The organism is Streptomyces viridiviolaceus, from assembly GCF_014650995.1.
GTDB lineage: Bacteria > Actinomycetota > Actinomycetes > Streptomycetales > Streptomycetaceae > Streptomyces > Streptomyces viridiviolaceus.
In genome coordinates, this window is record NZ_BMWA01000009.1 from 1 (window position 1) to 109,511 (window position 109,511).

At 72.4% G+C, this 109,511-nt stretch carries 106 protein-coding genes, 1 tRNA gene, 5 pseudogenes and 1 riboswitch; of the genes and pseudogenes, 64 read left to right on the forward strand and 48 right to left on the reverse strand.

The genetic code is table 11. The features are described from left to right. Positions 1 to 516 precede the first annotated feature (516 nt). Genes IE260_RS14025 through IE260_RS14045 form a run of 5 tightly spaced genes read left to right on the forward strand, consistent with a single transcriptional unit; the run spans position 517 to position 5,038 of the window. Positions 517 to 1,059, forward strand: a complete 543-nt coding sequence (locus tag IE260_RS14025) for an RNA polymerase sigma factor (RefSeq protein ID WP_189871570.1) — start codon at positions 517 to 519, stop codon at positions 1,057 to 1,059. Next, on the forward strand, positions 1,056 to 1,904 hold the full coding sequence (locus IE260_RS14030; protein WP_189871572.1) for a zf-HC2 domain-containing protein: 849 nt from the start codon (positions 1,056 to 1,058) through the stop codon (positions 1,902 to 1,904). The genes IE260_RS14025 and IE260_RS14030 overlap by 4 nt, the downstream gene beginning before the upstream one ends. A 58-nt stretch (positions 1,905 to 1,962) precedes the next feature. Beyond that, on the forward strand, positions 1,963 to 2,826 hold the full coding sequence (locus IE260_RS14035; protein WP_189871573.1) for an ABC transporter ATP-binding protein: 864 nt from the start codon (positions 1,963 to 1,965) through the stop codon (positions 2,824 to 2,826). Beyond that, entirely contained in the window at positions 2,823 to 4,340 is a 1,518-nt protein-coding gene (locus IE260_RS14040) for an ABC transporter permease (protein WP_189871575.1), read from the forward strand. Before IE260_RS14035 ends, IE260_RS14040 begins: the two co-directional genes overlap by 4 nt. After that, positions 4,328 to 5,038, forward strand: a complete 711-nt coding sequence (locus IE260_RS14045; RefSeq protein ID WP_229880752.1) for an ABC transporter — start codon at positions 4,328 to 4,330, stop codon at positions 5,036 to 5,038. The genes IE260_RS14040 and IE260_RS14045 overlap by 13 nt, the downstream gene beginning before the upstream one ends. 64 nt (positions 5,039 to 5,102) lie before the next feature. Here the strand turns inward: IE260_RS14045 and mshD are convergent, their stop codons facing one another. Beyond that, complete coding sequence (mshD, locus tag IE260_RS14050; RefSeq protein WP_189871577.1) at positions 5,103 to 6,029, reverse strand: mycothiol synthase; 927 nt, start codon at positions 6,027 to 6,029, stop codon at positions 5,103 to 5,105. A 157-nt stretch (positions 6,030 to 6,186) separates the two neighbouring features. On the opposite strand from mshD, the gene IE260_RS14055 reads away from it, so the two are divergent. Continuing rightward, on the forward strand, positions 6,187 to 7,998 hold the full coding sequence (locus IE260_RS14055; protein WP_189871579.1) for a bifunctional metallophosphatase/5'-nucleotidase: 1,812 nt from the start codon (positions 6,187 to 6,189) through the stop codon (positions 7,996 to 7,998). A 194-nt stretch (positions 7,999 to 8,192) separates the two neighbouring features. Then, positions 8,193 to 8,504, forward strand: a pseudogene (locus tag IE260_RS14060) (ABC transporter ATP-binding protein); the annotation flags it as partial. A gap of 63 nt (positions 8,505 to 8,567) precedes the next feature. Here IE260_RS14060 and IE260_RS43365 read toward each other — a convergent pair. The 6 genes and pseudogenes from IE260_RS43365 to IE260_RS14085 all read right to left on the reverse strand — a co-directional run. Continuing rightward, a pseudogene (locus IE260_RS43365) lies at positions 8,568 to 8,816 on the reverse strand (DUF7691 family protein); the annotation flags it as partial. A 23-nt stretch (positions 8,817 to 8,839) separates the two neighbouring features. Then, entirely contained in the window at positions 8,840 to 10,309 is a 1,470-nt protein-coding gene (locus IE260_RS14065) for a HAMP domain-containing sensor histidine kinase (RefSeq protein ID WP_189871581.1), read from the reverse strand. Beyond that, the gene (locus tag IE260_RS14070; protein WP_189871583.1) at positions 10,306 to 11,037 is read right to left on the reverse strand and encodes a response regulator transcription factor; all 732 of its coding nucleotides are present in this window, start codon (positions 11,035 to 11,037) and stop codon (positions 10,306 to 10,308) included. The genes IE260_RS14065 and IE260_RS14070 overlap by 4 nt, the downstream gene beginning before the upstream one ends. Before the next feature lie 94 nt (positions 11,038 to 11,131). Next, the gene (locus tag IE260_RS14075) at positions 11,132 to 12,235 is read right to left on the reverse strand and encodes a S1C family serine protease (RefSeq protein WP_189871585.1); all 1,104 of its coding nucleotides are present in this window, start codon (positions 12,233 to 12,235) and stop codon (positions 11,132 to 11,134) included. A 121-nt stretch (positions 12,236 to 12,356) separates the two neighbouring features. Beyond that, complete coding sequence (locus tag IE260_RS14080; protein WP_189871587.1) at positions 12,357 to 13,379, reverse strand: LacI family DNA-binding transcriptional regulator; 1,023 nt, start codon at positions 13,377 to 13,379, stop codon at positions 12,357 to 12,359. A 98-nt stretch (positions 13,380 to 13,477) separates the two neighbouring features. After that, complete coding sequence (locus IE260_RS14085; protein ID WP_189871589.1) at positions 13,478 to 14,230, reverse strand: winged helix-turn-helix transcriptional regulator; 753 nt, start codon at positions 14,228 to 14,230, stop codon at positions 13,478 to 13,480. A 234-nt stretch (positions 14,231 to 14,464) separates the two neighbouring features. On the opposite strand from IE260_RS14085, the gene IE260_RS14090 reads away from it, so the two are divergent. The 8 genes from IE260_RS14090 to IE260_RS14120 all read left to right on the forward strand — a co-directional run bounded on the left by IE260_RS14090 (position 14,465) and on the right by IE260_RS14120 (position 19,602). Further along, entirely contained in the window at positions 14,465 to 15,301 is an 837-nt protein-coding gene (locus IE260_RS14090; protein WP_189871591.1) for an alpha/beta hydrolase, read from the forward strand. Positions 15,302 to 15,338: 37 nt separating this feature from the next. Continuing rightward, positions 15,339 to 15,593, forward strand: coding sequence for a MoaD/ThiS family protein (locus tag IE260_RS14095; RefSeq protein ID WP_189871594.1), 255 nt, complete (start codon positions 15,339 to 15,341; stop codon positions 15,591 to 15,593). Positions 15,594 to 15,596: 3 nt separating this feature from the next. Next, entirely contained in the window at positions 15,597 to 16,796 is a 1,200-nt protein-coding gene (locus tag IE260_RS14100) for a hypothetical protein (protein ID WP_189871596.1), read from the forward strand. A gap of 138 nt (positions 16,797 to 16,934) precedes the next feature. Continuing rightward, the gene (locus tag IE260_RS14105; protein WP_189871598.1) at positions 16,935 to 17,672 is read left to right on the forward strand and encodes an LmeA family phospholipid-binding protein; all 738 of its coding nucleotides are present in this window, start codon (positions 16,935 to 16,937) and stop codon (positions 17,670 to 17,672) included. A 176-nt stretch (positions 17,673 to 17,848) separates the two neighbouring features. Beyond that, a complete protein-coding gene (locus tag IE260_RS43045; protein WP_350310325.1) occupies positions 17,849 to 17,929 on the forward strand; it encodes a putative leader peptide in 81 nt (26 codons plus the stop codon). A 138-nt stretch (positions 17,930 to 18,067) separates the two neighbouring features. Continuing rightward, entirely contained in the window at positions 18,068 to 18,913 is an 846-nt protein-coding gene (locus IE260_RS14110; RefSeq protein WP_189871600.1) for a sulfurtransferase, read from the forward strand. A gap of 40 nt (positions 18,914 to 18,953) precedes the next feature. Continuing rightward, positions 18,954 to 19,241 carry a DUF1416 domain-containing protein gene (locus tag IE260_RS14115; RefSeq protein ID WP_010351646.1) on the forward strand — a complete coding sequence of 96 codons (288 nt, stop codon included), beginning with the start codon at positions 18,954 to 18,956 and terminating at the stop codon, positions 19,239 to 19,241. 100 nt (positions 19,242 to 19,341) lie between these two features. After that, positions 19,342 to 19,602, forward strand: coding sequence for a DUF3099 domain-containing protein (locus IE260_RS14120; protein ID WP_189871602.1), 261 nt, complete (start codon positions 19,342 to 19,344; stop codon positions 19,600 to 19,602). Between the two features lie 7 nt (positions 19,603 to 19,609). On the opposite strand, the gene IE260_RS14125 is transcribed toward IE260_RS14120, so the two are convergent. After that, positions 19,610 to 19,972, reverse strand: coding sequence for a DsrE family protein (locus tag IE260_RS14125; protein ID WP_189871604.1), 363 nt, complete (start codon positions 19,970 to 19,972; stop codon positions 19,610 to 19,612). 262 nt (positions 19,973 to 20,234) lie between these two features. Between IE260_RS14125 and IE260_RS14130 the strand changes: the two genes are divergently transcribed. From IE260_RS14130 to ygfZ, 3 genes are read left to right on the forward strand one after another with little or no spacing between them, the layout of a single operon-like run. After that, positions 20,235 to 20,810: a heme-binding beta-barrel domain-containing protein gene (locus tag IE260_RS14130; RefSeq protein ID WP_189871606.1), complete on the forward strand. Its 576-nt coding sequence runs from the start codon at positions 20,235 to 20,237 to the stop codon at positions 20,808 to 20,810. A 31-nt stretch (positions 20,811 to 20,841) separates the two neighbouring features. Continuing rightward, a complete protein-coding gene (locus IE260_RS14135) occupies positions 20,842 to 21,279 on the forward strand; it encodes a Fur family transcriptional regulator (RefSeq protein ID WP_189871608.1) in 438 nt (145 codons plus the stop codon). Positions 21,280 to 21,288: 9 nt separating this feature from the next. Further along, positions 21,289 to 22,254 (forward strand): CAF17-like 4Fe-4S cluster assembly/insertion protein YgfZ, encoded by a 966-nt coding sequence (gene ygfZ / locus IE260_RS14140; protein WP_189871610.1) that lies wholly within the window; start codon positions 21,289 to 21,291, stop codon positions 22,252 to 22,254. Positions 22,255 to 22,260: 6 nt separating this feature from the next. Here ygfZ and dtd read toward each other — a convergent pair whose 3' ends face one another. Further along, positions 22,261 to 22,686, reverse strand: coding sequence for a D-aminoacyl-tRNA deacylase (gene dtd / locus IE260_RS14145; RefSeq protein WP_189871612.1), 426 nt, complete (start codon positions 22,684 to 22,686; stop codon positions 22,261 to 22,263). Between the two features lie 168 nt (positions 22,687 to 22,854). Here dtd and IE260_RS14150 point away from each other — a divergent pair, with 168 nt between their 5' ends. The 3 genes from IE260_RS14150 (at position 22,855) to IE260_RS14160 (ending at position 25,867) form a co-directional block, all read left to right on the forward strand. Then, positions 22,855 to 23,472 (forward strand): RsiG family protein, encoded by a 618-nt coding sequence (locus tag IE260_RS14150; RefSeq protein WP_189871614.1) that lies wholly within the window; start codon positions 22,855 to 22,857, stop codon positions 23,470 to 23,472. Positions 23,473 to 23,548: 76 nt separating this feature from the next. Continuing rightward, complete coding sequence (locus IE260_RS14155) at positions 23,549 to 24,547, forward strand: asparaginase (RefSeq protein ID WP_189871616.1); 999 nt, start codon at positions 23,549 to 23,551, stop codon at positions 24,545 to 24,547. 63 nt (positions 24,548 to 24,610) lie between these two features. Further along, the gene (locus IE260_RS14160) at positions 24,611 to 25,867 is read left to right on the forward strand and encodes a GNAT family N-acetyltransferase (RefSeq protein WP_189871618.1); all 1,257 of its coding nucleotides are present in this window, start codon (positions 24,611 to 24,613) and stop codon (positions 25,865 to 25,867) included. A 142-nt stretch (positions 25,868 to 26,009) separates the two neighbouring features. On the opposite strand, the gene IE260_RS14165 is transcribed toward IE260_RS14160, so the two are convergent. Continuing rightward, positions 26,010 to 26,195, reverse strand: coding sequence for a hypothetical protein (locus tag IE260_RS14165; protein WP_189871620.1), 186 nt, complete (start codon positions 26,193 to 26,195; stop codon positions 26,010 to 26,012). A 185-nt stretch (positions 26,196 to 26,380) separates the two neighbouring features. Between IE260_RS14165 and IE260_RS14170 the strand changes: the two genes are divergently transcribed. Next, a complete protein-coding gene (locus tag IE260_RS14170) occupies positions 26,381 to 27,295 on the forward strand; it encodes a winged helix-turn-helix domain-containing protein (RefSeq protein ID WP_189871622.1) in 915 nt (304 codons plus the stop codon). 39 nt (positions 27,296 to 27,334) lie between these two features. Here the strand turns inward: IE260_RS14170 and IE260_RS14175 are convergent, their stop codons facing one another. Then, positions 27,335 to 27,523: a hypothetical protein gene (locus tag IE260_RS14175; RefSeq protein WP_189871624.1), complete on the reverse strand. Its 189-nt coding sequence runs from the start codon at positions 27,521 to 27,523 to the stop codon at positions 27,335 to 27,337. 139 nt (positions 27,524 to 27,662) lie between these two features. Between IE260_RS14175 and IE260_RS14180 the strand changes: the two genes are divergently transcribed. The 4 genes from IE260_RS14180 (at position 27,663) to IE260_RS14195 (ending at position 32,841) form a co-directional block, all read left to right on the forward strand. Beyond that, positions 27,663 to 28,541, forward strand: coding sequence for a winged helix-turn-helix domain-containing protein (locus IE260_RS14180; RefSeq protein ID WP_189871626.1), 879 nt, complete (start codon positions 27,663 to 27,665; stop codon positions 28,539 to 28,541). Then, complete coding sequence (locus IE260_RS14185) at positions 28,541 to 29,284, forward strand: HAD family hydrolase (protein ID WP_229880754.1); 744 nt, start codon at positions 28,541 to 28,543, stop codon at positions 29,282 to 29,284. Before IE260_RS14180 ends, IE260_RS14185 begins: the two co-directional genes overlap by 1 nt. A 236-nt stretch (positions 29,285 to 29,520) precedes the next feature. Then, positions 29,521 to 30,411, forward strand: coding sequence for a winged helix-turn-helix domain-containing protein (locus IE260_RS14190; protein ID WP_189871630.1), 891 nt, complete (start codon positions 29,521 to 29,523; stop codon positions 30,409 to 30,411). Between the two features lie 240 nt (positions 30,412 to 30,651). After that, a complete protein-coding gene (locus tag IE260_RS14195) occupies positions 30,652 to 32,841 on the forward strand; it encodes a phosphotransferase family protein (RefSeq protein WP_373303339.1) in 2,190 nt (729 codons plus the stop codon). Between the two features lie 75 nt (positions 32,842 to 32,916). On the opposite strand, the gene IE260_RS14200 is transcribed toward IE260_RS14195, so the two are convergent. Beyond that, positions 32,917 to 33,807, reverse strand: coding sequence for an NAD(P)-dependent oxidoreductase (locus IE260_RS14200; RefSeq protein WP_189871634.1), 891 nt, complete (start codon positions 33,805 to 33,807; stop codon positions 32,917 to 32,919). A 238-nt stretch (positions 33,808 to 34,045) separates the two neighbouring features. Between IE260_RS14200 and IE260_RS14205 the strand changes: the two genes are divergently transcribed. Both IE260_RS14205 and IE260_RS14210 read left to right on the forward strand, forming a co-directional pair. Beyond that, the gene (locus IE260_RS14205; RefSeq protein WP_189871636.1) at positions 34,046 to 35,017 is read left to right on the forward strand and encodes an ATP-binding cassette domain-containing protein; all 972 of its coding nucleotides are present in this window, start codon (positions 34,046 to 34,048) and stop codon (positions 35,015 to 35,017) included. Then, complete coding sequence (locus IE260_RS14210) at positions 35,014 to 35,832, forward strand: ABC transporter permease (RefSeq protein WP_189871638.1); 819 nt, start codon at positions 35,014 to 35,016, stop codon at positions 35,830 to 35,832. Before IE260_RS14205 ends, IE260_RS14210 begins: the two co-directional genes overlap by 4 nt. Here the strand turns inward: IE260_RS14210 and IE260_RS14215 are convergent. Then, positions 35,813 to 38,935, reverse strand: a complete 3,123-nt coding sequence (locus IE260_RS14215; RefSeq protein WP_189871640.1) for an ATP-binding protein — start codon at positions 38,933 to 38,935, stop codon at positions 35,813 to 35,815. The two genes, IE260_RS14210 and IE260_RS14215, sit on opposite strands and share 20 nt — an antisense overlap. A 147-nt stretch (positions 38,936 to 39,082) precedes the next feature. Here IE260_RS14215 and IE260_RS14220 point away from each other — a divergent pair, with 147 nt between their 5' ends. The 3 genes from IE260_RS14220 to IE260_RS14230 all read left to right on the forward strand — a co-directional run bounded on the left by IE260_RS14220 (position 39,083) and on the right by IE260_RS14230 (position 40,782). Further along, entirely contained in the window at positions 39,083 to 39,622 is a 540-nt protein-coding gene (locus IE260_RS14220; RefSeq protein WP_189871642.1) for a helix-turn-helix domain-containing protein, read from the forward strand. An 80-nt stretch (positions 39,623 to 39,702) separates the two neighbouring features. After that, a complete protein-coding gene (locus IE260_RS14225; RefSeq protein ID WP_189871644.1) occupies positions 39,703 to 40,341 on the forward strand; it encodes a hypothetical protein in 639 nt (212 codons plus the stop codon). A 105-nt stretch (positions 40,342 to 40,446) separates the two neighbouring features. Next, positions 40,447 to 40,782: a DUF2516 family protein gene (locus IE260_RS14230; protein WP_189872119.1), complete on the forward strand. Its 336-nt coding sequence runs from the start codon at positions 40,447 to 40,449 to the stop codon at positions 40,780 to 40,782. A gap of 18 nt (positions 40,783 to 40,800) precedes the next feature. On the opposite strand, the gene IE260_RS14235 is transcribed toward IE260_RS14230, so the two are convergent. From IE260_RS14235 to IE260_RS14245, 3 genes are all read right to left on the reverse strand, one after another. Next, positions 40,801 to 42,195 (reverse strand): PP2C family protein-serine/threonine phosphatase, encoded by a 1,395-nt coding sequence (locus tag IE260_RS14235; RefSeq protein WP_189871645.1) that lies wholly within the window; start codon positions 42,193 to 42,195, stop codon positions 40,801 to 40,803. Positions 42,196 to 42,494: 299 nt separating this feature from the next. After that, the gene (locus tag IE260_RS14240; RefSeq protein ID WP_189871647.1) at positions 42,495 to 43,577 is read right to left on the reverse strand and encodes a C40 family peptidase; all 1,083 of its coding nucleotides are present in this window, start codon (positions 43,575 to 43,577) and stop codon (positions 42,495 to 42,497) included. Between the two features lie 192 nt (positions 43,578 to 43,769). Continuing rightward, positions 43,770 to 44,555 carry a class I SAM-dependent methyltransferase gene (locus tag IE260_RS14245; protein ID WP_189871649.1) on the reverse strand — a complete coding sequence of 262 codons (786 nt, stop codon included), beginning with the start codon at positions 44,553 to 44,555 and terminating at the stop codon, positions 43,770 to 43,772. A 274-nt stretch (positions 44,556 to 44,829) separates the two neighbouring features. Between IE260_RS14245 and mshA the strand changes: the two genes are divergently transcribed. Further along, positions 44,830 to 46,167, forward strand: coding sequence for a D-inositol-3-phosphate glycosyltransferase (gene mshA, locus IE260_RS14250; RefSeq protein WP_189871651.1), 1,338 nt, complete (start codon positions 44,830 to 44,832; stop codon positions 46,165 to 46,167). Continuing rightward, positions 46,160 to 46,672, forward strand: a complete 513-nt coding sequence (locus tag IE260_RS14255; protein ID WP_189871653.1) for a type III secretion system chaperone family protein — start codon at positions 46,160 to 46,162, stop codon at positions 46,670 to 46,672. Before mshA ends, IE260_RS14255 begins: the two co-directional genes overlap by 8 nt. Positions 46,673 to 46,683: 11 nt before the next feature. On the opposite strand, the gene IE260_RS14260 is transcribed toward IE260_RS14255, so the two are convergent. Beyond that, positions 46,684 to 47,493, reverse strand: coding sequence for a helix-turn-helix transcriptional regulator (locus tag IE260_RS14260; protein WP_189871655.1), 810 nt, complete (start codon positions 47,491 to 47,493; stop codon positions 46,684 to 46,686). Positions 47,494 to 47,542: 49 nt separating this feature from the next. On the opposite strand from IE260_RS14260, the gene IE260_RS14265 reads away from it, so the two are divergent. Next, positions 47,543 to 47,971, forward strand: coding sequence for a DUF2000 domain-containing protein (locus IE260_RS14265; RefSeq protein ID WP_189871657.1), 429 nt, complete (start codon positions 47,543 to 47,545; stop codon positions 47,969 to 47,971). A gap of 19 nt (positions 47,972 to 47,990) precedes the next feature. Here IE260_RS14265 and IE260_RS14270 read toward each other — a convergent pair whose 3' ends face one another. Beyond that, a complete protein-coding gene (locus tag IE260_RS14270; protein WP_189871659.1) occupies positions 47,991 to 49,253 on the reverse strand; it encodes an MDR family MFS transporter in 1,263 nt (420 codons plus the stop codon). 153 nt (positions 49,254 to 49,406) lie between these two features. Between IE260_RS14270 and IE260_RS14275 the strand changes: the two genes are divergently transcribed. Next, complete coding sequence (locus IE260_RS14275) at positions 49,407 to 50,168, forward strand: phosphoglyceromutase (RefSeq protein WP_189871661.1); 762 nt, start codon at positions 49,407 to 49,409, stop codon at positions 50,166 to 50,168. A 146-nt stretch (positions 50,169 to 50,314) separates the two neighbouring features. Continuing rightward, positions 50,315 to 50,542: pseudogene (locus tag IE260_RS43050) on the forward strand (IS5/IS1182 family transposase); the annotation flags it as partial. Between the two features lie 68 nt (positions 50,543 to 50,610). Here IE260_RS43050 and fmdA read toward each other — a convergent pair. Genes fmdA through IE260_RS43055 form a run of 3 tightly spaced genes read right to left on the reverse strand, consistent with a single transcriptional unit; the run spans position 50,611 to position 52,828 of the window. Further along, on the reverse strand, positions 50,611 to 51,861 hold the full coding sequence (gene fmdA / locus IE260_RS14285; protein ID WP_189871662.1) for a formamidase: 1,251 nt from the start codon (positions 51,859 to 51,861) through the stop codon (positions 50,611 to 50,613). A 28-nt stretch (positions 51,862 to 51,889) separates the two neighbouring features. Beyond that, positions 51,890 to 52,519 (reverse strand): AmiS/UreI family transporter, encoded by a 630-nt coding sequence (locus IE260_RS14290; RefSeq protein ID WP_373303340.1) that lies wholly within the window; start codon positions 52,517 to 52,519, stop codon positions 51,890 to 51,892. Between the two features lie 30 nt (positions 52,520 to 52,549). Next, positions 52,550 to 52,828 carry an FmdB family zinc ribbon protein gene (locus IE260_RS43055; protein WP_189871666.1) on the reverse strand — a complete coding sequence of 93 codons (279 nt, stop codon included), beginning with the start codon at positions 52,826 to 52,828 and terminating at the stop codon, positions 52,550 to 52,552. Positions 52,829 to 53,032: 204 nt separating this feature from the next. Here IE260_RS43055 and IE260_RS14300 point away from each other — a divergent pair, with 204 nt between their 5' ends. Then, positions 53,033 to 53,455 (forward strand): hypothetical protein, encoded by a 423-nt coding sequence (locus IE260_RS14300; protein ID WP_189872121.1) that lies wholly within the window; start codon positions 53,033 to 53,035, stop codon positions 53,453 to 53,455. A 252-nt stretch (positions 53,456 to 53,707) separates the two neighbouring features. Here IE260_RS14300 and IE260_RS14305 read toward each other — a convergent pair whose 3' ends face one another. Continuing rightward, positions 53,708 to 54,931: an MFS transporter gene (locus tag IE260_RS14305; protein WP_189871668.1), complete on the reverse strand. Its 1,224-nt coding sequence runs from the start codon at positions 54,929 to 54,931 to the stop codon at positions 53,708 to 53,710. A 69-nt stretch (positions 54,932 to 55,000) separates the two neighbouring features. On the opposite strand from IE260_RS14305, the gene IE260_RS14310 reads away from it, so the two are divergent. Next, positions 55,001 to 56,011, forward strand: coding sequence for a helix-turn-helix domain-containing protein (locus IE260_RS14310; RefSeq protein WP_189871670.1), 1,011 nt, complete (start codon positions 55,001 to 55,003; stop codon positions 56,009 to 56,011). A 108-nt stretch (positions 56,012 to 56,119) separates the two neighbouring features. Here the strand turns inward: IE260_RS14310 and IE260_RS14315 are convergent, their stop codons facing one another. The 5 genes from IE260_RS14315 to phoU form a co-directional block, all read right to left on the reverse strand. Beyond that, positions 56,120 to 56,854 (reverse strand): ferritin-like domain-containing protein, encoded by a 735-nt coding sequence (locus tag IE260_RS14315; RefSeq protein WP_189871673.1) that lies wholly within the window; start codon positions 56,852 to 56,854, stop codon positions 56,120 to 56,122. A gap of 141 nt (positions 56,855 to 56,995) precedes the next feature. Beyond that, the gene (locus tag IE260_RS14320) at positions 56,996 to 57,337 is read right to left on the reverse strand and encodes an SCO4225 family membrane protein (protein WP_189871675.1); all 342 of its coding nucleotides are present in this window, start codon (positions 57,335 to 57,337) and stop codon (positions 56,996 to 56,998) included. A gap of 154 nt (positions 57,338 to 57,491) precedes the next feature. Next, positions 57,492 to 57,740, reverse strand: a complete 249-nt coding sequence (locus IE260_RS14325) for an SCO4226 family nickel-binding protein (RefSeq protein WP_189871677.1) — start codon at positions 57,738 to 57,740, stop codon at positions 57,492 to 57,494. Between the two features lie 125 nt (positions 57,741 to 57,865). Then, positions 57,866 to 58,021, reverse strand: a complete 156-nt coding sequence (locus tag IE260_RS14330) for a hypothetical protein (RefSeq protein WP_189871679.1) — start codon at positions 58,019 to 58,021, stop codon at positions 57,866 to 57,868. Between the two features lie 118 nt (positions 58,022 to 58,139). Beyond that, positions 58,140 to 58,829, reverse strand: coding sequence for a phosphate signaling complex protein PhoU (gene phoU / locus IE260_RS14335; RefSeq protein ID WP_189871681.1), 690 nt, complete (start codon positions 58,827 to 58,829; stop codon positions 58,140 to 58,142). A 200-nt stretch (positions 58,830 to 59,029) separates the two neighbouring features. Between phoU and IE260_RS14340 the strand changes: the two genes are divergently transcribed. Beyond that, positions 59,030 to 60,478, forward strand: a complete 1,449-nt coding sequence (locus IE260_RS14340; RefSeq protein WP_189871682.1) for a sensor histidine kinase — start codon at positions 59,030 to 59,032, stop codon at positions 60,476 to 60,478. Between the two features lie 5 nt (positions 60,479 to 60,483). Further along, complete coding sequence (phoP, locus tag IE260_RS14345) at positions 60,484 to 61,155, forward strand: two-component system response regulator PhoP (protein WP_465270560.1); 672 nt, start codon at positions 60,484 to 60,486, stop codon at positions 61,153 to 61,155. A 113-nt stretch (positions 61,156 to 61,268) separates the two neighbouring features. Here phoP and IE260_RS14350 read toward each other — a convergent pair whose 3' ends face one another. After that, complete coding sequence (locus tag IE260_RS14350) at positions 61,269 to 61,973, reverse strand: copper chaperone PCu(A)C domain-containing protein (RefSeq protein ID WP_189871683.1); 705 nt, start codon at positions 61,971 to 61,973, stop codon at positions 61,269 to 61,271. 699 nt (positions 61,974 to 62,672) lie between these two features. Between IE260_RS14350 and IE260_RS14355 the strand changes: the two genes are divergently transcribed. The 6 genes from IE260_RS14355 (at position 62,673) to IE260_RS14385 (ending at position 69,537) form a co-directional block, all read left to right on the forward strand. Beyond that, on the forward strand, positions 62,673 to 63,155 hold the full coding sequence (locus tag IE260_RS14355) for a CarD family transcriptional regulator (protein ID WP_003953493.1): 483 nt from the start codon (positions 62,673 to 62,675) through the stop codon (positions 63,153 to 63,155). 275 nt (positions 63,156 to 63,430) lie between these two features. After that, positions 63,431 to 64,186: a 2-C-methyl-D-erythritol 4-phosphate cytidylyltransferase gene (ispD, locus tag IE260_RS14360; protein ID WP_189871684.1), complete on the forward strand. Its 756-nt coding sequence runs from the start codon at positions 63,431 to 63,433 to the stop codon at positions 64,184 to 64,186. Continuing rightward, positions 64,176 to 64,685 (forward strand): 2-C-methyl-D-erythritol 2,4-cyclodiphosphate synthase, encoded by a 510-nt coding sequence (ispF, locus tag IE260_RS14365; RefSeq protein WP_189871685.1) that lies wholly within the window; start codon positions 64,176 to 64,178, stop codon positions 64,683 to 64,685. The genes ispD and ispF overlap by 11 nt, the downstream gene beginning before the upstream one ends. 212 nt (positions 64,686 to 64,897) lie before the next feature. Next, entirely contained in the window at positions 64,898 to 66,298 is a 1,401-nt protein-coding gene (gene cysS / locus IE260_RS14370) for a cysteine--tRNA ligase (RefSeq protein ID WP_189871686.1), read from the forward strand. 110 nt (positions 66,299 to 66,408) lie between these two features. Then, positions 66,409 to 67,350, forward strand: a complete 942-nt coding sequence (rlmB, locus tag IE260_RS14375) for a 23S rRNA (guanosine(2251)-2'-O)-methyltransferase RlmB (RefSeq protein WP_189871688.1) — start codon at positions 66,409 to 66,411, stop codon at positions 67,348 to 67,350. 435 nt (positions 67,351 to 67,785) lie between these two features. Then, the gene (locus IE260_RS14385; protein WP_189871690.1) at positions 67,786 to 69,537 is read left to right on the forward strand and encodes a DoxX family protein; all 1,752 of its coding nucleotides are present in this window, start codon (positions 67,786 to 67,788) and stop codon (positions 69,535 to 69,537) included. Between the two features lie 86 nt (positions 69,538 to 69,623). Here IE260_RS14385 and IE260_RS14390 read toward each other — a convergent pair whose 3' ends face one another. The 4 genes from IE260_RS14390 to IE260_RS14405 form a co-directional block, all read right to left on the reverse strand. After that, positions 69,624 to 70,358: a nucleotidyltransferase family protein gene (locus IE260_RS14390; protein ID WP_189871692.1), complete on the reverse strand. Its 735-nt coding sequence runs from the start codon at positions 70,356 to 70,358 to the stop codon at positions 69,624 to 69,626. Positions 70,359 to 70,418: 60 nt separating this feature from the next. Further along, on the reverse strand, positions 70,419 to 70,877 hold the full coding sequence (locus IE260_RS14395) for a hypothetical protein (RefSeq protein WP_189872123.1): 459 nt from the start codon (positions 70,875 to 70,877) through the stop codon (positions 70,419 to 70,421). Between the two features lie 243 nt (positions 70,878 to 71,120). Then, positions 71,121 to 72,260, reverse strand: a complete 1,140-nt coding sequence (gene msiK, locus IE260_RS14400) for a diacetylchitobiose ABC transporter ATP-binding protein MsiK (RefSeq protein ID WP_189871694.1) — start codon at positions 72,258 to 72,260, stop codon at positions 71,121 to 71,123. Between the two features lie 132 nt (positions 72,261 to 72,392). Further along, positions 72,393 to 73,436 carry a helix-turn-helix transcriptional regulator gene (locus IE260_RS14405; RefSeq protein WP_189871696.1) on the reverse strand — a complete coding sequence of 348 codons (1,044 nt, stop codon included), beginning with the start codon at positions 73,434 to 73,436 and terminating at the stop codon, positions 72,393 to 72,395. Positions 73,437 to 73,552: 116 nt separating this feature from the next. Here IE260_RS14405 and IE260_RS14410 point away from each other — a divergent pair, with 116 nt between their 5' ends. Beyond that, positions 73,553 to 73,963: a DUF3224 domain-containing protein gene (locus tag IE260_RS14410; RefSeq protein WP_189871698.1), complete on the forward strand. Its 411-nt coding sequence runs from the start codon at positions 73,553 to 73,555 to the stop codon at positions 73,961 to 73,963. A gap of 79 nt (positions 73,964 to 74,042) precedes the next feature. Next, positions 74,043 to 74,116: transfer RNA gene (locus IE260_RS14415), tRNA-Thr, on the forward strand. Positions 74,117 to 74,174: 58 nt separating this feature from the next. On the opposite strand, the gene IE260_RS14420 is transcribed toward IE260_RS14415, so the two are convergent. Continuing rightward, a complete protein-coding gene (locus IE260_RS14420; protein WP_189871700.1) occupies positions 74,175 to 75,074 on the reverse strand; it encodes an aminoglycoside phosphotransferase family protein in 900 nt (299 codons plus the stop codon). A gap of 130 nt (positions 75,075 to 75,204) precedes the next feature. On the opposite strand from IE260_RS14420, the pseudogene IE260_RS14425 reads away from it, so the two are divergent. Continuing rightward, positions 75,205 to 76,610, forward strand: a pseudogene (locus IE260_RS14425) (NAD(P)/FAD-dependent oxidoreductase). Between the two features lie 76 nt (positions 76,611 to 76,686). On the opposite strand, the gene IE260_RS14430 reads toward IE260_RS14425, so the two are convergent. Genes IE260_RS14430 through IE260_RS14440 form a run of 3 tightly spaced genes read right to left on the reverse strand, consistent with a single transcriptional unit; the run spans position 76,687 to position 80,631 of the window. Further along, positions 76,687 to 78,189 carry an MFS transporter gene (locus IE260_RS14430; protein WP_189871702.1) on the reverse strand — a complete coding sequence of 501 codons (1,503 nt, stop codon included), beginning with the start codon at positions 78,187 to 78,189 and terminating at the stop codon, positions 76,687 to 76,689. 56 nt (positions 78,190 to 78,245) lie between these two features. Next, on the reverse strand, positions 78,246 to 79,226 hold the full coding sequence (locus IE260_RS14435) for a zinc-binding dehydrogenase (RefSeq protein ID WP_189871704.1): 981 nt from the start codon (positions 79,224 to 79,226) through the stop codon (positions 78,246 to 78,248). Positions 79,227 to 79,284: 58 nt separating this feature from the next. Beyond that, positions 79,285 to 80,631 carry an NAD(P)-binding protein gene (locus IE260_RS14440; protein ID WP_268254923.1) on the reverse strand — a complete coding sequence of 449 codons (1,347 nt, stop codon included), beginning with the start codon at positions 80,629 to 80,631 and terminating at the stop codon, positions 79,285 to 79,287. 6 nt (positions 80,632 to 80,637) lie between these two features. Between IE260_RS14440 and IE260_RS14445 the strand changes: the two genes are divergently transcribed. Beyond that, positions 80,638 to 81,339: a pentapeptide repeat-containing protein gene (locus tag IE260_RS14445; RefSeq protein WP_189871708.1), complete on the forward strand. Its 702-nt coding sequence runs from the start codon at positions 80,638 to 80,640 to the stop codon at positions 81,337 to 81,339. A gap of 20 nt (positions 81,340 to 81,359) precedes the next feature. Here the strand turns inward: IE260_RS14445 and IE260_RS14450 are convergent, their stop codons facing one another. Genes IE260_RS14450 through IE260_RS14460 form a run of 3 tightly spaced genes read right to left on the reverse strand, consistent with a single transcriptional unit; the run spans position 81,360 to position 83,925 of the window. Beyond that, entirely contained in the window at positions 81,360 to 81,860 is a 501-nt protein-coding gene (locus tag IE260_RS14450; RefSeq protein ID WP_189871710.1) for a hypothetical protein, read from the reverse strand. Positions 81,861 to 81,910: 50 nt separating this feature from the next. Beyond that, entirely contained in the window at positions 81,911 to 83,314 is a 1,404-nt protein-coding gene (locus IE260_RS14455) for a M1 family metallopeptidase (RefSeq protein ID WP_189871711.1), read from the reverse strand. Between the two features lie 50 nt (positions 83,315 to 83,364). Beyond that, positions 83,365 to 83,925, reverse strand: coding sequence for a GlcG/HbpS family heme-binding protein (locus IE260_RS14460; RefSeq protein WP_189871713.1), 561 nt, complete (start codon positions 83,923 to 83,925; stop codon positions 83,365 to 83,367). Between the two features lie 250 nt (positions 83,926 to 84,175). Between IE260_RS14460 and IE260_RS14465 the strand changes: the two genes are divergently transcribed. Together IE260_RS14465 and IE260_RS14470 are read left to right on the forward strand one after the other, a co-directional pair. Next, positions 84,176 to 85,369, forward strand: coding sequence for a sensor histidine kinase (locus IE260_RS14465; RefSeq protein WP_189871715.1), 1,194 nt, complete (start codon positions 84,176 to 84,178; stop codon positions 85,367 to 85,369). Further along, positions 85,366 to 85,998 (forward strand): response regulator, encoded by a 633-nt coding sequence (locus IE260_RS14470; RefSeq protein WP_189871717.1) that lies wholly within the window; start codon positions 85,366 to 85,368, stop codon positions 85,996 to 85,998. The genes IE260_RS14465 and IE260_RS14470 overlap by 4 nt, the downstream gene beginning before the upstream one ends. Before the next feature lie 367 nt (positions 85,999 to 86,365). On the opposite strand, the pseudogene IE260_RS14475 reads toward IE260_RS14470, so the two are convergent. Further along, positions 86,366 to 87,314: pseudogene (locus IE260_RS14475) on the reverse strand (bifunctional GNAT family N-acetyltransferase/NUDIX hydrolase). 111 nt (positions 87,315 to 87,425) lie between these two features. Then, positions 87,426 to 88,001: a TerD family protein gene (locus tag IE260_RS14480; protein WP_189871719.1), complete on the reverse strand. Its 576-nt coding sequence runs from the start codon at positions 87,999 to 88,001 to the stop codon at positions 87,426 to 87,428. Positions 88,002 to 88,146: 145 nt separating this feature from the next. On the opposite strand from IE260_RS14480, the gene arfB reads away from it, so the two are divergent. Then, positions 88,147 to 88,584 carry an alternative ribosome rescue aminoacyl-tRNA hydrolase ArfB gene (arfB, locus tag IE260_RS14485; protein WP_189871721.1) on the forward strand — a complete coding sequence of 146 codons (438 nt, stop codon included), beginning with the start codon at positions 88,147 to 88,149 and terminating at the stop codon, positions 88,582 to 88,584. Here the strand turns inward: arfB and IE260_RS14490 are convergent. Together IE260_RS14490 and IE260_RS14495 are read right to left on the reverse strand one after the other, a co-directional pair. Beyond that, positions 88,581 to 89,063, reverse strand: a complete 483-nt coding sequence (locus IE260_RS14490; RefSeq protein ID WP_189871723.1) for a GNAT family N-acetyltransferase — start codon at positions 89,061 to 89,063, stop codon at positions 88,581 to 88,583. The genes arfB and IE260_RS14490 overlap by 4 nt on opposite strands. 66 nt (positions 89,064 to 89,129) lie before the next feature. Next, positions 89,130 to 89,732 carry a flavin reductase family protein gene (locus IE260_RS14495; RefSeq protein WP_373303346.1) on the reverse strand — a complete coding sequence of 201 codons (603 nt, stop codon included), beginning with the start codon at positions 89,730 to 89,732 and terminating at the stop codon, positions 89,130 to 89,132. A 342-nt stretch (positions 89,733 to 90,074) separates the two neighbouring features. Here IE260_RS14495 and cdgB point away from each other — a divergent pair, with 342 nt between their 5' ends. Both cdgB and IE260_RS14505 read left to right on the forward strand, forming a co-directional pair. Next, entirely contained in the window at positions 90,075 to 91,736 is a 1,662-nt protein-coding gene (cdgB, locus tag IE260_RS14500) for a diguanylate cyclase CdgB (protein WP_189871725.1), read from the forward strand. A 119-nt stretch (positions 91,737 to 91,855) separates the two neighbouring features. Continuing rightward, entirely contained in the window at positions 91,856 to 92,815 is a 960-nt protein-coding gene (locus IE260_RS14505; RefSeq protein WP_189871727.1) for a carbohydrate-binding protein, read from the forward strand. Positions 92,816 to 92,847: 32 nt separating this feature from the next. Here the strand turns inward: IE260_RS14505 and IE260_RS14510 are convergent, their stop codons facing one another. The 3 genes from IE260_RS14510 to IE260_RS14520 all read right to left on the reverse strand — a co-directional run bounded on the left by IE260_RS14510 (position 92,848) and on the right by IE260_RS14520 (position 96,031). Continuing rightward, positions 92,848 to 93,777 carry a 1-phosphofructokinase family hexose kinase gene (locus IE260_RS14510; protein ID WP_189871729.1) on the reverse strand — a complete coding sequence of 310 codons (930 nt, stop codon included), beginning with the start codon at positions 93,775 to 93,777 and terminating at the stop codon, positions 92,848 to 92,850. Between the two features lie 164 nt (positions 93,778 to 93,941). After that, positions 93,942 to 95,087 carry an N-acetylglucosamine-6-phosphate deacetylase gene (nagA, locus tag IE260_RS14515; protein ID WP_189871731.1) on the reverse strand — a complete coding sequence of 382 codons (1,146 nt, stop codon included), beginning with the start codon at positions 95,085 to 95,087 and terminating at the stop codon, positions 93,942 to 93,944. After that, complete coding sequence (locus IE260_RS14520; protein WP_189871732.1) at positions 95,087 to 96,031, reverse strand: ROK family protein; 945 nt, start codon at positions 96,029 to 96,031, stop codon at positions 95,087 to 95,089. Before IE260_RS14520 ends, nagA begins: the two co-directional genes overlap by 1 nt. Positions 96,032 to 96,140: 109 nt before the next feature. Between IE260_RS14520 and IE260_RS14525 the strand changes: the two genes are divergently transcribed. The 3 genes from IE260_RS14525 (at position 96,141) to otsB (ending at position 98,865) form a co-directional block, all read left to right on the forward strand. Further along, on the forward strand, positions 96,141 to 97,406 hold the full coding sequence (locus tag IE260_RS14525; protein ID WP_444545566.1) for an ABC transporter substrate-binding protein: 1,266 nt from the start codon (positions 96,141 to 96,143) through the stop codon (positions 97,404 to 97,406). A 32-nt stretch (positions 97,407 to 97,438) separates the two neighbouring features. Further along, the gene (locus IE260_RS14530; RefSeq protein ID WP_189871734.1) at positions 97,439 to 97,675 is read left to right on the forward strand and encodes a DUF3263 domain-containing protein; all 237 of its coding nucleotides are present in this window, start codon (positions 97,439 to 97,441) and stop codon (positions 97,673 to 97,675) included. Positions 97,676 to 97,998: 323 nt separating this feature from the next. Next, positions 97,999 to 98,865, forward strand: a complete 867-nt coding sequence (gene otsB / locus IE260_RS14535) for a trehalose-phosphatase (RefSeq protein ID WP_189871736.1) — start codon at positions 97,999 to 98,001, stop codon at positions 98,863 to 98,865. A gap of 402 nt (positions 98,866 to 99,267) precedes the next feature. Here the strand turns inward: otsB and IE260_RS14540 are convergent, their stop codons facing one another. Beyond that, on the reverse strand, positions 99,268 to 100,671 hold the full coding sequence (locus tag IE260_RS14540) for an alpha,alpha-trehalose-phosphate synthase (UDP-forming) (protein ID WP_189871738.1): 1,404 nt from the start codon (positions 100,669 to 100,671) through the stop codon (positions 99,268 to 99,270). Between the two features lie 72 nt (positions 100,672 to 100,743). Then, positions 100,744 to 101,688 carry a glucosyl-3-phosphoglycerate synthase gene (locus tag IE260_RS14545; protein WP_189871740.1) on the reverse strand — a complete coding sequence of 315 codons (945 nt, stop codon included), beginning with the start codon at positions 101,686 to 101,688 and terminating at the stop codon, positions 100,744 to 100,746. 162 nt (positions 101,689 to 101,850) lie between these two features. Then, a riboswitch (SAM riboswitch) is annotated at positions 101,851 to 102,006 on the forward strand. Positions 102,007 to 102,024: 18 nt separating this feature from the next. Between IE260_RS14545 and thrC the strand changes: the two genes are divergently transcribed. The 6 genes from thrC to IE260_RS14575 all read left to right on the forward strand — a co-directional run bounded on the left by thrC (position 102,025) and on the right by IE260_RS14575 (position 109,249). After that, on the forward strand, positions 102,025 to 103,317 hold the full coding sequence (gene thrC, locus IE260_RS14550) for a threonine synthase (protein WP_189871742.1): 1,293 nt from the start codon (positions 102,025 to 102,027) through the stop codon (positions 103,315 to 103,317). Positions 103,318 to 103,397: 80 nt separating this feature from the next. Further along, entirely contained in the window at positions 103,398 to 103,673 is a 276-nt protein-coding gene (locus IE260_RS14555; protein ID WP_031045100.1) for a MoaD/ThiS family protein, read from the forward strand. Positions 103,674 to 104,112: 439 nt separating this feature from the next. Further along, complete coding sequence (locus IE260_RS14560) at positions 104,113 to 104,316, forward strand: cold-shock protein (RefSeq protein ID WP_010035953.1); 204 nt, start codon at positions 104,113 to 104,115, stop codon at positions 104,314 to 104,316. Positions 104,317 to 104,667: 351 nt separating this feature from the next. After that, positions 104,668 to 106,290, forward strand: a complete 1,623-nt coding sequence (gene groL, locus IE260_RS14565; protein WP_189871744.1) for a chaperonin GroEL — start codon at positions 104,668 to 104,670, stop codon at positions 106,288 to 106,290. 201 nt (positions 106,291 to 106,491) lie between these two features. Beyond that, complete coding sequence (locus tag IE260_RS14570) at positions 106,492 to 107,622, forward strand: NADH:flavin oxidoreductase (protein WP_189871746.1); 1,131 nt, start codon at positions 106,492 to 106,494, stop codon at positions 107,620 to 107,622. A 79-nt stretch (positions 107,623 to 107,701) separates the two neighbouring features. Continuing rightward, the gene (locus IE260_RS14575) at positions 107,702 to 109,249 is read left to right on the forward strand and encodes a carboxylesterase/lipase family protein (RefSeq protein WP_189871748.1); all 1,548 of its coding nucleotides are present in this window, start codon (positions 107,702 to 107,704) and stop codon (positions 109,247 to 109,249) included. The last annotated feature ends 262 nt before the right edge of the window (positions 109,250 to 109,511 follow it).

Genomic DNA, 109,511 nt, shown 5'->3' on the forward strand with positions numbered 1-109,511 from the left:
CAACCGCTGCGGGCGGACACCCCCCGGCACGTCCCCTTCTCGCCGTACGCGACTGCCGCGCCGTCGCGGTGCCCGCGCAGCGCCGCGGCACCGCGCGCAGTCACGCGCCGCGCCGCAGTGACAGCCGGGCGCCGCCGCAGCCGTAACCGCGGGCAGTCGTGCCGCCTGGGGCGGCACGGGTGGGCGCGGGCGGCAACCCGATAGCGCCGGGCTGCGCCACCCACCCCGGTCCGCACCCACGCCAGGCACCGAAGCAAACGCCGGACCAGGAGACCCCCGGCAGCACCCACACCGGACGACCGCACCCACCCCCAGGCACGTGAGCAGAGCCCCGGCCAGCCGGCGGGTGGGCACAGGCGCCCAGAAGGCGCGAGGCCGTCGCGAAGGTGTCGGCGCCGGGCCGCGTGGCCCACCGCCGGGCGGCAGTGGATGCCGGGGCCATGGGGCCCGGAGGTCCGGTGGGAAGTCCGCTGTGATCGTGTGAACCGGTTGGCCGGGGTCGTCCGATGAGGAGACGTGAGCGAAACGAGAAGCGACGGGGAGCTGCTGCGGGCCGTCGCGGCGGACGGCGACCGGCGCGCCTTCGAGGAGCTGTACCGCCGGTACGCCCCTTGGCTGACCGCCCGCATGCGCAGCCGCTGCGCCGACGCCGGGGTCGTGGACGACGTCGTACAGGAGACCTTCCTCGCCGTGTGGCGGGGCACGGCGCGCTACCGGCAGGACGGTGACGTGGCCGGGTGGCTGTGGCGCATCGGGTCGCGGCGGCTGGTCGACGCGCTGCGCGGCGACGGGGCGCGGGGGCGGCTGCGGCAGGCACTGGCGCGGCTGCGGCACCGGGAGGAGGCGTCGGCCGAGGAGCGCGTGCTGGCCGGGGTCGAGCACGGCGACCTCGCGGGCGCGCTCGTCCGGCTCTCGCCGGAGCTGCGGGCGGTGCTCCAGGCCACGGTCATCGACGGGCTGACCACCCGCGAGGCGGCCGTCCTGCTCGGCATCCCGCCGGGCACGGTCAAGACGCGGGCGATGCGGGCCCGCAAGCAGCTGCGGGAGGCCCTGGCATGAGCATCGAGAACACCTGGCACGTGGCCGAGGACGACCTGCGGGCGTACGCCCGCGGGGAGCTGGCGGCACCCCTGCTGTGGTCCGCCGACGCCCATCTGACCTCCTGCGCGCGGTGCCGGGGCGTCCTCGCCGGGGTCAGCGACGTCGCCGCCCTCGACGCCGGCTGGGAGCGGCTGGACGCCGAGCTGGACGCGCCGCGGCCGGGGTGGTTCGAGGGGCTGCTGGTACGGCTCGGCGTCGCCGACCACACCGCACGGCTGCTCGCCGCCACGCCCGTGCTGCGCCGCTCCTGGCTCGGTGCGGTCGTCTCCGTGCTCGTGACGACCTTCGTCATCGCCGTCTCGTCCCGTGCCGCGCACTCGCCCACGCTGTTCCTCGCCTTCACGCCGCTGCTGCCGCTGGCCGGCGTGGCGCTGTCGTACGGGCCCGGGCTGGACCCGACGTACGAGATGGCGGTCGTGTCGCCGACGCACGGCTTCCGGCTGCTGATGATCCGTACGGTCGCCGTGCTCGCCGCCGGGCTGGGTCTCAATGGTCTCGCCACCCTCGCCCTGCCCGACTACGGGCTGCGGGCGCTGGCCTGGCTGCTGCCCGCGCTCGCCCTCACCGCGTCCGGGCTGGCGCTGACACCCCGGCTGGGCCCGGTGCTCGCGCCGTCCGCGGTCGGCGGGGCGTGGGTCGCGGTGCTGCTCGCCGCGAACGCCGCGCAACCGGGCGCCGACGCGACGCTCGCGCCGTTCACCGCGGCAGGACAGGGCGTCTCCGGGGCCGTGGCGGCCCTGGGTGCCGGGCTGCTGTTCCTGTTCCGCGACCGTTTCGACGTCTTTCCGAGGGGGGCCGCGTGACCGCCGTGTCTGCCCCCGTCCTCGTCTCTTCAGTCTTCCTCTTGCACGGGAGTGCCGTATGACCCCCACCGTTTCCGCATCCGGGCTCAGCCTTCACTACGGTGCCACCCGCGCCCTCGACGACGTGTCGCTGCGGCTGACCCCGGGCGTCACCGGGCTGCTCGGGCCCAACGGGGCCGGCAAGACCACCCTGCTCCGGGTGCTGGCGACGGCCGTGCCCGCCGACCGGGGGGCCTTCACCGTGCTCGGCCACGATCCGGGCAGTGCGCGCGGGCGGCAGGAGGTGCGGCGCCGGCTCGGGTACCTGCCGCAGACGCCCGGTTTCCACCCGGACTTCACCGCCTTCGAGTTCGTCGACTACGTGGCGATCCTCAAGGAGCTGACCGATCGCGGCGCCCGGCACCGCGAGGTGCGGCGGGTGCTGGAGGAGGTCGATCTGGGCGACGTGCGCGGACGGCGGATCAAGAAGCTGTCCGGCGGGATGCGGCAGCGGGTCGCCCTCGCGGCGGCGCTGGTCGGTGATCCCGGGTTCCTGGTGCTAGACGAGCCGACCGTCGGACTGGATCCCGAGCAGCGGATGCGGTTCCGGGAGCTGATCGCCCGTGCTGGGGAGGGGCGGACCGTGCTGCTGTCCACCCACCAGACCGAGGACGTGGCCATGCTGTGCCACCGGGTGCTGGTCATGGCGTCCGGCGCCGTGCGTTTCGACGGGACGCCGGCCGAGCTGACCGCGCGGGCCGCGGGGCGGGTGTGGAGCAGTACGCAGCGGGATCCGGGCGCGAAGGCCGGATGGCGTACGGGGACGGGAACCTTCCGGAACGTCGGGGAGCCGCCCGCGGGCGCCGAACTGCTCGAACCGACCCTGCAGGACGGCTACCTGCTCACCCTCGACGGCGCCGGTGCCACGGAGGTGGCGGCGTGAGCGCGGTGATGGAGGCGGCTCCGGCCGTCGTGCGCACCGATACGCGCGGGAGCGTACGGGCCGTGCTCGCCCTCGCCCGGTTCGAGGCGCGCAGACTGCTGCTGAACGTTCCGGTCGTTGTCGCTTTCGTGGCGTACACCGGCTGGATCGTCTGGCGTACCCAGCAGTCCTGGGACGGGTACCCGGCCCTGCAGGACGCCGACCGGGCCACCCAGGGCGGGCCCCTGCTCGTCGGCACCGCGGTCATGCTGTGCGCGGACTTCGCCGTGCTGCGCTCGCGGCGCCACGGCACCGAGGGACACTTCGCGGTGCTCGTCGTCGCGCCCTGGCGCCGTACGGTCGCCCACGTGCTGTCCGTCGTACCGGCCGCCGCGCTCACGGCGGTGTGCGTGGCCGGGCAGTTCACCTGGGAGGCGCTGAAGCCGGGCGCGATCGGGCACGGTTCGCCGGCCGAGCTGGCCGTCGGACCGCTGACCGTGCTGCTGCTCGGGGCCGCCGGGGTCCTGCTGGCCCGGCTGGCGCCGTCGCCGGTCGCGGCACCGCTGCTGGCCGTGTGCTTCCTGTTCACGTTCGTCCTCGGCGCGTTCCCGGCCGGCGGCGAGGGCACGGCGTGGCTGGCACCGGTCGTCACCGAGGCCGGCACCGACACGCTGCCCTCCGACCTGCTGGGCCGGCCCGCCGCCTGGCACGCCCTGTACCTGGCGGGCCTGGCCCTGTGCGCGGCCTTCCTCGCGGTGCTGGCCGCGGGCGGGCGGAACGTCGCCGTCAAGGCGGGCGTCGCCGTGACGCTGGTGCTCGCGCTGGTGGGCGCGGTGGGCCAGGCGGGAGAGGTGTCCCCCGAGGTGACCGCGGCCCGGGAGCGTTTCTCGGTCAGCCCGGAGAAGGAGCAGACCTGTGTCGAGCGGGGACGCTCGACGTACTGCGCCTTCCCCGAGTGGACGGCGCGGACGGGCACCTGGGCCGGGGTCGTGGACCGGGTCCAGTCCCTCGCGGGCGGCTCGGCCCGCACCCAGCCGCTCGTCGTACGGCAGCGGATCGACGCCCGCCACGGCCTGGACGGCGACGCCGCGCTCCCCCCGTCGGCCGCCGCGCACCAGGTGACCGTGGGCACCTCCTGGGGCGGCAACCGGGTCCCGGAGTTCTCCACCGCCGTCGCCGCCGTGCTGGTCGCCGGGGACGAGAAGGCGAGCGGCGCGATCTGCGACGGCCGGATGGTCACCCTCATGTGGCTGTCGCTGAGCTGGCAGGACGACCCGCTGGACGCCCTGCGCCGGGTCCGCCTCGACGACAGCCTGAGCGGCTCCGCCGTCGTCCTGTCGCCCACCGACCCGCTGACCATGACGGAGGGTCAGACCGATGTCGTCCGCCGTCTGCTGGAGCGGGCGGACGACGACACCGCGGGGAAGGTGAAGGCGCACTGGGCCGAGCTGACCTCCCCGGACGTCACCACGGCCCGGGCGGCACAGCTGCTGGGCGTGGCCGGGCCCCGTGGGGCGGACTCGTGCGGAGAGTGACCGGGGAGCACGGGAAGGGCACGGCCGGGCGGGGAGTGGTGTGGGCGCTGGTGCGTCCGGTGTGGCGGACGCTGCCGTGGCGGGCGCTGGGGGCCGCCGGGACCGTCGGGCTGCTCCTCGCGGGGACGTCCCGGCTGGTCAGCGGCGGGCCGACGCCTTGGCTGACGCTCGTCCTGCTGCGGGCCGCGGCCCTCGTCGGCGCTCTGGGACTGGCCTTCCTGCTGGACGACCCGGCCCGGCACCTCACGGCGCCGGTACCGACCCGGCGCCCCCTCCGGCAGGCCCTGCGGGCGGTGCTCGTCGCCCCGCCGGTCGCGCTGTGGTGGGCGGCGGTGCTGCTCCTCGCCCCGGCCAAGGTACGGCCTCCGGTGGCCGGCGTCACCGTGGAGGCGGCGGCGACGTGCGCCCTCGCCTTCGCCGGCGCCGCGGCGGCGGTGCGCCTGACGCGGGAGCAGCGTCCGGGGCAGGCGGTCGCGGCGGCCCTGCTCACCTCGGCCGTCCTCGCTCCGCTGCTGCTGCCGGACGGCTGGGAGCTGTTCGTGCCGGCGGAGAACCCGGCCTGGGACGCGGCGCACGACCGCTGGGCGCTGGTGTCGGTGGCGGCGGTCGTGGCGTGGGGGCTGTGCGGTCCGGAGCCGTCGGCGCGGTGGGCACGCGTCAGGGGGCCGGGCGGACGCCGGGCGGGGTCGTCGGCCTGAGGGGCGGACGGCCCGGTGCGGGGCCGTCAGCCGGAGGGGCGGGCCGTCGGGTCTTCGGCGCCGGTCACGTCTCCGTGCGGTACATCAGGTCCGTCTCGTGGGTCAGGAACCCGAGCCGCTCGTAGACGGACACGGCCGCCTTGTTGTCGGCGTCGACGTACAGCATCGCCGTGGGCAGCCCCTGCTCCGCCAGGTGCCGGAGGCCGATGGTGGTCAGGGCCTTGCCGAGGCCGCCGCCCTGGGCGTCGGGACGGATGCCGAGGACGTACACCTCGCCGAGCTGCTCGGCCGTGTGCACCTTGGTCCAGTGGAAGCCGATCAGCTCGCCTTCCCGCTCCGCCAGGAAGAAGCCGGCCGGGTCGAACCACGGCTCGGCCTTGCGGTCGTCGAGGTCGCGCTGGGTGAGGGCGCCCTGCTCGGGATGGTGGGCGAAGGCGGCGGCGTTCACGGCGAGCCAGGCCGCGTCGTCCTGCCCGGGCATGAAGGTCCGCACGGTCACGCCCTCGGGCAGCACCGGGTCGGGCAGGGCGAGGTCCGCCAACGGCCGTCGCATCTGCCGCAGTTCCCGGAAGAGGGACAGTCCGAGGACCTGCGCGAGATGCCGGGCGGCCGAGTGGCCGCCGTGCGCCCACACCCGCAGCCGCTTGCCCGAGGCGCCGAGCAGCGCCGAGCCCAGCGCCCGTCCGTGTCCCTGCCCGCGGTACGAGGGGTGGACGACCAGTTCGGCGGCGGGCGGTTCCACCGGGTCGGTGTCCTCCAGCTGGGCGTAGCCGACGAGTTCGCCGTCGGTGGTGAGCAGCAGATGCGACACGCCCTCGCGCGCCCCGCCGCGCAGTTGCAGCCGTCCCTGTTCGGACACGGCCTGCTGACCGTCGTTCCGAGCGGCCTCGTCGAGCAGCCGGAGGACGTCCTCGGTGTGTTCCGGAGAAAGCGCGGCGTACGTGTCGATCGAGCGGGGGCGGCCGGGCCGCGCGATGTCGTCGCTGGTCATGCGTACGAGGGTAAGGGGCGGGCCCGGCAAAGTGGCGGCAGAAGGTAAACCAGGATGTAACCGGGAACCCCCTGTCGCGCTACGCGCGTTGACTCTAGGCTGCGCCGACGGGCCGTCACCTCGGCGGCTCCACCCACGCAGACCCACAGGGGGGCGCATGCCAGCCACAGCACAGTCGCATCAACCGCGCCGCAGACGCCGTACGACCCGTCTCCTCGCGGTCGCCGCCGGCGCGGTGACCGCCGGGGCGCTCGCCGCCGCCGCGCTGCCGGGGACGGCGAGCGCGGGCGAGGGCCACGACGGACACCAGCCCGGCCGCTACCAGGACGTGCAGCTCCTCTCCTTCAACGACCTGCACGGCAACCTGGAGCCGCCGGCCGGTTCCTCCGGCCGGGTCACCGAGGTCCAGCCGGACGGCACGACGAAGACGGTCGACGCGGGCGGCGTGGAGTACCTGGCCACCCATCTGCGCCAGGCCCGCAAGGGCAACCCGTACTCCATCACCGCGGCCGGCGGCGACATGGTCGGTGCCTCCCCGCTGCTGTCCGGGCTCTTCCACGACGAGCCGACGATCGAGGCGCTCAACAAGCTCGACCTGGACGTCACGTCCGTCGGCAACCACGAGTTCGACGAGGGCGCGACGGAACTGGCCCGCCTCCAGAACGGCGGCTGCCACCCCACCGAGGGCTGCTACACGGACAAGGAGTTCGAGGGCGCCGACTTCCCCTACCTCGCCGCGAACGTCCTGGACGAGAAGACCGGCAAGCCCGTCCTCAAGCCGTACTGGGTGTGGAAGAACAACGGCGTCAAGGTCGGCTTCATCGGCGTGACCCTGGAGGGCACCCCGGACATCGTCTCCGCCGAGGGTGTGAAGGGCCTGCAGTTCAAGGACGAGGTCGAGACGATCAACAAGTACGCCAAGGTGCTCCAGGGGCAGGGCGTGAAGTCGATCGTCGCGCTCGTCCACGAGGGCGGCTTCCCGGCCTCGTCCTCCTACAACTACGACTGCGACTCCCCGGGCGCCGACGACGGCATCTCCGGACCGATCGTCGACATCGCCAAGAACGTCACGCCCCAGGTGGACGCGCTGGTCACCGGCCACACCCACAACGCGTACGTCTGCACGATCGACGACCCGGCGGGCAAGCCGCGCATGGTCACCTCGGCCGCGTCCTTCGGCCGCCTCTACACGGACACCACGCTCACCTACGACCGGTGGACGGGCGACATCGCCCGTACGGCGGTGAAGTCGGCCAACCACGTCGTCACCAGGGACGTCCCCAAGGCGCCCGACATGACGTCGCTGATCGACCGGTGGAACACCCTGGCGGCCCCCATCGGCAACCGCCCCATCGGCTACATCTCCGGCGACATCGGCAACACCGGCACCGAGTCCCCGCTCGGCGACCTGATCGCCGACGCGCAGCTGGCCTACGGCAAGGAACTGGACCCGGAGACCGACCTCGCCCTGATGAACCCCGGCGGCATCCGGGCACCGCTGACCTACGCGGCCAAGGGCGCCGAGGGCGACGGCGTGGTGACGTACGCGGAGGGCTTCACGGTGCAGCCGTTCGCCAACACGGTGAACCTGCAGAACTTCACGGGCGCCCAGCTGATCCAGGTCCTGAAGGAGCAGGTGAGCGGCTCGAACGAGGCGGCGCCGAAGATCCTCCAGGTCTCGTCCGGCCTGACCTACACCCTGGACCTGACGAAGACGGGCCCCGACCGCGTGGTCACGGACTCCATCCGCCTGAACGGTGCGGCCATCGACCCGGCGGCCACCTACCGCGTCGCGACGAACAGCTTCCTCGCGGGCGGCGGCGACGGCTTCCCCACGCTCGGCCAGGGCACGAACGACGTGGTCGGCGCGGACGACCTGAAGGCTCTGGAGCAGTACCTGACGGCCAACTCCTCGGCGACCGACCCGATCGCGCCGCCGGCGGCCGACCGGATCACGATCGTGCGGTAGCGCCGCGCGGTTTCCAGCGGGCCCACGGACCTCGTCCGTCATGGGCCCGCTTTTTTCTTGCCTAAATTCTGTGTCAGCTCCTGCCCGGTTCCCGGCACCGTCTGAAAATTCGTCTCAGCCCCGATTAATCGAGGTCCAAGTGGAATCGGCATTTACCGGCTCCGGTTTCCCGTAATGTTTTCCGTGTCGACAGCGACAACCGCCGACGCGCCGAAGAGGCCCGCCTCGACCGCGAGGCACGCGCCTGGATGAAGGCGTCCGTGCGCGGAGCACGGCTGAGCGAGATGTACGAGCAGTGCGTCGAGGTCGCCGAGACGCTGTGCGTGCTCGCGGTGATCGGCCTGGGCGTGTGGGAGATCTCGGCCGACCGCATGACACCCGGTCAACTCCTCGCCTTCGCCGCCTTCGCCGCCTTCGCCGCCTTCGTCGGCTACTTCTACCCTTCCGTCCGCAGCCTCGGCCGGCTCGGCCTCACGCTCACCGCCGCCACCGCCGGCGCCCACCGCCAGGAACGAGCCGGTGAGCGAGCACAGCCGCTGGTACGCGTAGCCGTACTGGAAGGCGTGGTCCTTGTCGTCGCTGAACGGCCCGCCGTGGACGACCGCGCGCAGTGCCTCGTACGCCGTGGGAGCGCCGTCCGCGATCGCGTGGCCGAAGTAGTCGTCGTCGCGGGCGAGGTCGTCACCGAACGCGGTGCGTATCACCTCGAGCAGCTGGTCGTCGCGGGAACCGACGAGCGCACGCGTGGCGGCCACGTCGAGAAGGCGGACGCTCAGGGAGGAACTCATGCGTCCCGACTCAGGAGCCGCCACTGACATCCGAAGACGTCCGTGCCGCGTCGTCAGTCGTCCCCGTCCGCCGCGTCCGGCTCCGGCGGCGGCACCGGTGCCCCCGGCAGCCGTACGGTCGCCACCGTCCCGCCGTCCCCGTCACCGGCCGGGGCCAGCGTCACCTCGCCGCCCGCCTGCTGCACCGTCCGCGCCACGATCGACAGACCGAGGCCCGAGCCGGGCAGCGCACGCGCCGACGGGGAGCGCCAGAAGCGGTCGAAGACGTGGGGGAGTTCCTCGGCGGGGATGCCCGGGCCGCGGTCGCGGACCGTCAGGACGCCGTCGGCCAGGCGTACGTCGACGGTGCCGCCGTCCGGGCTGAACTTCACCGCGTTGTCCAGGACGTTGACCACCGCCCGCTCCAGGGCGGACGGCTCCGCCCGTACGTACCAGGGCTGGACGTCGGCGGTGATCGTCAGCTCCGGGCCGCGCAGCCGGGCGCGGCGCAACGCCGAGGCGACCACGTCCTGCCAGGCGACGATCTGCGTACGGCCCGCGTGCTGGCCGGTGTCCGGGCGGGACAGCTCCTGGAGGTCGCCGATGAGCGCGGCCAGCTCGGTCATCTGCGCCTTCACCGACGCGAGGAGCGCCTTGCGGTCGGCCTCGGGGATCGGCCGGCCGGTCTCCTCGCTGCGGGTGAGGAGCTCGATGTTCGTCCGGAGCGAGGTGAGGGGCGTGCGCAGTTCGTGGCCCGCGTCGGCGATGAGCTGCTGCTGCAGGTCGCGGGAGCTGGCCAGGGAGGAGGTCATGGAGTTGAAGGACCGGGAGAGCCGGGCGATCTCGTCCTCGCTGTCGTCCTCGACGGGGATACGGACGGTGAGGTCCTCGGTGCGGGCGACGTGTTCGACGGCCGCGGTGAGCTTGTCGACGGGGCGCAGACCGGCACGGGCCACGGCGAGCCCGGCGGCGCCGGCGCCGAACGCGCCGATGCCGGAGACGAGGAGCAGGAACAGGGCCAGTTCGTTCAGGGTGGACCGGGTGCTGTCGAGGGGGACGGCGGCGACATAGGCGTAGTCCTTGGCCACGCCGCGGCCCAGCGGCGTCTTCACGGTGACGGCGGTGGTCAGCACACGCACCCGGTCGCCGTTGCTGTCGGTGCCGTTGCGGACCGTCGCGGAGTTGGGGTCCGGGTCCCTGGCCACCTTCTTGTCCTGATGGGTCACCCCGACCGCTGCCGAGGCGAACGGCAGCAGACACACCGTGCCGTCGGAGCGCACCAACTGTCCGTAACTCCCGCTGCGCGGACCGATGGAGTCGGTGTCCGAGGGCTCCTGGCCGCAGGAGCCGACGATGCTGTCGAGCTGTCGCTGTTCCAGGACGACGACCGACGATTGCAGGTCGTCGTCGAGTTCCGCGTACAGCTTCCCCTGCACGATGAACCAGCACGTGACCGAAACCGCCGCCACCGCGAACGCCACCGCCACCGCCACCAGCAGGGCCAGGCGGGAGCGCAGGGGCAGGGTGCGGAAGCGTCTGATCACTCCGCGCCGCCCTGCCGCAGCACATACCCCACGCCGCGGACGGTGTGCACGAGGCGCGGCTCGCCGCCCGCCTCGGTCTTGCGGCGCAGGTACATCACGTACACGTCGAGCGAGTTGGACGACGGCTCGAAGTCGAAGCCCCAGACGGCCTTCAGGATCTGCTCCCGCGTGAGCACCTGCCGCGGGTGCGCCATGAACATCTCCAGCAGGGTGAACTCCGTGCGGGTCAGCTCCACTCGCCGCCCGCCCCGCGTGACCTCCCGCGTCGCCAGGTCCATGCTCAGGTCGGCGAAGGAGAGGACGTCGTCCTCCTCGGAGGCCGCCACCGCCGCCGCGTAGGAGCTGCGGCGCAGCAGCGCGCGGATGCGGGCGAACAGTTCGTCCAGCTCGAACGGCTTGACCAGGTAGTCGTCGGCGCCGGCGTCCAGCCCGGTCACCCGGTCGCCGACCGTGTCGCGGGCCGTCAGCATCAGGATCGGGGTCGTGTCGCCGGCGCCGCGGATGCGCCGGGCGGCGGTCAGGCCGTCCATGCGGGGCATCTGGATGTCGAGGACGACCAGGTCGGGCCGGTACGCCGCCGCCTTCTCCAGGGCGTCCGCGCCGTCGACGGCGACCTCGGTGTCGTACCCCTCGAAGGCGAGGCTGCGCCGGAGGGCTTCGCGGACCGCCGGCTCGTCGTCGACGATCAGGATCCGCTGGGTGTCACGGTCGCCTTCTGCGGGGCTCATGGCTGGGGGTTCCTCGGGTGCGGTGGGGACACGGGGGCTGAACGCCTTCAGCGTCGCACGTTCACGGGAGGCGGGGGAAAAGGGCGGTCGCCGCTCAGCTGTCGGCGCCCGCCCGCAGGTCGGCCAGGTCGGCCTTGACGGTGTTGACCGGGATGGCGAAGCCGAGGCCCACGCTGCCCGCGTCGGCGGACGAGGAGGAGCCGGCCGCCGAGTACATCGCGGAGTTGATGCCGATGATGTTGCCGTTCATGTCGATCAGCGCACCGCCGGAGTTGCCCGGGTTGAGGGACGCGTCCGTCTGGATCGCCTTGTACGTCGTGGTGGACGAGCCGGTGTCCCCGTTGAACTCCTGGCCGCCGAACTCGAACGGCCAGCCGCCGCCCTGCCGCTGCTGTTGCTGCTGCCGGCCCTCGTCCGTCGAGACGGTCACGTCGCGGTCCAGGGCCGAGACGATGCCGCTGGTGACGGTGCCGGTCAGGCCCTCGGGGGAGCCGATGGCCACGACCTGGTCGCCGACCCGGACGCCGTCGGAGTCGCCGAGGGTCGCCGCCTTCAGCCCGGAGGCGTCCTCCAGCTTGATCAGCGCCAGGTCCTTCTTGCTGTCGGTGCCGACGACCTGCGCGGTGTACTCCTTGCCGTCGCTGGTGGTCACCTTGACCGACGACGCGCCGGAGACGACGTGGTTGTTGGTGATGATCTCGCCGTCACTGGTGATGATCACGCCGGAACCGGTGGAGGAGCCGGCGTTCGAGGCGGCGCTGATCTCGACGATGCTGGGGCTGACCGCCTGGGCGACCCCGGCCACCGTGCCCTTCTGGCTGGAGGGAACCACGTTGGTGCTGGTGGCGCTGGAGGCGACGGTGTCGTTGCCGGTCAGCTCCTGGATGCCGTACGCGGTGCCGCCGCCGACGGCCGCCGCGACGATCGCCACGGCCGCCAGCAGGGCGACCGGACCGCGCCGGGCGCGCTTCCTGCGGGGCTCGGCGGGGTCGCCGGGCCCGGCGGCGTCCGCCGTCACCGGCTGCGCGGGCGGCTGCGCCGGCGGGGGCGGCCACTCCGGGTCCACCGGGCTCGCCGGGTACACCGGGGTCGCCGGGCCCACCGGGGTCACGGGAGAGGAGGCGTGCTGCTGGGTGCCCTGGTAGGGGTTCTCGTGCGCGTGCTCGTACTCGCCGCTGCGGCGGAGGCTCTCGGTCATGTCCACGAGCATCTCCGCCGACGATGAGAGCTCCCTGAGTGCTGTCTGAGAAGCCCGGCAGAACCTCGTATGCCCGATGTAAAGGGCCTTCGAGGGTCACGCGGTGAAGGGGCGCCGAGGGCTACTCGCAGCCGCAGGACTGCCGCAGCACCAGACGGGACGGGAACACCTTCAGCCGCTCCCGCCGCGAGCCCGCGACCCGCAGCCCGTCGTCCAGGACCAGGTCCACGGCGGCCCGCGCCATCGCCGACCGGTCCGAGGCGACCGTGGTGAGCGGCGGGTCGGCGAGCGCCGCCTCCTTGATGTCGTCGAAGCCGGCGACGGCCAGCTCGCCCGGGACGTCGATGCGCAGCTCGCGGGCCGCGCGCAGCAGGCCGATGGCCTGGTCGTCGGTCGAGCAGAAGATCGCGGGCGGGCGGCGGGGGCCGGAGAGGATCTCCAGCGCCACCTGGTACGCGTCGTAGCGGTTGTACGGCGCCTCGAAGAGCCGTCCCTCGGTGGAGAGACCGGCCTCCTTCATCGCGCGCTTCCAGCCCTCGACGTGGTCGGAGACGGGGTCGCCGACGGAGGGGGTCTCCGCGGTGCCGCCCATGCAGGCGACGTACTCGTAGCCGTGTTCCAGCAGGTGGCGTACGGCGAGCTGGGCGCCGCCGAGGTCGTCGGTGACGACGGCGACGTCGTCGATGGCCTCGGGGCGCTCGTGCAGCAGGACCACCCGGGCGTCCCACGCCTCGATCTCGGCGGCGGCCAGGTCGTTCAGTGCGTGGCTGACCAGGATCAGGCCCGAGACCCGCATGCCGAGGAAGGCGCGCAGGTAGTGGACCTCGCGTTCGCCGACGTAGTCGGTGTTGCCGACGAGCACCATCTTTCCGCGCTCGGACGCGGCCTGTTCGACGGCGTGGGCCATCTCCCCGAAGAAGGGCTGGCGGGCGTCCGGGATGATCAGACCTATGAGGTCCGTGCGCCGCGACGCCATGGCCTGGGCGACCCGGTCGGGCCGGTACCCCAGTTCCTTGATCGCGGCGAGGACACGCTCGCGCGTGGCCGGGGCGACCGGCCGGGGTCCGTTGTTGATGACATAGCTGACCACGGCGGTGGAAGTCCCCGCCAGCCGCGCCACATCGTCCCGAGTCACCTTGGCCACGCGCGGAGTCTACGCGGATGGACCCGCTCTGGGCAGGGCGTATCAGTGCTTGGATGAAGCCGTCGTCGTGCGGGAGCTCTGCCCGGCCCGGACGACCGTCATGCCTCGGCGGCCGCGGGCGTCACCTCAGGGGTGTCGGCCTTCGCCTTGGTCTTGGCCTCCTCGGCGGCGCGCTCCACCTTCTCCGGCGTCACGAAGCGGTAGCCGACGTTGCGGACGGTGCCGATCAGTGACTCGTGCTCGGGGCCGAGCTTGGCGCGCAGCCGCCGTACGTGCACGTCGACCGTGCGGGTGCCGCCGAAGTAGTCGTACCCCCAGACCTCCTGGAGCAGCTGGGCGCGGGTGAACACCCGGCCCGGGTGCTGGGCGAGGTACTTCAGCAGCTCGAACTCCTTGAAGGTCAGGTCCAGGACCCGCCCCTTGAGTTTCGCCGAGTACGTCGCCTCGTCCACCGACAGATCGCCGTTGCGGATCTCCATGGGGGAGTCGTCGCTGACGATCTGCTGACGGCCCATGGCCAGCCGCAGCCGGGCCTCGACCTCGGCCGGGCCGGCGGTGTCCAGCAGCACGTCGTCGATGCCCCAGTCGGCGGTGACGGCGGCGAGGCCGCCCTCGGTGACGACCAGGACCAGCGGACATCCCGGTCCCGTGGAGCGCAGCAGCTGGCACAGGCTGCGCACCTGCGGGAGGTCCCGGCGTCCGTCGACGAGGATGACGTCGGCACCGGGGGTGTCGACGAGAGCGGGGCCCTCGGCGGGGGCCACGCGCACGTTGTGCAGCAGCAGACCGAGGGCGGGGAGCACCTCCGTCGACGGCTGGAGGGCATTGGTCAGGAGCAGAAGAGAACTCATCGCGCCCCACCTGCCTGGGTCGTCATACGGTCGTGCACGGTTCGCTCGCCCATAACGTCTGGTTCCTCCTCGGTCCCTGCGAGGACGTTTACGGCACTGCTTCGTACGGTGCGGGTCCCGCGCCCGTGGGGCCCGCTGCGAGTCCGGGAGGTGAACGCTCGTGAACGCTCCCGAAAGCACAAAAGGACCCGGGGGCTACGTTGCCCGAGTCCTCTGCCCAGCAGAATAGCCGACATGAGCATCGGTCCGGCAGGTCATGTGGCGCGTTCCACCATTAGTCCGCATCCCGAGACGCCCCGGCGGGCACCGCGCCGCGCGCCCGCACGGACATTCCTCCACACGGCCGACGGCGTGCCGATCGACGCCGTGTACGAGCCCGGAGCGGCCGGTGACCTGGTCCTCGTCGTCGCGCACGGCTTCACCGGCGACGCCGACCGTCCGCACGTACGGCGCGCGGCGCGGACGCTCGCCCGGTACGGCTCCGTGGTCACCTTCTCCTTCCGGGGCCACGGCGCCTCCGGAGGACGGTCGACGGTCGGCGACCGCGAGGTGCTCGACCTGGCGGCGGCGGTCGACTGGGCCCGTGGCTTCGGACACGCGCGCGTGGCCACCGTCGGCTTCTCCATGGGCGGCTCGGTGGTGCTGCGGCACGCCGCGCTGTACGGCCCGGACAGCCCGGCGCGGACGGACGCCGTGGTGTCGGTGAGCGCCCCCGCGCGCTGGTACTACCGGGGCACGGCGCCGATGCGGCGGCTGCACTGGCTGGTGACGCGCCCCGAGGGCCGGATCGTCGGCCGCTACGGCTTCCGCACCCGTATCCATCACCGGGACTGGGACCCGGTGCCGCTGTCGCCGGTGGAGGCGGTGCCCAGAATCGCCCCGAGGCCCCTGCTCGTCGTCCACGGCGACCGGGACGGCTACTTTCCGCTCGACCACCCCCGGATGCTGGCCGGGGCCGCCGGTGACCACGGCGAACTCTGGCTGGAGCCCGGCATGGGCCACGCGGAGCACGCCTGCGGCGAGGAGCTGCTGCGCCGGATCGGCGACTGGGCGGCGGCCCGGGCGGGCTAGCCTGACGGTGTTCACCGTCAAGTGATTGAGGAACCAGATGGCAAAGGTCACGGTGCGCTACTGGGCCGCCGCGAAGGCCGCGGCCCAGGTGGCCGAGGAGCCCTACGAGGCGGACACGCTCGCCGAGGCGCTCGCCGCGGTGCGCGAACGCCACCCCGGCGAACTCACGCGCGTGCTGCTGCGCTGCTCGTTCCTCGTCGACGGCGACCCCGTGGGCACCCGCGGGCATGAGACGGTACGGCTGGCCGACGGCGGCACGGTCGAAGTGCTCCCGCCGTTCGCAGGAGGGTGACCGATGACCGACCAGCCGAATCAGCCGTACGGGGGACACGACGCGCAGGCGTGGCCCGGACAGCAGGGCCACCAGGGCCACGAGGACCCGCACGCCGCCCAGTACACGCAGCAGTGGCAGGGGCAGACCTGGGAGACGCAGGTGCAGCCGCCGGTCTCCGCCGAGGAGACGGCGTACCTGCCCCCGCAGACCTACGGGGCGTACGCCCCGCAGCAGGGGCAGCAGCAGCCCGGCCCACAGGCGTACCAGCACCAGCAGTACGCCCCGCAGCCTCAGCAGTACGCCCCGCAGCCCGAGCAGCAGGGCTACCGGCCCCACCCGCAGCCGGCGCCGCAGGCGTACGCCCCCGCCGCCTCCGCAGCCCCCGCCTCCCCGGCCCCTGCCTCCGCGGTGCCCGGCACCGCCGAAGCCGCTCCCGAGTACGGACCGGCGACCCTGGCCGGGAACACGCGGATCACCGACGCGCAGCGCGCCCGCGCCGAGGGCCGTTCGCCGATCATCGATCCCGGGATGCAGCCGGCCCTGCTCACGGCGCTGCTCGGGCTGCTGCTGGCCGGCGGGGCGGCGCTCGGCACGTACGCGCTGCTCGTCCCGCTCGTCGTCCTCCAGGCCGTCACCGCGGCGGGCTGGTTCCGGCTGAACGGCATGTGGCCCGCCCGGCAGGGCATCGCGCTGGGCTTCGCCGGGGCGCTGGCGGCGGACGCGGCGCTGCTGGTGTCGGACCGCTCCCCGGCGGCCATCCTCGGCACGCTCGGCGTGTGGGTGCTGCTCTCCCTCGTCCTGCAGCTGCGGTCGCACGCCGACCCGGACGAGCGGATGTACGGCCTGATGGCGACGGTCGCCGCGGCGGCGCTGGCGGTGGTCGCCGGCGGGTACCTCGCCGCGGAGGCGGACGCGGTCACGGTCGGCGCGGTGGCGGTGGCGGTCGCCGCCGTGGCCCGCGCCCTGCCGCTGCCGACGCCGGCCTCCGTGGTCGTCGCGCTGCTCGCGGCGGCCGGTGCGGGCATCGCGGCCGGCTCGCTGACCGGTGCCGGGGCGTCGGGCGCGCTGCTCGGCGCGGGCGCGGCGGTGTGCGCGCTGATCGGCCACCGGGTGGCGGCCTACGACTACCCGTCCCGGTTCGTGCACTTCACGGCGGGCGTGGCGCTGCCGCTCGCGGCCGCGGCGCCGGCCGTGTACGTGCTCGGCCGGGCCCTCGGCTAGGCGCCGGTCGCGCGGACCCCGCCTGTCACAGGTGATCGACAAATTCCGGGCGGCCGTCGCCCGGCGCGTTAGCCTCGCGCTGGACGGCCGTCCGGTCGTCTTCAGTCCGCCGTCGACCGCCGGGGTGGGGAACACCGCATGCGCGCACTGCGAATACTGCTGATCGTCGTCGTGGTCCTGGGCGGGCTGTTCGTCGTCGCCGACCGGCTCGCGGTCGACTACGTGGAGAGCGAGGCGGCGGACGAGCTGCGGACGACCGAGAACCTGGCCTCGACCCCGGACGTGTCCATCAACGGCTTCCCGTTCCTGACCCAGCTCGCGGGCGGTGAGCTGGACGACGTCGAGGTCGGCATCCGTGACTACGAGGCGGCCACCGGCGACGGCACCGAGACGATCCGCATCGACGACCTCCGGGCGGACCTCGAGGGCGTCGAGTTCTCCGGCGACCTCGCCTCCGCCACCGCGGCGAGGGCCACCGGCACCGCGACCATCGCCTACGACGAGCTGATGAAGGCCACCAAGTCCGAGGCCACGCAGATCGCGCCCGGCATCACCGCGAAGGTCGTCGGTCTCTCCGACGGCGGCGACGGCAAGATCAAGGTGTCGCTCGCGGCGACCGTGCTGGGCATCGAACTGCCCGAGCCGGTCGACGTGCTCAGCTCGGTCAGGGTCGAGGACGACGACGTCGAGGTCGTCGCCGACGGCCTGCCGGAGATCGGGGGCAGGCAGCTCGCCGAGTCCCGCATCCGGGCCATCACCGACTTCCAGCAGAGGATCGACGAGCTGCCCGGCGGCATCCGGCTCGACAAGGTCGAGGCGGCGAAGGACGGCGTCGAGATCACGGTGCGGGGTTCGGATCTCCGGCTGGCCGGGTAGTACGTCCGACAGGCGAGACGCCCACGTCCGTACCGCAGATGTGATGCCCATACAGTCGACCGCGAGCCGTGCGGGGATCGCACGGACGTCCTCCGCTTCCCAGAGTGCGGACGATCCCGTCTCATTATCCGACACGCCGGTGACACGCCCCGGCGTACCTCCCTACGATCGACGGCATGAAGCGACAGGCGGATCTCACGAAGCGGCGGGCAGTGGACCTGTGCCGCGTTGCCGCCATGCTCTGTCGCACGTTCTGAGCGGACGGGCGCTACCGCCCTCCGCGTTCCCTCACCGCCCAGCCCAGGGCACTCGCGCGCCGCGCCGGCCCCGGCCGCGCGCCCGCGCACGCACCCTCTCACCGCACGCCCCGCCGCAACTGCCCCGGAGGAGAAACCATGAGCCGTACCGACGTCCTGGTCGACGCCGACTGGCTTCAGGAGCACCTGGACGACCCGAACATCGCGATCGTCGAGGTGGACGAGGACACGTCCGCGTACGACAAGAACCACATCAAGAACGCGATCCGGATCGACTGGACCCAGGACCTCCAGGACCCGGTCCGCCGCGACTTCATCGACCAGGAGGGCTTCGAGAAGCTCCTCTCGGCGAAGGGCATCGCCAACGACACGCTGGTGATCCTGTACGGCGGCAACAACAACTGGTTCGCGTCCTACGCCTACTGGTACTTCAAGCTGTACGGCCACGAGAACGTCAAGCTCCTCGACGGCGGCCGCAAGAAGTGGGAGCTGGACGCCCGCGAGCTGGTCGACGGCACCGACGTGCCCGAGCGCCCGGCGACCGACTACAAGGCCAAGCCGCAGGACACCTCGATCCGCGCCTTCCGCGACGACGTGGTCGCCGCGATCGGCGCGCAGAACCTGGTCGACGTCCGGTCCCCCGACGAGTTCTCCGGCAAGCTGCTGGCCCCGGCCCACCTCCCGCAGGAGCAGTCGCAGCGCCCGGGCCACGTCCCGACCGCCCGCAACATCCCGTGGTCCAAGAACGCCAACGACGACGGCACCTTCAAGTCGGACGAGGAGCTGAAGGCCCTCTACGCGGAGGAGCAGGTCGACCTGGCGAAGGACACCATCGCCTACTGCCGCATCGGCGAGCGCTCGGCCCTGACCTGGTTCGTGCTGCACGAGCTGCTGGGCGTGGAGAACGTCAAGAACTACGACGGCTCCTGGACCGAGTACGGCTCCCTCGTCGGCGTGCCGATCGAGCTCGGCGCCAACAAGTAAGTCACCCGACCGACCTTTCCCAACCCCTCAGGAGTACGACATGTGCGGAGCGAAGGCCGGCGGCCCCGACGCCTCGACGATCAAGCCCGGTGAGACCACGATCCAGGGTCAGGTGACCCGCGACGGCGAGCCGGTGACGGGCTACGTCCGTCTGCTGGACTCCACCGGCGAGTTCACGGCGGAGGTCCCCACCTCCGCGACGGGCCAGTTCCGCTTCTACGCGGCCGAGGGCACCTGGACCGTCCGAGCGCTCGTCCCGGGCGCCACCGCCGACCGCACGGTCGTCGCCCAGCAGGGCGGACTGGCCGAGGTCGCGATCGCCGTCTGACGGCACCCGACGGCGAAGGGCCGCACCTCGCGGGTTGGACACCTTGAGGTGCGGCCCTTCCGCATGCCCGGCACGGCCCGTGCGGGCCTACGCTGGAGGCATGTACGCACGGCGTCGGCACCGGTACTTCGCCCTGATGGGGACGTGCATCGCACTCTTCGTCCTGGCCTGGGGAGTCGTGCGCAACTGGTCCGTCCCGGCGGCCGTGGCCATGTGCGTGGTGGCCATGGTCATCCCCCCGATCGCCGCGATGGTCGCCAACCGCCGCGGCCCCGACGACCGCTGGTGGGACGACCCCTCGGGCGACCCGAAGTCCGACGAGTGGTGGGACGAGCTGGACGGCAAACGGCCGCGGAGCTGAGCGCGCCCTAGTACACGAGCGCCTGCGTGTCGTCCGCCAGCGCCTCCTGCACGAACACCTGCGCGCCCGCGATCCGCACGCCCTCGATGACGTCCTTCTCCGTGATCTCGCGGCGGGCCGCGCACTGCGTGCACAGGGTCAGCCGGCCGCCCGCCAGCACCGAGTCGAGCAGATCGGGCAGCGGCGCGGCGTGCGGCAGCTCGAACTCGGCGGCCCGGCCCGGCAGCGCGAACCACGACGACTCGCCGGTCAGCCACAGGGAGACGTCGACGCCACTGGCCACGGCCACCGCCGCCACCGTGAACGCCTGCGAACACCGCTCGGGGGCATCGGCCCCCGCCGTCACCTTGATCACGAGCTTCTTCGCCATGGCCGAATCGTACGGCTCCCGAGTGGGCGCACCTCACAAAGTGCCGCCGACACCGGCCGCGTAAGCTGGTGTCCGGCCCTGTGCACACAGCGCACGCACCGCACCCCGCTCAATCGAGGAGCACCCCGTGGAGATCTTCTTCGAAATCCTGCTGGTCCTGGTCTGCGTCGGCGTTCTCGCCTTCGCCGGACTGACCGTGAAGAAGCTGTACCAGGGCCAGCGCTGACGCCCCCCACCGACGTACGAGACTGCTGAGCTGCTCATGATCGAGATCCCGTCCGACCTCCACAAGGACCTCGTCCCGCTGGCCTTCCTGCTCGGCGACTGGGCGGGCGCGGGCGTGCACGACTTCCCCGGCGCCGAGAAGTGCAACTTCGGGCAGGAGGTCACCTTCGGCCACGACGGCCGGGACTTCCTCGAGTACCGCTCCCACACCTGGGTGCTGGACAACGACGGCAACAAGGTCCGGCCGCTGGAGACCGAGTACGGCTTCTGGCGCATCGACGCGGCCCGCAAGGTCGAGGTCACGCTGACCCGCGACGACGGCGTCGTCGAGATCTGGTACGGCGAGATGGCCGACCAGAAGCCGCAGATCGACCTGGTCACGGACGCGGTGGCCCGCACGGCCGGCGCCCGCCCGTACTCCGGCGGCAAGCGGCTGTACGGCTACGTCAAGAGCGACCTGATGTGGGTCGGCGAGAAGCAGACCCCCGAGGTCGAGCTGCGCCCCTACATGTCCGCGCACCTGAAGAAGGTCGTCACCCCGGAGGACGTCGAGCGCTGGGCCAAGGCCCTCCCGGACGACCTGCCGGACGACGGGATCGCCTTCTTCAAGTAGGTCGTTCGTCCGGCCGTCCTAGACTTGCGGTGTGGTGAGCACCGACTGGAAGACGGATCTGCGGCAGCGCGGCTACCGGCTGACGCCGCAGCGGCAACTCGTGCTCGAAGCCGTGGACACCCTGGAGCACGCGACCCCCGACGACATCCTCGGCGAGGTGAGGAAGACGGCGTCGGGGGTCAACATTTCCACGGTCTACCGGACCCTGGAGCTCCTGGAGGAGCTGGGGCTGGTCAGCCATGCGCATCTGGGGCACGGGGCGCCGACGTACCACCTGGCGGACCGGCACCACCACATCCATCTGGTGTGCCGCGACTGCACCAACGTGATCGAGGCCGATCTGTCGGTGGCCGCGGAGTTCACCGCCAAGCTGCGGGAGCAGTTCGGGTTCGACACGGACATGAAGCACTTCGCGATCTTCGGCCGCTGCAAGGACTGTTCCCTGAAGGGCTCACCTACCGAGTCGTAGGCTAAGCGTATGAAGAGCCCTCTGCTGTCCCTGCCCGGCGCGGTCCCCGCCGAGGGCGTGGACGAAGGCGTCGCCGCCCACTACGGCGACCTGTTCCGCGAGCAGCGTGCCCTCGCCGACGGCACCGGCTTCGTCGACCTCTCCCACCGCGGGGTCGTCACGGTCACCGGCGAGGACCGGCTCGGCTGGCTGCACCTGCTGCTCACCCAGCACGTCAGCGACCTCCCGCCCGGCCGGGCCACCGAGGCGCTGATCCTCTCCGCGAACGGCCACATCGAGCACGCGCTGTACCTCGTCGACGACGGCGAGACCGTCTGGGCCCATGTGGAGCCCGGCACCCAGGAGGCGCTGATCGCCTACCTGGAGTCGATGAAGTTCTTCTACAAGGTCGACGTCGCCGACCGCACCGCCGACATCGCGGTCGTCCACCTGCCGGCCGGTTCGATCACCGAGGTGCCCGAGGGCGTCATGGTCCGCGAGACGCCGTACGGCCGCGATCTGTTCCTGCCGCGCACCGAGCTGGAGCCGTTCGCCGCCCAGGCCGGCCCGCCCGCCGGGATCCTCGCCCACGAGGCCCTGCGCGTCGAGCAGCACCGCCCTCGCCTGGGCTTCGAGACCGACCACCGCACCATCCCGCACGAGCTGGGCTGGATCGGCTCGGCGGTCCACCTGCAGAAGGGCTGCTACCGGGGGCAGGAGACGGTCGCCCGGGTGCAGAACCTCGGCAAGCCCCCGCGCCGGCTCGTCTTCCTGCACCTGGACGGCAGCGAGGTCCACCTGCCCGGGCCCGGGACCGAGATCCGCCTCGCGGACGACGGCCCCGACGGCCGGAAGATCGGCTTCGTCACCACGTCCGTACGCCACCACGAGCTGGGCCCGGTCGCCCTCGCCCTGGTGAAGCGCAACGTGCCGGTGGACGCCCGGCTGGTGGCCGGCGACACGGCCGCCGCCCAGGAGACCGTCGTCGAGCCCTGAGCGGCCCTAGACCTCGACCAGGACCGTGAACGGGCCGTCGTTCGTCAGCGACACCCGCATCTGCGCGCCGAAGCGGCCCGTCGCCACGGTCGCGCCCAGGGAGCGCAGCCGGGCGACGACCTCGTCGACGAGCGGCTCGGCGACATCGCCGGGCGCCGCGGCGTTCCAGGTGGGACGACGGCCCTTGCGGGCATCGCCGTAAAGAGTGAACTGGCTGATCACCAGAAGCGGGGCGTCGATGTCGCTGCACGACTTCTCGTCGTGCAGCACGCGCAGCGACCAGAGCTTGCGGGCCAGCTGGGCCGCCTTCTCCTTGGTGTCCTCGTGGGTGACGCCGACCAGGACGCACAGCCCCTCGCCCTCGATCGCCCCCACCGTCTCGCCGTCCACGACGACGCTCGCGCCGTCCACCCTCTGCACCACTGCACGCATACCGCCATGATGCCGTGCGCCCCCAGGGCGACCCCTGGCGGCCCCGTACGGGTTTCTTTTCGCTCCCTAACCCCCCATCTGGGGCGGATCACGGGCACTCGGTCACATAGCGGCCACTTGGGGTGGCACGATGCTCTCAGACGCCGGTCGAGGGGACGGTAGAGGCATATGAGCACACCGAGTACGGGACAGTCGCCTGTGGCTGTCGCGTTGACTTATGCGGGGGCCCTCGAGGCGCCCCGGCCGCCCGTGCAGCGCACGGACAGCCCGGAGCTGCCGGCGGATCCTCCCAGGAACGATCTGACCGCGCTGAGCCTGCCCGAGCTGCGCACCCTGCGCCGGGACGCCCAGCGCGACGAGGCGGACCTCAGTTACGTGCGGCGGCTGCTGCAGGGGCGGATCGACATCCTGCGGGCGGAGCTGGCCCGGCGCGGGCCGGCGTCCGTGGTGGACACGGCGGAGGCGTCCGTGGTCGAGCGGCTGCCGGAGATCCTGACCGACGCGCCGGCCCGGCAGCGCTCCTCCGCCCGCCATGTGACGCTGGGCACCCCGCGGGGCGAGGAGTACCGGAGGCTGGCGGCGGAGATGCTCGCCGAGGTGGAGCTGTCGGACCTCGGCGCCCGCACCGACCTGGAGCTGAACACCGCGATGGCCCGGCTCGTGCGGTACGAGCAGCAGGTCTCCCGGCGGCGGCAGCGGCTCCAGCGCACCGCCGACGAGTGCAGCGCCGAGATCGCACGCCGGTACCGTGAAGGGGAAGCACAAGTAGACGACCTGCTCGCGTAAGGCCAGGAGCCGACCTGGGGCCCGGTGATCCCGGGCCGTTTCCGCGACGGGTCCCCCGTCCGGAAGGCCACCGCCGATGCCCGCGTCCTCGTCCGCCTCCACGTCCTCGTCCGCGCCGTCCGCCATATCGTCCGCCGTGCCGCCCGTCCTCGCCGAGGTCGTCCGTTCCGGCTTCGTCGAGGGCCGGCACCGGGGCAGCCTGGTCGTCCTCGGGGCCGACGGGGCCGTGGAATTGGCGCTCGGCGACGTGACGGCGCCGGTCTTCCCGCGCTCCGCCAACAAGCCGATGCAGGCGGCGGGCGTGCTGCGGGCCGGTCTGGACCTCGACGGGGAGCGGCTGGCGCTGGCCGCCGCGAGCCACTCGGGCGAGGCCTTCCACCGTGACCTGGTCCAGAAGATGCTGGCCGAGTACGGGCTGGACCCGGCGCTGCTGCAGTGCCCGCCGGACCTGCCGCTGGACCCGGTGGAGCGGGACGGCTACCTGGCGGCGGGCGAGGTGGCCGACCGGGTGACCATGAACTGCTCCGGCAAGCACACCGCGATGCTGGCGGTCTGCGCGCAGCAGGGCTGGCCGCTGGAGACGTACCTCGACCCGGAGCATCCGCTTCAGCGGCTCATCCACAGGGTTGTGGAGGAGGCGGCGGGCGAGCCCGTCGCCGCCGTCGGTACGGACGGGTGCGGGGCGCCCCTGATGGCGATCAGCCTCGTCGGGCTGGCCCGCGCCTTCCGGTCCTTCGCCGGCGCCGAGTCCGGTTCCGCCGAGCGCCGGGTCGCCGACGCGATGCGCGCCCACCCGGAGTACGTCGCCGGCACGCGCCGCCCCGACACCTGGCTGATGCGCGAGGTGCCGGGCGCGCTGTCCAAGATGGGGGCGGAGGCGGTCCAGGCGGTGGCGCTGCCGGACGGCCGTGCGCTGGCCTTCAAGGTGGACGACGGGGCCACGCGGGCGCTGGGCCCGGTGCTGGCCCGCGCGCTGACGCTGATGGGTGTGGACGCGCCGGTGGTGGAACGGATCGGCCACGCGCCGCTGCTGGGCGGGGGCCGCGAGGTGGGGGAGATCCGCGCGGCTTTCTGAGCGGGCGGCGGGCGGGCGGGAATTCCCGCGACGCGGGCGCCCCGGTCGACCTACCGTGAGCGCATGACCCGCCCTGCCGACATCGACGTACGTCCCATCACCGAGGCCGAGTTCCCCGACTGGAACCGGGCTCTGAACACCGGGTTCCTCCAGGCACCCGCGATCGGCGACGAACAGTTGCGGGCCCGCCGCAACCAGTTCGTCCCCGGCCGTCTCCTGGGCGCCTTCGACGGCGACCGGTGCGTGGCGACCTTCCGGTCCTTCGCCCAGGAGCTCACGGCCGTCGGCGGCGCCGCCGTCCCCGCCGACGCCGTCTCCAACGTCACCGTCAGCCCCACGCACCGCCGCCGCGGCCTGCTCACCCGCATGATGGCGCAGGACCTGGCGGCGGCGAAGGAGCGGGGGGACGTCGTCGCGACGCTGATCGCGGCCGAGTACCCGATCTACGGCCGGTACGGCTTCGGCCCGGCCACCACGATGACCGAGTGGACGGTGGACGTGCCGCGCGCCGGGCTCGACCCCCGTTGGGCGGCCCCGGAGGACGGCGGCCGGATCGACCTCGTGGACGGCGAGGACGTCCGCAAGCTGGGCCCCGAGCTGCACGGGCGGCTGCGCCGGGCACAGCCGGGCGCGGTCAGCCGGGCCGAGTTGTGGTGGCAGACCAGGACCGGGGTCCTGAGCATGGACGGCTCCGCCTGGCGCGAGCCCTTCTACGCCGTGTACCGCTCGTCGGCCGGCGAGGTCGAGGGCATGGTGTCGTACCGGGCGGACGACCACTGGGGCGACGCCAAGCAGCCGCTGAACACGGCGACCGTCGACTGGCTGATCGGCGTGACCCCGGCCGCCGAGCGCGCCCTGTGGCGCTACCTGTGCTCGATCGACTGGATCACCACGGTCCGCAGCGGCTGGCGGGCCCCCGACGACCTGCTCCCGCACTTCCTGCCGGACCCGCGCGCGGCGCGCATCACCACACAGGCGGACTGGCTGTGGGTGCGGATCCTCGACGTCGTACGGGCCCTGGAGGCGCGGACGTACGACGGGTCGGGGGCGCTGGTGCTGGAGGTCGCCGACCGGGACCGGCTGACCGGGGGCCGGTGGCTGCTGGAGGCGTCGGAGGCGGGGGCGTCCTGCACGCCGACGACGCGCAGCGCCGATCTGGTGCTCGGCGTGGGCGAGTTGGCGGCTCTGTGGCTGGGCGACGAGTCGGCGGTGCGGCTGGCGGCGCTGGGCCGGGTCCGGGAAGAACGAGCGGGCGCCGCCCGAGTGGCCGACGCCCTGCTGCGTACGTCCAGGCGGCCTTGGTGCCCGGACATGTTCTGAGGTCGCTCCCTTCCGCCGACGACGGTGTGCATCCGTAGCGTGCTCTTCGGTTGTGGTTGTGGTTGTTGTGCGGTGGTGCCGACCGCCTGACCGGGCTCCCGGCTCCCCTCCGGATGGGAGCCCGGACGGCAGTTCGTTCGGTTCAGCCGGACTGAGCGAGCAGCATCACGAGGATCACCGCGCCCACACCGCTGATCATGGTGTTCTTCGCCTTGATGCCGATGGACAGCGCGACGAAGGCGATGATCCCCATCGGCCCGTACTTCCACTGCACGAGCTGCTCGAACCCGATGGCCAGAGCGGCGACGACGACGGCGATGAGCGGCATGGTGGTCCCCCTTCGGGCCGTCCCCCCGTGGGACGGCCCCAACTGTCACCGTGGTGGCCAACCCCCGAGAGGTCTGACCACGTTGCTCAAGTTGGCTGCCAACTTCACTGTACTTATCTCCGCTTGGATGCGGCTCATAACCACCTTTCCGTGAACTGCCTAAAGATGGCGGGAAGTTGTAGTGTTTGGTCGTGGAGCCGGAACACGCCTCCGTCAACGGACGCAAGACGACGCAGCCGCACCAGAGAACCCATCGCGAGGTGGCCGACGAGCTGCGCGCCCGGATCAGGTCCGGTGCGCTGCCGCCGGGCCGGCGCATGCCCACGCAGGCCCAGCTGGCCGAGGAGTTCGGCGTGGAGCGCGGCACCGTCCGCCAGGCCCTGCGCATCCTGCAGTCGGAGCACCTGCTCACCAACGTGACCAAGGGGAGCCCGGCGACCGTCGCCCCCGACCTCGCGAAGGCGCTGACCGGCCCCGGGGCGCCGCCCCTGCCCACCACGGTCGCCCTCGCGCCCCGGATCGCCTCCGCCTTCGCCGCCCAGCACGTCGAGATCGACGCCCTGTGCCTGACCTCGGTCTCCCTCACCCTCGCCATCGGTGAACCGCTGCGCCAGATCCACGCGGGGCGGCTGAAACCGGCCAAGATCGACGTTCGCGTACTGCTGCCGAGCCGGGACATCGACCTCGCCTTTCCGGTCCCGGTGGCCGGCCGCGACGGGGACGGCGACCCCGTCCACCAGCGGTGGCTGGCCATGCGCAACGCCCAGGGGCAGGTGCTCCAGCACAACCTGCTGGCGCTGCGGGCGACGCACGGCATCGACGTGAGCGTCTCCTTCCGCGCGCTGCCCTTCACGCCACCCGTGAAGCTGTACCTGCTCAACGGCGTGGAGTCGCTCTTCGCCTACTACACCGTCACCCGGCGCGAGCAGGAGATCGACCACCGGCAGCTGGAGATGTACGACGCCGAGGGCACCCAGTCGGTGCTGTTCGCCTTCGAGCAGGGGGCCGGCCTGCGCGACACCACGTTCGTGGAGCAGTCGCACCTGTGGTTCAACGCACTGTGGGAGACGATCAGTTCGGAGCTGCTGCTCACGACCTGAAGGTCTCCCACGGCGGACGATCCGGGTGGCACGGTTCCTTCATAGGGCGGGCCCCGCGACCAGGAGGGCCAGCACGACCGCTCCGGCGGAACTGACGGACGGGCTCTTGGCCTTGACCCCTATCGTGAGCAGGAGCAGGCCGATGATGCCGGTGGCGCCGTACTTCCACTGGACGAGCTGCTCGAAGGCGACGACGAGGACCGCGGTGACGAGGGCGAGGACGGGCATGGTCTTTCCCCCTTCGGAAGTAGAACTTCCGCCAACTCGGCGAAGTTGGCAACCAACTCTGACTATGTTGTCCCCACTTGGCTACTACTTATAAACAAGTTTCAAACAACTCCACTTAGGTAGGTCGGAGTTGTAGCGTTTGGTCGTGACTCAGGAGAACGTGGCCGTGAACGGCAGCAGAAGGCTCTCGTCCCAGGAGATCGCCGACGTCCTGCGGGAACGGATCCGCGTCGGGGACCTCAAGGCGGGAGACCGCCTGCCCACCCAGGCCGAGCTCGCCGAGGAGTTCGGCGTGGAGCGCGGAGCCGTCCGGCAGGCCCTGCGGGCGCTCCAGGAGGACGGCCTGCTCACCAACGTCAGCAAGGGCAGCCCGCCCCGCATCGCCGAGCTCGCCCCGGCCCGGGGCGAGCCCCAGCCGACCATGGTGGCTCTGGGGCCGCGGCTGTCGGAGGCGTTCGCGGTGCCGCGCGTGAGGGTGGACGTCGTGTGCCACACCTCCGAGACGCTGATGCTGGCGCTCAGCGAGCCGCTCCGGCTGATCCACGAGGGCCGTATCCGGCCCGACTCCATCGAGTTCCGCGTCCTGATGCCGTCGCGGGACATCAACCTGGCCTTTCCGGTGCTGGTCGAGGGCCACGGCGCCGAGGACCCGGTCCATCAGCGGTGGCTGCAGATGCGCAACGCCCAGGCCCGGGTGCTCCAGCACAACCTGCACGCCGTGCGCTCCACCCACCACATCGACGTGCACGTCGCCTTCCGGGCGCTGCCCTTCACCCCTCCGATGAAGCTCTACCTGCTCAACGGCGAGGAGGCCCTCCTCGGCTACTACATGCTCACCAGACGCGAGGAGGAGTGGGAGAGCCGGACCCTGGAGATGTACGACGCCCTGGGCTCCCAGTCCCTGCTCTTCTCCTTCCTGAAGCGGGCGGGGCACCGGGACGCGGTGTTCGTGGAGGAATCCCAGAAGTGGTTCGACGCCCTCTGGGAAACCATCACCTCGGACCTGACACTCTCCTAGTGACTTCTGATACGACGCAGACCGAACCGGTCGCAGAGAAGACCGAAACCGACCCGGAGCGGCTCCGGGACCTGATTGCGGGTGCCCGCGTCGTGCTCTGGGACTTCGACGGGCCCATCTGCCGTCTGTTCGCCCGGCACTCGGCGGAACGGGTGGCCGCCGACCTGGTGGAGTGGCTGGAGGGGCGCGGCCTGCACGGCCTGCTGACCGAGGCCGAACGGGAGTCGCTGGACCCGCACGTCGTGCTGCGCGCGGTGGACCGCCGGCACCCGGGCAGCGACCTGGTGGACGAACTGGAGGAACGGCTCACCCAGGAGGAACTGCGGGCCGCGTCCTCGGCGATGCCCACCGCGTACGCCGACCCGCTGATCCGCACCTGGACGGCCGTGGGCGCACGGCTGGCGATCACCACCAACAACTCGCCGCGCATCGTCCGCACCTACCTGGCCGGCCGCGGCCTCCTGTCCTGCTTCGCCCCCCACATCTACGGCCGCACCCAGGACCTCCACCACCTGAAGCCGGACCCGCACTGCCTCAACCGCGCCCTGAACGCCATCGGCGCCGCTCCCTCCGCCGCCCTGATGATCGGCGACACCCCCTCGGACCTCGAGGCCGCCCAGCGAGCGGCCGTCCCGTTCCTCGGCTACGCCCGCAACGACCGCAAGGCCAAGCTGCTGAGGGAGGCCGGGGCGGAGGTCGTGGTGGAGTCCCTGGAGCCGCTGCTGACGCTGCTGCGGGGGTAGCGCGCCCACCGGCCGGACCGCACCCCTGGACCCCGGCGCGTCTCCGGGCATCTGGAGAAGCACGGCCGTCACCCCCTGTCCTGTCCGGTGCCGGGCAACTGGACCATGCGCTTGCCTGGTTGCCTGCCTGAACCAGGCATGCCCGGTCAACTTGATCCGTTAACCGACAAGTTGGCCGGACTGCTTGTCTGACCGAAACCGGTTTGCCTGTCGGTCGACGGCGGTAGGTACGGCGTGTGACTGCCAAACGGGGCGGGGACGGCAGGGAGTTCCGGCGCGTCGCCGAGACCCTGCGGTTCCGGATGGCCGACGGGACGTACGCGCTGGGCGCCCTCCTGCCCTCGCAGCGCGAGCTCGCCCAGGAGTTCCGGGTCTCCCGGGACACCGTCCAGCGCGTGATCCAGGAACTGGGCAACGAGGGCTGGATCGAGAACCGGCAGGGCACCCGGGCCCGGGTGGTCAAGAGCCAGCGCATCCAGTCCTCGACGCCCAAGGCCACCAGGTCGCGTCACCCCCTGACGCTGGGGCCGCTGATCAGCGAGGCGTTCGAGCAGCCCGAGGTCACCCTGGACGTCTACACGCTGACCTCCGAGTCACTGGACGCGCACATCCGCGTGCAGGCGGAACGCATCCGGACACGCGCCATCGCTCCGCAGCGCATCGCCCTGCGCATGCTCCTGCCGTCGGAGTCGCTGCCTCTGCCCTATCCGCGGGCCAGGCACGACAGTGACAACAAGCGGTTGCGGCACCGCCTGCACCACATCACCCGACGGCACTCGGAGTCCCTGCGTGAGGTGCTGCGCGAGCTGGAGACGGAGCGTCTGGTGCCGTCCGTGGAGCTGGAGATCCGCCACACCCCGTTGACCCCCACCTTCAAGCTCTACGTGATCAACGGCGCGGAAGCGCTGCACAGCCCGTACGAGGTGATCGAGCGGACCATCGTTCTGGACGGCCGGGAGACCATCGACGCGTACGACGTGCTCGGCGTCGGGGCGACGTTGACGCACCACGTGAAGGACGCCGATCCCACATCGCCGGGTTCGGCCTTCGTGGCGAGCATGCAGGTCTGGTTCGACTCCGTCTGGAACCTGCTGTCCGAGGCACCCGACAGGTCGGGCGCCGGCTGACGACCTCCGGCTGCGGGACGTACCTGGGCGCGTGCTGTAGCATTCCCGCACCGATTGAGCAAACGCTCGCTTTCCTGCGTATGAGAGGGCCGACCGGCCAACCTGGTGCGGGCCCCGCAGCCCCTGCGCAGAAGGGTTTCGCCACCCGTTGGGGTCAAGCCCGAGCGGTCCGCCGTGCGCGGCACCCGCCGCTTGCTTACCGTTTGCCATACCGTCACCTCTCTCGTACCGGAGCGGCCCGTGGGCGCACCTCCTCTTCCCCGCCCTCTTCTCGGGGAGCGCGCCACGCCCGACGGAGTCTGCAGGGATTTCGTGGCACGGGCGACGCAGCTGGGCCAGACGATCAGCGGCCACCACAATCAGAACCACGTACTGCCGCTGACCGAGGCCATGGCCCGCGTGCTCGACCGGGAGGTCGGCGACCTCGTGACCGTGCGGATCCGGCGTCCCGACGCGCTGCCCGTGGTGATCCGGACCTGGCGGAACGAGGCGGAGATCCTCGCCGCGGTCAGGGACGTCCTCCCGTACGTGCCGGAGTGCCTGGTCGAGGGCAACGGCTGGGCGATCCACAACTACGTCGAGGGCGTCTCCCTCGCCAGCGTCTGCGGCAACGGCAAGACCGTGGACGCCCTGATCATCAAGGGTCTGACCGGCCTCCTCGCCCAGACCACCCAGGTACGGCGCGGTGCGCTGCCGCCCCTGCCGTCCGTGTGGCCGCGCAACGACATGGACAGCCAGGGATTCCTGCGGGCCCTGGCGCACCTTGCGGACCAGCAGATCAGGCAGCCCAACCGGGCGGTCTACGGCGGGCTGTTCGCCGCGCTCGGCATCCCGGAGGACGCCCTGGTCCGGCTGGCCGAACGGGTCCCCCCGATGGCCCGCCGTCCCTACAGCCTGCTCCATGCGGACCTGCACCGCGACAACGTGATCGTGTCCTACGGAGGGGATCCGCCCCTCATCTGCGTCGACTGGGAGCTGGCAACCTACGGCGACCCCCTGCACGACCTCGCGACGCACCTGGTGCGCATGCGGTACCCGTCCCACCAGTGGGGCGAGGTGATCGACGCGTGGGTGGCGGCCATGCAGGAGGCCCGCCCGGCCGCCGTCGTCGGCCTGTCCACGGACCTGCGTCACTACGTCGCCTTCGAGCGGGCGCAGTCCGTCTACCCCGACGTGATGCGGGCCGCGCGGTCCCTGGAGGAGTCGTTCACGCAGAAGAGCCTGGACGAGGCCACGGCCGAGGTGCGCCGCGCGCTGGAGGCCGCCGCGGAGCCGCTGCGGCTGGCGGAGCTGCCGGGCGAGGGCGAGATCGAGCGGGCGCTGTTCCGGTGGCTGGCGTCGCGCAGTGACGGTCACATCGCCGGGCGGGACTGGATCGCGAAGGCCTTCGAGTGGGCGCCGGACCGACGTGTGCCCGAACGGCCCGACTTCCCCGCCGCGGCCGTCCGGGAGGCGCTGCTGGCCGAGGGGGCCGCGCCCGCAGGCCGGGTGTTCAAGGGGACCGCGCACCTCAACACGGTGGTCTCGGTGCCGGGCATCGACCACCCCGTGGTCGTACGGCGCAAGCTGCCGGAGAGCTGCCGCCGCGAACTCAGCTTCCTCAGCGAGCACGCGGTGCTCCGGGCGATCGAGGAGGCCGCCGTCGAGGTGGCCGCGCCCCGGGTCCTGGCACTGGGCGAGAGCTACCAGAACGACGCCTTCGCCCTGCACACGTACGTCGGCCCCCGTGGCATCGGCCGGCCCCCCGACCACCCGGTGAACGGCCTGCTCCCGCACGAGGCGGACGCCCTCGTCGACCAGTTGTGCGCCCTGACCCGGGTGGACTACAAGCAGGTCGATCCGGCGGCCGGCGAGGGTGGCTTCCACAGCTGGCTGAAGGACCAGCTGGTGTCCCTGGTCCGGGAGCTGCCGAAGGAGTCGCAGCAGCTCGCCCGGCTGCTGGGGCTGCCGGACGCCGACCGGCTGCACCAGATCCTGTCCCGCCACGAGGTCAGCCACCGGGAGCCGTCCCTGCTGCACGGCGACCTGAACCCGTGGAACCTGGTGCGGCGCGACGACCACCTCGCCCTGACGATCATCGACTGGGAGATGGCACTGGTCGGCGACCCCCTGTACGACCTGGTCCGGCACATGCACCTCACCCCGACCCGGCCGGAGATCCGCGACCGCATGTTCCGCCGCTGGGAGCGCCGGCTGTCCGCCGCGTACACCACGGACTGGCACAAGGACTGGCGGGTGTACCGCCGTCTGGAGATCGTGCGCTCGGCGTACATCGACCTCGACCGCATCGTGACGGGCGCCGGCCTGAACGCGCCCAACGTCAGCCGGGCCGTCGACTCCTACGCGGTGACCCTGGCGGTCGCGACGGGCTCACTGGGCCTGCCACTGCGCGCCACGGCGAACCCCTACCTCGTCCGCGCCCTGGCGTAGCCCCGCCGCGGGCCGCGTACGCTCACGCGTGGGCGAGGCCGGGCCGGGATCGCCGGACCGACGGCCGGTGCCCGGTCACCGGCGGCCCAGTACCTCGGCGATCCGGGTGAAGCCGTCCGAGCCGTGGCCGAGGGCGATGACCCGTCGGGCCTGGCCCTCGATCACGCGCATCAGGCTCGCGTCGATGCCGTGGGCCTCGGAGGCGTGGACGACGTGGGCCATGGTCGACGCCGCCGAGGTGATCGGGTTGCCCTCGCCCGAGTGCGTACCGGCGTCCGTCTCCGCCGCGAACTCCGTGAACAGCGGCGGGAGGATCGTGGCGATGCCCTGGGCGAACGGCGCGAGTTCACCGGCGGTGACGCCCTCCGCCCGGGCCACCGCGAGGGCGTGGACGTAGCCCGCCATCGCGGTCCAGAAGATGTCGAGCAGAGCGATGTCGTACGCCGCGGCCCGGCCGATCTCCTCGCCGAGGTGGGTGTGGGTGCCGCCGAGCGTGTCCAGCACCGGCCGGTGCTGCCGGTACAGCTCCTCGGGGCCGCTGTGCAGGAACACCGCGTCGGCCGTGCCGATGGTCGGCGTCGGGGTCATGATGGCGCCGTCCAGGTAGCGGATGCCGTGCCGGGCGGCCCACTCGGCCGTGTCCCGGGCCCGCTCGGGGGTGTCGGCGCTCAGGTTCACGACGGTGCGGCCCTTGAGGGCGGTGGCGACGGCGTCCTGGCGCAGTACGGCGTCGGAGGCGTCGTAGTTCACCACGCAGACGACGGTCAGCGGGCCGGCGGCGACCGCCTCCTCGGCGGAGGAGGCCGGGATCGCGCCCCGGGCGACCAGGTCGGCGTCGCGGCCGGGCGTGCGGTTCCAGACGGTGGTGCGCAGGCCGGCGGCCAGAAACGCCTGGGCCAGCGCCCGGCCCATCGGGCCGAGGCCGAGGACGGTGACGGTGGCGGGCTGGTCGGTGTGCACGGACATGGTGGTTCGACTCCCGTTACGTGATCGAGGGCAGGACGGAACGACGCGCTGCCGCGGCTGCTGGAATCCGGCTCGCGTCTCTTCGCCCCATCAGGTTCGGCCGTCGGCCGCGCGTTGCCCAGTACGCACAAAAAGGTGCGTGTCCCGACGGCCGCCGAGAAGCAGCGGGCGGCCGGTTCCGGGGCACTGAAACCGTCGTGAAACCGCGTTGAACGCGCCCTGCCGCAAGCTCTGCGGCATGACGACAACGACCTCGCACTCACTCGCCATCGCGGCCAAGGGGCTGCGCAAGGCCTACGGGGACAAGACGGTCCTCGACGGCATCGACCTGGCCGTGCCGGCCGGTACCGTCTTCGCCCTGCTCGGTCCGAACGGCGCGGGCAAGACCACCGCCGTGAAGATCCTGTCCACGCTCATCGGCGCCGACGCCGACGACCTGCACGTGGGCGGTCACGACCTGGCCGCCGACCCGCAGGCCGTGCGGGCCGCGATCGGGGTGACCGGGCAGTTCTCCGCCGTGGACGGCCTGATCACCGGTGAGGAGAACATGCTCCTCATGGCCGGCCTGCACCACCTCTCCCGCAGCGAGGGGCGCCGGGTGGCCGCTGAGCTGCTGGAGCGCTTCGACCTGACGGAGGCCGCGAAGAAGCCGGCCTCCACCTACTCCGGCGGCATGAAGCGCCGCCTCGACATCGCCATGACGCTGGTCGGCGACCCGCGGATCATCTTCCTCGACGAACCGACCACCGGCCTCGACCCGCGCAGCCGCCACACCATGTGGGGCATCATCCGCGAACTCGTCACGGGTGGCGTCACGGTCTTCCTCACCACCCAGTACCTGGAGGAGGCCGACGAACTCGCCGACCGCATCGCCGTCCTCAACGACGGCAGGATCGCCGCCGAGGGCACCGCGAAGGAGCTGAAGCGGCTCATCCCCGGCGGGCACGTGCGGCTGCGCTTCACCGACCCCGCCGCCTACCGGTCCGCCGCCACCGCGCTGCGCGAGGCCGCCCGCGACGACGACGCCCTCACGCTGCAGATCCCCAGCGACGGCAGCCAGCGCGAACTGCGCGCCATCCTCGACTGGCTGGACACCGCCGGCGTCACGGCCGACGAGCTGACCGTGCACACCCCCGACCTCGACGACGTGTTCTTCGCCCTGACCGGCGACACCACCGCCACCCACCAGCCCGAGGAGACCGTCCGATGAACGCCCCCCTGGCTCCCGCCCGCCCGTCCAGGATCTCCCTCGCCGTCCGCGACTCGAACACGATGCTGCGCCGCAACCTCCTGCACGCACGGCGCTACCCGTCCATGACACTGAACCTGCTGCTCACGCCGATCATGCTGCTGCTGCTCTTCGTCTACATCTTCGGTGACGTGATGAGCGCGGGCATCGGCGGCGGCGGCGCCGACCGCTCCGACTACGTCGCCTACATCGTCCCGGGCCTGCTGCTGATGACCATCGGCAGCACCGTGATCGGGGCCGCGATCTCCGTCTCCATGGACATGACCGAGGGTCTCATCGCCCGCTTCCGCACGATGGCGGTCTACCGGGGCTCTCTGCTCATCGGGCACGTCGTCGGCAGCGTGCTGCAGGTGCTCGCCAGCCTGGTCCTCGTCGGTGCCGTCGCCGTGGCCATCGGCTTCCGGTCCACGGACGCCACGGCCCTGGAGTGGCTGGCGGCGTTCGGGCTGCTGGTGCTCTTCGCCCTGGCGATGACCTGGATCGCGGTCGGCATGGGCATGGCCAGCCCGAACCCCGAGGCGGCCAGCAACATGGCCATGCCGCTGATCCTCCTCCCGCTCATCTCCAGCGCCTTCATCCCCGCCGACACGATGCCGGGCTGGTTCCAGCCGATCGCCGAGTACCAGCCGTTCACGCCGGCCATCGAGACCCTGCGCGGCCTGCTGCTCGGCACCGAGATCGGCCACAACGGGTGGCTCGCGATCGTCTGGTGCGTCGGCCTGACCGCGCTCGGCTACCGCTGGTCGACGGCGCTGTTCAACCGCGACCCGAGGTGAGCGCGCGCACCGCCTCCCACAGCTCGTCCCGCTCCAGGGCGGCGTACTCCGACACCGCGTCGGCGTACGCCGCCCTGTCGGCGTCCTCGGCCGCCTTCCGGGCGCGGTCCGCCGACATCGTCGGCTGGTAGTCGCGCAGCACCCGCAACCGCTCGGCCAGCGCGATCATCCGTACGGCACCGGCCTCACCGGACGCGAGCCCCGCCATGCCGAGGGCGTGCAGCACCGTCCCGACCACAGGCAGCTCCACGGGCGAGGCGGAGGAACCGGGGAGCAGGGCCGGCAATCCCTGCCGGAGCCGGTCGACCGTCACCGCGACCAGCTCCAGACGGCGGGCGTGCGCGTGCGCCGTCACCGCCGCCGACTGGATCTGCAGCGCCCACCGGTCGAGGAAGGGGTCGTCGCCGCCCGGCCAGCCGGCCGTCGGCATCCACTCCACGGCGCTGCGCCACAGGCCGAGCCCGACCTCCGTCAGCCCGCGGGCGAGCGCGATCTCGGCGCGTTCGCCGAAGCCGGGGCTGTGGCTGTCCTCCTGCGTGCTGCCGGCCTCGGCCTGCCGCAGCCAGTACTCGGCCTCCTCGGGATCGCCGCGCTGCAGGCAGGCGAGGACGAGGCCGCCGCGGACGCCGATGGAGTCGTGCTCGTCACCGAGCCGCGGCAGCACCTCGAGCGCCGCCTTGAGGTGCCCGTACGCGGCCTCGCCCCGCTCCGTCCTCAAGCACAGCTCGCCCAGCCGGGCGTGGCCTATGACCTGCAGGAACGGGCTGTCGACCGGCGCCAGTGCGGTGATGATCCGGTGCGCGGAGGCGAGCGCGCGGTCGATGTCGTGCTCGTACTCCCACACGTAGGTGGCGACGCACTCGGCGATACCGGCGAGCAGGGGCTGCTCGCTGTCGCAGAGCTTCTGCAGCGCGTCGTAGCCGGGCGGCCGCATCTCGGGGAGCGCGCCCAGCACGATCGCGATGGCGCGCACCAGCGTGTCCGGTGGGGCCGGGGGCAGCCGCCGGAGGGTGACGAGCTGGCGTACGACGTGCGGGCCGTACCCCATGAACAGGCTCGCCGTGCACAGTACCGCGGCGGCGCGGGCGACTTCGACGTACTCGGGCTCGGGGCGGTAGTGCGACAGCGGCGGGCCGGTTTCCGCGGCGAGGGCGGTGAGGCGGGGGTAGTCGGTTCCGGTGGACCACAGGGCGGCGAGGACGGCGGTGAGGGCGGCGGTGGTGGGGCCGTCCGTGCGGGCCAGGGCGTGCCGCAGGGCCAGCACGAGGTTGTCCTGCTCGGCCCTGATCTGCTCCCAGGCGGCCGCCGGTCCGGAGCCGAAGAACCAGTCGTGGTGCGCGACCCCGAAGTCCCGCGCCCAGGCGAGGAACCGGCCGACGGCCTCCTCGTCCTCGCCCGCCTCCGCACGCCGGGTGGCGCTGAACTCCCGTACCGTCTCCAGCATCCGGAACCGCACGCCGGCCGGGGTGTCGGCGACCGTGAGCAGCGACTGATCGGCCAACTGCTCCACCAGGAACAGCGCGTCCGCGCCCAGCACCCGCTCCGCCGCCTCACCGGTGAAGCCGCCGGGAAAGACGGACAGGGTGCGCAGCGCCGCCCTGGCGTCCTCCGCGAGCAGGTTCCAGCTCCAGTCCACGACCGCGTGCAGGGTGCGGTGGCGCTCGGGCACGCCCCGCACCCCGCCGCGTAGCAGCGCGAACCGGTCGCCGAGCCGACGGGCGATCTCCGGCACCGACAGCACCCGTACGCGCGCCGCCGCCAGCTCCACGGCCAGCGGCAGCCCGTCGAGATGGCGGCACAGTTCGGCCAGCGTGTCCGGCGGCAGCTCCACACCGGGCCGGGCGGCCCGGGCCCGCTGGGTGAACAGCTCGACCGAGGTGTCGAGACCGAGCTCGGGCAGCGCGTACACGGCTTCCGAGGTGAGGCCGAGCGGGGCGCGGCTGGTGACGAGCACCCGCAGGTCCTTCGAGGAGGAGACCAGGGCCTGTACGAGGCCGGCGGCGCCGCGGACGACCTGTTCGCAGTTGTCGAGGGCCAGCAGGGCGGGCCCGGAGCCGAGCACGCCGAGGATGCCGGCCACGGGGTCGGCCGGGGTGTGGCCGCTCAAGGCGCCGTGCCGTCCGTCCCCCGCGCCGAGCGCGGAGGCGACCTCCACGGCCACGTCCTCGTCCGCGGTGACGCCGGCGAGCGGCACGAAATACACCACGCGCTGCTCGGCCCGGCGGCTGACGGCGTGCGCGAGCCGGGTCTTGCCGAGGCCGCCGGGGCCGACGACGGTGACGGCGCGGGAGGCGCGCAGCAGCCGCTCCACCGCCGCGATGTCATCGTCCCGGCCGAGGAGCGGGTTCGGCTCGTGTGGCACGCCGTGCCTGACCACGGGCGACTCGCCGCGCAGCAGCTCCTGCTGTACGGCCTTGAGCCCGGCGCCCGGATCCGTGCCGAGCTGGTCGCGCAGCTCACGGCGGTACGCCTCGTACCGCGTCAGCGCCGCGGACGGGCCCGCCGTCGCCGCCTCGCCGCGCAGCAGCTCGGCGAGCACCTCTTCGTCGCGCGGGTGCTCCGCGGCGGCCACGGCCAGCGGCCCGGCCGCCTCCGCGTGCCGCCCCAGCCGGGCGAGCGCGAGCGCCTGCGCGCGTACGAGCGTGCCGCGGACCGGGGCGCGTTCGGCGCGCAGCGCGGCCACGGGGTCGTCGGTGTGGCCGGCCCCGTCGGGGGCGCCCTCCCACAGCGCGAGCCCGGCCTCGGCCGCGGCCAGCGATCCCGCGTGGTCCCCGGCCCGGGCCCGGTCCGCGCTCGCGGCGGCGTGCAGCAGCAGGGCGGAGGCGTCGACCTGGTCCTCGGCGAGCGCGAGCCGGTATCCGGTCGGCGTGCTGGCGATGACGTCGGCGCCCAGCTGCGACCGCGCCCTGGACACGAGGACCTGCACCGCCTTCGCCGGCCGCTCCGGCAACTCGTCCGGCCACAGCCCTTCCACCAGCCGCTCGGTGCTGCAGCCCGTGCGCAGGTCGCCCGCGAGCAGTGCGAGGAGGCCGCGGAGCCGGGGCGCGGTGACCTCTCGCCCGCGGTAGGCGACACGCGGCAGCAGGGTCAGGTCGGTGGTCATCCGTGCAGACTAGTCAAGGCGCCGGGCGCCGGAACTCCCGTTCGCCCAGGCGGCCTTCGCGGGAACGCGCGGCCGCTGGCGCCCAGCGCCTCAAACTATTGCAAGCGGGTGCTTGCAATAGTTAGCAGCGTGGGGCATCGTGGAGGCATGGCATCGCTCAACGTCGGCAATCTCGGTGAGTACCTGCGCGAGCAGCGGCGCAACGCGCAGCTGTCCCTGCGGCAGCTCGCCGACGCCGCGGGGGTGTCCAATCCGTATCTGAGCCAGATCGAGCGCGGGCTGCGCAAGCCGAGCGCGGAGGTGCTGCAACAGGTCGCCAAGGCACTGCGGATCTCCGCCGAGACGCTGTACGTGCGGGCCGGGATCCTCGACGCGGAGCGGGGACGGGACGAGGTGGAGACGCGTGCGGTCGTCCTCGCCGATCCCACGCTGAACGAGCGGCAGAAGCAGGTGCTCCTCCAGATCTACGACTCGTTCCGCCGGGAGAACGGGTTCGGGACCGCCGCGGACGGCGCGGCTCCCGCTCAGGACGACGCACAACAGGCCGCCCGGGGTGACGAGGCCGACGCCCTCGACGGCGGCACCTCCATACGCACCCTGCGCGCGGCCGACGGCGACGGCAGCGCCGCGCGCCACCCCCGTACGACCGGCGGCGATGCCGCCGACCCGCAGCAGACGGCCGGATGAGAAGGAGCGAACAGCCGGCCGGCCGGGCGCGGGAAACCCACAAAACCCTCAGCGACACGTGATCCGGGAGGACCATCACCATGGCCATCACCGACGACCTGCGCAAGACCCTCAGCGACCCCACCCCGCTCTACTTCGCCGCGGGCACCGCCGACCTCGCCCTGCAGCAGGCCCGGAAGGTGCCCGCCCTGGTGGAGCAGCTGCGCGCCGAGGCCCCGGCCCGTATCGAGGCCGTCCGCAACACCGACCCGAAGGCCGTCCAGGAGAAGGCGACGGCCCGCGTCAAGGAGACCCAGGGCACCCTCCAGACCAAGGTCAACGAGCTCATCGGCTCCCTCGACGCCGACTTCAAGAAGCTCGGCGAGACCGCCCAGGACCTCGCGCTGCGCGGGGTCGGCGTCGCCGCCGAGTACGCCGTCAAGGCCCGGGAGACCTACGAGAAGGTCGCCGAGCACGGCGAGCAGGCCGTGCGCACCTGGCGGGGCCAGGCCGCCGAGGGCATCGAGGACCTCGCCGAGGACGTGGAGGAGCTGGCCATCGCCGTCGAGCCCAAGGCCGAGCCGGTCAAGGTCACGGAGGAGAAGTCCACCGCGGCCAAGCCCGGACCCGCCGCGGACAGGACGACCCCGGCCGCCAGGAAGGCCCCGGCGAAGAAGACCACCACCACCACCACGACGCCCGCCGCCACCGCCAAGAAGACGACGCCGCCCGCCAAGTGACGGGCGGAGCACACGCGGGCCGGGCACCCTTGGGGTGTCCGGCCCGTTCTACGGGTACGGTGACCGCGTAGGGACGACCCGAGTCTGGTGGTGGACGTTGTGCTGATGCAGGGGTTCGCAGGCTTCATGTGGCTGCTGAGCATCGCCCTGATCCTTTTCAGCGGCTTCGCGTTGATCGACGCCGCCACGCGCCGCGAGGACGCCTATCGAGCGGCCGACAAGAAGACCAAGCCTTTCTGGCTGATCATCCTCGGGCTCGCCTTCGTGGTGAACCTGGTCTTCAACATCCTGTCGTTCCTGCCGATCCTCGGCCTCATCGCGACGATCGTGTACATGGTCGACGTCCGGCCCGCGTTGCGCGGGCTGCCGGGCGGCGGGCGCAACACCCGCCGCGGCTCCAGCAGCGACGGCCCGTACGGACCGTGGAACGGCGGGCGCTGAGCCCGCCTTCCGGGCCGGTCAGGGCATCCGGTCCAGCAGCAGGACCGCCACGTCGTCCGTCAGCTCACCGCCGTTGAGGTCGCGGACCTCGTTCACCGCGGCCTGCAGCAGCTCCTCGCCGCGCAGGCCGCCGGCGAACTGGCGGCGGACCATCTCCACCATGCCGTCCTGGCCGAGCCGCTCCCTGCCCTCGCCGATGTGCCCCTCGATGAGGCCGTCGGTGTAGAGCATCAGGCTCCACTCGGCGCCCAGCTGCACCTGCATCCGCGGCCAGCGGGCGCCCGGCAGCAGCCCGAGGGCCGGGCCGTTGTTGTCGTACGGCAGCAGCCGTGCGGGCAGGCCGGGCCCGGCGACCAGCGGTGCCGGGTGCCCGGCCAGGCACAGGCCGGCGCGTCGGCCGTCCGGTGCTATGTCCACGGCGCACAGGGTCGCGAAGATCTCGTCGTCCGAGCGTTCGTGCTCCAGCACCTGCTGAAGGGTGCCGAGCAGCTCGTCGCCGCACAGCCCCGCGAGGGTCAGCGCCCGCCAGGCGATGCGCAGCTCCACGCCGAGCGCCGCCTCGTCCGGGCCGTGGCCGCAGACGTCGCCGATCATGGCGTGCACGGTGCCGTCCGGGGTGCGGACGACGTCGTAGAAGTCACCGCCGAGCAGCGCGCGCGAGCGGCCGGGGCGGTAGCGGGCGGCGAAGCGCAGCGGGGAGCCGTCCAGCAGGGGCGTCGGCAGCAGGCCGCGCTCCAGGCGGGCGTTCTCCTGTGCGCGCAGCCGGCCCTCGGCCAGGCGCCGCTCGGCCGAGTCGGAGCGCTTGCGCTCGACGGCGTAGCGGATCGCCCGGCTCAGCAGCCGGCCGTCCAGCTCGTCGCGGAACAGGTAGTCCTGGGCGCCGACCGCCACGGCCTCCGCGCCGCGCTCGGCGTCGCTGGAGGAGGTGAGCGCGAGCACGGCGTGCCGGGGCGCGAGCTCCAGCACGTGCTTGAGCACCGACAGCTCGTCGTCGTCCTCCTCGCCCGCCCGGCCCGGGGCCGGCAGGGCGAGGTCCAGCAGGATGCAGTGGACGTCGTCGGTCAGCAGCCGCTCGGCCTCCGTGAGGTTGCGGGCCGTGCGGACGCGGATCGGCTTGCCGGCCTGGTCGAGCAGGTCCGGAACGATCGGCGAGCCGCCCGGATCGTCCTCGATCAGCAGCAGCGTCAGGTTGGTGTGTGCGGTGTTCTCGCGCTGGTCCGTGGTGTTCTCGCGCTTCTCCGGGGTGGTCGCGCGCTGGTCCGAGGGGGCCAGGCGCTGGTCCGTGGTGTTCTCGGCCGGGGTCTTTCCGAGCGGGGCCTGTTCCTTGGAAGGGCCGCCGCCCGGGGGCGCGGCCGGCGCCTGACCACACTCCACGGCCGGGATCGCTCTCTGCCGCGGTACGGGTACGGGCATCTTCTTGGGTTCCTTCCCTCCCCCCGAGGGCATGGTGGGGCGAGGGACCTCGACCCACCGACGGGGACCATAGCGGGTGACAGCGCCGCTGCGGAATGGTCCAGAACACGCCGGGCGTCCATCGGCCACTGTCATATGCCGCGTTCCGTACCGCAGTTGGACACGACGACGGCGGGCCGGGGATGACGAACGTCACGCGGGCGGGGCGCCGGGCGTGGAGTGGCTCACGTGGGGCACGTCACGCCCGCCGGTGCGGGGGACGTGGCCCCGGTCACGTGGCCGCCGCCGGCCGGCGCGCCTCACGCGTCGGGCCGCACCACCCCGAGGATCGGCATCGAGCCCGCCCCCGCGATCGTCACCGACCGCCCCGGGCGCGGGGCGTGCACCATCTTGCCGTCGCCGACGTACATCCCGACGTGGCTGGCGTCGTCGAAGTAGATGATCAGGTCGCCGGGACGCATCTCCGTGACGTCGACGTGCCTCAGCTGCTTCCACTGCGCCTGCGAGGTGCGCGGCAGGGCCCGTCCGGCCGACGCCCACGCCTGTGAGGTCAGGCCGGAGCAGTCGTAGGACTTCGGGCCCTCGGCGCCCCACTGGTACGGCTTGCCGATCTGGGCGGTGGCGTACTCCACCGCCTTCCTGCCCTGCTCGGTCGCGCCGCCCTTGAGGTCCTTGAGGATGCCGGAGCCGAGCCAGGCGGTCTGCGCCTTGGCGGCGGCCTCCCGCTCAAGGCGCTCCAGGCGCTCCTTCTCCTCCTTCTCCAGCTCGGACTCGAGCTCCTCGGCCGCCGCGATCTGCTTCTCGACCTTCTTCTGGGCGGCGGCCTTGGCCTTGCGGTTCGCCTCCAGCTTCTTCCACTGGGCCTCGGCGTCCGCGGCGTAGGTCTTCAGGTCCTGCTGGGTGCGGGTCAGCTCCCCGATCAGGCCCTTGGTCGCGCGCTGGCCCTGGAGCACCCGGCCGGTGCCGTCGAGGAACTCCTCGGGGTCGTCGCTCAGCATCAGCTTGGCCTCGTCGGGCAGCCCGCCGGTGCGGTACTGGGAGCGGGCCGCGGCGCCCGCCCGGTCCTGCAGCCGGTCCAGCTTCTCCTGGCCCTTGACGATCTTCTTGGCCAGCTCGACGATCTCGGCGGACTGCTTGCGGGCCTTCTCCTCGGCGGCGTTGTACTCCTCCGTGGCGGAGGCCGCCGCGCGGTAGAGCTTGTCGAGCTTCTTCCGCACGGCTTCGAGGTCCTTGGTGGAAGCGGCGGGCGGGGCGGTCGGGGTGCTCGTCCGTGACGGTGTGGGGTTCGGGTCCGCGAACGCCGTGCCCGGTGCCGCCAGCACGGTGACCGCGCAGACCACGGTCACCGCAGCAGTCGTCAACCCACGCTTCCCCGTACGCATGCCTCGCCCCCAAGCTGATTAACCGTCAGTAACATCGGTCGCCTGGGGGATCGTGCCATGCCGGCGCGGAAAGCGACAGGGGCAGTCCTTCCCCCCTCCTGTCCCGCGACACGGCCTCTCCCCCGCTGTGTGACGAACGCCGCACGGAGATCGTTCCCGCGCCCGGTCCGGCCGTGCGGATCCGGCAGCGGTTCAGCCGCGCGGCGCCAACGCCGCCCAGCGCACCGTCACTTCGCCCTGCCGCCACCGCACCGGCCCGTCCGTCACCGGCCAGTCGGCCGTCAGGTCCCGCACCGCCCGCATCCAGCGCTGGCGGGCACCGTAGGAGGCGTAGGGCGCGGCGGCGGCCCAGGCGCGGTCGAAGTCGCGCAGGAAGGCGTGCACCGGCTCGCCGGGGACGTTGCGGTGGATGAGCGCCTTCGGCAGCCGCTCCGCCAGGTCCGAGGGCTGCCGGAGCGAGCCCAGCCTGGTCGCGAAGGTGACCGTGCGGGGCCCCTCCGGCCCGAGCGCGACCCAGACGTGCCGGCGCCCGATCTCGTCGCAGGTGCCCTCGACGAGCAGTCCGCCGCGCGAATGCGCCGTCGCCGGCGCGAGCCGCGCGCACAGCCGCTCCCAGACGGCGGCGACCTCCGCCTCGTCGTACTGCCGCAGCACGTTCGCCGCGCGGATCAGCTCGGGCCGCTGCGGGAGGGGTATCTCGAAGCCGCCGTGCCGGAAGGCGAGCCCCTCGCGTGCGTACGGCTCGGCCGCCGCGACCCGGGCGGGATCGATCTCGACGCCCACCACGCGCGCGTGGGGCGCGGCGCCGCGCAGCCGGTGCAGCAGTTCCACGGCGGTCCAGGGGGCGGCCCCGTAGCCGAGGTCGACGGCGACGGGGTCGGCGGCGCGCCGCAGCTCGGCGCCGTGCGTGGCGGCGATCCAGCGGTCCATGCGGCGCAGGCGGTTGGGATTGGTCGTCCCGCGCGTGACCGTTCCCACAACGGGGGTCCCCCCGCTCGAGCGAAGCCGAGAGTGGGGGAGGGCGGCGGCGCGGGCTGACATACGTACGAGGGTATGCGCCCGTACGGCCTGTTCCGCACCGTCCTCCGATCGCCCCCGCACGCACCCGGCCCTCGAACGGTTGAGCGAAGATCGGTAATGATTCGGCAAAGGCCGGGAATCCGGAAATGGAGCACCGCCGTCCGGCGTTCCACCCCTTGGAGGGCGGCGTGCGTCCTCCGACCGGCATGCCCGCAGCGAGGAGGAACGGCTCGTGAGCCAGTACGTCAGCAGGCTCGGGCGTCGCTCTCCGGCGGCCTCCCCGCGGCTGCGGCTGCACCGCAGGCCCCGCCGCGTCGCCATGCTCTCCGTGCACACCTCCCCGCTCCACCAGCCCGGCACCGGCGACGCCGGCGGCATGAACGTCTACATCGTGGAGCTCGCGCAGCGCCTCGCCGCGATCAACATCGAGGTCGAGATCTTCACGCGCGCGACCACCGCCGCCCTTCCGCCCGCCGTCGAACTGGCCCCCGGCGTCCTCGTCCGGCACGTCGACGCCGGACCGTACGAGGGCCTGGCCAAGGAGGACCTGCCGGCCCAGCTGTGCGCCTTCACGCACGGCGTGATGCAGGCGTGGGCCGGCCACCGCCCCGGCCACTACGACCTCGTGCACTCCCACTACTGGCTCTCCGGCCACGTCGGCTGGCTCGCCGCCCAGCGCTGGGGCGCCCCCCTGGTGCACGCCATGCACACCATGGCCAAGGTCAAGAACGCCAACCTGGCCGACGGCGACACCCCCGAGCCGGCCGCCCGCGTCATCGGCGAGACGCAGATCGTCGCCGCCTCCGACCGGCTGATCGCCAACACCGCCGAGGAGTCCGACGAACTGGTCCGGCACTACGCGGCCGACCCCGCCAAGGTCGCCGTCGTCCACCCCGGCGTGAACCTCGAACGGTTCCGTCCGGCCGACGGCCGCGCCGCCGCCCGCGCCCGCCTCGGACTGCCGCAGGACGCCCTGATCCCCCTCTTCGCCGGGCGCATACAGCCCCTGAAGGCCCCCGACGTGCTGCTGCGCGCGGTCGCCGTCCTGCTCGGCGAGCGCCCGGAGCTGCGCTCCCGCATCGTCGTCCCGGTCGTCGGCGGCCCCAGCGGCAGCGGCCTCGCCAAGCCCGAGGGCCTGCAGAAGCTCGCCGCGAGGCTCGGCATCGCCGACGTCGTACGGTTCCGGCCGCCCGTGGACCAGGACCAGCTCGCCGACTGGTTCCGGGCCGCGTCCGTGCTCGTCATGCCCTCCTACAGCGAGTCCTTCGGCCTGGTCGCCATAGAGGCGCAGGCCACCGGCACGCCGGTGCTCGCCGCCGCGGTCGGCGGCCTTCCCGTGGCCGTGCGCGACGGGCAGACCGGCCGTCTCGTCCGGGGCCACGATCCCGCCGCCTACGCGCGCGTGCTGCGCGACTTCGCCGACAACCCCGACCTCCCGGCCCGGATGGGCGCCGCCGCCGCCCGGCACGCCCAGTCCTTCGGCTGGGACGGCGCCGCCGCCGCGACGGCCGACGTCTACACGGCCGCGATCCATTCCCACCGGCGTCGCGTACGCTCCCACCATGGCTGACGGACAGGCTGGAGCACACAAGGCGGCGCAGGTCGTCGAAGGCGCCCTGAAGGACGCCGAGCTGGAGTGGGAGAGCCCCGAGCCCGGCAACTACGTGGTCAAACTCCCGGGCACCCGCAAACTGTCGACCACCGTCTCGCTCCTGCTCGGCCGGCACTCCCTCTCCCTGAACGCCTTCGTGATCCGCCACCCCGACGAGAACGAGGCGGCCGTCCACCGCTGGCTGCTGGAGCGCAACCTCAAGCTGTACGGCGTGAGTTACGCCGTCGACCGGCTCGGCGACGTCTACGTCACCGCCAAGCTGCCGCTGGCCGCCGTCACCGCCGACGAGATCGACCGACTCCTCGGCCAGGTGCTCGAAGCCGCGGACGGCGCCTTCAACACCCTGCTGGAGATGGGCTTCGCGACCGCGATCCGCAAGGAGTACGCGTGGCGGGTCGCGCGCGGGGAGTCGACGCGGAACCTGGAGGCGTTCGGCCACCTGACCCGCCGTCCCTCCGACTGACCCCGCGACCCCTACGACGGGCGGCGCGCGCCGGCCGCCCGGTAGCGCCCCGGAGTGACGCCCACCAGCCGCTTGAAGTGCCGGGTCAGATGGGCCTGGTCGTAGAAGCCGGTCTCCGCGGCCACCTCGGCCGGTGCCCGCCCCGCCAGCAGCAGCCGGCGCGCCCGGTCGACCCGCCGGGACATCAGGTACTGGTGCGGGGCGATGCCGTACGCGGTGCTGAACGCCCGCACCAGGTGCGCCGGGTGGGCCGGCACCAGCGCGGTGGCCTGCTCCAGCGTCAGCCCCTGGACGACCCGCTCGTCGAGCAGCTCGCGCAGCCGCCGGGCGAGCGCCGGATCCGGACGTGCGGCGCCCCGCCCGCCCCCGGGCCGCAGCAGGTCCCTCAGCCGTTCGCCGATCAGCGTCAGCCTGCTCTCCGCCTCCAGCTCGTCCCCGGGCCGCACCAGCGCGGTGTGCAACTGCCCGACCCGCCGCCGCAGCACCGGATCGCGCAGGTCGGGCCCGTCCACCGCGGGGCCGATCAGCTCCTCGCCCAGCCGGGAGGCGTCCAGGTACAGCACCCGCTTGCGGAAACCGTCCGGGCCGACCGGCGAGCCGTTGTGCGGGACGTGCGGCGGCAGCAGCGAGACCGTGTCGTGCGGAGTGCCGTGCTCGTGCCGGTCGAGGTCGTACCGCACGGCCCCGTCGTCGACGATGAGCAGCGTCCACACGTCGTGGACGTGCATCGGGTAGGCGTACTCGGTGTAGTGGGCGTGGAAGACCTCCACGACGCCCGGGATGCACGGGCGCCAGGCGGAGACTTTCCCCTGGGCGGCCATGCAAAAAACGTACAAGACCCGGCCGTACGACGACCGGCAGTCTCATTCCATGAACGATGCAGAACCCATCCGCTTCGACACCAAGATCGCCGTCCTGCTGCGCGAGGACCTGGAGACCTGGCAGCGCCTCAACGTCACCGCCTTCCTGGTCAGCGGCCTGGGCTCCCAGATCCCCGAGGTGATCGGGGAGCCCTACGAGGACGCGGACGGCGTCCCGTACCTGCCGATGTTCCGCCAGCCGGTGCTGGTCTTCGAGGGCACGAAGGAGACCTTGGCGACGGCCCACGCGCGCGTGCTGTCCCGGGCCCTGCCCCGCGCGCTGTTCACCTCCGACCTCTTCGCCACCGGCAACGACCGCGACAACCGTGCGGCGGTACGGGCCGTGCCCACGGGGGACCTGGACCTGGTGGGGCTCGCCGTGTACGGCCCGAAGAACGCGGTGGACAAGGTGCTCAAGGGCGCCCGGATGCACCCCTGAGCCGCGGCCCCACGGGCGTTCAGGCCGTGCTGACCTCGGGCTTCGCGGGCGCGGGCGTCTCGGGGGACACGGTCTCCTCGGCGGGCAGCCGCCGCATCAGGGCCGCGTACCCGGCCGCCGCGACCGTGCCGACCACCGCGCACAGCCCCCACAGCCACTCGGCGCCGTACCGGTCGATGACGAAGCCGGACATCACCGGGGCGACGAGGGACGCCACCGCCCAGGACAGGGTGTACATGCCCTGGTAGCGCCCGCGCCCGTGCACGGGGGACAGCCGGACGACGAGGCCGGTCTGCGTCGGGGCGTTGACGATCTCGGCCAGCGTCCAGACGCAGACGGTGAGGGCGAAGACGCCCACCGAGCCCGCGAAGGCGGTGAGCCCGAAGCCGTACCCGGCCAGCAGCGAGGAGACGACGAGCAGCCGCTTCGGGTCGCGGTGCTCGATGAACCGCGTGACCGGGATCTGGAGCACGACGATCAGCACGCCGTTCACCGCGATCGCCATGCCGTAGTCGGCGGGCGTGAACCCGGCCTCGCCCATGGCCACCGGAAGCCCCACGGACCCCTGCTGGAAGATCACGGCGATGAGGAAGGACAGCCCGACGACCCCCATGAAGCGTCCGTCACGCAGCACGGTCCCGAGGGAGACCGGCGGTTCCGTCCCGGTGGCCGCGACCGTCTCCTTGGCGGGCCGGGACTCGGGCAGCTTCACGAAGACGACGATCGCGCAGATCATCGTCATCGCCGCCTCGAGCAGGAAGCCGGCGAGATAGCTGAACTCGGCGATGAAGCCGGCCGCCATGGAGGACACGGCGAACCCCAGGTTGATCGCCCAGTAGTTGAGCGAGAAGGCCCGGATACGGTCCTCCGGCCGCACGATGTCCGCCATCATCGCCTGCACGGCCGGCCGGGAGGCGTTGGACGCCATGCCGACGAGGAAGGCGACGGCCGCGATCGCGACGGGGTGGTGCACGAACCCGAGCAGCGCGACGGACAGGGCGGTCGACGCCTGCGCGACGAGCAGGGTGGGCCGCCGCCCGAGCCGGTCCGTCATCACCCCGGCACCCAGCGAGGAGATGACCCCGCCGAGCCCGTGCAGGGAGGCGACGAGACCGGCGTACGAGGCGGAGTAGCCGCGGTCGAGGGTCAGGTACAGGGCCATGAAGGTGGCGACGAAGCCGCCGAGCCGGTTGACCAGCGTGCTGGTCCACAGCCACCAGAACTCGCGGGGAAGACCGGAGACGGACTCCCGCGCGGCACGTCTGAGACCGGCGACTGACATGAGACCCCCGAAGCGGATGTAAGCGGCGCACGTAGTGAGCACAACTTACGAGGGGGGCGCTCGGCGTGGCCACTCAATTAACACTTCTCGTCAACCGTCCGACCGGCGGGCGCCCCGCGCGGGCGCTCCGGAGGTTCGATTACGCTCGGAGACATGGCCGACGCACCGTACAAGCTGATCCTCCTCCGCCACGGCGAGAGCGAGTGGAACGAGAAGAACCTGTTCACCGGCTGGGTGGACGTCAACCTCACCGCGAAGGGCGAGAAGGAGGCGACCCGGGGCGGCGAGCTGCTCAAGGACGCCGGCCTGCTTCCCGACGTGGTCCACACCTCCCTCCAGAAGCGCGCCATCCGCACCGCGCAGCTCGCCCTGGAGGCGGCGGACCGCCTCTGGATCCCCGTCCACCGCTCCTGGCGCCTGAACGAGCGCCACTACGGCGCCCTGCAGGGCAAGGACAAGGCCCAGACCCTCGCCGAGTTCGGCGAGGAGCAGTTCATGCTGTGGCGCCGCTCCTACGACACCCCGCCGCCGCCGCTCGCCCGCGACGCCGAGTACTCCCAGTTCTCCGACCCGCGCTACGCGACCCTCCCGCCGGAGCTGCGCCCGCAGACGGAGTGCCTGAAGGACGTCGTCAACCGCATGCTGCCGTACTGGTTCGACAGCATCGTCCCCGACCTCCTCACCGGCCGCGTCGTCCTGATCGCCGCCCACGGCAACTCGCTCCGCGCCCTGGTCAAGCACCTCGACGGCATCTCCGACGCGGACATCGCGGGCCTGAACATCCCGACCGGCATCCCGCTCTCCTACGAACTGGACGCCGACTTCAAGCCGGTCAACCCGGGCGGCACGTACCTCGACCCGGAGGCGGCCGCGGCGGCCATCGAGGCCGTGAAGAACCAGGGCAAGAAGAAGTAAGCGCCCACGAACAAGCCCCCTGCCCGCGGGTTCTCCGCGAGTGGGGGGCTTGTCGCTGTGCGGGGCCGTGTCCGTGCTGCGAGCTGCACGAGCGGGCCGGTTCGACGAGGACCACGTCGTCGCAGGCCGGCGTGAAGTGCGCGGTTGTGAGTCCCGTCCGGGCAGATCAGCGTGGCCACCGCCTGCGACGAGGCAGCCGGGGCGGCAGGCCGCCGGCCTTCGACCGCGAGACCTGCAAACCGCGCAACACCGTCGAGCGGTGCATCAACCGCCTCAAGCAGTGGCGCGGCATCGCCATCCGCTACGAGAAGACGGTGACCATCTGCCTGGCCGGTCTCCACATCGCCGGCATCTTCCTGTGGCCCGCCCGCTGATCCAAACGAAAGCCCCCAGCCGCCGCTGAACTCCTGCGGTCGGTGTCCGGCCGGGCGTCGGTGTCCGGTCAGGCCGTGGAGACCGCGCACTGGCCGCGGTCGGCCGTCGTGGGGCCGGCGGTGGTGGGCCGGACGTCGAAATCGAAGATGGCGGTGGGGAGGTACAGCGAGCAGCAGGCGTTGGGAATGTCCACGATCCCGCTGATGCGTCCCTCGATGGGGGCCGCGCCGAGGATCAGGTAGGCCTGCTCTCCGGAGTAGCCGAACCTCTTCAGGTACTCGACGGCGTTGAGGCAGGCGCGGCGGAAGGCAACCGTCGCGTCCATGTAGTAGTTCGTGTCGGTGTCGTGGTCCACGGAGATCCCGATGAAGGACATGAACTCCGAGTACCGCGGCTCGACGTTGCCCGGCATGAAGACGGGATTGGTGCTGATTCCGTACTTCTCCATGCCGCCCTTGATCAGGTCGACGTGGAAGTCGATGTAGCCGCCCATCTCGATGGCGCCGCAGAAGGTGATCTCCCCGTCTCCCTGGCTGAAGTGCAGGTCACCGCCCGACAGCTTGGCGCCGTCGACGTGGACGGGGTAGAAGACCCGGGCGCCGCGCGTGAAGTTCTTGATGTCGTGGTTGCCGCCGTTCTCCCGTGCGGGAACGGTGCGTGCTCCTTCCCCGAGGATGCGCTGGGCATCGGATCCGGTCGCCTTTCCCGCGAGTCCCCCGTCGGCATCGGGCGCGAGCCCCAGCGGGGGGATCCGGTCGGGGTCGGTGTCGATCAGCGCCTGCTCGCGCCTGTTCCAGCTCGCCAGCAGGTCCGCGGAGGGGGCGGTGCCGAAGAGACCGGGGTGGGTGATGCCGGTGAAGCGGACACCGGGCAGGTGCCTGGACACCGCCTGCTGACCGTGGAAGTCCCAGATCGCCTTGTAGGCGTCCGGGAAGTAGTCGGTCAGGAATCCTCCGCCGTTGGCCTTGGCGAAGACGCCGGTGTATCCCCAGCCCTGACCGGGTGCGGCCCCGACCTGCTGCGGTACGGGCCCCAGGTCGAGGATGTCCACAACGAGCAGGTCGCCCGGCTCCGCGCCTTCGACGCCTATCGGCCCGCTCAGCATGTGCGTGGCCTTCAGGTCGACATCCCGTACGTCGTTGGCGGAGTCGTTGTTGCCTATCTGCGCGTCGGTCCATTCCCGGCATTCGAGGCGGAACTCGTCCCCCGGGTGGACCATGGCGGCGACCGGAACATCCGGATGCCACCTGTTGTGTCCGGGGACGGTCTGATCGCGCATGGACTTGCTCTGGTCCACTGTGAACTTGACTTCGGGCATGACGGCTTCCTCGGTCCTTCTGAATCGGTCACGCGGATGCGCCCGGGCCGGCCGGCGTCGTGGTACCGGGCGCCGGTTGCCGCGATGCGCGGGTGAGCGGCCACAGCGCCGCGAAGACGACGACGGCGAAGACGCCCAGTGCGATGGCGGTCTCGTCGGGGTGTTTCCAGTAGCCGGAGAGCAGCAGAGCGGCGGGGATCACGCCGGTGACCCAGCCCTCGATCGCCGTGACCCAGCCGACGTAACTGCCGAGCCTGTCCAACTTGAGGCCGAGCAGCAGGAAGAACAGGAACCACAGGAACGCCCAGTAGAGCCAGATCACCCCGAACGGGTTGTCCTTGGCCAAGTGGAAATTGACGAACGAATATCCCAGGGCGGCGACTGCCACAAAGAGCGAATAATAGCCGACACCATCGGTTTCGATGCCGGCCAGGAGGCAGACTCCCACATAGAGATAGGTGAATCCGAAGAGATAAATCCCGGACGCCGCCAAAATCTTCTTGGGGTCGTTGTCGGCGGCGAAGATGAGGTACGTCGGCGTCAGCACCTGGAGTGCACCGACGAAAAGGTTGAACACCGCTGCCGAGCGGGGATCGACCTTCTTGAGGAGGAGCAGTCCGTTCAGGAAGAGCACCGCACCGACGAAGAGCAGTCCCACGCTCGCCACAGGACGCACCTCCCAAGTCCTTCAGGGACGGGGCAACTTGGAGAGCGCGGGGTGCGGTTGCCTGCGCACTCTCCTGCCGGGCGGCACTTCGGAGACCACCTCCGGGGCCTCACGTGACTGCTCTTCGCGGGCATGGGCGGCGGCGACCGCATTCGAGGTCCGCGCGAGAGAGGGGGCCGAGTACACACGCCGTGCGGCGCCCCCGCAAACGGGACAGCCCGAGGTCTTGGGTGCCGTGCCGATCGGCAACTTCACATCGAAGATTCCGCAGCGGATGCATCGATATTCGTAGGTTGCCATCAGCAGCCTCCGACGCTCTCCTTTGTCCTTTCCAGGAGACGTCTCGTAAATCTTCGTGTCAAGTGGATGATGAACGGAGGAAGATCCATCTCACCCGTACTTCCTGTGAGCCGACTCACCCTCCAGGCCCTGGACTGGCGAACCCCGGCTCTTTAATGTCCTTAAATAAGGTTTTTCCTTCTCGGAGGTGGATCAGTGAGCAGCATGGACGCCGTATGGGTCCGTGGCGTGAACGGCATTCAGATGCATCACGTGACCGACCTCCAGGACGCGAGCAGGTTCCTCGGCAACGCCGCTATGGCGCTGCGGGCCGCACACGTGAGGACCGGCACCGACCACTACGCCGGCATCGCCGCCGAGCTCAAGGGCCTGGCGGAGCGCGTGCGGCAGCTGGAGGACGAGGCGCGGTCGAAGATGCACGACCTGCACGCCACCGATCCCGAGCGGTTCGCCCGCTGCAGGGACGGCCACGAGCCGTGGCCCGGCGAGATCCCCGCGGGGTTCATTCCTCGGCACACCTGCAAGGACGAGTGCCTGTACCACGACCGCGGGGTCGTCGACGCCCTCATGCAGTGCACCTGCGGCCGGCCCCCGTGCCGCGCGTGCGAGATCGGCGGGAAGCTCTGAGCGCCGTCACGGTGCGGGAATGAGCCCAGTGGCTGCCCTCGCAAGCCGGGCGGCCGAGGCTGCTCCTCTTTCTGACTGAGGGCCGAGGCGACAAGCCCCCGGCTCGCGGATTCTCCGCGAGCCGGGGGCTTGTCGCCGTGCGGGGCCGCGTCCGTGCCGTGAGCTGCACGAGCGGGCCGGGTCGACGAGGGCCACGTCGGGCACGCCGTCGCAGACCGGCGTGAAGTGCGCGGTTGCCGGTGTCGTCTCAGGTCACTGGTCCGTGGCCGTGGGTTCCGGCAGGACGTCCGGACGCGTACCGGGGAGGGCCGACCGCCGTTCCGCCTGCCTGCCCAGCGCCGCGAGGGTCAGGGTCACGGTGACCGATCCGGCGGCCATCAGCGTCATCGCCGTGGCAGGGGAGGCCAGTTGGGCCAGCGTGCCCGCGAGGACGGCGCCGACGCCCTGCAGGGCGGCCATGCCGGTGGTGTGCAGGCCGAGGGCCTGGCCGGCGAGGTCGTCGGGGGTGAGGGACATCAGGCGTTCCTGCAGCACCAGGCTCGCGGCGAAGCCGACGGAGGCGACGGTGACGGCCACGGCCGACAGCGCCACGCCCGGCCGCAGGACGAAGAACAGGTAGGGGACCGCCAGCAGCAGGCGCAGCGGCGTGGCGAGACGGCGGCGCAACGCGGGCGGTACCAGGCGGCCCACCGCCAGGTCGCCCGCGAACATGCCCAGTGCCCCGCACGCGTACAGGGTGCCGGCGGCTTCGGGGGCGTAGGAGACGTAGAGCGAATCGCTGCCGACGATGAGGCCGTTGGGCACCCACAGGCCCAGGTAGGTCAGGCGGCGGGGGCGCGAGGACCACAGGAGGGCGTTGGTGCGCCAGGTCGCCGAGACGGACGGGCGGCCGGAGGAGCGCGGCGGCCGGGCGGTGAGGCCGAGGCGGGTGACGAGGGCGGACGTCAGGTAGAGCGCCGCCGCGAGGAGCAGGCAGGTCCGTGGGGACAGGAGCATCAGCAGTACGCCGCCCGTCGCGAAGCCGGCCATCTGCGTCAGGCCCCAGAGCATGTTGAACACCGAACGTCCAAGGACGTAGCCGTCCTTGGACAGGATCTCGTTCAGCAGCCCTCCGCGCACCCCGCCGCCCAGCGAGGCGACCAGGCCCTGCAGGAGCACGACGGTGAAGACCGCCCAGACCGGCAGGCCGGGCAGCGCCAGCACCACCGTGCCGGCCGCGAAGGCGAGGGCGATGCCGGACAGGACCGCGCGTGGCGCAAGGCGGTCGGCGCCCGAGAGCAGGAACGCGCCCCCCAGCAGCTGCGCCAACTGCGGGCCGAACATGCTCACCGCCGACAGGAACGGGGAGCCGGTGGCCCGGTGGACCAGTGTGGCGAGGGCCAGACCGCCGACCGTCTGGGCCGCGGCGAAGGTGGCGAAGGAGAGCAGGAACGGGGTGAACTCCGGGGTGCGGAACAGGGAGCGGTAGCTGCGCATGCGGAGAAGTCTCGGAGCCGCCCGGGGGCCGTGTTTACTGTTTCGCCGACACGCGAAAGGTCATCACGCATGGGCTTGTGGCAGATCGACACCGACACCCTCGCCCGCAGCCGATTCGTGCTCTCGCCGTTCGCCGAGACCTTCGCGAGCCTGAAGCTGCTGCACGCGGGGACCGGTGCCCATCCGGGCGAGGAGGCCTGGCTGCGCGCGCACCTGCCCGGCTACCGCGCGCGCCTCGCGGCCGACCCGGTGGACGCACAGCTCGTGCGGGCGGCCCTCGGCACGTCCTGGATCGCCGACTTCTTCTGCCCCACCTCGTGCGTCGGGGAGAGCTTCGAGGAGACCGTGGCCCGGGTGCGGGCGGCCGGGGCCGGTGAGGCACGGGACGACCTGCGCGTGTCCCTGCGGGGCCCGCTCCCCGCCGCCCTGGAGCGGGACGACCTGCCCGGGCGGGCGACCGCGCTCCTGACGTACGTGTGGGAGCAGACCGTACGGCCGTACTGGAAGCGACGGCGGCGCGTCCTGGAGGCCGACGTGGTCGCGCGGACCGCGCGGGTGAACCAGGGCGGCTGGGCTGCCGTGCTGGACTCGCTGCGGCCGGGGACGACACGGTGGCTCGGGGAGAGCCGTTTCCAGGTCAACCTGAACGCGTATCCGCCCCGGGAGATCGCCGCCGGGGCCGAGCTGCTGTTCATGCCGGTCACGCCGAGGACGAGCTGGGTGTCGTGGGAGGGGCGGGAGCGGTACGCCGTCGTCTACCCGTGTCTGGGGGTGCTCGCCGAGGAGCCCGGCCGGCGGCCCGTTCCGGCCGGGCTCGGGGCGCTCGTCGGGACCGCGCGGGCCGGACTGCTGGTACTGCTGGGCACGCCCATGAGCACGACCCAGCTGGTCGCCGTGACCGGGCAGGGGCTGGGGTCGGTGGGCCGGCACCTGCGGGTGCTGCTGGACGCGGGGCTGGTGGAGCGGCGGCGGGCCGGACGGTCGGTGCTGTACGTGCGGACCGCGGCCGGGGAGGTGCTCGTGGAGGCGTCTGGGGCCGGTACCGGCGACCGGGGAGCCGGAACCGGGGGACACCGGTGACCCGAGGCGGAGATGTGCCGGGGCGGGGCACGGGCGGCCCGACCCCGTGCGAACGCCTCGGGCGCGGAGCGCGACGAGGATCCCGCCGGTCCCGCGACCGGTCGCCGGTCACAGATCGGCGTTCGACCACGCGTCCGGGCGGGGCGCCAGCACCGCGGACACCACCGCGTCCGACGAAGCCATGACGTCGGCCACGAAACGCAGACGTCCGACGCCGAGCCGGCGCAGTGCCGGGCCGTGGTCGGCGGCGACGACGAGGGAGGCCGCGAGGAGGGGAAGCCGCCACAGGGCCATCACCGTTCGGCGCACGGGGCGGGGGAGTTCCGCCAGCGAGGCGTGCAGTCGCTCGCAGTGGAACGGGACGTGGCGCTGCTCGTCGGACAGGATGCGTCCCGCCACCTCCGACGTGAGCGGGTCCCGGGTGCCGTCGCGCAGGGCGCGGTAGTAACGCAGCGCCACCACCTCCGCGATCATCAGCACCAGCAGCTCCAGGCGCAGGCCCATCAGGCGCCGCAGCCGTACGAAGGCCGTGTCGCTCCAGTGGCCGGTGAGGGTGGGCATGCCGCCGGCGGCCAGCAGCCCGGCGAGCAGGCGGGCGTGGTTCTGTTCCTCGGCGACGAACAGCCGGACCGCCCGCGCGTAGTCGGCGTCGCCGGCCCGGTCCGCTTTGCCGACGAGGTTCGCTCCGTCGCCGTCCTCGCCCACCTGGAAGCGCTGAACACTGGCCCACACCGCCGGATGCAGGGTCGCTCCCCGCCCCCAGTCCGGGTCCCCCTGGGCGTGCCTGCGCTCCCGCTCGTCCTCGAACCGCCGTGACCACTTGGCGAACCCGTCCGCACGCACCCCGTCGACCCCTCTCCGAGGCACGGCCACCGTGCCTCGGAGAAGGACGACGCCGACGGGCGCAGAACCGTTCCACCACCGCCTGGCGCTCCCGCGTTCACCGGGCAGGGAAGCCGCGGGGCCTCGCCGGCCCGGAAACGGTCAGGCCCGCGAGGGCTCGCGCCGCCGGCCGCGCAGCGCCCTCAGCGTCGCCCCCAGCGCCAGCGACTGGACCAGGGCCGACACCAACAGGCCGCCGGCGAAGAACCACGCCGGTGCGTCGGCCGCCCAGGCCGACTCGCCGAGCCAGGCCACGAAGCCGAATGCCGGGAAGGTGAAGAGGGCCGGCCAGACCCAGACGAGCGAGCCCTCCGCGGTGTCCGACCACAGCGGTTCCGCAGCGGCGACCGCGACGGCGGTGCCGACCAGGGCGAGGTAGAGCGCCGAGGCGGGGTTGGCGAAGGTGAGACGGGCGAGCGTGCGTATCGGGCGGTCGGCTTTCATCGGTACTCCCCGTGGTTCGTGGTCCTGATCCCATGGTCGAGCGGCTCGGAGGCCACGTCGTGAGTACCCGTACTCAGCTCGCCACGACCACGTACGGAGATGCAGGACCACGTACGGCCGGACACGTACGGGGAGGGAACAGCCGCCCGGCGCGTCAGACGGACAGCGGCACCTCGTGGATCTCGTCCGCCTTGTGCCCCGAGCGCTCGTGGATGCGCTGGACCGCCTCGGCGGACGGGCCCTCGGAGAGGCAGTAGACCGTGCCGGACTCCGGGTCCGCCCACGCCCTCTCGAAGTGCACGTTCTCCTCCTTCTCGATGGCGAGATCGGCCTGGTGGGCCTGGTGGAGCTGGTCGGCCGTGATGCCCTGCATGCCGTGATGGACGTCCATGAAGTGAGCCATGGTGTCGCACCCCCTTCCGGGTCGTACGTCCATGCTGCGCCCGTACGGCGGGCGCGGCGACCCCTGCCGGGCGTACGGCGAAGGGCCCCGGCGCGCGCTGCCGGGGCCCTTCGTGTCGTACGTCGTCAGCCGCACTGGCAGGGGTTGCCCGACTGGCAGCCGCAGCCGCAGCCCGAGCCGCAGCCGCACGCGGCGATCAGGGGCAGCTTCCCGATGTCGGTGGGCTGCTCGGTCGGACGTTCCTGCGCGGGGTCGGGCGTGGTGGTGGGGGAATCGGCCATGGGTCCCTCCTCGAGGCTGGTGCCGGTGCACCTGTGTCCATTGGATGCCCCGGGGCGTGGTCGCATCAACGGCGCACAGAGGCGTTCACGCGCGCCCCGCCACAGGCGCCCCCGCCCGTCAGGCGCCCTCGACCTGCGTCACCGGCTGGATGTCCGCCTGGAGCTCGTCCGCGTGCTCGCCCGTGACCAGGTACACCACGCGCTTGGCGACCGCGACGGCGTGGTCGGCGTAGCGCTCGTAGTAGCGGCCCAGGAGGGTGACGTCCACGGCCGTCTCGATGCCGTGCTTCCAGCGGTCGTCCATCAGGTGCTGGAAGAGGGTGCGGTGCAGGAGGTCCATCGCGTCGTCGTCCTGCTCCAGCTGCAGCGCCAGGTCGACGTCCTTGGTGGTGATCACCTCGGCGGCCTTGGCCATCAGGCGCTGGGCGAGCTGGCCCATCTCCAGGATGGTGGCGTGCAGGTCGTGCGGCACCGCGCGGTCCGGGTAGCGCAGCCGGGCCAGCTTGGCCACGTGCTGGGCCAGGTCGCCCGACCGCTCCAGGTCGGCCGACATGCGCAGCGAGGTGACGACGATGCGCAGGTCCGTCGCCACCGGCTGCTGCCGGGCCAGCAGGGTTATCGCCCGGGCCTCCAGGTCGTGCTGGAGTTCGTCGACCTTCTGGTCGGCCTCGATCACGCTCTCGGCCAGCTTCAGGTCGGAGTCCAGGATGGCGGTCGTGGCGCGCCCGATCGCCGAGCCGACCAGCCGGGCCATTTCCACCAGTCCGTCGCCGATCGAGTCAAGTTCCTCGTGGTACGCGTCCCGCATCAGGGTTCCTCTCGTACGTCCTTTTGGGGGTTCGCACCCCTTGCTTCACCCCCACGCTTCCACGTTCCGGCCCGTACGCGTCCGTTTCCGGCACCCCAAATGAACCATCACTGGCCCCAAGGTGAACTCTGGGCGACGAGTGTTCGAGCTCGCACCCCGATGGCTGGGGCGGGGCCCCCGGCCATGCCTAACCTGGACGCATGGACGTGAACGCGGCGGTCGCCGCAGCGGCAGCGATCGCCGGAGTGCTCACCGGCGTCATCGCCATGCTGGCGTTCCGCTGGAGCGAACGCGAGCAGAACCGGCCCACGCGGACGTCCCTGCACACCGATCCGGTGCTCCCGCCGGGCGTGGACACCGTCCTGTCGGTGCTCCGGTCCTCCGCCGTCGTCCTCGACGAGGCCGACGCGGTGGTCAAGGCCAGCTCGGCGGCGTACGCCCTCGGCCTGGTCCGGGGCGGCAAGCTCGCGGTCGAGCCCATGCTGCAGATGGCCCGGGACACCAGGCGGGACGGGGAGATACGACAGGTCGAGCTGGACCTGCCGAGGCGCGGGAACGGGCGGGGAGAGGCCCTGGCCGTCTCCGCGCGCGTCGCGCCCCTGGGCTCCCGGCTCGTGCTCCTGCTCGTCGAGGACCTCACCGAGGCCCGCCGCATCGAGGCCGTACGACGCGACTTCGTCGCCAACGTGAGCCACGAGCTGAAGACGCCCGTGGGCGCGCTGTCCCTGCTCTCCGAGGCCGTCATGGACGCCTCCGACGACCCCGAGGCCGTGGAGCGCTTCGCCGGGCGGATGCAGATCGAGGCGACCCGGCTGACCAACCTGGTGCAGGAGCTGATCGACCTCTCCCGGGTCCAGAACGACGACCCGCTGGAGGACGCCGAGCCGGTCCGCGTCGACGAACTGGTCGCCGAGGCCATCGACCGCTGCCGGCACGCGGCCGGCACCAAGCAGATCACCATGGCCGCCGGCGGCACCGCCGACCTGCACGTCACCGGCAACCGGGGCCAGCTCGCCGCCGCCCTCGGCAACCTCGTCGAGAACGCCGTCAACTACTCGCCCGCCCGCACCCGCGTCGGCATCGCCGCCCGCCGCGTCGGCGCGCCCGGCGGCGACATGATCGAGATCGCCGTGACCGACCAGGGCATCGGCATCTCCGACAAGGACAAGGAGCGCATCTTCGAGCGCTTCTACCGCGTCGACCCGGCCCGTTCCCGGGCCACCGGAGGCACCGGCCTCGGTCTTGCGATCGTCAAGCACGTGGTCGCCTCGCACGGCGGGGAAGTCACGGTGTGGAGCGCCGAGGGCCAGGGTTCCACCTTCACCCTGCGGCTGCCGGAGACGGGCACGGCCCGCGCCGGCGACCGCGCCCAGCAGCGGACCGCGCCAGGCGCCTACGCGGATCACCTGCAGCCCGTGGATCACGCCGACCACGAAGACCACCACGACCACACAGACCACGACGATCACGCGGAGCACGCCGATCAGGAGGCTTCCGCGGATCGCTCCGATCACGCCGAGCGCGCAGAGCACGAGGACCGTGCCGAGCGTGCGGGTCTCAACGGTGCGACCCGGCGGTCCACCCGCACCTCTCCCACCCCCCATACATCCCCGTACGAAACGCTTCCCGCCCCGGAGGTCCTTCCGTGACCCGAGTGCTCGTCGTCGAGGACGAGGAGTCCTTCTCCGACGCCCTGTCGTACATGCTCCGCAAGGAGGGCTTCGAGGTCGCCGTCGCGACCACGGGCCCCGACGGACTCGACGAGTTCGAGCGCAACGGCGCCGACCTCGTCCTCCTCGACCTGATGCTGCCCGGACTGCCGGGCACCGAGGTGTGCCGTCAGCTGCGCGGCCGCTCCAACGTTCCCGTGATCATGGTCACCGCCAAGGACAGCGAGATCGACAAGGTCGTCGGCCTGGAGATAGGGGCGGACGACTACGTCACCAAGCCCTTCTCCTCGCGCGAGCTGGTCGCCCGCATCCGGGCCGTCCTGCGCCGCCGCGGCGAGCCGGAGGAGGTGACCCCCGCCGCGCTGGAGGCCGGGCCCGTCCGCATGGACGTCGACCGGCACGTGGTGACCGTCGGCGGCACCAAGGTCGACCTGCCGCTGAAGGAGTTCGACCTGCTGGAGATGCTGCTGCGCAACGCCGGCCGTGTGCTGACCCGCATGCAGCTCATCGACCGGGTGTGGGGCGCCGACTACGTCGGTGACACCAAGACCCTCGACGTTCACGTCAAGCGGCTGCGCGCCAAGATCGAGCCCGACCCGGGCGCGCCGCGCTACCTGGTGACGGTGCGGGGCCTCGGCTACAAGTTCGAGCCGTAGACCGGCATCTGATACCGCGGCACAAGGAAGGGCGGGACCTCTTCGTGAGGTCCCGCCCTTCCTTCGGTACGTCCTTCGGTACGCCCCGGGGCGCGTCAGGCCGCGCGTCCGGCTCAGTGGCCGGCCTCGGCCTCCTGCGACGCGGCGTCGTCGGCGGGGGCGGTCGACGTGTCCGTCCCGTCGTGCGCGCCGTCCGACTCGCCCTCGGCCGGCGCTCCGGAGGTCTGGCCGTCGGCCGGCTCCCCGCTCGCCTCTCCGGTGGCCTCGTCGGCCGGGGTCGCCGACGCGCCCGGCGCGGCCGGGATCTCGCTCGGGCCCCACGAGGAGAAGTAGCTCTCGGCGGGGACGACAAACGCGCGCAGGGTCACGTCACCGGTCTTGCTGAAGCTGAAGGTGACCTTCTGGGCGTTGCCGTCCTGGATGGCCTCGCGGCTGCTGGGCAGCACCGCGGAGGCGTTGTCCTTGCCGCCGAGGACGAGGGAGCCGCCGGCCGGGACGGTCAGGCCCTTGCTGCCCTCGGCGGGCTTCAGCTCGGCGGACTTGCCGGTCCCGTCCACCGTGATGGACTCCAGCGTCTGGTCGGTGGTGCCGGAGTTGAAGAAGGTGGCGGCGACCACGGCCGGGCCGGTCGACTCCAGGTCGGGCTGGGTGATGACGACCGCGTTCTGGATCTTGATGTCGCCGACGGTCGTCGCCGCGTGGTCCGGCTGGATCTGCAGGGTCTGGGCGTTGTGGCCGGCGCCGCACGCGGCGAGCGAGGCGATCGAGAACGCGATGGCGGCGGCGGCGAGGGCGCCGCGTCGAAGGCTGCGGCTCACGGCGGCGGCAACTCCTTGACTCGAGCGAGGCGGCGGCCACGGAATAAAGCCGCCCTAAGTGTCTGTCAGCGGCCTTAGGTTACCGAGCCGTTCCTGGGCCGCCGCACCCGACCCTCCCCCAAGGCGGTCCGCTTCGCTCAGCAGGCGGTAGTCCCGGGGCCGCCGCCGGGTCTTCCGGCGCTCCCGCACCGGGCCACTCGGGCACGCGGTCCCGGCGCTCGGTCCTTCAGTGACAGATGAGACTCATGAGTCACATTGGAGCCCGCACCGGTCCGTCATTCACATAAGAAGCCTTCCGCAAGAAGCCGCCCGGGGAATTTTCCGTGAAGGAATGCGCGGGCACGCGGACGGCCGCAGAATTGATCACCGAGACGCGGCTCGCGGCGCGCCGTGATCAATTCCGGATTCGTCCGGAACCCCGCCCCGGCCACCGAACGGAGTAGCGGAAGTCGCACGCCTGGAACCGGACATATGGGGATGTTCGGCCGCTCGTGTGTACCTCCGGATGCGTGTAACGTGCGCGTTTCCCCTGCCCCGAAGAGCCGCTCCGACCTGCGAATACCTTCTTCCGCTCGGCCGTCGCAGCACGTTCCTGTTGCTGTTGTCAAGCCCCGAGATATGCCCTGACCTGCGAAAACGCCATTCAGAAGACGCCGTATCCGTGTTACCCTGGATAGCCACGGAAGGGGTACCTGTCACATGACGTTCAAGGTTGGCGACACCGTGGTCTATCCCCATCACGGGGCCGCGCTGATCGAGGCCATCGAAACTCGCCAGATCAAAGGCGTGGACAAGACCTACTTGGTGCTGAAGGTCGCCCAGGGTGACCTGACGGTGCGTGTGCCAGCGGACAATGCGGAGTTCGTCGGCGTGCGTGATGTGGTCGGTCAGGACGGGCTGGACCGGGTCTTCGAGGTGCTGCGCGCGCCGTATGCCGAGGAGCCCACGAACTGGTCGCGTCGATACAAGGCAAACCTGGAGAAGCTCGCCTCCGGCGATGTCATCAAGGTCGCGGAAGTCGTACGTGACCTGTGGCGTCGCGAGCGCGAGCGCGGACTCTCCGCCGGTGAGAAGCGCATGCTCGCCAAGGCCCGCCAGATCCTGGTGAGCGAGCTGGCTCTCGCGGAGAACACCAACGAGGACAAGGCCGAGGCCCTGCTCGACGAGGTTCTCGCGTCCTGACGTGCGGCAGTGCCCGCTCGGTTCACGCTGAAATGCCGCGGTGCCCGATGACGTCTCCCCGTCGCCGGGCGCTGCGGCATGTTCGTACCCGGACGCCGTCCGCAGGTCCACTTCCGACCGTCCGCTTCGAGGCTCCCCCGAACCCCGATACTGGGCGTGCCGGGCCCGGGCAGCTTGCTCGACCAGCGTCACGGAAGGGTCCGGTCAAGGCGTCGCGCCCGGCACTTCCCAGGCCATACCCACGCCAGGCCAGCACACAAACCTGACAGGAACCGATGTCTGACGATTCGCGACCCGCACCGGCCGCGGCCGCCCGCACGGCCGTCGTCATCCCGGCCGCCGGCCGGGGCGTACGCCTCGGCCCCGGCGCCCCGAAGGCACTCCGCTCGCTGGGCGGCACGCCCATGCTGATCCACGCGGTCCGCGCGATGGCCGCCTCCCGCGCGGTCTCCCTGGTCGTCGTCGTGGCCCCGCCCGACGGTGCCGCGGAGGTCAAGAGCCTGCTCGACGCGCACGCGCTGCCTGAGCGTACGGACTTCGCCGTCGTGCCCGGCGGCGAGTCGCGCCAGGAGTCCGTGCGGCTCGGACTGGAGGCACTGCCTCCCGGCTACGACATCGTCCTCGTGCACGACGCGGCCCGGCCGCTGGTGCCGGTGGACACCGTGGACGCCGTGATCGAGGCCGTCCGCGACGGGGCCCCGGCCGTCGTGCCGGCGCTGCCGCTCGCCGACACCGTCAAGCAGGTCGAGCCGGCCGCCGTGCCGGGCGCCCCGGAGCCGGTGGTGGCCACGCCGGAACGCGCCCGGCTGCGCGCGGTGCAGACCCCGCAGGGCTTCGACCGGGCGGCGCTGGTGCGCGCCCACGAGACGGTGGCCGGCGACGTCACCGACGACGCGAGCATGGTCGAGCAGCTCGGACTCACCGTCGTCGTGGTGCCCGGGCACGAGGAGGCCTTCAAGGTCACCCGCCCCCTGGACCTGGTCCTCGCGGAGGCCGTACTGGCCCGCCGGAGGCTGAACGATGGCTTCTGAGACCGACCACGCCTCCCTCCCGCCGCTGCCGCAGGTCGGCATCGGCACCGACATCCACGCCTTCGAGGACGGCCGCGAGCTGTGGTGCGCCGGTCTGAAGTGGGAGGGCGAGGGGCCGGGGCTGGCCGGGCACTCCGACGCGGACGTCGTGGCGCACGCCGCGTGCAACGCGCTGTTCTCCGCGGCAGGACTCGGCGACCTGGGACAGCACTTCGGCACCGGCCGCCCCCAGTGGTCGGGCGCCTCCGGTGTGACGCTGCTGACGGAGGCCGCGCGGATCGTGCGCGAGGCCGGCTTCCGGATCGGCAACGTCGCGGTGCAGGTCGTGGGGCCCCGGCCGAAGATCGGCAGGCGCCGGGAGGAGGCGCAGGAGGTGCTTTCCGCGGCGGCCGGGGCGCCGGTGTCGGTGTCCGGGGCGACGACGGACGGGCTCGGCTTCCCCGGACGGGGAGAGGGACTGATGGCCGTGGCCACGGCGCTGGTGGTGCGGGTGGCGTGAGCCGGGGGAGCGTGGGCGCGGCGCCCGCCGCGCCGCCGCCCCCGGACCCCGGGCTGTGCGCACCCGCCACCCGGCTCCGGCCGGCCGGAAGGGGGCCCCGGTCCCTCCGACCCGGGCCGCGCCCCGCAGGTTCGGCCGTGCGTGGGTCACGAATGCATGGACGCCGGGCCGGTGGGCCCATGGCACTGCCCGGCGCCCACTACCCTGGACACGTGACGATTCGCCTGTACGACACCAGCGCCCGGCAGATCCGTGACTTCGCCCCGCTCACGCCCGGGTGTGTCTCGATCTACCTGTGTGGCGCCACGGTGCAGGCCGCCCCGCACATCGGGCACATCCGGTCGGGGCTGAACTTCGACATCATGCGCCGCTGGTTCGCCCACCGCGGCTACGACGTGACGTTCGTCCGCAACGTCACCGACATCGACGACAAGATCATCAAGAAGGCGGGCGAGCAGCACCGCCCCTGGTGGTCCATCGGCTACGAGAACGAGCGGGCGTTCAACGACGCCTACTCCGCCCTCGGCTGCCTGCCGCCCACCTACGAACCGCGGGCCACCGGCCACATCACCGAGATGGTCGAGATGATGCGCGGCCTGATCGAGCGCGGACACGCCTACGAGGCCGAGGGCAACGTCTACTTCGACGTGCGCTCCCTGCCCGGGTACCTGTCCCTGTCCAACCAGGACCTGGACGACCTGCGCCAGCCCGAGGGCGAGGGCGAGACCGGCAAGCGGGACCCGCGGGACTTCGCCATGTGGAAGGCGGCCAGGCCCGGGGAGCCGAGCTGGGAGACGCCGTGGGGCCGCGGACGGCCGGGGTGGCACCTGGAGTGCTCCGCCATGGCCCACAAGTACCTGGGCCGGGAGTTCGACATCCACGGCGGCGGCATCGACCTGATCTTCCCGCACCACGAGAACGAGATCGCGCAGGCCAAGGGCTTCGGCGACGCGTTCGCGCGGTACTGGGTGCACAACGCCTGGGTCACCATGAGCGGCGAGAAGATGTCGAAGTCGCTCGGCAACTCGGTGCTCGTGAGCGAGATGGTCAAGCAGTGGCGGCCCATCGTGCTGCGGTACTACCTCGGCACCCCGCACTACCGCTCCACCATCGAGTACAGCGAGGAGTCGCTGCGCGAGGCCGAGTCGGCCTTCGCCCGTATCGAGGGCTTCGTGCAGCGCGTCACCGAGCTGGCCGGGGGAGCCGTCGAGCCCGCCGCCGAGGTGCCGCCCGCCTTCGCCGAGGCGATGGACGACGACCTGGGCGTCCCGCAGGCGCTCGCCGTCGTGCACACCACCGTGCGGCAGGGCAACAGCGCGCTGGCCGCCGACGACAAGGAGGCCGCCGTCGCGCGCCTCGCCGAGGTCCGCGCCATGCTCGACGTGCTCGGCCTGGACCCGCTCGCCCCGCACTGGGCCGGCGAGAACGACCGCGGCGAGGAGCTGCACGGCGTCGTGGACGACCTCGTACGCCTCGTCCTCGACCAGCGCGAGGCCGCCCGGGCCCGCAAGGACTGGCCCACCGCGGACGCCATCCGCGACCGGCTCGGCGAGTCCGGTCTGGTCATCGAGGACAGCCCGCAGGGACCCCGCTGGAGCCTCGGTTCCCGCTGACCCACCCCGATCACGGAAGATCGACTGTGCCGCCCGGCCCTCCGGGCGGCACACTGCATAAGACACAAGGCATACGCACACTCCCGTAAGAGAGCGGAGACAGGTAACTCATGGCCGCGAACAACCGCCGCATGTCCGGCAAGAAGGGCGCGCAGGTCGGCAGCGGCGGCAAGCGGCGCCGGGGCCTGGAGGGCAAGGGACCCACGCCCCCCGCCGAGATGCGCAAGGGACACGCCAAGCAGCGCGCCGCCCAGGCGAAGGCGCGCCGCGCCACGGGACGCGCGCCGCAGCGGCGCGGCGGCGGCCGCTCGACGTCCGAGCTCGTCGTCGGCCGCAACCCCGTCGTCGAGGCGCTGCGCGAGGGCGTGCCCGCTTCCACGCTCTACGTCCAGCAGTTCATCGACAACGACGAGCGGGTGCGCGAGGCGCTCCAGCTCGCGGCCGAGCGCGGCGGCATCAACCTGATGGAGGCGCCGCGTCCCGAGCTGGACCGGATGACCAACGGGCTGAACCACCAGGGTCTGGTCCTGCAGGTCCCGCCGTACGAGTACGCCCACCCCTCCGACCTCGCCGACGCCGCCTACGACGAGGGCGAGGACCCGCTGATCGTCGCCCTGGACGGCGTGACCGACCCGCGCAACCTCGGTGCGGTCGTCCGGTCCGTCTCCGCCTTCGGCGGCCACGGCGTCGTCGTGCCCGAACGGCGCGCGGCCGGCATGACGGCGGGCGCGTGGAAGACGTCCGCCGGTACGGCCGCCCGGACGCCGGTTGCCCGTGCCACCAACCTCACGCGCGCGCTGGAGGCGTACCAGAAGGCCGGGATCGTGGTCGTGGGCCTCGCCGCCGACGGTGAGGTCGAACTCGGCGACCTGGAGGCCCTGGAGGGACCCGTCGCCATCGTCGTCGGCAGCGAGGGCAAGGGCCTGTCGCGGCTGGTCGGCGAAACGTGCGACTTCCGGGTGCGGATCCCGATGCCGGGTGGTGCGGAGTCGCTCAACGCGGGTGTCGCGGCCGGAATCGTCTTGTACGAGGCGGCTCGGCGACGGGCCTGACGGCCGCGGGTGCGGTCCGGCGCGGCCGTGTGAGGACGGCAGAGGGAGGGGCGTGCGACTTCCGGCCGCGCGTCCCGATGCCGGGTGGTGCGGAGTCGCTCAACGCGGGTGTCGCGGCCGGAATCGTCTTGTACGAGGCGGCTCGGCGACGGGCCTGACGGCCGCGCGGGTGCAGTCCGGCGCGGCCGTGTGAGGACGGCAGAGGGAGGGACGTGCGACTTCCGGCCGCGCGTCCCGGTGCCGGGTGGTGCGGAGTCGCTCAACGCGGGTGGCGGCGGGGATCGTCCCGTACGTGGCGGACACGTCGCCGATCCTGAACGGGTGTTCGGGGTGGTAGCCCACACGGGGTGTTCCGGGCGGTCCGGACAAGTTTGACGGGGTCCGGACAGATCCGGCGGGTCAAGGCAGTGTCCTAACGACACGTCACTCGGTTAGATGAGTGTGGACACCAGAACACCCCGCACACCCACGGGGGACCGCTCGTCGACGATCGACGACGCTCCCGCGCTGAGCACGGTGAAGGTGCCGAGCGATCCGGCCCAGGTGATCGTCAGTCACGCGAGCTTCCGCGTGCAGCTGGGTGCCTCCGCGCGGCGGACCCGATCCCCGCGTATCGCGCGGCACTTGAGCGCCACCCAGGACACCGCCCGTATCCCCGTCGTCGGCGCCGCCGCGGGGGCCGCCGCCACCTCGACCGGCCGCCGGCGCCCCGTCGTCTGGAGCGGCCGGTCCGACCCGGACGACACCGGCGCCCACCGGCTGCTCCAGGCGGTGCGGGCCGGAGCCGGCCGCCATCCCGAGGAGCCGGCCGCCGATGCCGGAGCCACCCAGGTCATCCCCCGCATCGCCGTCGACGGCGGCGGCCCGGGCGGCGACGGCCACACCGGGTACACCGGTTACGACCCGGGCTACGACGGCTACGACGGATACGACGGCGAACCCACCCAGCCCCTCGAGACCCCCGTCCTCGGCGCCCAGCGCGGCCCGGTCCCCGACGGGACCCGGCTGCTGCCCGCCATGCGCACCGTCGCCGGCGCCTACGACGAACCCGCCTACGTCGACGAGGACTTCGACGCCGCCCCCGCCTACGACGACGGGTACGCGGACGAGACCGCCCCGCGCGCCAAGCGCCACGCCGCCGACGACCGGCACGCCTACCACCCCGGCCGCCGCATGAACCTCGGCGTCGTGCTGCTGCCCCTGCGCGTCTTCCTCGGCTTCATCTCCGTCTACGCCGGCATGGGCAAGCTCTGCGACCCCGTCTACTTCGACGGCGGCGAACGCGGCTCCATGGTCAAGTGGCTCAACACCCTGCACCCCTGGGACGTCGCCGAGCCGCTGCGTCAGTTCGCCCTCGCCCACCCCGTCGGGTCCGGACTCGTCATCGCCTTCCTCCAGGTCATCGTGGGCGTCCTGACGGTCCTGGGCTGCTGGCAGCGCGTCGCGGCCGTCATCGGCGCGGGCCTGTCCGCCGCGCTCCTGATCACCGTCAGCTGGAAGAGCGTCCCCGTCTACGACGCGCCGGACATCATCTACCTCGCCGCCTGGTCCCCGCTGATCATCGCCGGTGCCCCCGTCTACTCCGTCGACGGCCGGCTCGCCGGCAGCGCCTGGCGTCGCCTCGGTCCCCGCGCGGACATCTGGGACCTGCGCCGCTACGTGCTGCGCCGCGGCGCCCTCATCACCTTCCTGGTCACCGGCGTCACCCTCCTCGTCGGCTCGCTGCTCGGCGGTGCCGTCCGGGACGCCGACCGGGTGGTCGTCCCCGGTCCCGGCGAGTCCCCGCGCAACGAGCTCCCCGGCTCCCCGCTCCCCGAGGAGCCGGGCGAGCGGCAGCGGACGACGCCGGAGGCCTCCTCCTCACCCAGCCAGGGTGCCTCCTCCGGCGCGGCCACCCCCTCCGCGGACGCCGCGTCCTCCCCGGGCGCGACCGAGGGCAGCAGCAGCACCGCGACCGGCAGCGCCCCCAGCCAGACCCAGGGCACCGTCGGCCAGGCTCCGCCGGAGCAGACCTCCCCGGACGAGCAGGCCCCGAGCACCAGCGCGGGACCGACCTCCGGCGGTGCCACCGCCGGTGGCGGCAGCGGCGGCGGCGGCTCGACCGGAGGCACCGGCACCGGCGGGGACGGCGGTTCCTCCTCCACGGGCCGGCCGGGCGGGCGTCTGGTGGGCGGCCTCCTGGGCTAGCCGCCCACGCCGGGTCACGGCCCGGCACGACGACGGGGCCCCGCACGTCATCCGTGCGGGGCCCCGTTTCGTCGACCGTGTCGCGCTCAGCGGCCCTGGGCCGCCAACTCCCGTGCCGCCTCCGTCAGATCCTTCGCGGTGTCGATCGCGCGCCAGTAGGAGCCCTGCGGAATGGGGAAGCCGGCCAGCCGGCGCTCACGGGCCAGGTGCGGGAACGTCGTCCGCTCGTGGTCCCCGCGCTCCGGGAGCATCGCGGCGAACTCGGGCGAGAAGACGTACACGCCCGCGTTGATCTCGAAGGTCGAGGGCGGCGCCTCTATGAAGTCGGTGATGTGGCCGAAGCCGTCGGTCTGCACGGCGCCCCACGGCAGGCGCGGACGGGCCAGGGCGAGGGTCGCGACGGCGTCCCGCTCGGTGTGGAAGTCGGCCATGTCGCGCAGTGAGAACCGGGTCCAGATGTCGCCGTTGGTGGCGTACCAGGCCCGGTCGGGGTGGGGCAGGTGCGCGGCGGCGTACTTCAGGCCGCCGCCGCGGCCGAGGGGCTCGGTCTCCACGACCGTGGTGACGGACAGAGGCAGATCGGCGGTCTCCAGCCACTTCTGCAGAACCTCGGCGAGGTGGCCGCACGAGATCACCACGTCCGTCACGCCCTCCTCGGCGAGCCAGACGAGCTGATGGCCGATGATCGGAGTCCCGGTGCCCGGGATCTCGACCATCGGCTTGGGCCGGTCGTCGGTGTAGGGACGCAGCCGGGAACCCTGTCCGCCGGCCAGGACGACGGCTTGAACGGGGCGGCGGGACGCGGCGTTCGGATCGGTCATGCCCGAACTGTACGTGGCGCTCCCGGCCGGCCCGCAGTCCTGCCGCCTCGCGGCCCGCGCTCAGCGGTGCGCGGCCAGGACGCCCGAGGCGAAGGCGGTGTCGCAGACGGGGCGCGCGTACGACTGGGCGCGCGTCGGGCCGTACACCCGTACCGCGGCGCGGCCGAGGGAGCGGGCGATGGACGCGCAGTGCCTGGCCAGCGACGGGCGGTCGTGGACGGCCTGCTGGAGGTGGGTGAGGGCGACGCCCGGGTCCTCCTCCTGCAGCTCGGTCAGCAGCCGGTCGCGCAGCACCTCGTGCGGGGCTCGGGCTGCCGCGGCACGCGAGGAGGTCTCGGAGGACGAGGCGTCCGACGCGGTGAGCACCGAGTTCGAGGGGGTCCCCGACCAGTTGACTCGGGTGACGGCCAGGGTCCCGGAGAGCACCAGGACGACGGGCAGGACGAAGGCGAGGGAGCGGCCGATCCGGCGGGCGGGGCCCCGGCCGCGTCGCGTCTGTGGGGTGGCGGAGTGCTTCACGGAGTGCTTCACGCGAGTGAGGGTAGCGTCCGGTAATGATTTGGCGACATTTAGTCACCGGTTCGGGGGATGAAGAAGGGTGCTGAAATGGGTAGGGGGTTGACGCACACCGCTCGAAACGTCCGTTGTGCCGGGGTATTTGTCGACAACGGAAAGGGCCCCGCAGCAGGCTGCGGGGCCCTTCTTCGTCAACACGGGTGAATTCACCCGTTACGGGGGTGTAGGACCACGCCGGGCCGCGGTCTACCGGTCGGAGAGACGCTCACCCGTGGAGGTCGAGAACACGTGCGTCTCGCCCGGGCGCGGCACGACGTGCACGGTCGCGCCCTTCTCCGGCACCGAACGGCTGCTGACGCGGACCACCAGGTCCTTCGTCTCGCCGCCGACCTCGACCGTGCCGTAGATGTACCCGTCGGCGCCGGTCTCCTCCACGACGTTCACCGAGACCGCCAGACCCGCCGGAGCCTCCTCGGAGTCCTTCGTCAGGGACGCGGACGCGCCGCCGTTCAGCTCCACCACGTCGAAGTGCTCGGGGCGGACGCCCACGGTGACCGTGCGGTCGCCCTTGTCGGTGGCGGCCTGCAGGGCGTCCCGGCTGACCGGGACCACGCTGTTGCCGAACTTCACGCCGCCGTCGGTGATCGGCACCTCGACGAGGTTCATCGCCGGGGAGCCGATGAAGCCGGCGACGAAGAGGTTCGCGGGCTTGTCGTACATGTTCCGCGGGGTGTCGACCTGCTGGAGCAGACCGTCCTTCAGCACCGCCACCCGGTCGCCCATCGTCATGGCCTCGACCTGGTCGTGGGTGACGTACACGGTGGTGATGCCCAGACGGCGCTGGAGGCTGGCGATCTGCGTACGGGTGGAGACACGCAGCTTGGCGTCCAGGTTGGACAGCGGCTCGTCCATGAGGAACACCTGCGGCTCACGCACGATCGCGCGGCCCATCGCGACACGCTGGCGCTGACCACCGGAGAGCGCCTTCGGCTTGCGGTCCAGGTACTGGGTGAGGTCGAGGATCTTCGCGGCCTCCTCGACCTTCTGCCGGATCTCCGCCTTCGGCACGCCCGCGATCTTCAGGGCGAAGCCCATGTTGTCCGCGACCGTCATGTGCGGGTACAGCGCGTAGTTCTGGAACACCATGGCGATGTCCCGGTCCTTCGGCGGCAGGTGCGTGACGTCGCGGTCACCGATGCGGATGGCGCCGCCGTTGACGTCCTCCAGCCCCGCCAGCATCCGGAGCGAGGTCGACTTGCCGCAGCCGGACGGGCCGACCAGAACGAGGAACTCGCCGTCCGCGATCTCGATGTCGAGACCGTCTACCGCGGGCTTGTCGGAACCCGGGTAGATCCGGGTCGCCTTGTCGAACGAGACAGTGGCCATGGTGAATGGGCCCCCTTCTACCGGCAGGAACGTGCCGGACGATCCGTTGTAGGAAGGTGGTGCCACGACGGGAATCCCGTGGTGGTGTCCGTGGATGTTCACTTGTGGTGTAGTCCACACGAGTGAACTGGGTCAGGACGGTACCTGGCGTTCACCTGGTCTGTCAGTACCTGCGGACGTGTGAACTTCGCCGAAATTTTCGAGACGACCCGGCGTCGCGTACCGGTCCGCCAGCACCGCCACCGCCTCCGCGACCGCGCGCCGCAGCCCCTCGGGACCCAGGACCTCGGCCTCCGTGCCGAGCCGCAGCAGGTCCCCGACCGCCACGGCCCGGGACTCCACGGCGATCTCCACCTCCACCCAGCCCTCCCGGTCCGGCGGCCCGGCGCTCTGCGCCGCCCGGACGCCCGCCGCACCGAACTGCATCGGCAGCAGCCGCCGCGCCCGCGGGGAGATCCGCAGCCGTGCGGTCTCCTGGCGCAGCGCCGCATCCAACTCCCGCGACGACTCCTCCCAGTAGGCGGCCAGGACGAAGTCCGCCGGCCGTTCGAAGCTCTCGCCCGTCTCCTCCAGCGCCCGGAAACGTGACACCCGGTAGGTGCGTACGGCCTCCTGCGCGAGCGCCGCGACGTACCAGATGCCCCCCTTGAGGACGAGCCCCAGCGGGCGCAGCTCGCGGTGCACCTCACCGCCCCAGCGCAGGTACCGCACCCGCAGCACCCGCTGCTCCCACACCGCCCGCGCGATCGCCTCCAGCCAGGGCACCGGATCGGCGTCGCGGAACCACGCCGGAGCGTCCAGATGGAACCGCTCCTGCACCCGCCGCCCCTGATCGGCCAACTCGTCCGGCAACGCGGCCCACAGCTTCAACTGGGCCGTCGCCAGTACCGCGCCCAGCCCCAGCTCCCGGGCCGGCCCCGGCATCCCCGCCAGGAACAGCGAACCGGCCTCGGCATCCGTCAGCCCGGTCAGCCGGGTGCGGTACCCGTCCATCAGCCGGTACCCGCCGGCGGGCCCCCGGTCGGCGGTGACCGGCACGCCCGCCGCGCCCAGCGCCTCGACGTCCCGGTAGACCGTGCGCACCGAGACCTCCAGCTCCGCGGCGAGTTCCGGCGCGGTCATGCGGCCCCGGTTCTGGAGCAGCAGGAGCAGGGAGAGGAGCCGGTCGGCACGCATGGAGGCCATTGTGGCCGCCACCCCGCCGTACCTGACAGAGGGTGTCAGGTACGGCCTCCAGGCTGGTCCCGCACGGCACCGGAACGGAAGCGGTGCCACGGCACGAGAGGACACCCATGCCCGCCACCCGGACCACCGGCCACTTCACCTTCGCCGACTGGAAGGAGCACGCCGTCTCCCCCGAGGACACCGTCCCGCGCCTCGCCCACGCGGCCGTCACCAACACCTTCTCCGGCGGCATCGAGGCCGCCGGCACCACCTGCGAGTACTCCATCGCCTACGTCACGGGCAAGGCCGGCACGTTCACGGGCATGGAGCTGCTGACCGGCCGGATCGACGGCCGCGAGGGCGCCTTCGTGCTGGAGGAAAGGGGCCGCTTCGACGACGAGGGCACGGTGCACTGCACGTTCGAGGTGGTGGCAGGCTCGGGGACGGGGGAACTGACCGGGCTGCGGGGGAGCGGAACCTTCACCGCCCGGCACGGGGAGGCGTCGGTGGCCTACGACTTCGCCTACGAACTGGGGTGACCGGGGCCACGAACTTCGTGGCTCGGAGATTCGCGCTCTGTGTACAGTGGAGCAGCCTCCGCGCCCGCCGGTGCGCGGTGCCTCCTTAGCTCAGCTGGTTAGAGCACCGCTCTTGTAAAGCGAAGGTCGTCGGTTCGAATCCGACAGGGGGCTCTTTCACGGAACGGCCCCCGTCTGCGACAGGCGGGGGCCGTTCGCGTGCTTCGTGTGTTCAGCGGTGGGCGGTGGGCGGGGTGCGCAGTTGGCGGGCGATCTCCAGTTGCTCCTTCTCCAGCGGGTCGCCGTCCTCGACGTTCCACAGGCAGTTCTGCAGGACGCGGCCGAGGCTCCAGGCGCGGGCCCGTTCGCGGTCCAGGCCGAGGACGTCGGTCATGGCGTCGAAACGCCACTGGACCTCGCCCGGGTCGTAGCGGTTGTCCAGGGCGGGCATCAGGTCGAAACCGGGGTCGCCGGCCAGGGGCTTGGGGTCGATGGCGAGCCAGGGGGCGCGGTCGGAGGCGAGGACGTTGTCGTAGTGCAGGTCCCAGTGCAGGAGCCGGTCGCCGGGTTCGGCGACGACCTCGCGTACGGCGGCGGCGCAGTCGGCGACCAGGCGGCGGGCCCGAGGGTCCGGGATGCGGTCCAGGGCCCAGGGCGTGCGGTCCAGCATGGCGCGCGCGATGTCGCCGAGGCGGCGCAGGCCGGCCGGGGCGGGGCCCGCGGTGAGGTGGGCGAGCAGCCGGGCGACGACCAGGACGGCCTCGCGGGAGTCCTCGACGTGGCTGAGCATCCGGGACGGGTCGAGGCGCTCCAGGAGCATCGTGCCGGTGGCCTCGTCGTGGTCGAGGAGGCGTACCGCCCCGTCGCCGTCCCACAGGCGCAGCGCGACGGGCTCGCCCTCGGTCTCCGCGTCGAGGATCTGCAGCTTGAGCACGGCCGGGGTGCCGTCCCGGTGCCGTACGACCGGCAGCACGAGGGCGGCCCAGCCGTGCATGGACGGGCCGTCGAGCCGGAGCTCCCAGCGGTCCAGGAAATCGGCCGCGAGAGCGGGCAGCGCGTCGATGAAGGCGCGGCCGGCCTCTCCGTTGTACTTCGCCTGCGAGGCGGCGAGCGCGTCCGGAACGTCGATCACGTCTGGCGACGGTACCGGCGTGCGGAGGAACGGTCATGCGAATAACAGCCGTCGCCGAGCCCTCGGAGGCCGGAAAGTCCACGAAATCCGAAGGAGACAGTGGTCCGCCGCAGGGGTTAACGTCCGGGCCATGAGCAGCTCGACCAGCGGTGTCGTGAACGGTGGCGTCTCTTTCTGGTACGCGGACGACGGTCTTCCGGCGGTACGGGAGCCGCTCGCCGGGGACGCGTCGGCGGACGTGGTGATCGTCGGGGGTGGATACACGGGACTGTGGACGGCGTACTACCTGAAGAAGGCGGCGCCGTTCCTGCGGATCACCGTGCTGGAGCAGAAGTTCTGCGGATACGGCGCCTCGGGGCGCAACGGCGGCTGGCTGTACAACGGCATCGCGGGCCGCGACCGGTACGCGCGTCTGCACGGTCATGAGGCGGCGGTGCGGTTGCAGCGGGCCATGAACGACACCGTGGACGAGGTGATCCGCGTCGCCGAGGCGGAGGGCGTCGACGCCGACATCCACAAGGGCGGCGTGCTGGAGGTGGCGTGCACGCCGGCGCAGGCGGCCCGGCTGAGGGCGTTCCACGAGGCGGAGCTGGCGTTCGGCGAGAAGGACCGGGAGCTGTACGGCGCCCGGGAGACGGCCGAGCGGATCAGGGTGGCGGACGCGGTCGGCTCGAGCTGGACGCCGCACGGCGCCCGGGTGCACCCGGTGAAGCTGGTGAAGGGGCTCGCCGCGGCCGTCGAGGGACTCGGCGTGACCGTCCACGAGTCGACGCCGGTGACGGAGATCCGCCCGCGGCACGCGGTCACGCCGTACGGCACCGTCCGGGCGCCGTACGTCCTGCGCTGCACGGAGGGCTTCACCGCTTCCCTGAAGGGCAGAAGCGGACGTGGCTGCCCATGAACTCGTCGATGATCGCGACCGAGCCGCTGACCGACGAGCAGTGGGAGTCGATCGGCTGGGCGGACCGCCAGACGCTCGGTGACATGGCGCACGCCTACATGTACGCACAGCGCACCGCCGACGGCCGGATCGCGCTGGGCGGGCGCGGAGTGCCGTACCGCTTCGGCTCGCGCACCGACAACGACGGCACCACCCAGGCGGCGACGATCGAGGCGCTGCGCGAGATCCTGGTCCGCTTCTTCCCCGCCCTGGCCGGACTGCGGATCGAGCACGCCTGGTCCGGGGTGCTGGGCGTGCCGCGCGACTGGTGCGCGACGGTCACCCTGGACCGGTCGACGGGACTGGGCTGGGCGGGCGGCTACGTCGGCTCCGGCGTGGCCACCGCCAACCTCGCCGCCAGGACGCTGTGCGACCTGGTGCAGCTCGACTCGGGCCAGGGCGGCCGCACCGAGCTGACGGACCTGCCGTGGGTCGGGCACCGGGTGCGCAAGTGGGAGCCGGAACCGCTGCGCTGGCTCGGCGTCCAGGGCATGTACGCCGTCTACCGCGAGGCCGACCGGCGCGAGCGGACGTCGCACGGCACGTCCTCGTCCCGGCTGGCGCGGGTGGCCGACCGGGTGGCGGGGCGGCACTGACGCCGCCGCTCAACGGCCCGGCGTGTGCCCGCGTGGGTCCAAGGGGGCCCCGCGGGCTTGCAGGGCCCCCTTCCCCCTAGGCCACCGCTTCCGGCATCCGTTCCTCGGACGGGATGCCGTGTTGCGGGGCCCTGGCCGTCACCATCAGGCTCGCGACCAGGCCCGCCAGCAGCATGATGCCGGCGGCCAGCCAGATGGCGACCGTGTAGCCGTGGACGATTGCCTCCTTGGTGACCAGCTCCCGCCGGGAGGGGTCGGTGAGGTGGGCCGTCAGGTAGGACGCGCTGCTGGTGGTGGCGATGGTGTTGAGCAGCGCCGTACCGATCGAGCCGCCCACCTGCTGAGAGGTGTTGACCGTCGCGGAGGTCACGCCGGCGTCCCACGGGGCGACGCCGGCGGTGGCGGTGGAGAAGACGGGCATGAAGGTCAGGCCCATGCCGAGGCCCATGAGGATCAGGGCGGGCAGGATCTCGGTGGCGTACTCCGAGTGCACCGTCATCTGGGTGAGGATCACCATGCCGCCGGAGGCGAGGAGCATGCCGGGGACCATCAGCATGCGCGGGCCCACGCGGTGGAGCAGCCGGGCCGAGATCTGGGTGGAGCCGATGAGGATCGACAGGGTCAGCGGCAGGAAGGCCAGGCCGGTCTTCACGGGGGAGTAGCCGAGGACGACCTGCAGGTAGTAGGTCATGAAGAGGAACATGCCGAACATGCCCATGACGGCGAGCATCATGGTCAGGAAGCAGCCGGCGCGGTTGCGGTCGCGGATGATGTGCAGCGGCAGCAGGGGCATCGGGGCGCGGGTCTGCCACCACACGAAGGCCAGGAGCAGGACGATCCCGGCGGCGAACAGTGCCAGCACATACGGGTCGGTCCAGCCGCGCGGTTCGGCCTCGCTGAAGCCGTGGACCAGGGCGATCAGGCCGCCGCAGCCCAGCACGACCCCGGGGACGTCCAGGCGGGCCCCGGCGCGGCCCGGGCGGTCGTGCAGCAGGACGAGCGCGCCGATCACGGCGGCGACGGCGATGGGGATGTTGACGTACAGGCACCAGCGCCAGTCGAGGTACTCGGTGAGCACCCCGCCGACGATGAAGCCGACGGCGGCGCCGCTGCCGGCGAGCGTGCCGTAGATGCCGAAGGCCTTTCCGCGTTCCCTGGGGTCGGTGAACGTGGTCGTCAGCAGCGACAGCGCGGACGGCGCGAGGACCGCGGCGAAGACGCCCTGGAGGGCGCGGGCGCCGAAGAGCATGCCCGGACCGGTCGCGGCGCCCCCGATCGCGGAGGCGACGGCGAAGCCGACGAGTCCGACGACGAAGGTCCGCTTGCGGCCCACGAGGTCGGCGACGCGGCCGCCCAGCAGGAGCAGTCCGCCGAAGGCGAGGGTGTAGGAGGTGATCACCCACTGGCGGTTGCCGTCGGACATGCCCAGGTCGCGCTGCGCCGAGGGGAGCGCGATGTTCACGATGGTCGCGTCGAGAACGACCATCAGCTGGGCCAGGGCGATCACCGTCAGACCCCACCAGCGGCGGGGGTCGGCGTCCGCGGGGGCGGCAGCTTCACCTGTCCGAGCGGCACTCATCTGGCCAGAAGACCATGAATCGGGGCGTATCGCATCCGCACCCGCCTTTCCGCTGGTTACGGCTCCAGGACCACCTTGCCCGTGGTGCCCCGCGTCTCCAGCGCGCGGTGCGCGGCGGCGGCCTCGGCGAGCGGGAAGCGCTGGACGGCGGGCCTGAGCCGTCCCTCGGCGGCCTCGGTGAGGGCGCGCAGTTCCAGGGTGCGCAGGGGGTCGCTGCCGCCGGCCTTCTCGAGCATCACCGGCCCGAGCACCTGTTCGGAGACACCGTCCACGAGATGGGGCCGGCCGTCGTGCAGTCCCTCGCCCGACCAGCCGAAGACGATGTGCTTGCCGCCGGGGCCGAGCAGGGCGACGGCCTCGCGGGCCACGTCCCCGCCGACCCCGTCGAAGACGACGGTGGCCCTCCGCCCGCCGAGGTGGGCGCGGACCTTGGCCGGCCACTCGGGGTCCTTGTAGTCGACGGCGAGGTCGGCGCCGTTCGCCGCGACGCGGGCCGTCTTCTCCGGTCCGCCGGCCAGACCGATCACCGTGGCGCCGGCGTTCCGGGCGTACTGCACCAGCAGCGTCCCGATGCCGCCCGCGGCGGCCGGGACCACGGCCACCGCGTCCGGGCCGAGCTCGGCGAACTGCAGGATCCCCATCGTCGTACGACCCGTGCCGATCATGGCGACGGCCTCGGCGAAGTCCAGGTCGCCGGGGATCTCGTGGAGCCGTCCGGCGCCGGTGACGGCGAGTTCGGCGTAGCCTCCGGGGGCGAACCCGAGGTGGGCGACGACGCGCCTGCCGAGCCACTCCTCCGCCACCCCCTCGCCGAGCAGGTCCACGACGCCCGCGACCTCGCGGCCGGGGACCGTGGGCAGGGAGGGAGGCTCCGGCAGCGGGCCCCGGACGCCCTCGCGCAGGGCGGTGTCCAGCAGGTGCACGCCCGCCGCGCGGACGGCGACGCGGACCTCGCCGGGGCCCGGGCGGGGGTCCTCGACCTCTTCGAGGGTGAGGTTCTCGGCCGGGCCGAAGGCGTGCAGACGGATGGCGTGCATGGCGGTCCCCCAACGGAAGGTCGTCGCTTGTTGCTCGGACGGGGCCCAGTCAACGACCTCAAGCCTGCTTGAGGTCAAGCTCCCGCCGTCCGAGCGCCAGGGACACGGCCGTCAGGGCGCTGTTGAAGGAGACCTCCGACAGCAGTCCCGGGGCGGCGACCTGGTCCCCGGCCAGGTAGACGCCGTCGCCTCGGTCGACGGAGGGCCGGTCGCGCCAGGTGGTGCCGGGCAGGTCGACGGCGCCGGTCCGGCCGTTCGCCACGGACTCGCGCCGCCAGGTCACGCGCTCGCGCCAGCCGGGGAGACCGAGGTCGAGCAATTGCTCGGCACGGGCGGTCCCGTCGGCCTTCGATTCGTCAGGTGCGATGGGGATCTGTCCCTGGATCAGCTGCTCGCCCGCCGGCGCCAGGGTGCGGTCCTGCGCGGTGAACCGCTCGATCCAGCCCGGCGCGTCCAGGTCGGAGACCGCGAAGGCGTCGCCGCGCCGGGTCCGCACCGCGACGTCGACGAGGGTGGTGCGCCCGCTCGGCCAGGTCAGCGAGGAGTCGCCCAGCAGCCGCCGGGCGGCGTCCAGGGAGGTCGCGACGACGACGGGGGTGTCGGCCGGGACGGTGTCGACCCGGGAGAGGGTCTCCACCCGCACCCCGAGGTTCCACGCCCGCGCGGCCATCCGGTCGATGACCCCGCCCCAGCCGCCGCGCGGGTAGTGCGCCTCCGGCGGCAGCTTGGTGGCCCGGCGCAGGCGCTCCTGCACGAACGCCGCGGACAGGGAGCCGGGGTCGTGGTGGAAGAGGGCCACCGCGCAGTAGTGGGCGGCGGCGCGGGCGCCCTCCTCACCGGCGATGCCGGTGGCCCAGCTGAGGAAGTCGGTGTCCACGGGTGCCTGTCCGACACCGCGGCGCAGCAGCTTCAGCATGGCGAAGGGCGGGGTGCGGCGGAGCGTGCCCCGGTGCCGCAGCCGCAGCCGGGCCCCCTCCAGCGGCGGGAGGGGCGCGAGCGGTCCGACGAGTCCGCGCTGCTTGAGCCAGGCCCAGTGCGGGCCGCCGTTGTAGAGGGCGTGCGGGCCCTCGTTGGTGCGGTACGGGCCGTCGGCGGTCCGCGCCCGTCCGCCGAGGGTGTGGTGGGCTTCGTGGACGGTGACCTTGGCGCCCGCCTCGGCAGCGGTGATGGCCGCGGTCAGTCCGGCGAAGCCGCCGCCGATGACGGTGATGCGGTGCATGGCTGGGTGTCTCCCTCGCGTCCGGGTCGCCTGCGTGTTCCGTCGGCGCACCTGCCTCTGGCTTTCGGGAGTAGGACGGCCCCGGTGCCCCGGAATGTGACATCGGGGCCGCGCTCGGGCCCGGCCGGCGCCTGCGGCGCGGCGTCTTCGCAGGTCGGAGCCGTTGTCAGTGGTGGGGTGCAGCATGGGGGAATGGCGAGGAGAACAGCGGGCGGCGGCGGTACGGCGGTGAGGGCGGCACGGCGCCCGGAGGTGCGGCTCCCTCCGCTGGAGCCTTACGGGGGAGGAGAGCTGGAGCCCGACGGGGACCACGACGGCCTGGAGTTCCGGGAGACGGACTTCACCGGCCAGGACGGCGCCGGCGCCCGCTTCATGGACTGCGCGCTGACCGCTTGCGCACTGGACGAGACGTCCCTGCCCAGGGCCCGGTTCCTCGACTCCGTCCTCACCGGAGTGCGGGGCGTCGGCACGAACCTCGCCGAGTCCACCCTGCGCGACGTCGAGCTGGTCGACGCCCGCCTCGGCGGCACCCAGCTGCACGGCGCGGCGCTGGAGCGGGTGCTGATCCGCGGCGGCAAGATCGACTACCTGAACCTGCGCGGGGCCCGGCTCAAGGACGTCGTCTTCGAGGGCTGCGTCCTGGTCGAGCCCGACTTCGGGGGCGCGCGGCTGGAGCGGGTGGCGTTCGTGGACTGCGCGCTGAAGGAGGCGGACCTCGGCGCGGCGACCCTGACGGACGTCGACCTGCGCGGGGCCGCTCCGCTGGAGATCGCCCGCGGGATCGACCGTCTGGCGGGAGCGGTGATCAGTCCGGCCCAGCTGCTGGACCTGGCCCCGGTGCTGGCCGCGGAGCTGGGGGTGCGGGTGCTGTCCGACGGGGATGCCGGCAGCTGACCGACCAGTGGCCCGCGTGGTCAGGGCAGTCGCGGAAAGCGGGCCTGCAAGGTCCAGATCGCCGGATTCTCCGCGAGTTCCTCGTGCATGTCCGTGAGGTCGGCGATCAGATCGTGCAGGAAGTCCCGGGCCTCCCGGCGCAGTTCGGCATGGGAGAAGGACAGCGGGGGCTCGGACGGCGGCAGCCACTCCGCCTCGACGTCGACCCAGCCGAAGCGGCGCTCGAAGAGCAGGCGGTCGGTGGACTCGGTGAAGTCCAGCTCCGCCCGCTGCGGCCGTGCGGCCCGGGACCCCGCCGGGTCCCGGTCGATCCGCTCCACGATGTCGCACAGCGCCCAGGCGAAGTCGAGCACCGGCACCCATCCCCAGGCTGTGGACACCTCCCGGTCCGCCTCGGTGTCGGCGAGATACACGTCCCCGCAGAACAGGTCGTGCCGCAGCGCGTGGACGTCCGCGCGGCGGTAGTCGGTCTGCGGGGGGTCCGGGAAACGGGTGGAGAGGGCGTAGCCGATGTCGAGCACGTGGGTGATGGTGTCATGGCCCGCGCGGACCGGCCGCGGGACACCCTCCCTCACGGCTCGTCCGGTCGGCCGTCCCCGTGGAGCCAGTCCTCCCAGATGCCGGAGAAGTCCTCGTCCGGTGCCGACCTCTCCACGTACGCCGTGAAGTCCTCCGTGTCCGCGGTGCCGTGGCGGTGGGCGGATGCCCAACCCTGCAGCAGGGCACCGAAGGTGCCGTCGCCGACCTTCTGGCGGATCTTGTGCAGCACCATCGCGCCGCGCTGGTAGACGGGGCTTGCGGAGATGTGCGCCGCGTCGGGCGGGTCCGCGGGCGGGAACGCCCAGATCGAGTCGCTCGCGTCCTCGTCGCCGTAGTACTGCCCGGCGTACAGCGCGTCGAAGGTCTCCTGCGCGGTGTCGCCGCCGTGGTCCTCCTGCCACAGCCACTCCGCGTACGTCGCGAAGCCCTCGTTGAGCCACATGTCCTGCCAGGTCCTGGGGCTGACGGAGTTGCCGTACCACTGGTGGGCGATTTCGTGGACGAGGAGGGCGGTGTCGGGGGTGCCGGCGAAGACGGGCCGGTTCTGCGTCTCCAGGGCGTAGTCGACGTCGCCCGACCGGTCGACGATCGCGCCGGCGGAGGAGAAGGGGTAGGGACCGAAGCGGTCCTGAGCCCAGGTCATGGCCTCGGCGACGGCGGCCGGCAGGTCCCGGCTCGCCCGTGCCTCCTCGGGATCGACGGCCGTGTACACCGGGATCCCGGCCCCGGTGGCGGAGCGGCGGACGTCCCAGTCGCCGATCGCGACCGTGGCCAGGTAGCTCGCCATGGGTTCAGGGGTGCGCCAGGTGTAGGTCGTCCGGCCCCGGGCGGTCCGCTCGCCGGTCGGCTCGCCGTTGGAGACGGCCCCGAGGCCCTTCGGCACCGTCACCGCCAGGTCGTACGTCGCCTTGTCGGAGGGGTGGTGGTTGCCGGGGAACCACGCCATCGACCCGGTCGGCTGGCCGAGCGCGAGCGCGCCGTCGGCCGTGGGCAGCCAGCCCTCCTCGGAGCCGTCGGGGTCGGTGATCGTCACCGGGGCCCCGGAGTAGCGGACGGCGACCCGGAACGTCTCGCCGTCGTCGAGCTCGTCGGGCGGGCGGACGGTCAGCTCCTGCCCGGCGCGGTTGAAGCGGGAGGTCCGGCCCTCGACGGTGACCTTCTCGACGTCCAGCCCCTTGAGGTCCAGGTTGAACGCCGACAGGTCCTGTGTGGCCCGGGCGGTGATGGTCGCGGTGCCGGACAGGTGCCGGGCGCCGGGGTCGTAGGTCAGGTCCAGGGCGTAGTGGCCGACGTCGTAGCCGCCGTTGCCCGCCTTCGGAAAGTACGGGTCGCGTACTCCGGAGCTGCCGGGGGTGCCGTGCACACCGCCGCCGCACGCCACGAGGGAGGCGACGGCGGCGGCGGTCACCACGGCGAGCGGACGGGGGATGCGCACGTCGTGATCCTATGGGGCGTTTCACGTGAAACGCCCGTCGGCGGGGGCTGCTAGCCGGCCAGCGCTTCCGCGCCGGCCTGGGCGAACTTCTCGTCCAGGTCGCCCGAGGGGGCGCCGGCGACACCGATGCCGGCGATCGGGGCGTTCCGGGCGGTGACCGGGACGCCGCCGCCGAGGAACAGCGTGCCCGGGATGTCCTTGAGGTTCGGGGCGTTCTCCAGGCGCTTGGCCAGCTCGGTGGTCGAGGCGTTCCAGGAGACCGCGGTGAACGCCTTCTTCACGGCCGACTCGTACGACTGCGGACCGGCGCCGTCGCCGCGCATGGTGAGGATCGTGTTGCCGTTGCGGTCGACGACGGCGACCGAGATCCGCTGGTTCTCCTTCTCGGCGGCCTTCAGCGCGGCCCGGGCCGCCTCGGTGGCGGCGTCGATCGTCAGGTGCGTGGACGTGGTGGTGTCGTCGCGGTCGACGGAGGCCGCTCGCGCGGCGGCCGGAGCGGCCTGAGGAGCGGCGGCGTTCGCGGACACCGTGCCGAAGGTCCCGGCGGCCACGGCGGCGACGACGGCGCTGCCGGTGACGATGCGGGCGCGCCGGGAGAGGATCTTCTTCATGCTGGTCTGCTCCTTGGAGTCGGCCGGGCGGCCACTGCGGTCCGGCTGCCCGTCTGCTGTCCAGCCTCGGCCCGGAAACCCCGGCCGACCGTCGGTGTTACGGCTGCTCGTGGGCCGCGGAACGGGCGACGGGCGGGTCATCCGATCGGCTGACCCGCCCGCCGCCGCGAGCAGTCACAATGGGGGTGTTTGCCCAGTTCAGCGTGGTCGGCGACACCGTGAGCGACACTGTGGAAGGGAGGCGCTCCGCATGCCGAGACCGTACGACCCGGAAAGCCGGTGGCTGGGCGCCGTCATGCACGCGGCGTTCTTCCTGCTGCTCGGCGGCGCCCTGGCCCGCTTCCTGCTGCGCCACCCCGGTGAGCCCCGCACCCCGTGGATCATCGCCCTGTCCCTCACCCTCGCCGTACTGCACCTGCTCGGGCCGGTCCTGGGCGGCCCCGTGGCGCGGCCCTCCCGGCGGCGCCTGGCCTGGCTGGGGCTGGTCGTAGTGGTGTGGATGGTGCTCGTCGTCCTCGCGCCCAGCTTCTCCTGGTGCGCGGTGCCGCTCTTCTACACCGGCCTGCGCACCCTGCCGGCGCGGGCCTCGCTCGTCCTGGTCGCGGTGCTGACGCTCTTCGTCGTCGCCGCACAGCTGCGCCTCGCCGGGCGCTTCGACCCGAACCTGCTGCTCGCCCCGCCGGCCGTCGCGGCCATCGCCACGGCCGTGTTCCTGCAGACCGAGCGGCAGGCGGCGCGGCAACGGGCCCTGATCGACGACCTGATCCGCACCCGCCGTGAGCTCGCCGCGTCCGAGCGCCGCGAGGGCACCCTCGCCGAACGCCAGCGGCTGTCCATGGAGATCCACGACACCCTCGCCCAGGGCCTGTCCAGCCAGCGGATGCTGCTCCAGGCCGCCGAGCGGGTGTGGGAGTCCGACCCCGGCAAGGCCCGCACCCACGTCCGGGGCGCCGCGTCCGTCGCCGAGCACAACCTGGCCGAGGCCCGGCGCTTCGTGCACGACCTCGCCCCCGCCGACCTGGCCCGCGGCGGCGGCCTCGACGCGGCGCTGCGCGCCCTGGCCGTGCGGGAGACCGGCGACCACCTCACCGTGCGCGTCCACGTCGACGACGGCGGGCGCGCCCCGCTGCTGCCGGACCGCGTCCAGTCCGCCCTGCTGCGGATCGCCCAGGGCGCCCTGGCGAACGTCCGCGAACACGCGGGCGCGAGCACCGCCGTGCTCAGCCTCACCCTCCTCGACGACCAGGTGGTCCTGGACGTCAGCGACGACGGCCACGGCTTCGATCCGGCCGGCCTGCCCGGCACGTCTGCCGGAGTGCGAGGTCACGGCCTGCCCGCCATGCGTGCCCGGCTGCGGCAGCTCGGCGGCACCCTGACCGTCGAGTCCGCCCCCGGTGAGGGCACCGTCCTGTCCGCCGCCGTCCCCCTGGAGGGCCCCCGATGACCGCCCCCGTGCGCATCCTGGTCTGCGACGACCACATCGTCGTACGGGCCGGCCTGCTCGCCCTGCTCGACAGCGCCCCGGGCATCGAGGTGGTCGGCGAGGCGGGCACCGGCGAGGAGGCGCTCGCGCTCGCCGCGAAGCTCGCGCCGGACGTGGTGCTGATGGACCTCCAACTCGGCGACGGCATCGACGGTGTGGAGACCACCCGCCGCCTCACGGCCGCCCCCGGCGCGTCCCCGCACGTCCTGGTCCTGACCACCTACGACACCGACGCCGACATCACCCGTGCCATCGAGGCGGGCGCGACCGGCTACCTCCTCAAGGCCGAACGCCCCGAGGAGCTGTTCGCCGCGATCCACGCCGCCGCGCAGGGACGTACGACACTCTCCGGGCCGGTCGCCAGCCGGGTCATGGCCAACATGCGCAGCCCGCGCCCCTCCCTCACCGACCGCGAGCGCGACATCCTGGCCCAGCTCGCCCGCGGCCTCGGCAACCGGGAGATCGCCCGTGCCCTGTTCATCAGCGAGGCCACGGTGAAGACCCACCTTCGCCGCATCTACGACAAGCTGGGCGTCGACACCCGCGCGGGCGCGGTAGCGGTGGCCAAGGAGCAACGCCTGCTGCCGTGACGACGCCGGAGCAGGCCGCCGTGCGGCCGAGTACCGCCGTGCGGCTGCCCCGCTGGTCGGCCGACCGCCGGTCGGTGCCTTGGTCCGGTGACGCCGGGGTCCGGCCCGCCTGGCCGGGTGTGGCCGTGCGGCCGGGACGCGCACCGGGGTGTCGGCGTGTGGCTGACCTGCCGGTCGGTGCCTTGGTCCGGTGACGCCGGGGTCCGGTTTGCTCGGCCGGGTGTGGCCGTGCGGCCGGGGCGGGCATCGGGGTGTCGGCGTGTGGCTTGCCCGCCGCCCGGCTGGTCTCCGGCCCGGCCCACCTCCGTCCGGCTGAACCCCGACCCCGGCCCGGCTCAGCCGTCGTCGGCGTGGTTCTTCGTCCCGTTCAGCCCTCGAACGCGTCGAGGAGGCGGGCCAGTTCCGGTGGCCACAGGGGTTCGGGCGCCTCGGCGAGTTCCTTCCGGCTCCACCAGCGCCAGGTGAGGATGCCGTCCGCGGCGTGCGCCGCCGCGAGGTGGGCGCCGGTCGGTTCCCGGCGCGGCCCGTGGGCGACGTAGACGTGCTCGTGCTGGTGGACCGGGCCGACGCTCAGGTGCGTGAAGTCGTGTTCCCAGGTGCACAGCAGGGGGCCCGGCTCCAGGTCCGTCCACCCGGTCTCCTCGCGCAGTTCGCGCAGCGCACCCTCGCGGGGGCTCTCGTCCGCCTCCAGACCACCGCCGGGCGGCGCCCAGTGCACGCCGACCTCGACGTTGTCGTACCGGAAGAGGAGGACCGCGCCCTCCGGGTCGAGCACGACGACGCGGGCGGCGCGGCGCGGCGTGCGCAGCGGTTTGCGCAGCACGGCGCAGGGGCGGCTGTGTCGGAGGTCGGTGCGGTGGTCGACCACCTCGTAGCCGAGGGCGGTCCAGAAGGCGAGTCCGTCGGCGTTGCCGTCCAGGACGGCGAGGCGCACCGCGCTGCGGCCCGCGGCGCGGAAACGGTCCTCGACCAGTGACGCGAGCCGCCGTCCGTACCCCTGCCGGTGCAGCGTCCCGTCCACCATCAGCAGCCCGATCCACGGGTCCGGGTCGGCCGGGTCGGGGTGGTGTGCGAGCGTGATCGCGACCCCGGCCAGCCGGCCCGCGTCCCTGGCGAGCAGTACCTCCGCGTGCGGCACCGCCAACTCCTCGGCCAGCGCCGCCGCCACCTGCTCCGGGGCGGATGTCGTCCGGGTCCGGGAAGTCGCCGCTGAGCGCGTGGAAGGCGCGGTTCGAGACGTGGAGCGCGGTGAGTTCGGTGAGCAGGGGGCCCGGGATGTCGTGGTCGGCGGTGAGGCGGAGCGGCGTGAGGATCACGCGGGCACCGTATCGCGGGCGGCGACCGGGCCACCGGGCCTTTCCGGGCGCAACGACGGCGGAGCCCCGGCCTGTTGGGGCCGGGGCTCCGCCGCTGCGTCGGGACGTCCGTCAGACGTTCACACCGAAGTCCTGGGCGATGCCGACCAGGCCCGAGGCGTAGCCCTGGCCGACGGCGCGGAACTTCCACTCGGCGCCGTTGCGGTACAGCTCGCCGAAGACCATGGCGGTCTCGGTCGCCGCGTCCTCGGACAGGTCGTAGCGGGCGATCTCGGCGCCGCCGGCCTGGTTGATGATGCGGATGTAGGCGTTGCGGACCTGGCCGAAGTTCTGCGAGCGGTTCTCGGCGTCGTAGATCGAGACCGGGAAGACGATCTTGTCGACGTCGGCCGGGAGGGCGGCGAGGTTGACGTTGATCGCCTCGTCGTCGCCCGCGCCCTCACCCGTGCGGTTGTCACCGGTGTGGACGATCGAGTTGTCCGGGGTCTGCTTGTTGTTGAAGAACACGAAGTGGGCGTCCGAGTAGACCTTGCCCTGCGTGTTGACCGCGATCGCGGACGCGTCGAGGTCGAAGTCGGTGCCGGTGGTGGTGCGGACGTCCCAGCCGAGGCCCACGGTGACGGCGGTCAGGCCCGGAGCCTCCTTGGTGAGCGAGACGTTGCCACCCTTGGACAGGCTTACAGCCATTGTTGGGAGTCCCTTCCCTCGTTTACGTACGGCAAAAAAGTACAGCTACCCCCATGAACGACGAGAGGGGTACGCAAGGTTCCTGGTCTCTTTACTTTCTTTACCCGAGATATTCGGGTGACGTGGACGGGACACGGACGGGAACATGGACGGCATGTCCGGTCCCCATGTCGTCCGCGGCTCCGTCTCCCTCCCGGAGGCCGAGCTGATGTGGCGTTTCTCGCGGTCGTCGGGGCCCGGCGGGCAGCACGTCAACACCACGGACACGGCGGTGGAGCTCCGCTTCGACCTGGCGCGCACCGAGGCCCTGCCCGAGGTGTGGAAGCGGCGGGCGCTGGAGCGGCTGGCCGGCCGGCTGACCGACGGTGTGGTCACGGTGCGGGCCTCCGAGCACCGCTCGCAGTGGCGCAATCGCGAGGCCGCCGCCGTACGTCTCGCGGCCCTGCTCGCCGAGGCCACCGCACCCCCGCCCAAGCCCCGCAGGCCGACCCGCATCCCACGCGGCATCAACGAACGGCGGCTGCGGGAGAAGAAGCAGCGCTCGGAGACCAAGCGGGGCCGGTCCCCGAAGAACTGGAACTAGGCCGGCCCGGACAGCTCCAGCACACCCACCGTCTGGTCCCCGCTCGTCTCCCCGGTCCTGCGGAACCCGAGCCCCAGATAGAAGTCCTCCGGACCCGTCGGGCCGGGATGCCAGGTGACGTGGCAGGCACTGCCCCCGCGCCGGCGGATCTCGGCCGCGACCGACTGCACGGCGAACCGGCCGTACCCACGGCCCTGTTCCCCGGCCGCTATGTTCAGCCGCCACAGGCCCGAACGGAACAGGCTGCCGTCGAGGTGCCAGTCGATGTCGAAGAAGGCCATGAGGAAGCCGACCGGCCGGTCACCGTCGACGATCAGCCGGGGCCAGGCGACGCCCGGGTGGACGTACGCCTCGGCGAGGGACCGGTCCACCGGGGAGACGGCGTGTTCCTGGTCCGGCCGGACCCGGACGGACAGCGCGGCGTCGATGTTGGCGCGGGTGATCTCTTCGAGGCGGGGCCCCGGCGTCCTCTGTGTCATGCGCGCACGGTAGGCGGGGTCCTCGCGGGCGGCCACGCGATTACCGGGCGCCTCGGGACGCCGGGCTCACCCCAGCTGCCGGTACCGCCCCCGGAAGTACGCCAGCGGTCCCCCGTCCGCGCTCGGCACCCGGGCGGTGAGCACCCGGCCGATCACCAGGGTGTGGTCCCCGGAGGGCACGCGCTGCTCGGTCCGGCACTCCAGGGTCGCAAGCGCCCCGCCCACCAGCGGCGCCCCGGACGCCTCTCCCCGCGTGTAGGGGATGTCCTCGAACAGGAGCCGGTCGCTGACGCGGCCCTTCATCGCGAAGCGGCCGGCGATGTGCCGCTGGCTCTCGGACAGCACGGAGACCGCCCACAGCGGCTGTTCGGCGAGCAGGTCGTCCATGCGGGAGCCCTCGCGCAGGCTGACCAGCACCAGCGGCGGGTCCAGGGACACCGACACGAACGCCGTGGCCGTCATCCCGACGTCCTCGCCGCGCGGCGCGTGGGGGTCGTCGGGGTCGAGTGGCGGTTCCTGCGCGGTCACCAGGACCACGCCGGAGGCCAGCCGGGACATGGCGGCACGGAACTCGTCGTTGCTCACCCCCTCAGCATGCCCGGCGGCCGGAGACGGCAACGCGGGTGCGGGGGCGGCCGCGGGGGCGGGGGCGGTGGTGGGGGCGGGAATGTTCGGCACGATCATCACGCTAATCGCCCGGGCGGAGGGCCCGCATCGGGCCCCGGTCCCAACCCGGACCTAGGACCGCAGAAGGAGTCGCAGGGCTCCGAACAGGCACGGGAAGGAGTCGTGCGCATGCCTACAAACTTTGCGTTCAGTAAACGCACAGGGAAAACGCAGAAACACCACTCAATTGTTCACGTTCTGCTGTGACTTGAGTCACAAGGGGCAGTAATTGTTGACCCTGTGTACCGAGTGGGCAGCGCGCTGTGATTCAGTGGCGGAAGCTGCTAGGACGATACGCCGAAGAGAACCCTTGATTCGCTGCGAGGTCTCGGGGGGAGGGCGAGCATGGAGACCGAGTCGGAGCCCTACGTCCGTCTTGCGTCCCTGCGACAGCTCCACCAGGTCATGGCCGACATGAACACGGCCCGCAGCCTGGCGGACACCCTGCAGACCGTCGCCGACGGCGTCGTCCACGCCCTCGGGTACGAGCTGGCGTGCGTCAACCTGGTCCGTGCCGACGGCGACCTCGTCGTCGCCGCGTTCTCCGGCAACCAGGCGGCCGAGGCCCTGATCACCGGCCGGGTCGGTTCACGGGAGTCCTGGGACCGCCGGCTCGGCATGGGCGAGCAGTGGGGCGACCTGATCTTCATACCGCACACCGAGGGCTGGGTCCTCGACGACGACGACGTCCCGCAGTGGTACACCGACGGGCCCGCGCCCCGCTTCGAGGACGAGTGGCACCCCTCGGACCGGCTCTTCGCCCCCATGTACGCGCCCGGACCGCAGGGCGGCGGATCGAGCGGCGAGCTGATCGGCGTGCTCTCCGTGGACCGGCCGCGCAACGGCCGCCGTCCCGGCGCCTGGGGCCGCGAGGCTCTGCAGATGTACGCCTTCCAGGCGGCGATCGCGATAAGCAACGCCCGGCTGCGCTCCAACATGCAGCGCGCCCTGGTCCGCCTGGAGCGTGAGCAGCAGGCCCTGCGCGCCAGCGAGGAGAGCTTCCGGCAGGCCTTCGAGTACGCCCCCTCCGGCATGGCCATCGCCGAGATGGGCGGCGACCAGCACGGCCGGATCCTGCGCACCAACGACGCCCTGTGCCGGCTGCTCGGCCGCCCCGCCTCCGCGATGCGCCGCTACGCCTTCTCCGACCTCGTCCACCCCGAGGACATCGGGACGCTGCTGCGCACCTCCGCCGAGGGCGGCCGGGCGGAGCTGCGGCTGGGCCGCCGCGACGGCACCTACGTCTGGGTGTCCCTGCGCAACTCCGTCGTCGCCGACGCCGCCGACGGCCCCCGCTTCCTGCTGACCCACGTCGAGGACATAGAGGAGCGCAAGCGCCGCGAGCTCCAGCTCGCCCACCGCGCCTCCCACGACTCCCTCACCGGCCTGCCGAACTCCGCCGAGCTGCGCTCCCGCCTCTCCGCGCGGCTGTGCCAGCGCCCCCAGTCCGCGCACGGCGCCGTGGCCGACGCCATGGACGCCGCCTACGGGCACCCCGTGTTCGACTCCGGCGGCCACACCTTCGACTTCCGGTCCGCCGCCGACCCCTACGGGGCCTACGACCACCATGTGCACACCGTCGCCCCCGAGGGCGACCGGGACGACGGCACCAAGGGGCTCGCGGTGCTCTTCTGCGACCTGGACGGCTTCAAGTCGATCAACGACCGGTTCGGGCACAACGCGGGCGACGCCGTCCTCATCGAGGTCGCGCGCCGGCTCAGCGGCGGCGTGCGCGACGGCGACACGGTGGCCAGGCTCGGCGGCGACGAGTTCGTGATCCTCGCCGACGGGCTCGGCCGGGCCGACGCCCAGGACCTCGCCGTACGGCTGCGCAACGAGATCATCCAGCCGATCCGGGCCGAGGGACGGGCGGTCCGCGTGGGCGCCAGCTTCGGCATCGGGTGGGCCCACTGCGGCATGACGGCGGACGAAGTGCTGAAGTCCGCTGACGAACGGATGTACGTCGAGAAACGATCTCGTCCCAAACAGCACCGCCGTGCCGGATGATGCCCAGGTCAGCGAGCTGATGCGGTCGGAGTCACCCGTTTGGGTCATCCGGAGCGGGTAGGCTCGCCCTCTCACCACTCGTACCGCAAACGCACCGCACCTGGTTAGGAGACCTAGGGATGACGCCCGGCAACAACGGCGCGAGCACGCCCGAGGACGACGACCCGTTCGGCTATCTGTACGCCGACGGTCAGGCCAACGGGGCCCAGCCGCCGTCCGGTGGCTACGGCTACCCGAACTCGGTCAACCGGGTGCGTCCCGTCGGCACACGGCAGTACGGCGCGGCGCAGGGCCAGGCCGCCCCGACCGCCGGGTACGGCCAGGCCGCCCCGCAGCAGCAGGGCGCCTACGGCCGGCCGAACGCGCACTACGCCGCGCCGGAGACGCTCCCCGGCGGCGGCGCCCCCACCGCCCCGCAGCAGCACGGCGGGGGCAGCGGCGGCCGGGGCCGCGGGCCCAACACCAAGGGCCTGCTGATCGGCGCGGTCGCGGTGGTCGCCGCCGTCGTCATCGGCATCGCCGTGGCGATGACGAGCAGCGGCTCGGACGACGACCAGGGCGGCAACGAGGCCGGCGGCGACACCACGCCGACCCAGTCCCAGACCACCGACCCGAGCCCGTCGGCGAGCAGCAGCGCCGAGGACGAGGTGGAGCTGCCGACGATCGACGCGAAGGCGCTGCGGCTCTCGCCGGGCGTGGCGACCGCGTCCGACATCGAGGGCGCCCAGTCGGACGGCGGCGTCTACGTGGCCAACCTCAACCAGGCCGGCGCCTCGGTCACCTGGACCGTCGACGGCATCCCGAAGGACGGCGCCTACACCCTCTTCGCCCGCTACAGCACGGTCGACGAGGACCAGTCGATGACGCTGACGATCAACGGCAAGACGTTCGGCAGCAAGATGAACCTGGGCAACTTCACCGGGGCCAAGGGCGACTTCGCCAAGGGCTGGACGGAGACCTACGCCTACCCCACCCTGAGCAAGGGCACCAACACGATCTCCCTGTCCTGCCAGGACGGCGACAAGTGCAACATCCTGCTGGACCAGCTGCGGCTGAAGGAAGGCCAGGTCAAGCGCTAGGTGTATTGACCGGCAGGTTCATCGACGCAGCCCTAGGCCGCGGTGGCGGCCGTCGTCACCGCGACCTGGCCGAGCAGTTCCTCGTACGCTCCCCGGTCGAACTCGCCCGCCACCGGTGCCAGGACCGTCGCCGCCGACAGGGCGACGGCGCGGGCCAGGCGGTCCGGCCAGGGCAGGTGGTCGACCAGACCCGAGAGCAGGCCCGCGACCGCCGAGTCGCCGGCGCCGGTCGGGTTGCCGTGGACCCGGGCGGGCGGTGCGGCCCGCCAGCGGCCCTCGGGGGTGACGGCGAGCAGCCCCTCGGTGCCGAGCGAGGCGACGACCGCGTGGGCGCCGCGTCGCCGCGCGTCCTGCGTGGCGCGCAACGGCTCGTGCGAGCCGGTCAGTTCGGCCAGTTCGTCGGCGTTCGGCTTGATGATGTCCGGGCGGGCGGCGACGCCCCGGCGCAGCGGTTCCCCGCTGGTGTCCAGCAGGACGGGGACGCCGGCGGCGCGGGCGGTGCGCACCAGCCCGGCGTAGGCGTTCACCGGCACGCCCGGCGGCAGGCTGCCGCACAGGGCGACCGCCGACGCGTCGGCGACCAGATCCTCGTACGCCTCCTGGAAGGCGCTCCACTCGGCGGGCGCGATGGCCGGGCCGGGCTCGTTGAGCTGGGTGGTGTCGCCGGTGCGCTCGTCCACCACGGCGATCGTGCGGCGGCTGGCGCCGGCGATCGGCACCAGTGCGTCCGTCACACCCGGCTCGGCGGTGAGCCGCTGCTGGACGATGTGTCCGGTGGCGCCGCCGGCGAAGCCCGTGACCGTCACCTCGTGCCCGAGGGCCGCGAGCACCCGGGCCACGTTCAGCCCCTTGCCGCCGGGGCGTTCCGTCACCTCGGTGACGCGGTGGGAGGCGTGCGGCCTCAGGCTCTGGACGCGGTAGGTGATGTCGAGAGCGGTGTTCGGTGTGACCGTGAGGATCACCTGTGCCGACCTCCCCCGATTGCCTGCGTCTGCGTGTGCCCGAAAAGGATCCCGAAGCTCCCCGGGTGTTCCCGAAGAGCTGTTCCATGGGCACGATCATGCCAAACGGACGGCGGTCGGCCCAGACCCCGGATCGGCCACCGTCCGCCGGCTCGCCGGACGGATCAGCCCAGTTGGGGATCGACCACCCATTCACCCCGGCGCATCACGCCCACCAGGTCGAACGCCTCGTCCAGCACCACCAGGTCGGCGTCCTTGCCGGGTTCCAGGGAGCCGATCCGGTCGGCCATGCCGAGCAGCCGCGCCGGGTTGGCGGAGATCGCCGCCACGACGTCCTCGACGGGCAGCCCGTCCACCGTCACCGCCCGCTTGAAGGCGCGGTCCAGCGTGAGCGTGGAGCCGGCGATCGAGCCGCCCTCCACCAGCCGGGCGACGCCGTCGGCGACCTCGACCTCCATGGGGCCGAGCATGTAGCGGCCGTCGCCGAAGCCGGCCGCGTCCATGGCGTCGGTGATGAAGGCGACCCGGGAGGCGCCCGCGTGGTGGAAGGCCAACTGGAGGGCGGCCGGGTGCAGGTGCGTACCGTCGTCGATCAGCTCGACGGTGATCCGCTCGTCCTCCAGCAGCGCCGTGATCGGGCCGGGGGCGCGGTGGCCGAGCGGCGGCATCGCGTTGAACAGGTGCGTGGCGACGGTCGCGCCCGCGTCGATGGCCTGCACCGTCTGCTCGTACGTCGCGTCGGTGTGCCCGACGGCCGCGATCACGCCGTGCTCCGCGAGCAGCCGGACGGAGTCGAGGCCGCCCGGCAGCTCGGTGGCCAGCGTCATCATCTTCGCGTGGCCGTGCGCCGCGTCGATCAGCTTGCGGACCTCGGCGGGGTCGGGGTCGCGCAGCAGCTGCTCGTCGTGCGCGCCCTTGCGGCACGGGGAGATGAACGGCCCTTCGAAGTGGATGCCGGCGATGTCGCCCTGTTCGGCCAGTTCCGCGAGCACCCGGGCGTGCCGGGCGAGGAAGTCCAGGTCGCCGGTGACGGCGGAGGCGACCAGCGTGGTGGTGCCGTGCAGGCGGTGGGTGTGGATGCCCTTGAGGATGTCCTCGGGGCTGCCGCCGGCGAAGGAGGCTCCGCCGCCGCCGTGGTTGTGGATGTCGACGAAGCCGGGGACCACCCAGTGGCCGGTGACGTCGAGGACCTCCGCGTCCGGGGGCGCCGTGTCCGTGATCCGCGTGCCGTCGACGATCACGCGGCCGTCGTCCACGGTCCCGGTGGGCAGGACCACCCGGGCGCCGGCGAGAACCTTGCTTGGGGCCATCAGGTGGTTACCTCCGGGGGAGTCGTGGTGGTGAGCAGGTCCCAGGCCATGAGCCCGGCACCGAGGCAGCCGGCGGTGTCCCCCAGGGCCGCGGGGACGAGTTCGGGCAGCTTCTGGAAGGTGACGCGGCGCCGGACGGCGTCCCGCAGCGGTGTGAACAAGGTTTCCCCCGCCTCGGCGAGGCCGCCACCGATGATCAGGGTGCGCGGGTCCAGCAGAGTGAGCGCGGTGACCAGGCCGTCGGCGAGCGCGTCCACCGCGTCCTGCCACACGCGTGCGGCCCGGGTGTCGCCGGACTCGACGGCCTTGGCGCAGTCGGCGGCGTCCGCGTCCGGGTCCCCACAGGCCTCGGCCCATGCCTGGCTGACCGCCGACGCCGAGGCGAACCGCTCCAGACAGCCGCGCTGCCCGCAGGGACAGGGGGTCCCGCCGGGGCGTACGACGATGTGGCCGATCTCGCCCGCGAAGCCGTGGGCGCCCGCCTCCACCCGGCCGTCGATGCCGATGGCGCCCGCGATCCCGGTGCCCAGCGGCACGAACAGGAACCGGTCGGCGCCCCGGCCGGCGCCGATGCGGCCCTCGGCGAGTCCGCCGCTGCGCACGTCGTGGCCGAGGGCGACGGGGATGCCGCCGAGCCGTTCGCTCAGCAGGGCGCGCAGCGGTACGTCGCGCCACCCGAGGTTGGCCGCGTACACGGCGGTGCCGTGCTCCTCGTCGATGATGCCGGGGACGGCGACGCCGGCGGCGAGGGCGGGTTCGCCGAACCGGTCGGCGCCGTGGGCGCGCAGCTCGGCGGCGAAGTCCAGGATGCCCGCGACGACGGCCTCGGGACCGCGGTCGCGGCCTGTGGCCCGGCGGGCCTGGTGCAGCAGCTCGCCGCCCGGCCCGGCCAGGGCGGCCTTCATCCCGGTGCCGCCCACGTCGAGGGCGATGACATGTCTCACGGGGACAGTGTGGCCCGATGACCCACGAGAGGTCTAGTCCACTCACGTGGTGTAGACCTTAATCCGGTAAACGGACAACCGGTGGAATCGGCAGGGTGGGGCAGTAACGGTGCAGCGGCGTAGGACAGGAACGGTCGCGGTGGTGTCCGCACTGGGCATGATGGCGGTCCTCGGCGGCTGCGGGATCACCGGCGGCTCCGACGAGGTGACGCTCGAGCTGGTCGCCGCCGACTACGGCGACACCAAGGCCAACAGCTCCCAGAACTACTGGAACGAACTGGCCGACGCGTACGAGGCCGACCACCCCGACGTGCACATCGACGTCACCGTCTACTCCTGGAACGACGTCGACCGCAAGGTCCGGGAGATGGTCGAGGCCGGCGAGGCCCCCGACATGGCGCAGATCGGCGCCTACTCCGACTACGCGGCGAAGAACCTGCTCTACCGGGCCGACGACGTGCTCTCCATCCCGGTCCAGGCCGACTTCGTCTCCCAGCTCGCCGCCGCGGGCCAGGTCAACGGCGTGCAGTACGGCATGCCGTTCGCGGCCTCCACGCGCGTGCTGTTCTACAACAAGACCCTCTTCGCCGAGGCCGGCCTCACCCCGCCCAAGAGCTGGGACGACCTCGCCGAGGCGGCCGAGGCGCTCAAGGCGGAGGGCGTGAAGTACCCCTACGCGCTGCCGCTGGGCCCCGAGGAGGCGCCGGCCGAGACCATGCAGTGGATGCTCAGCGGCGGGGGCGGCTACACCGACACCGTCGGCACCTACGCGATCGACTCGCCCCAGAACGTCGCCACCTTCACCTGGCTCAAGGACGAACTGGTCGGCAAGGACCTCACCGGCCCGGTCGCCCCCGGCAAGCTCAACCGGGCCGACGCCTTCGCCGCCTTCGCGAACGGCGACGTCGGCATGCTCAACGGCCACCCGTCGCTGATGAAGATCGCGTCCAAGAAGGGCGTGGAGTACGGCATGGTGCCCACCCCCGGAATCGACGGCGAGAGCCAGAACACGCTCGGCGTCACCGACTGGATGACGGCCTTCAGGAAGAACGGCCACCAGGAGCAGATCGGCGACTTCCTCGACTTCGTCTACAGCGACGAGAACGTGCTCGACTTCTCCCGCCAGTACGACCTGCTGCCCGTCACCAGCTCCGCGTCCGAGGTGATGAGCGCGGCCGCGGAGGACAAGGACCTCCGGCCCTTCCTGGACGAACTGCTGTCCTCCGAGCTCTACCCGGTCGGCAAGTCCACCTGGGCATCGGTCAGCGCGGAGGTCAAGAAGCGCATCGGCCAGGCGGTCGCCCCCGGCGGCAGCCCGTCCGGGCTGCTCGGGGAGCTCCAGACGACGGCGGTACGGGCGGAGAGCGGCGAGTAGTCGCTGTCGGTGCCCGGGGTTACGGTGCGCACATGGAGTACGAGGCACAGCTCGGGCAGCGGGAGCGCGACATCCTCGCCCTGGAACGCCGCGGCTTCCCCGGCCCCGGCGCGAAGGAACGGGCGATCCGTGAGGAACTGGGCCTGGCCCCCGTGCGGTACTACCAGTTGCTCAACGCCCTCCTGGACGACCCGCGGGCACTGGCCTCGGACCCGGTGACGGTGAACAGACTGCGCCGGGTCCGGGAGGCCCGCCGAACGGAACGCTGACCGGGGCTGCCGCCCGCAGGACGGGAGCAGGGCGAAGGACGGGTCCCGCAGGACGCCGCGGGCCTGCCGCCCTGCCGAGTGGTGGGGGGCGGGCCGCGGCTGAGGCCGTCGGTGTTCACGGGGAGGCGGTGGGTACCGCCGGGCGGAACGGGGGTGGCCGGCGTGCCGGATGTCCCGGCTCGCCGAGCGGCGACCCCGGCGTGCCGTTTCCGCGCGGTGCGGTGCGTGAGGGTGCCCGTCAGGGGGCGGACCGTCCGGCCGGGTTCCGCACCCGACCGGACGAGCCACGCGTGCGTCCGGCCCCGCCGGGATAGGTTCGGCGTATGGGCAGCCACACGGACTCCACCCACGACCCGCTGGACCGACTGCCGACACCCGGGAGCCAGGCCGGACGCGAGGGGCTCGACGCCCTTCTCGCCCGGCCGGGCCGCGCGGTCGTCGCGCTCGACTTCGACGGCACGCTCGCCCCGATCGTGCCGGACCCCGACCAGGCCCGCGCCCACCCGGACGCGGTACCCGCTCTCACGGCGCTCGCCCCGAAGGTCGCCTCCGTCGCGGTGATCACCGGACGGCCCGCCGAGGTCGCCGTCCGCCACGGCGGTTTCGCGGACGTGCCCGGCCTGGAGCACCTGGTCGTCCTGGGCCACTACGGCGCCGAACGCTGGGACGCGGCCACCGGCGCCGTCACCGCCCCGGAACCGCACCCGGGCGTCGCCGCCGTCCGCGCGGAGCTGCCCGGGCTGCTGGAGCGGGCCGGGGCGGGACCGGGCACCTGGATCGAGGAGAAGGGCCGCGCGGTGGCCGTCCACACCCGCCGCGCCGACGATCCGCAGGCCGCGTTCGACGCCCTGCGCGGCCCCCTGACCGACCTGGCGGGCCGGCACGGCCTGATCGTCGAGCCGGGCCGCATGGTCCTGGAACTGCGCCCGCCCGGCATGGACAAGGGCGTCGCCCTGCTGGAGCACGCCCGGGAGACCGGCGCCGAGTCGGTCCTCTACGCCGGCGACGACCTCGGCGACCTCCCCGCCTTCGACGCCGTGAACACCCTCCGCACCGACGGCACCCCGGGCCTGCTGGTCTGCAGCGGCAGCGACGAGGTCACGGAACTGCGCAAACGAGCGGACGTGGTGGTGGACGGCCCGACGGGAGTGGTGACCTTCCTACGAGCCCTGGCAACTCGCCTGCCGTAACCGCGGTCACCCGCGGGCAGCCGTGCCGAGGTCACTCGCGGGCAGCCGTGCCGAGGTGACCCGCGGTTGTGTCGAGGTGACCTGCGGGCGGCCGTGCCGAGGTGACCTGCGGGCGGCCGTGGCCCGGTCACCTGCGGGCGGTTGTGCCGTGGTCACCTGCGGGCGGTTGTGCCGCCGTCACCTGCGGGCGGTTGTGCCGCCGTCACCCGCGGACGGCCGGGCCGAGGTGACCCGCGGGCCGTCGTGCCGTCGTCACCCGCGGGCAGTCGTGCCGCCCGGGGCGGCACGGGTGGGCGCGGGCGGCACGCCGTCAGCGCCGGGCGGCGCGGCCCGCCCCCGCCCGGCACCGACGCCGGGCACCCGGTGCCGGCAGGCGTCCGGCGCACCCACCCGTCAGCCCCGTCAGCCCCGCAACTCCTCCAACTGCTCGAGGAACCACCGCCCCGGCGGCAACGCCGTAGCCGCCGAAGCCAGCCGCTTCGACCGCTCCGCACGCTCCGCCGCCCCGATCGACAACGCCTCGTGCAGCGCGGCGGCCGTCCCCACCACGTCGTACGGATTGACGACGACCGCGTCCTCACCCAGCTCCTCGTACGCCCCCGCCTCCCGCGACAGCACCAGCACACACCCTTCGTCGGAGACGACCGGCACCTCCTTCGCGACGAGGTTCATGCCGTCCCGGACGGGATTCACCAGCGCCACGTCGGCCAGCCGGTACGCCGCCAGCGAGCGCGCGAAGTCGTCCTTGACGTGCAGCACGACCGGCGTCCACCCGGGCGTCCCGTACTCCGCGTTGATCTCCTCCGCGACCCTCTGCACCTCGGCCGTGTAGTCCCGGTACACGGCGAGGTCCTGCCGCGAGGGGTAGGCGAAGGCGACGTGCACGACCCGCTCCCGCCACTCGGGCCGGTCGGCGAGCAGCCGCCGGTACGCCAGCAGCCCCCGCACGATGTTCTTGGACAACTCGGTCCGGTCCACCCGCACGATCGTCCTGCGCGCGTTCCCGTCCGGGCCCGCGCCGATCTCCGCCCGCAACCCCGCCATCCGCTCGTCGACGTCGGCCTCGTGCGACCGCCGCCGCAGGAAGTCCGCGTCCGCGCCGAGCCCGTGCACGCCGATCCGCGTGTCGCCGGGCCCGCCCACCAGCGCGTCGCAGCAGGCGGTGAAGGCGTCGGCCCACCTCCGGGTGAGGAACCCCAGCCGGTCGGCGCCGAGCATGCCGCGCAGCACCTGTTCGGCGATGTCGTCCGGCAGGATCCGGAAGTAGTCGACCGGCGCCCACGGCGTGTGCGAGAAGTGGCCGATGCGCAGATCGGGCCGCAGCTCCCTGAGCATCCCCGGCACCAGCGTCAGGTGGTAGTCCTGCACGATCGCGACCGCGCCCTCGGCGGCCTCCTCGGCCAGCGCCTCGGCGAAGGCCCGGTTGTACGCCTCGTACGACGCCCACTGCCGCCGGAACTCCGCGTCGAAGACCGGCTCCAGCGGGGTCTGGTACAGCATGTGGTGGACGAACCACAGCACGGAGTTGGCGATGCCGTTGTACGCGTCGGCGTGCACGTCGGCCGGAACGTCCAGCATCCGGACGCCCTCCTCGCCCACCCCGCGCCGCACCGCCTCGCGGTCGCCGTCGGACAGCGCGGAGCACACCCACAGCGCGCCCGCGTCCGGCCCGATGGCCGACAGTCCGGAGACCAGCCCGCCACCGCCCCGTTTGGCATGCAGCGAACCGTCCTCGCCGACCTCGTAGGAGACCGGGCCCCGGTTGGAGGCCACCAGTACCTGAGCAGCACCGAACGTTGAAGCCATGTGCCTCAACCTAGCCCGGCCCGGAAACGCTCAAACGTACGGTGCGCCAGGTGGCCGGGCCCCGCGCCCCGCTCAGGCCACCCTGCGCGCCGCGTACTCCGGGATCTCCGTCATCGGCGGCCGTTCCTCGGTGTCCACGGAGTAGGTCCGCGGCTCGAATCCGTCCTCGCTCCGCTCGAACTGGGTGAGCGACGGCCGGACCAGATGGCCGCGGGCCAGCCGGAGCTGGGCGGTGCGGTAGATCGCGGCCGACATGCGGCCGAGGGCCTGGCCGTCCTGGTGGCGGTGGATGCGGACACCCACGTCGACCTGGGCGAGTGCGTCCAGACCCACCAGGTGCAGGGCGTCGACCAGCATGCCCAGCTCCACGCCGTAGCCGACGGGGAAGGGGAGCTGTTCCAGCAGGGAGCGGCGGGCCGCGTACTCGCCGCCGAGCGGCTGGACGAAGCCGGCCAGCTGCGGCCAGTGCATGTTGAGCAGCGGGCGCGCCATCAGCTCCGTGACCCGGCCGCCCTGCCCGGCCGCCGTGCCGAGGGGGCGGTCGTACATGGCCTTGACGAGGTGGACGTCCGGTTCGGTGAGCAGCGGACCGACGATGCCGGAGACGAAGTCGGAGGAGAACTCCCGCAGGTCGGCGTCGACGAAGCAGACGATGTCGCCGCCGGTGACCAGGAGCGAACGCCACAGCACCTCGCCCTTGCCCGGGACGGCGGGCAGCCGGGGGAGGATCGCGTCGCGGTGCACCACGCGCGCGCCCGCGGCGGCGGCGACCTCGGACGTGCGGTCGGTCGAACCGGAATCGACGACCACGATCTCGTCGACGAGCGGAACCTGCAGCACCAGGTCGTGGCGGATCGCCGCGACGATGTCGCCGACGGTCTCCTCCTCGTCGAGCGCGGGGAGCACGACGCTGACCGACTGGCCGGTGGCGTTCTTGGCCGCCAGCAGCCGATGGAGCGGGCGGTCGGCCACGGACCAGGAACGGGCGCTCAGCCAGCGCTCGACTTCTTCCAGCACGGTCGGTGGCTCCTTCGCTCTCTCACGGCGAGCGGTTGTGATCCATCTCGCGGTACGGACGACTATCTCAACTGTCCTGGCCTTCGGTTACAGTCTTGAACAACGCGGAGGACCGGCGCATGCCGGGGTCACCGCGTGCACAAGTGAAAAACAACCGCATACCGCTCATCCAGAGGGGCAGAGGGACACGGCCCGATGAAGCCCCGGCAACCCTCCAGTCGGTTCTCGTAGATCACTGTCGATCACTCCGCGAGGCTCCCGACTAGGGAAGGTGCCAAATCCGTCTCACGGCGAGATGCGTCGTGAGGAAGATGAGGAGAAAGGGCCTCGCCTCACATGGCTGTGCAGACTGTCGCAAGCACCACCGACACCGCCGCTTCCCCCGTCGATCTGGGTCCCGCTGCGGCGCTCTCCTGCCGGGAATGCGGGCACCGCGTCCCCCTCGGCCCGGTCTTCGCCTGCGAGGAGTGTTTCGGCCCGCTGGAGATCGCCTACGACTTCTCCGCCTACGACACCGAGGAGCTGCGCCGGCGCATCGAGGCGGGTCCCGCGAACATCTGGCGCTACGCCCCCCTGCTGCCCGTCCCCGCCGACGTGGCGACCAAGCCGAACATCAACCCCGGCTGGACCAAGCTGGTCAAGGCCGACAACCTCGCCCGTGAACTCGGCGTCACCGGCGGGCTGTACGTGAAGGACGACTCCGGCAACCCGACGCACTCCTTCAAGGACCGCGTCGTCGCCCAGGCCCTGGAGGCCGCCCGCGCGTTCGGCTTCACCACCCTCTCCTGCTCCTCCACCGGCAACCTCGCCGGTGCCGTCGGCGCCGCCGCCGCCCGGGCCGGCTTCCGCTCCTGCGTGTTCATCCCGCACGACCTGGAGCAGGGCAAGGTCGTCATGGCCGCCGTCTACGGCGGCGAACTGGTCGGCATCGAGGGCAACTACGACGACGTCAACCGGTTCTGCTCCGAACTGATCGGCGACCCGGCGGGCGAGGGCTGGGGCTTCGTCAACGTCAACCTGCGGCCGTACTACGCGGAGGGCTCCAAGACCCTCGCGTACGAGATCTGCGAGCAGCTCGGCTGGCAGCTGCCCGACCAGATCGTGGTACCGATCGCCTCCGGCTCCCAGCTCACGAAGATCGACAAGGGGCTGCAGGAGCTGATCAAGCTCGGGCTGGTCGAGGACAAGCCGTACAAGATCTTCGGCGCCCAGGCCGAGGGCTGCTCGCCGGTGTCCACCGCCTACAAGGCGGGCCACGACGTCGTACGCCCCCAGAAGCCGAACACCATCGCCAAGTCCCTCGCCATCGGCAACCCGGCCGACGGCCCCTACGTCCTGGACATCGCGCGCCGCACCGGCGGTGCCGTGGAGGACGTGACCGACGAGCAGGTCGTGGACGCGATCAAGCTGCTCGCGCGGACCGAGGGGATTTTCGCCGAGACCGCCGGTGGTGTGACGGTCGGTGTGACGCGCAAGCTGATCGAGAACGGTGTGCTGGATCCGAGTCTGACGACCGTGGTGCTCAACACCGGGGACGGTCTCAAGACGCTGGATGCGGTGGCCGGGACGGGGCTCACGGCGACGATTCGGCCCAACCTCGAGTCGTTCCGTGAGGCCGGGCTGGTCTAGTCGTTCGTCTGCGGGCCGCATGTGGCCGGTCGCGCAGTTCCCCGCGCCCCTAGGTGAGTCGTCATGACCGGAGGTTTCAAGTGAGCGTCACTGTCCGCATCCCTACCATCCTGCGTACCTACACGGGGGGCCGGGCGGAGGTGAGCGCCGAGGGCGCGAACCTCGGCGAGGTCATCTCCGACCTGGAGAAGAACCACACCGGCATCGCCGCCCGCGTCCTGGACGACCAGGGCAAGCTGCGCCGCTTCGTCAACGTCTACGTCAACGACGACGACGTCCGCTTCGAGCAGGGCCTGGAGACCGCGACCCCGGACGGCGCGGGCGTCTCCATCATCCCGGCGGTCGCCGGCGGCTGACCGAAGCTGCCATTACCTTCGGTAACGGCTGTCACTGCCCGTTCATTCCATTGCCCCCTCCGTAAGAGAAACGGAGGGGGCAATTCCGTGTGGTTGAGCGCGGTACAGTTGGGGAACGCGATGCCGACCGTGAGGTCGGAAACCCTGAATTCCTGCCGCTCGCCCGACAAGATGTAGCCAAAGTGTGGGCGTGTTCTGCGGCTTTTGTTCCCTTTGCGGGGCCCGACTTGCCCTGCAGTCTGGCGAATTCTCACCATATTCCGGACCGTCTGCGTCCAGAATTCTCGTCCGATTGACCTGTTGCAGACGGCAGTTGGACAGATACATTCAGCCGCGGTCGACGCGTTCCGGCGCACGCCCCCGACCGTTGGGGGGTGAGGTCTGACCCGGGTCCGCGAAGTGTGGATCTGTGCAAGGGCCAGTAATAGGGGAGTTAGGCATGGCTCAGGGCACCGTCAAGTGGTTCAACGCGGAGAAGGGGTACGGCTTCATCGCGGTCGACGGTGGTGCGGATGTTTTCGTCCACTACAGCGCGATTCAGATGGACGGCTACCGCACCCTTGAAGAAGGCCAGCGGGTCGAGTTCGAGATCTCGCAGGGCCAGAAGGGCCCGCAGGCCGACATGGTCCGCGTCAGCGCCTGAAACGCGCGGCCGACCGCAAGCGAACGGTCTTCTCCGAAGGGCCTGTACCCCCTGGGTACGGGCCCTTCGGCCTGCCCGGACCCCACAGGATCCCCGAGGGCCGCTTGCGCCCACCCGTCGCCCGACCGCCACCCCCCAACGGGCTCGCTTCGCGAGCGCGCCTTGCACTCGGACGGGGCGAGTGCTAATCATTGGCGTTAGCACTCTGAAGGTGAGAGTGACAACGAAGGACCGGGTCGGTGAGGCCCGCGGGCCGGGTGGGGCAAGGAACCACGAGGCCGGCGAGCCGTCCGTCGCGGGCGCGGGCGCGGTCCGAAGGAATCACCCCCAGTCCTGGAGGGACCACTTCACATGGCCAAGATCATCGCGTTCGACGAGGAGGCGCGGCGCGGCCTCGAGCGCGGCATGAACCAGCTCGCGGACGCCGTCAAGGTGACCCTCGGCCCCAAGGGCCGCAACGTCGTCCTCGAGAAGAAGTGGGGCGCCCCCACGATCACCAACGACGGTGTCTCCATCGCCAAGGAGATCGAGCTCGAGGACCCGTACGAGAAGATCGGCGCCGAGCTGGTCAAGGAAGTCGCCAAGAAGACGGACGACGTCGCCGGTGACGGTACGACCACCGCGACCGTTCTCGCCCAGGCCCTGGTCAAGGAGGGTCTGCGCAACGTAGCCGCCGGCGCCAACCCGATGGCCCTCAAGCGCGGTATCGAGAAGGCCGTCGAGGCCGTCTCCGCCGCCCTGCTGGAGCAGGCCAAGGACGTCGAGACCAAGGAGCAGATCGCCTCCACGGCCTCCATCTCCGCCGCCGACACCCAGATCGGCGAGCTCATCGCCGAGGCCATGGACAAGGTCGGCAAGGAAGGCGTCATCACCGTCGAGGAGTCCCAGACCTTCGGTCTGGAGCTGGAGCTCACCGAGGGTATGCGCTTCGACAAGGGCTACATCTCGGCGTACTTCGCCACCGACATGGAGCGTATGGAGGCCGTCCTCGACGACCCGTACATCCTGATCGCGAACTCCAAGATCTCCAACGTCAAGGACCTGCTCCCGCTCCTGGAGAAGGTCATGCAGTCGGGCAAGCCGCTGCTGATCATCGCCGAGGACGTCGAGGGCGAGGCCCTGTCGACCCTGGTCGTCAACAAGATCCGCGGCACCTTCAAGTCCGTCGCCGTCAAGGCCCCGGGCTTCGGCGACCGCCGCAAGGCCATGCTCGGCGACATCGCCATCCTCACGGGCGGCGAGGTCATCTCCGAGGAGGTCGGCCTCAAGCTGGAGAACGCCACGCTCGACCTGCTGGGCAAGGCGCGCAAGGTCGTCATCACCAAGGACGAGACCACCATCGTCGACGGCGCCGGCTCCGCCGACCAGGTCGCGGGCCGCGTGAACCAGATCCGCGCCGAGATCGAGAACAGCGACTCGGACTACGACCGCGAGAAGCTCCAGGAGCGTCTGGCGAAGCTGGCCGGCGGCGTGGCCGTCATCAAGGCCGGTGCCGCCACCGAGGTCGAGCTCAAGGAGCGCAAGCACCGCATCGAGGACGCCGTCCGCAACGCGAAGGCGGCCGTCGAGGAGGGCATCGTCGCCGGTGGTGGCGTGGCCCTGCTCCAGGCCTCCCAGGTCTTCGAGAAGCTGGAGCTGCAGGGTGACGAGGCGACCGGCGCCAACGCCGTGAAGCTCGCCCTGGAGGCCCCGCTGAAGCAGATCGCCGTCAACGGTGGTCTCGAGGGCGGCGTCGTCGTGGAGAAGGTCCGCAACCTCCAGGTCGGCCACGGCCTGAACGCCGCGACCGGCGAGTACGTCGACATGATCGCCGAGGGCATCATCGACCCGGCGAAGGTGACCCGCTCTGCCCTGCAGAACGCCGCCTCCATCGCCGCGCTGTTCCTCACCACCGAGGCCGTCATCGCCGACAAGCCGGAGAAGGCCGCGGCCCCGGCCGGCGGCGGCATGCCGGGCGGTGACATGGACTTCTGATCCCGCCGAGGATCGGATCCGTCCGTCGCGCAACCGAGGGCGGCACTCCCTGGACACAGGGGGTGCCGCCCTCGGGCGTGTCCGGGATCACAGCCGTCCGGGCTCGCCAGGTGGAATGCCCGGGGCGGGTCACCAGTTGACGTTGACGTGCGATCAATGCATGCGCACATACCGACCGGTACCCGTCCAGGAGCCCCCCACATGACCGTCACCCCCGCCGAGGCCGCCTCCCGCGCGGCCCAGATCCTCGCGCGCCCGGCCACCATCAACGGCCTGACCGTCCCCAACCGCATCGCGATGGCCCCGATGACCCGCATGTTCTCCCCCGGCGGCATCCCCGGCGAGGACGTGGTCTCGTACTACTCCCGTCGTGCCGCCGCCGGTGTCGGCCTGATCGTCACCGAGGGCACCTACGTCGGTCACGCCTCCGCCGGGCAGAGCGACCGCGTGCCCCGGTTCCACGGCGAGGAGCAGCTGGCCGGCTGGGCGAAGGTCGCCGACGCCGTGCACGCGGCGGGCGGCACGATCGTGCCGCAGCTGTGGCACATCGGCATGGTCCGCAAGCAGGGCGACCAGCCCTTCCCCGACGCCCCCGCCGTCGGTCCCTCGGGCCTGCGCATCGGCGAGGACGAGGTCACCGGCAAGGCGATGACGCAGGCGGACGTGGACGACGTCATCGGCGCGTTCGCCGAGGCCGCTGCCGCCGCCGAGCGCATCGGCTTCGACGGCGTGGAGATCCACGGCGCCCACGGCTACCTCGTCGACCAGTTCCTGTGGGCCGGCACCAACCGCCGCACCGACGCCTACGGCGGCGACCCGGTGGCCCGTACGAAGTTCGCGGCGGAGATCGTGGCGGCCGTGCGCGAGACCGTCTCGCCCGAATTCCCGGTGATCTTCCGCTACTCGCAGTGGAAGCAGGACGCCTACGACGCCCGCCTCGCCGAGACGCCCGAGGAGCTGGAGGCCGTCCTCACCCCGCTCGTGACGGCCGGCGTCGACGCCTTCCACGCGTCCACCCGCCGCTACTGGCACCCGGAGTTCGACGGCTCCGACCTCAACCTCGCCGGCTGGACGAAGAAGCTCACCGGCAAGACCGCCATCACGGTCGGCTCGGTCGGCCTCGACGGCGAGTTCGGCAAGGCGTTCCAGGGCGAGGGCGCCGGGCTCGGCAGCCTCGACAACCTCCTCGACCGCCTGGAGCGCGACGAGTTCGACCTCGTGGCCGTTGGCCGTGCGCTGCTCCAGGACCCGGCGTGGGCCGAGAAGGTCCTCTCCGGCCGCTTCGAGGAGCTGGCTCCGTTCGACGCGGCGGCGCTGAAGACCCTGAGCTGAGGCGGGCGCGTACCACGGCGTAGGGTCCGTGAGATCACCAACTGGCGTACGTCCAGCGGCAACCAGTGAGGAGTGATCGATGACGAACACCGAGGCCGTGGCCGCGAGGGAGCCCGTGGAGGCCGTCGTGCGCACCGCCGCCGGCGCGGTGCGCGGGCGGCGGGAGGACGGCCTGACCGTCTTCCGCGGCATTCCGTTCGCCGAACCCCCGGTCGGCGAGGCCCGGTTCGCCGCGCCGCGCCCGGTGCGCGGCTGGGACGGCATACGTGACGCGTACGCCTTCGGGCCGCCGCCCCCGCAGGACCTGGGCCTCGCGGGCCGGACCGGCGTACCGGGCGCACCGGAGGGCGACGACTGGCTGACGGTCAACGTCTGGACCCCGGACCCCGACCCGGCCGCCGGCCGCCCGGTGATGGTGTGGATCTACGGCGGCGCCTACAAGCTCGGCCACTCCGGCAGTCCCGGCTACGACGCCCGCCGCATCGCCGCCGACGGCGACCTCGTCGTCGTCACCTTCAACTACCGCGTCGGCATGGAGGGTTTCGCCCGCATCGAGGACGCCCCCGCCAACCGGGGCCTGCTCGACCAGCTGGCCGCGCTGGAGTGGGTGCGCGAGAACATCGCGGCGTTCGGCGGCGATCCCGGTCAGGTCACCGTCTTCGGCGAGTCGGCGGGCGCCGGCTCGATCGCCGCGCTGCTGGCCGTGCCGCGGGCGGCCGGGCTGTTCCGGCGGGCGATCGCGCAGAGCGTGCCGGGCACGTTCTTCTCCGACGAACTCGCCCGTGACATCACCACCGCCCTCGCCGCCGAGGCCGGCCTGCGCCCCACGGTCGCCGACCTGTCGACGGTGGAGCCCGCCCGGCTGGTGACGGTGGGTCAGACGCTGGCCGCCAAGATGCTCCAGTACGTGGACCGCTGGGGACAGGCCGCGCCCACGGTGACCCCGTACTCGCCGGTCGTGGACGGCGAGGTCCTGCCGACGACGCCGTGGCAGGCGCTGGCGGCGGGGTCGGCCCGGGACGTCGACCTGGTCGTCGGCCACAACCGGGAGGAGTTCCGCCTCTTCCTCGCCATGGCCGGACAGCTCGGGCAGATCACCGACGAGCGGGCGGCGTCGGCGCTGCGCCTGTTCGCCCCGGGCCCGGACGGCGAACGGTCCTACCGCGCGGCCTTCCCCGACGCGTCCCCCGGTGAGCTGTACGAACGCGTCCAGACCGACTGGCTGTTCGCGATGCCCTCCCTCCACCTGGCCGAGGCCCACCTCAGGGGCGGTGGCCGGGCGCACGTCTACGAGCTGACCTGGCCGGCCCCCGGCAACGGCGGTGCCCTCGGCGCCTGCCACGCCCTGGACCTCCCCCTGCTCTTCGGCACCTTCCACGCCGATCTGGGCGCCCTCCTCTTCGGCGGCACGGAACCGTCCCCGGACGCCCTGGCCCTCTCCGCCCGCTTCCGCGCGTCCTGGACCGCGTTCGCGAGGACCGGCGACCCCGGCTGGCCTGCCTACGACACCGAGCGGCGCCTGGTGCAGGTCCTGGACGCCGCCCCCGTCGTCGCCCCGTACCCGGAGGAGACCACCCGCCGCCTGTGGGACGGTCACGAGTTCGCCGCGCTGCCTCTGCTGGGGTGAGGAAAGACCCGGGGGGTGTCCGCGAAGCCGCGCCCGCCCCGCGAAGCCTGGCGCGCTCCCGCGTGCCCGGCTTCGCTCGCACGGGCGTGCCCCGCGCCGCCGCGCCGGGTGAACGTCCGCGTGCGACGGGCAGACGGGTGTCCGCCCGGCATGTCCCCGGCCTTCGCCCGGGGGACTGCCGGAGCACGCCCCCGGATGCTCTCGCGCGGGTGGTGCCCCATGCGGCCGCGCGGGGTGAACGTGCGCGTGCGACGGGCAGGCG

Coding starts and splice junctions, on each gene's coding strand:
- IE260_RS14490 (WP_189871723.1), bottom strand. CDS start 89,063: ATGACACAGAGGACGCCGGGGCCCCGCCTCGAAGAGATCACCCGCGCC.
- IE260_RS14260 (WP_189871655.1), bottom strand. CDS start 47,493: ATGGCCGCCCAGGGGAAAGTCTCCGCCTGGCGCCCGTGCATCCCGGGC.
- IE260_RS14160 (WP_189871618.1), top strand. CDS start 24,611: ATGACCCGCCCTGCCGACATCGACGTACGTCCCATCACCGAGGCCGAG.
- IE260_RS14465 (WP_189871715.1), top strand. CDS start 84,176: ATGCCGAGACCGTACGACCCGGAAAGCCGGTGGCTGGGCGCCGTCATG.
- IE260_RS14435 (WP_189871704.1), bottom strand. CDS start 79,226: ATGCACGCCATCCGTCTGCACGCCTTCGGCCCGGCCGAGAACCTCACC.
- IE260_RS14220 (WP_189871642.1), top strand. CDS start 39,083: ATGGCATCGCTCAACGTCGGCAATCTCGGTGAGTACCTGCGCGAGCAG.
- IE260_RS14390 (WP_189871692.1), bottom strand. CDS start 70,358: ATGACCGATCCGAACGCCGCGTCCCGCCGCCCCGTTCAAGCCGTCGTC.
- IE260_RS14270 (WP_189871659.1), bottom strand. CDS start 49,253: ATGTCAGTCGCCGGTCTCAGACGTGCCGCGCGGGAGTCCGTCTCCGGT.
- IE260_RS14300 (WP_189872121.1), top strand. CDS start 53,033: ATGGACGCCGTATGGGTCCGTGGCGTGAACGGCATTCAGATGCATCAC.
- IE260_RS14095 (WP_189871594.1), top strand. CDS start 15,339: ATGGCAAAGGTCACGGTGCGCTACTGGGCCGCCGCGAAGGCCGCGGCC.
- IE260_RS14125 (WP_189871604.1), bottom strand. CDS start 19,972: ATGGCGAAGAAGCTCGTGATCAAGGTGACGGCGGGGGCCGATGCCCCC.
- IE260_RS14305 (WP_189871668.1), bottom strand. CDS start 54,931: ATGCGCAGCTACCGCTCCCTGTTCCGCACCCCGGAGTTCACCCCGTTC.
- IE260_RS14480 (WP_189871719.1), bottom strand. CDS start 88,001: ATGGCTGTAAGCCTGTCCAAGGGTGGCAACGTCTCGCTCACCAAGGAG.
- IE260_RS14150 (WP_189871614.1), top strand. CDS start 22,855: ATGAGCACACCGAGTACGGGACAGTCGCCTGTGGCTGTCGCGTTGACT.
- IE260_RS14030 (WP_189871572.1), top strand. CDS start 1,056: ATGAGCATCGAGAACACCTGGCACGTGGCCGAGGACGACCTGCGGGCG.
- msiK (WP_189871694.1), bottom strand. CDS start 72,260: ATGGCCACTGTCTCGTTCGACAAGGCGACCCGGATCTACCCGGGTTCC.
- IE260_RS14070 (WP_189871583.1), bottom strand. CDS start 11,037: ATGAGCCCCGCAGAAGGCGACCGTGACACCCAGCGGATCCTGATCGTC.
- rlmB (WP_189871688.1), top strand. CDS start 66,409: ATGGCCGCGAACAACCGCCGCATGTCCGGCAAGAAGGGCGCGCAGGTC.
- IE260_RS14340 (WP_189871682.1), top strand. CDS start 59,030: ATGGACGTGAACGCGGCGGTCGCCGCAGCGGCAGCGATCGCCGGAGTG.
- IE260_RS14470 (WP_189871717.1), top strand. CDS start 85,366: ATGACCGCCCCCGTGCGCATCCTGGTCTGCGACGACCACATCGTCGTA.
- IE260_RS14410 (WP_189871698.1), top strand. CDS start 73,553: ATGCCCGCCACCCGGACCACCGGCCACTTCACCTTCGCCGACTGGAAG.
- IE260_RS14505 (WP_189871727.1), top strand. CDS start 91,856: ATGACGCCCGGCAACAACGGCGCGAGCACGCCCGAGGACGACGACCCG.
- IE260_RS14225 (WP_189871644.1), top strand. CDS start 39,703: ATGGCCATCACCGACGACCTGCGCAAGACCCTCAGCGACCCCACCCCG.
- IE260_RS14310 (WP_189871670.1), top strand. CDS start 55,001: ATGGGCTTGTGGCAGATCGACACCGACACCCTCGCCCGCAGCCGATTC.
- ispF (WP_189871685.1), top strand. CDS start 64,176: ATGGCTTCTGAGACCGACCACGCCTCCCTCCCGCCGCTGCCGCAGGTC.
- IE260_RS14210 (WP_189871638.1), top strand. CDS start 35,014: ATGAACGCCCCCCTGGCTCCCGCCCGCCCGTCCAGGATCTCCCTCGCC.
- ispD (WP_189871684.1), top strand. CDS start 63,431: ATGTCTGACGATTCGCGACCCGCACCGGCCGCGGCCGCCCGCACGGCC.
- IE260_RS14155 (WP_189871616.1), top strand. CDS start 23,549: ATGCCCGCGTCCTCGTCCGCCTCCACGTCCTCGTCCGCGCCGTCCGCC.
- IE260_RS14330 (WP_189871679.1), bottom strand. CDS start 58,021: ATGGCCGATTCCCCCACCACCACGCCCGACCCCGCGCAGGAACGTCCG.
- IE260_RS14540 (WP_189871738.1), bottom strand. CDS start 100,671: ATGGCTTCAACGTTCGGTGCTGCTCAGGTACTGGTGGCCTCCAACCGG.
- IE260_RS14460 (WP_189871713.1), bottom strand. CDS start 83,925: ATGAAGAAGATCCTCTCCCGGCGCGCCCGCATCGTCACCGGCAGCGCC.
- IE260_RS14175 (WP_189871624.1), bottom strand. CDS start 27,523: ATGCCCGTCCTCGCCCTCGTCACCGCGGTCCTCGTCGTCGCCTTCGAG.
- otsB (WP_189871736.1), top strand. CDS start 97,999: ATGGGCAGCCACACGGACTCCACCCACGACCCGCTGGACCGACTGCCG.
- IE260_RS14090 (WP_189871591.1), top strand. CDS start 14,465: ATGAGCATCGGTCCGGCAGGTCATGTGGCGCGTTCCACCATTAGTCCG.
- arfB (WP_189871721.1), top strand. CDS start 88,147: ATGGACGGCATGTCCGGTCCCCATGTCGTCCGCGGCTCCGTCTCCCTC.
- IE260_RS14105 (WP_189871598.1), top strand. CDS start 16,935: ATGCGCGCACTGCGAATACTGCTGATCGTCGTCGTGGTCCTGGGCGGG.
- IE260_RS14405 (WP_189871696.1), bottom strand. CDS start 73,436: ATGCGTGCCGACCGGCTCCTCTCCCTGCTCCTGCTGCTCCAGAACCGG.
- IE260_RS14085 (WP_189871589.1), bottom strand. CDS start 14,230: ATGAGTTCTCTTCTGCTCCTGACCAATGCCCTCCAGCCGTCGACGGAG.
- IE260_RS14205 (WP_189871636.1), top strand. CDS start 34,046: ATGACGACAACGACCTCGCACTCACTCGCCATCGCGGCCAAGGGGCTG.
- IE260_RS14240 (WP_189871647.1), bottom strand. CDS start 43,577: ATGCGTACGGGGAAGCGTGGGTTGACGACTGCTGCGGTGACCGTGGTC.
- IE260_RS14530 (WP_189871734.1), top strand. CDS start 97,439: ATGGAGTACGAGGCACAGCTCGGGCAGCGGGAGCGCGACATCCTCGCC.
- IE260_RS14055 (WP_189871579.1), top strand. CDS start 6,187: ATGCCAGCCACAGCACAGTCGCATCAACCGCGCCGCAGACGCCGTACG.
- IE260_RS14200 (WP_189871634.1), bottom strand. CDS start 33,807: ATGTCCGTGCACACCGACCAGCCCGCCACCGTCACCGTCCTCGGCCTC.
- fmdA (WP_189871662.1), bottom strand. CDS start 51,861: ATGCCCGAAGTCAAGTTCACAGTGGACCAGAGCAAGTCCATGCGCGAT.
- IE260_RS14165 (WP_189871620.1), bottom strand. CDS start 26,195: ATGCCGCTCATCGCCGTCGTCGTCGCCGCTCTGGCCATCGGGTTCGAG.
- IE260_RS14100 (WP_189871596.1), top strand. CDS start 15,597: ATGACCGACCAGCCGAATCAGCCGTACGGGGGACACGACGCGCAGGCG.
- IE260_RS14430 (WP_189871702.1), bottom strand. CDS start 78,189: ATGAGTGCCGCTCGGACAGGTGAAGCTGCCGCCCCCGCGGACGCCGAC.
- IE260_RS14110 (WP_189871600.1), top strand. CDS start 18,068: ATGAGCCGTACCGACGTCCTGGTCGACGCCGACTGGCTTCAGGAGCAC.
- IE260_RS14255 (WP_189871653.1), top strand. CDS start 46,160: ATGGCTGACGGACAGGCTGGAGCACACAAGGCGGCGCAGGTCGTCGAA.
- thrC (WP_189871742.1), top strand. CDS start 102,025: ATGGCTGTGCAGACTGTCGCAAGCACCACCGACACCGCCGCTTCCCCC.
- IE260_RS14355 (WP_003953493.1), top strand. CDS start 62,673: ATGACGTTCAAGGTTGGCGACACCGTGGTCTATCCCCATCACGGGGCC.
- IE260_RS14385 (WP_189871690.1), top strand. CDS start 67,786: ATGAGTGTGGACACCAGAACACCCCGCACACCCACGGGGGACCGCTCG.
- IE260_RS14320 (WP_189871675.1), bottom strand. CDS start 57,337: ATGAAAGCCGACCGCCCGATACGCACGCTCGCCCGTCTCACCTTCGCC.
- groL (WP_189871744.1), top strand. CDS start 104,668: ATGGCCAAGATCATCGCGTTCGACGAGGAGGCGCGGCGCGGCCTCGAG.
- phoU (WP_189871681.1), bottom strand. CDS start 58,829: ATGCGGGACGCGTACCACGAGGAACTTGACTCGATCGGCGACGGACTG.
- IE260_RS14035 (WP_189871573.1), top strand. CDS start 1,963: ATGACCCCCACCGTTTCCGCATCCGGGCTCAGCCTTCACTACGGTGCC.
- IE260_RS14325 (WP_189871677.1), bottom strand. CDS start 57,740: ATGGCTCACTTCATGGACGTCCATCACGGCATGCAGGGCATCACGGCC.
- mshD (WP_189871577.1), bottom strand. CDS start 6,029: ATGACCAGCGACGACATCGCGCGGCCCGGCCGCCCCCGCTCGATCGAC.
- IE260_RS14275 (WP_189871661.1), top strand. CDS start 49,407: ATGGCCGACGCACCGTACAAGCTGATCCTCCTCCGCCACGGCGAGAGC.
- IE260_RS43045 (WP_350310325.1), top strand. CDS start 17,849: ATGAAGCGACAGGCGGATCTCACGAAGCGGCGGGCAGTGGACCTGTGC.
- IE260_RS14230 (WP_189872119.1), top strand. CDS start 40,447: ATGCAGGGGTTCGCAGGCTTCATGTGGCTGCTGAGCATCGCCCTGATC.
- IE260_RS14115 (WP_010351646.1), top strand. CDS start 18,954: ATGTGCGGAGCGAAGGCCGGCGGCCCCGACGCCTCGACGATCAAGCCC.
- dtd (WP_189871612.1), bottom strand. CDS start 22,686: ATGCGTGCAGTGGTGCAGAGGGTGGACGGCGCGAGCGTCGTCGTGGAC.
- IE260_RS14560 (WP_010035953.1), top strand. CDS start 104,113: ATGGCTCAGGGCACCGTCAAGTGGTTCAACGCGGAGAAGGGGTACGGC.
- IE260_RS14130 (WP_189871606.1), top strand. CDS start 20,235: ATGATCGAGATCCCGTCCGACCTCCACAAGGACCTCGTCCCGCTGGCC.
- cdgB (WP_189871725.1), top strand. CDS start 90,075: ATGGAGACCGAGTCGGAGCCCTACGTCCGTCTTGCGTCCCTGCGACAG.
- IE260_RS43055 (WP_189871666.1), bottom strand. CDS start 52,828: ATGGCAACCTACGAATATCGATGCATCCGCTGCGGAATCTTCGATGTG.
- IE260_RS14575 (WP_189871748.1), top strand. CDS start 107,702: ATGACGAACACCGAGGCCGTGGCCGCGAGGGAGCCCGTGGAGGCCGTC.
- IE260_RS14235 (WP_189871645.1), bottom strand. CDS start 42,195: ATGCCCGTACCCGTACCGCGGCAGAGAGCGATCCCGGCCGTGGAGTGT.
- ygfZ (WP_189871610.1), top strand. CDS start 21,289: ATGAAGAGCCCTCTGCTGTCCCTGCCCGGCGCGGTCCCCGCCGAGGGC.
- IE260_RS14570 (WP_189871746.1), top strand. CDS start 106,492: ATGACCGTCACCCCCGCCGAGGCCGCCTCCCGCGCGGCCCAGATCCTC.
- IE260_RS14075 (WP_189871585.1), bottom strand. CDS start 12,235: ATGACCGAGAGCCTCCGCCGCAGCGGCGAGTACGAGCACGCGCACGAG.
- nagA (WP_189871731.1), bottom strand. CDS start 95,087: ATGGCCCCAAGCAAGGTTCTCGCCGGCGCCCGGGTGGTCCTGCCCACC.
- IE260_RS14445 (WP_189871708.1), top strand. CDS start 80,638: ATGGCGAGGAGAACAGCGGGCGGCGGCGGTACGGCGGTGAGGGCGGCA.
- IE260_RS14215 (WP_189871640.1), bottom strand. CDS start 38,935: ATGACCACCGACCTGACCCTGCTGCCGCGTGTCGCCTACCGCGGGCGA.
- IE260_RS14265 (WP_189871657.1), top strand. CDS start 47,543: ATGAACGATGCAGAACCCATCCGCTTCGACACCAAGATCGCCGTCCTG.
- IE260_RS14120 (WP_189871602.1), top strand. CDS start 19,342: ATGTACGCACGGCGTCGGCACCGGTACTTCGCCCTGATGGGGACGTGC.
- IE260_RS14440 (WP_268254923.1), bottom strand. CDS start 80,631: ATGCTGCACCCCACCACTGACAACGGCTCCGACCTGCGAAGACGCCGC.